This window comes from Psychrobacter sp. DD43, from assembly GCF_904846555.1.
GTDB classification, from domain to species: Bacteria; Pseudomonadota; Gammaproteobacteria; order Pseudomonadales; family Moraxellaceae; genus Psychrobacter; species Psychrobacter cryohalolentis.
Map to the genome: position 1 here is coordinate 57,672 of NZ_CAJHBE010000005.1, position 115,343 is coordinate 173,014.

The window sequence follows — 115,343 nt, forward strand, 5'->3', positions numbered from 1 at the left end:
CAGTTTGAAGACGGCGATATGATGGTCGAGCGCACGCCTGATATGCCTGCTATTCGTACCCACGGCTATAAAAGCGAGCCACCATCCATGCGACTTAAAGGCGGTATGGCAGCATTGATAGAGGCTCTGTATCTTCATCTTGATGCCTCACGTATTTTGACTGGCCAAATCGTATATCAACTTAATCATGCTGGTCAATATATTGAACTTACTAGTAAAGATATATCTGAGCAAGTAATGACTTGGCAGGCACAACATGTGCTGTTAGCGCTACCGCCACGTTTGGTACAAGAAAGCATTACGTTTCAACCTGCTTTACCTTCCAATCTAGCTGTGCAGTGGCAGCAGACAGCCACTTGGATGGCGCCACACGCCAAATATGTGGCGGTTTATGACACGCCTTTTTGGCAAAAACAGGGTCTTTCTGGAGCGGCGAGAAGCGCCCAAGGTCCTATGGTTGAGATTCATGATGCTTCGGTGACAGACGGTAGTGGTGCGCTGTTTGGTTTTATAGGTGTACCTGCAGAAATACGTCAAAATATTTCTGAAGCCCAATTAAAAATCCATTGCCGTGCACAGTTGGTAAGACTGTTTGGTGTAGAGGCAGAGAATCCTAAAAGAGAATATCTCAAAGACTGGGCGCAAGAACCGTTTACAGCGACTGCTACTGACGCGAGTGGCAATGGTCAACATGCGTCAGCACCTGTGTCTAAAGCAACATCTGGCGTATGGGAAAATTGTCTGACGGGTATTGGCAGCGAATGGTCAACACAATTCCCAGGTTACCTTGCTGGGGCGATTGATGCCGCTAGCATAGGGACGCTAAACCTTCCTGAGTCAATCTTGACTTAATTAATCCTGCTTATACCAATATAAAGAACCGCCTCTAAACAGTCGTTTTTGGATCAGCTCTTTCCTTTCTATACGGTCGTTTCGCTCTTTATAGTAAGGAAAGGTTCGAGCTTAATGCAAAGTGCGGTGCGTCAAGTAAAGCCACATTATCATTCCGCCTTATCATTCCGCCTTGCCCCTATAATTCCATCTAGCCTTATCTCATCTAAAATAAACAAAATACATATTAACCCTTCACATTGCTAGATTATTTCTATAAAATACCGACCGTGTGGTTTCTTTAATGTATATACATTATTAATATGTGCTCAATTTGAGACAGGTATCCTAATTATGAGTCCTACCACTATTGCTTACGGTTACCTTGCCATTGCTATCATTTGTGAAGTCATTGGCACCACCTTTTTAGCTAAGTCAGAGCAGTTTACGCGTTTGGTGCCGACAGTGATTATGGGTATGCTCTACGCCATCTCGTTTTACTTATTGACACAGACTATCAAGACCATACCGCTTGGTATCGCTTATGCGTTGTGGGCTGGACTTGGGATTGTATTGACCTCATTGGTAGGCTTGGTGTTTTTTAAGCAAACACTGGATACAGCAGCGGTAGTTGGTATTGCGATGATTGTGGGCGGTGTCGTTGTGATGAATTTACTATCTAATTCTGTCGGGCATTAATCGTGTATCTGGAGATAAAAATGGAAGCTGAAAACGCGCATAAGCGCAAAAAACAACCAGAAGTAGTACGTCGGGCATTACTTGACCAAGCAGCACGCATTACTTTAGAGCAAGGTTTGGCCAAGGTGACCTTCCAAGCGGTTGCTGATGCAGTCGGAGTAACCAAAGGCGGCGTGATGCATCATTTCACCACCAAAAACGCCTTGGTCATGGAAGTATTTCATGACGCCATGAAAAAGTTTGAGGTGGAAGTTGACGCGGCTATGGCAAAAGACCCTGTGCGTTTTGGCTCTTTTACCCGTGCTTATATCAATGCCACGATTAGCTTGGGCGAAAAAGGGCAGCATGAGTTCAATAGCCAAGCGACATTATATGCATTGATGCTAGGTGATAGTGAGCTACGTGACTTATGGGCAGAGTGGGCAAATGCACAATTAAAGAAACATGAAGCAACTGATAATACCGAAACACTATGTATGGTGCGTTTGGTCGCTGATGGTATTTGGCTCTCTGATTTTTCAGGGATTAATATCTCAGATAAAACATCCATCCATAAGCGCTTGATAAATATGACGCAAGCTGCGCAAGAATAAAGCGCCGCTCTCAACTGATTTATCGAAGAAGCGTTTTTTATTATAGAAGCATTGAACGAACAGCTTATAGAAATAGACGATATAAATTTATTTTAAATACTTAACCCATGACGAGATTATTTGGTATTAACTTTTTTATAAAGCTTTTGCCAGTCGTTGTAAGGAGAAAGAACACATGACAGATTCAAAAACAGTGCTAAATAACTTAACAGACATCATTGATTTAGAACAAATACAAACTGCCTATATTAACGGTCGTTATTTGGCGGTAGATGAAACGCTGACGACTTTTGAAGATATCAATCCAGCGACGGGTGAAGTGCTGGCGACGATTCAGCAAACGACCAATGAGCAAATTGATGAGGCTGTTAAAGCGGCACAAAAAGGTCAAAAAGTGTGGGCGGCGATGACTGCGGTTGAGCGTGGTCGAATCCTATCAAAGGCCGTTGAGATATTGCGTGACCGCAACGATGTACTGGCATTACTCGAAACGAAAGACACAGGTAAAGCTTACTCTGAAACTAAGTATGTCGATATCGTCACTGGTGCGGATGTCGTTGAATATTATGCGGGTCTGGCACCGATGATTGAAGGTCGTCAGATTCCGTTACGTGATACCAGCTTTGTCTATACTCGCCGCGAGCCACTTGGCGTGGTTGCTGGTATTGGTGCATGGAACTATCCGATTCAAATCGCGATGTGGAAAGCAGCACCGGCACTAGCCGCTGGTAATGCGATGATCTTTAAGCCATCAGAAGTGACACCGTTGACTGCGTTGAAACTGGCAGAAATTTTGACAGAAGCAGGATTGCCAGATGGTGTATTTAACGTCGTGCAAGGCAATTATAAAGTAGGTGAGGCATTAACTCAGCATCCTGATATCGCCAAAGTATCGTTTACCGGTGGTGTACCGACGGGTAAAAAAGTCATGTCGAGTGCGGCATCATCGTCTCTTAAAGATGTGACATTAGAGCTGGGTGGTAAGTCACCACTAATTATCTTTGATGATGCGGACATCGATACAGCTGCGGACATCGCGATGATGGCGAACTTCTATAGCAGTGGTCAGGTATGTACCAATGGTACGCGCGTGTTCATTCCTAAAGCCATGCAAGCTAAGTTCGAGCAGGCTATCTTAACGCGTGTTGAGCGTATTAAGCTCGGCGATCCAATGGATGAAAACATCAACATGGGCCCGTTAGTAAGCTTTCCTCATATGGAAAGAGTACTTGGTTATATCGAGCAAGGTAAAGCCAGTGGCGCACGCTTGCTAACAGGTGGTGACCGTGTGACGACAGGCGAATTGGCAAATGGCGCATTCGTCGCACCGACGGTATTCACTGATTGCACCGATGAGATGACTATCGTACGTGAGGAAATATTTGGCCCAGTGATGTCGATATTGACTTATGAGACAGAAGAAGAAGTTATTCGCCGTGCCAATGATACCGAATATGGATTGGCAGCTGGTGTCGTGACTGCTGACTTGACCCGAGCACATCGAGTTATCGCTCAAATTGAAGCGGGTATCTGCTGGTTAAATACATGGGGTGAGTCCGCAGCGCAGATGCCAGTTGGTGGTTATAAGCATTCGGGTATTGGCCGCGAAAACGGCATTGAAGCCCTTGAACACTATACGCAGACCAAATCTATCCAAGTAGAATTGGGCGCGTTTGAGTCTGTATTTTAATCATTTGTATTGAGAAAATTCTTAATCAGTAAAGTGGTTCAGTAGTAGAGCTAATTTGTTCTTTGTTCGACTTTACTGATAGTAAATGATTTATTTTTCAATATTATGGAGCGTTTTATGACATCAACCACACCTGAGTATGACTACATTATCGTTGGTGCAGGATCAGCAGGCAATGTGCTGGCCACCCGTTTGACCGAAGATGCCAACATTAAGGTGCTGCTACTAGAAGCGGGTCGTCCAGACCACCGCTTAGATTTTCGTACGCAGATGCCAGCAGCGCTCGCCATGCCGTTGCAAGGAACGACCTACAACTGGGGTTATAAAACCGATCCTGAACCGAATATGAACAACCGTGTGATGGACTGCGGTCGCGGTAAAGGACTTGGCGGCTCATCATTGATTAACGGTATGTGTTATATCCGTGGCAATGCACTAGATTTTGATGATTGGTCTAAGATTAAAGGCTTAGAAGATTGGACGTATTTGGACTGCCTGCCGTATTTTAGAAAGTTAGAAAACCGCGATGCGGGCGAGAATGACTATCATGGTGTGGGTGGTCCTGTTGAGATGACTACTTCAAAACCTGGCGTCAATCCATTGTTTCAAGCGATGATTGAAGCAGGTGTGCAAGCTGGCTATCCAAGTACTGACGATTTAAATGGCTATCAGCAAGAAGGCTTTGGGCCAATGGATCGCTTCGTGACGCCTAATGGTCGCCGTGCTTCAACGTCCCGTGGCTATTTGGACCGTGCTAAGCCGCGCAGCAATATTACGATTTTGACGGGTGCACTGACTGATGTAATCTTATTTGATGGTAAGCGTGCCATCGGTGTCAAAGTCGAGCATCAAGGTCGAACTAAGAACTTTCATGCCTCGCGTGAAGTGATTGTTTCCTCTGGTGCAATTGCTTCACCGCAATTATTGCAGCGCTCTGGTATTGGCCCTGGTCAATGGTTAAAAGATCTAGGTGTTAATGAGATTATAGATTTGCCAGGCGTCGGTAATAACCTGCAAGATCATTTAGAGCTGTATATGCAGTATGAATGTAAGCTGCCAGTGTCGATTGCACCTGCCAATAAATGGTGGAACAAGCCCGCCATCGGTGCTGAGTGGTTATTCAATGGTACTGGGCTGGGCGCATCAAACCAGTTCGAAGGTGGCGGATTTATTCGTACCGATGAGAAATTTACCCATCCTAATATTCAGTACCATTTCTTGCCATTAGCAGTACGCTACGATGGTCGTAGTGCGGTTAAATCACATAGTTTCCAAGCACACGTGGGCTCATTACGCTCGCCAAGTCGCGGTCGTGTCAAGCTGACCTCAAAAGACCCAAGTGCGCATCCAAGTATCTTGTTTAACTATATGTCTCATGATCAAGATTGGCAAGAGTTCCGTGCTGCCATGCGCATCACTCGTGAGATTATGCATCAGCCAGCGCTTGACCCTTATCGTGGTCGCTCGATTGCACCAACGGATGATTTAGTGACGGACGCCCAGTTGGACGAGTACGTCCGTAATCACAGCGAGACGGCTTATCATCCATCTTGTACCTGTGCGATGGGCGAAGACAATGATTCGGTCGTCAACGGTGAAGGGCTGGTACATGGTGTCGATGGACTGCGTGTCGTTGATGCATCGATTATGCCAAATATCATCAGTGGCAATCTCAACGCGACGACTATTATGTTAGCAGAAAAAATCGTCGATAAAATGCGCGGTGTGCAGCTGCCACGCTCGACGGTAGATTATTATGTCGCTAATGGTGCACCACTCAGAGCGGAGCCGATGCGGAGTTATAGTTCTACGGTATAAGCGGTTGAATCATCAATCATATAAGACAGTTTTAATAAGAAGGCCTTTTACAGTAAAGGTCTTTTTTATCAGCGCTAACGTTTAAGAAGATGAGTGCCGTTATGGCTGCCTCTGTTTATCGTTTGCTTTGCTATTTTTTCACATTGTTGATTTAGCAAATTTCATTTATTGGTACTGCTTTGTGCGTCATGCAGGTATTTGTATGTCATGCGGTTATCGGTCATAAGATTATGACGGACAAAGCAATATCAGACCCTGTTTAATTTACCTATTGAGGTCTTTTATGTACAGCTCGCCATCAAAGGATGCGACGAAACCCCTGACTCTAAATAAGACGGTTTTTTTAGGCTCAGCTATTATTTCTATTTTATTGATAATCTGGACGATTGCGTTTCCAGATTATAGTGAGGCATTATTAAGTTCAAGTATGGCATGGGTATCAGAGAGCTTTGGCTGGTATTACATGCTGGTGGTTGCCGCGTATAGTATATTCGCCTTGTTTGTTGGCTTTTCTAAGTATGGCGATATCAAGCTTGGTCAAGATCACGAAAAAGCACAATTTCCCTTTTTAGCGTGGGCAGCGATGCTGTTCTCCGCGGGTATTGGTATTGACCTATTGTTCTTTGGTGCGTCTGAGCCGTTGATGCATTATCTGACGCCGCATACGGGGCTCGAGCCTGCCAGTGAGGCGGCTATGCGTGAAGCACTTGCGCAGACCTTTTTACATTGGGGTCTACATGGCTGGGGCATTTATGCCTTAATCGGGATGGCATTGGCGTACTTTGCTTATCGTAAAAACATGCCACTCGCGTTACGTTCACCACTGACGCCTATCTTTGGCGAGCGCTTAATTAAAGGCTGGCTTGGTGATGGTATTGATACCTTTGGTGTGGTTTGTACCTTGATGGGTATCGCGACCAGTTTGGGTATTGGTGTATTGCAAGCCAATGCTGGTTTGACTCATGTGTTTGGGATTGAATCCAGCAAAATGGTTCAAACCTTTATCATCATAGGTGTTGTCGCTGCCGCGGCGATCTCTGCGATGACTGGTGTGGAAAGAGGTGTCCGCCGTTTATCCGAATTCAACATGCTATCGTCGATATTGCTACTGATTGCCATATTGGTGATGGGTAACACGGTTTATTTGCTGAATACCTTTACACAAAATATTGGACAGTACTTCCAAACCATCGTTTTCAAAACCTTTGATGTTTATGCTTATGATGGTCAAGCAGGCGCTGATTGGAAATCAGGTTGGACGATATTTTTCTGGGCATGGTGGGTCGCTTGGGCACCGTTTGTAGGCCTATTTATTGCGCGTATTAGCCGTGGTCGTACCCTGCGTGAGTTCGTATTTGGTGTGATGTTTATCCCACTTGGATTCATCTTTGCTTGGTTCTCTATCTTTGGTAACTCAGCGATAGATTTGGTTGCCAATGGTGCCACTGAACTTGGTGAAATCGCAGTCAATGATGCGGCAATGGGCATGTTTGCCTTGTTTGAGTATTTTCCTTACAGCGAAGTGCTATCATTTGCAGGTGTTGTGATTGGGTTAGTATTCTTTGTGACTTCAGCTGACTCAGGCGCGTTAGTATTAGCAAACTTGAGCTCACGCGGCATGACCAATGATACGGATGCACCTGTTTGGTTACGCTTATTTTGGGCAGCAGCGACCGGTCTTATTACCCTAGGCTTATTGTTTGCTGGTGGTTTTGCCTCATTACAGTCAGTATCTGTCATTGCAGGTTTGCCATTCTCACTCATCCTTGTACTCTATATGATGTCGATGTGGAAGTCGCTCAAAGAGGAAGGTAATAAGCGTAAAGCCAGTACGATTGGTACGGCTAATGTGCTTGATAGTGGTAAAAGCTGGAAAGCACGCTTGCAACGTATTGTCAGTTTCCCTAAACATGCACAAGTGGAACAGTTTTTACAAAATGTGGTCAGACCTGCCATGACGGAAGTTGAAAAAGAATTTGCGGCAGGCGGTTTAAAAACCTCTTTGGATATCCGTAACCCTGAACATATCGGACAAGATATAGATGAAGGTATGGATGAGAGTAGCGGTCAAATAGATGGTCTGAAATTACGGGTTGGACATGGTGATGAAGACGACTTTATTTATGAAGTTAATTTGATCAAAGCGGAGCGTCCTAACTTTACATTGAGCACATCAACTAAGAATGCAGAGTACTATTATCGTGCGGAAGTGTTCTTAAGTGAAGGCTCGCAAGAGTATGACTTAGTTGGTTACTCCAAAGAGCAAGTATTGGTCGATATCTTAAATCAGTACGAGCGCCATTTGCAGTATCTACATTTAGAGCGTTAATAGCTAAGTAATATACTCGACTTTACACTGACCCTATAAGTTGAATGCAGCTTATAGGGTTTTTTAAATGTCAGCGTTATAGTCTATTTGCTATAAAAGGAATAGGATATATACTGCTACGTTTTATAATGAAGATTAACAGTATTACCATTATCTGATGTGCTATCATTATTAAAAATGGTCATTCAGACCTATCGTGGGTTTAATGGTTTCGTAGCTTTCACTTGCCATTGTGAATCAATCAATGACAGCGCTACAAGCCTTGCAACTTCCAGCACGATATAAAATAACTCTGGTAAAGCGCATGAGCCTTTTCTCCGACAAAGTCATCCATGCCTTATTTGATTTGCCGAATTTGGCTTATTATTATACTTTTATTGTCGGAGTTATAGGAGTCTCACTTGTTTAATCTTCCTGCTACTCATTCCAAATATACCCGCTATTATAGACCGCAGCATTCTTTGGCGCGCCGTATCATTACTCAAATCGATACGTGTGAGCGCCGTCCCCAAGATATTACCAAAGCCATGGGCTATCCGCTTAAGCATACTATTCCTGCCTGTGATCGCCTGCGTCATGTACTGTCTAGCGAAAAATTGGGCTTGGATGGCAGTTATATCGATGCTTATTTTACTCCTGAGAAATTCTTAGAAAAGCTGGTTTCAGTACTTGATATGCAGGATGAGACGTTTGAAGAAGACATCGCTCAAATCAAGTATGATTTGGCGCATTATGCGTATCCTTTGCCTAAATATCGGTTAAGAGCAGATGTTGATTTTGAGTTTACTGCCGGCGCAAATTGGATGTCCCGTGGCGGCGCGGCTCAATTGGCTCATACTCACTTGCCTGAAAATATTGCTCGAATGACTGAGACAGAACGTGAGGTCATCGTACAAAAGTGTATTGATGAGCATTACAAAAACTACAATGGCAACTTGCCATATGGCGGCGTGATTAAAGGCTACTGGCTAACGATTGAGCAGCATGGTGAGGTTATTAGCAAAGTGGAATATGGGCTGCCAGTTAAATCATGATAGTACTCATAACGACGTAAGAAAAAATCTTAAAAAGCCTATTTAAAATCCATCTCAATAGAAAACCGCCAAGCACTTTTTAGCGTTTGGCGGTTTTTTTGAGCTTCAATATATAAACTATCAGCAACTAAGCTTGATTCAAACCGTTTAGTAAGTGCTGCTAAGACCGACAAACAAACTCGTTGATTTGTCATCATCACCTTGCGAGTGCGTAACACCAGCATTGGCATTTAATTGACCAAAGCTTTTAGATACGCCAAGTGTCATACCAAAATTATCATCGTCGGTCTGCACCATTGGCGTATCAAAGCTGATATTTGCTATGGTGTTAAGACGCGCAGAAGCCGCTTCACGATTGTCACTCAACTGCTTTTGATAATGAACATCCCCGAATACATTAAGTGAATCGCCTAGATTATGGTTGGCTTTCACGCCAAGTTTGCCATAAGTAGTAGTATATTTTTGCTCATCGAACTGCATGGCGATACCAGACATTTCTTGCTCTTTTAGCGCGTCCAATCTCACACGGCTAGCCGTTGCACCGATATATGGCATGATAGCAAGGCTGCTGAACTGCATCGGATATCCTGCCTGCAAGTTAGCATAGTAACGTTTACCATCAGCATTAGAGTTAAATTCTTGTTTATTGCCGCCAAGTGTAACCGCACGAGTGACATCAACGTCTAGATTACCAAAGCCAACCGCACCATTGATTTGCACGCCGCCAAGCTTATCTAAGGTATTGCTATGATAGACACCAAAGCCCACTTCTTCTAAGTCGATATTGCTTAAGCCAGTGCGAACCCCGGAATTTTCAAAATCCTTTTGAGTGATATTGCCATACAAGCCTGTTACCGCATGTGCTGAGTTAGGATGAGCAAAATCTACACCTAATAATACTTGGGTATTACTATCGCCTTCAAACCCTGCAATATCTTGATTTTCAAAATCACCGGTTGCCCATAACTTACGGGCAGGTTTTTGTTCACTACTTTGGATTTGATTGATGTGAGATTGCAAGCGCTCGCTAGTTGCTAGCCCTGCTGTCGTCGCAATGTGCGGCAACACGCCAATAAGACTAGGTGCGGTTACGACGGCATTGGCATAATCGGCAATCATTTGATGCGCACGTCCCGACGGATGGATACCATCAGCAAAGAAATAGCTTTCATTGGCACTTGGGGTTTTTAAGTCGTTTATTCCACATGTTATTGAACTTTCTGTCTTACAGACTGCTTCAGTTATATTAGTAAAACCATAAGCTTTAGGATTGGCAGCAACTTGTTGTAATAAACTAAAAGTGTCCAGCGGTATGATATTTGCGCCTGTAGCTACTGCGCCACTATACATAGTTTGATTATATATGTTAGTAATGGCAGTTATTTGTGCTCGTTCTGCTAAACCCTTAGGAGCATCAGGAGTTAAAGCAATATCAGGAATATTAGGTACTAAAATATAATTCGCCCTATTATCTTTTAGCGCTTTTATTGCTTCTACTTGGCTACTAGCGGCAGATGAAACAATGCTGAATATATTAGTAGGGTCTTCAAATCCATCACGCAAATCGTTTGCGCCTGCCCACACCACATACATGCCATTTGGATCAACTTTTTCATTATCAAGATAACCATTTACTTGATTTTTGACAGACGCTACTGGAATACCGAATAATGTAACGTCTTTACGGGCTCTAGCACTACCGATAGCATAGTTATTACCAGTTTGAGCACCACCGACGGTATTAGCAACAGATGTTGTGCCAAGTTGCTCAGAAAATGAGGTTGCCCAAGTATTATCAGGGTTAGTAGTGAATTGAGCACCACCCGGAACAACCGGGCTAAAATAGCCGCCATCAGTCAAGCTATCACCAAAAAATGTCACGCTGCTATAAAGCTCAGCATGCGCTAGACCTGCCATTGATAGCGAGATGGCAAGCATACTTTTGGTCAATATTTTAAGGGTGGTAGGGTTAACAATAGCGTGAGAGGTATTACGAGGCATATCGACTTCCTTGTCGTGAATGTAGCGGTTTATTAAGAAAGTGTAACTGCTTTAGAAAATCCTAGCAATCGAATTTATCGTAAATCCCAATATAAGTTGGATAAGTTAACAAGTATAAAAATTTTAACCATGGTGCTGTAAATATCGTTCTAACCTAGTGCTCTATCTTCTAAATTATCCAGACCATCATAACAATGCAATTACTTGCATTGTTATGATGTGTAAATGAAGGTATCGTCCCTAGTATTTTTAAAATGATGACACGCCCTAGTAATAATCAACCTCCGCGTTTAAACTTATTAATCTCAATTCAACTACGAACCCTACCTATGACTTCCTCTTATCATTGCCTGTATTCTTTTCGTCGCTGCCCTTATGCCATGCGCGCCCGTCTCGGCATACTATTTGCTGAGCTACAGGTAGAGCTGCGCGAAATAACACTGAAAAATAAGCCGTGTCAGATGCTAGCCATTAGCCCAAAAGGTACGGTACCTGTTTTACAACTTGTAGATAGGACGGTGATTGAAGAGAGTACAGAGATAATGATATGGGCGCTTGAGCAGCAAGATCCGCAAGGGCTTTTGGATGCAGAGGTTTTGCAGCAGGCAAATGCTTTGATTGATAAAAACGACAACGAATTTAAATATTGGCTCGATCGCTATAAATATGCCGATCGTCATATAGACATGACCCAGACAGAGTATCAACAGAAGGGTGAAATATTTTTACAAGTGTTAGAGGAGTTGCTGACTAAAAATCCTTATTTGCTAGGGAAAACTGTAACGATTGCCGATATTGGTATTATGCCTTTTGTCCGTCAATTCGCTCATGTCGATCGCGATGTTTTTTATAGCCTCCCTTATCCAAATCTACAGCGATGGTTACAAGATTGGCTGCAGCATCCGTTTTTTTTGCAAACGATGACCAAATTTCAGCCGTGGCAGGATGGGGATGAAGCAGTAATTTTTTGCTGAGACTTCCTCCAAAATATTTAATAAGTGTTAATACTTTGAAATTTTCGTCTCATGTTTGCTAGGGTTACTATCTTCTAGCTATCTATCTTATTGAATTACTACAAGATTCACAGTACAGATTAACTAAAAATAGGATTAAGCTGCCATAATTTTTACCAATGTGTAAAGAAACAATTTGACAATTATGTACGGTTGGCTTATAAGAGATAAACAGTATGGCTGTTTGCCCATAAGTGCTTTTTTAGAGCGCCTATTTGCATTAATTAAGCTCATACACATATCAAGGGAAGCATCTTCTACCCTGATGGTACATCGCAATTTATCTGCACTACTCGTTTTATGGTTTTTAGGCAATCATTGCCCAACTGATGACATTCGCTGACAGCTACTAGGCTGCCACTGTCACTCTAACCTCACCCGCGCACGTGAATGTATTTTCTCATTTTGCTATTGTCAGCCAATTTGCTGACGATTCAGCGATGTATGTCGCGCTGGGCCTATAAAAAAGGTTTCCAATCGCATGACGATTTTATTTTCTATGCCTGTGCATCCGCAGCCAATCATAGATTCTGGGCATCGTTTTGATGCCAGCCGCCATTGGCCAGCCTCATTAACTTTAGGGTTTGCAGCTTATCCTGAAGCGGACACTCGCATTACTCGCATGAATGTCGCACGTCACTATGGTCCACTGCGGGTACAGCGCGCTTTTTACCCTGAAGGTCGTGATGGCTGCTGTCATGTGTATCTTCTGCATCCGCCCGGCGGTATTGCCAGCGGTGATTCTTTAACCATCGATGTTACGGTGTCTGAAAACGCCCACGCTTTATTAACCACCCCAGCTGCCAACAAACTGTATCGAGCCGATAGCAATAATGTCGCTTGGACACAGCATACTCATCTTAAAATCGAAGACGGTGCCACGCTTGAATGGCTGCCACAAGAAACGCTGGCTTTTGATGGGTCACGCGGTGAGCAAACGGTGATTATTGATTTGGCTGAAACGGCTAAATGCTTGGGCTGGGAAATGATTGGCCTTGGCCGCCCAGCCAGCGACTTACCTTATGTCAGCGGCATCATTGAACAGCGTTTTCAGCTTAGCCGAAAAGGTCAGCCACTATGGTTAGAGCGCCAAGCTATTGACCCAACACATCCTCGCTTTTTAGGTAAATGGGGACAAGGCGGTGCTACGGTTCACGCTACCCTTTGGGCTGTCGGACTGAGTGACCCTGCTGACACCATTACCGAACTACGCGACAAAATACCTGCCAACCACAATTGGGCGGTGACTTATCGCCGCGGTGTGCTCTTACTACGATACTTGGGTATGGAGCGCAATGAAGCATGGGATTTATTGCAACAAGCGAGGGAAATTCTGCGCCCAAGACTGATGGATGTTGAGGCAGTGACGCCGCGCATTTGGTTAACCTAATAATTCTTTTGCGTATTTTTTTTCGATTACGCATAAAAGCAAGCCGCAAATAAATCGGTTTTCAGCACAACAATATCAATAATAATGGAGACAATAATGGAATTAACCCCCAGAGACAAAGACAAATTAATGCTTTTTACTGCTGGGCTTTTGGCCGAGCGCCGTAAGGCAAAAGGGCTGAAGCTTAATTATCCAGAAGCGATTGCTCTGATAAGTTGTGAGATTATGGAAGGCGCACGAGAAGGGCGCACGGTGGCAGAAATGATGGGCGCCGGTCGCGAAATTTTAACTCGTGATGATGTGATGGAAGGTGTACCTGAGATGATTGAAAGTATTCAGGTCGAAGCGACTTTCCCTGATGGCACCAAACTGGTGACTGTTCACAGTCCTATTATCTAATAAGAGCATAAAGCTAAAGGAGAGCATAATGATTCCGGGTGAATATCAATTAAAGAAAGGTGATATTGAACTGTGCGTAGGGCGCGAGAGCTTTGTGATTGAAGTGGCCAATACCGGCGATCGCCCTATACAAGTGGGCTCTCACTATCACTTCGCTGAAACCAATAGCGCACTGAGCTTTGATCGCAAAAAAGCCTATGGACATCGCCTAGCGATACCTGCTGGCACCGCTACGCGCTTTGAGCCAGGTCAAAAACGTGAGGTGTCGTTACTGCCTTATGCCGGACTGCGCCGCATCTTTGGCTTTAGAGGTGAGGTGATGGGTGCGCTAGATGACAATTCAGATTCAGGAGAAACACGATGAAAATATCTCGCGACGCCTATGCCAATATGTATGGTCCGACCGTTGGCGATCGCCTCCGTTTAGGCGATACTGAGCTTTGGATCGAGATTGAAAAGGACCACACCCATTATGGCGAAGAGGTAGTATTCGGTGGCGGTAAAGTGATTCGTGATGGTATGGGACAAAGCCAATTGTGCTCAGACTCAGTGATGGATACCGTGATTACCAACGTTATTATTATTGATTGGTGGGGCATCTTAAAAGCCGATGTTGGCTTAAAAGACGGGCGCATTGCAGCTATCGGTAAAGCCGGCAACCCAGATACGCAGCCGGATGTTGATATTATCATTGGCGCAGGTACTGAGATTATCGCTGGTGAAAACCAAATATTGACCGCAGGCGCGGTAGACACACACGTGCACTATATCTGCCCGCAGCAAGTAGATGAGGCGTTAATGAGCGGTCTTACCACTATGATTGGTGGCGGTACTGGCCCTGCAACTGGCTCAGTCGCTACCACCAACACGCCTGGACCGTGGCACATTGGCAAAATGATGCAAGCCGTGGATGACCTGCCTATTAACATCGGATTTTTGGGTAAAGGCAGTGCCAGTACGCCTGCAGCACTTGAAGAGCAAGTCAAAGCTGGCGTTATGAGTTTAAAAGTTCATGAAGATTGGGCGGCAACGCCAGCAACCATTAGTAATGCGCTTGATGTTGCTGACCGTTACGATATTCAGGTAGCGTTACATGCTGATAGTTTAAATGAGTCCGGATTTGTCAAAGATACGCTAGAGGCCTTTAAAGACCGCTGTATCCATTCGTATCATACTGAAGGTGCTGGTGGTGGTCATGCGCCAGATATTATTGTCGCTTGTGGTCAGCCAAATGTTTTACCGTCATCGACCAATCCAACACGCCCGTACACCATCAACACTGTTGACGAGCATCTAGACATGCTGATGGAGTGTCATCACTTAGACCCAAATATTCCTGAAGATGTGGCCTTTGCTGACTCGCGTATCCGCCGTGAGACCATTGCTGCAGAAGATATTTTGCATGATCTTGGTGCCATTTCAATGATTTCATCGGACTCTCAAGCCATGGGCCGTATTGGTGAAGTGGTCTGCCGTACGTGGCAAACCGCGCACAAAATGCGCCTGCAACGTGGTCTGCTACCAGAAGATCAAGAGCGCGGTACTGATAACTTCCGAGTCAAACGTTATATTGCCAAATACACCATCAATCCTGCCATCACCCATGGTGTATCACATGAAGTGGGCTCGGTAGAGATTGGCAAAATGGCAGACTTGGTACTATGGCGTCCTAAGTTTTTTGGTGTTAAGCCGTCCATTATATTAAAAGGCGGCATGATTGCTGGTGCTGCAATGGGCGATCCTAACGCAGCGATTTCGACCCCGCAGCCAGTGCATTACCGCCGTATGTTTGGCGCGCTAGGACGTGCAGTTTCTGCTACTCGCGTTACCTTTGTTAGCCAAGCTGCGATGAACACGGGACTCGAAGAAAAACTGGGGCTAAGAAGCCGATTGGTCGCGTGTAAAAACGTTCGCAGCATGCGCAAAAAAGACATGAAGCTGAATGATTACTGCCCGAACATCACGGTAGATCCAGAAACTTATGAGGTTCGTGTAGACGGTGTGCTTTTAACGTGTGAGCCGCTCTCTGAATTACCATTAGCTCAGCTTTATCATTTGTTTTAGGCCAGTTGTTTTAAATCGTTTGTAAGGATAATAATATGCTTGAATTAATAAAAAGAATGGATGGTAATGCTTCGGTTGATATTTATGACACCTTGACCTTGCCTTATGAGCTACGTATTCGTGGCCGTCTAAAGGCAGTTAGTGATAACGAACGTGATGTGGGTCTGTTTCTTGACCGAGGTCCTGTGCTTCGTCATGGTGATTTGCTACAAGCCGATAGTGGTGAGGTGATTCAGGTTCTTGCAGCTGATGAGCCAGTGGCTACTGCTTATATCGAAAGCGGTTTACCACTCGCTAGACTGTGCTACCACTTAGGTAATCGACATGTGTCACTCGCCCTTGGTAGCGATGAAGATGGGCGTCATTGGGTACGTTTTCCTCCAGATCATGTGCTTGAGGAGCTAGCAGTACTATTGGGAGCAGAGTTGGTGCATCACGACGCACCATTTGATCCTGAATCTGGTGCTTATGCGCAGGCTGGTCGCGAGCACTCGCACTCAAATAGTCATGCGCATTCTCACTCTCATTCTCATGACCACGACCACGATCATTCTGAACACGACGGTCATAACCATGCGCATTGATGAGCCGTCAAATGCTGTGAGCGATCTAGCATTGTTAGGTTTGATGCAATTAATTAGCCCAGCATTACCTATTGGTGCTTTTGCTTGGTCACAAGGTTTGGAAAGTGCGTTTGAGCTTGGTTGGGTCAATAATGAAGCTCAACTGGGCGAATGGTTGGAAGGCGTTTTAGGGGATGGTTTGACGCGTTGTGAACTGCCTGTCTTAGCACGTTTACAGAGATGTTGGGCAAATAACGACGGTGATGGTCTGGCCTTTTGGAATGATTGGCTACATGCCAATCGGGAAACGGCTGAGCTGAGCGATGAAGACACACGTTTAGGTCAAGCATTGATGCGCTTGCTCAACAGTTTAGAGTTGCAGCCACAGCCAGCGTTAGGTCATGCCGAGCTACCAAAGGAACCGGGCTATGTCACTGTGTTTGCATGGACTGCCCATCAAAGGCAGGTGCCTGTACGTCAAGCTCTACTGGGATTTGCTTGGGGCTGGCTAGAAAATCAGCTGGCGGCTGCTTGCAAAGCACTGCCACTCGGTCATACCGCTGCACAACGTTTGAACGAGACCTTGCGTCCACAACTGGTGGCGGCAGTTGATAAGGCTTTAACCTTAACTGATGAGCAGTTGGGTCCGATTTTACCCGGCTTAGCACTGGGTAGTGCTCAACATGAAACTCAATATTCACGATTATTTCGAAGCTAAATTAATGCTTCGTTTTTAGATAAGGAAAAATATCCATGAAACATTGCTTAAGAGTAGGCGTTGGTGGTCCGGTTGGTTCCGGAAAAACAGCTTTATTACGTCAATTATGTAGTGCGCTAAAAGATCACTATGATATCGCTGTAGTTACTAACGACATCTATACGCGTGAAGATGCTGATTTTTTGTTAAAGCATGATGCTCTGCCTGCTGACCGTATTCTTGGTGTAGAAACTGGCGGCTGTCCACATACGGCTATCCGCGAAGATGCCTCGATGAATCTGGCCGCAATTGATGATTTGCAAACGCGCCATCCTAACTTAGAGCTGGTCTTAGTAGAGTCTGGCGGCGATAATCTAGCAGCAACCTTCAGCCCAGAGCTTTCTGATTTGACCTTATATGTCATCGACGTCGCTGCTGGTGACAAAATCCCTCGTAAAGGTGGCCCAGGTATAACTAAGTCAGACCTGCTGATTATTAATAAAATTGATATCGCCAAATATGTCCATGCTTCGCTAGATGTGATGGAGCGTGATTCAAAGAAAATGCGCGGAGAACGTCCTTTTATCTTCACCAACTTATATGACGGCGTAGGCGTAGAAGAAATTATTAGCTTTATCTTAAAGCAGGGCATGTTACCTGAGCGTCGTCCTGAAAAGCTAAGCGCCAATGCTTAATGCTTAATTGCTCGCACTTAATAATTACAGTCAGTCCTAAATAAAAAAATGCAAATATTGTCAATCACTACTGGGGTTAATTTTTCTTGCTTGCTGTGGCTACGCAGACAGAGGCTGCGAATAATCAATCCCAGTAGTTCTGTACCCTTTTAAAAGTGGATCAACTATAAGTAGGCGGACAGTACTTCAAAGTATTAACTAGACCAATCACTCAGACAACAGAAAACAAAAAAAATAGGAGAGAAAGATGAATAAAATGACTAAATTGCTGCTGATAGCAGGGTTGATGATGACTGCCACTTTGGCGATGGCCCACCCTGGCCATGGCGAGCAGGTGAGCAATGGTTTCCTTAGCGGCTTACTGCATCCGATGATGGGCCTTGACCACTTATTGGCCATGGGCGCGATTGGTTTTTGGAGTATCCGCCAAAACACTACGATGAAACGTGGCACGCCGTTATTTGTCGTAGGCGGCATGATAGCTGGCGCAGGCCTTGCTTGGGCGGGTATCAGTTTGGCTGGGGTAGAGACCGGCATCGCCATGTCAGTATTGCTAGTCGGTGTACTAATCGCCACGTTAGCAAAACTGTCGACTGCTGTTGGTGGAACCTTAGTTGCCCTGTTTATGGTTGCCCACGGTTATGCTCATGGTACTGAAATGACACAAGGTTCAAGCTTATTGCTTTATATGGCTGGCTTCGTTGTCGCCACCTTAGCCATTACTTTTGTCGGTCGTGGTCTAGGTACCATGATGCTCAAAGCCGACAATCGTATTACCCGTGCATTAGGCGGCGTAGTTGCTATCATCGGTGGCGTATTAGCTGCTGGCTAATATATATTAATCACACAATTTTATCTTTTCGCATCAAGCTAAGAAGCCGTAGGGACTTCCTACGGTTTCTTAGTTTCTCATATTCCTTTTCGCATCTAGTAAAGATCTTAAAGCGACGACAGCGGGCTAGATGCCTGCTGCATTAATAAATATATCAAATAGGGATTATCACGATATGAATGATACCATCATAAAATTATCTAGAAACACTGACCGTGCGCCGATTAGCTCAACGTCAACTCAAAGCGTTGCTTTTTCTCATTACAATAATATCTCAGCACAATTACCAATTGATCCAAAGACGGGAACATTAATCGCTGCTGATATCGCAGCACAAGCCAAACAGTGCTTAGATAATATCAAGGCGATTGTAGAAAGTACTGATCATCTCATGGATGATGTGATTAAAATCACTGTATTTTTAAAAGATATTGCAGATATGCAGGCAGTAGATGCTGTCTATCGTACTCTCTTTAACAACTATTTGCCGACACGTAACGTAGTGATGGTTGCAGAGCTGCCTATGGACGGTGCCTTAGTACAAATGGATGCATTACTTTCAAATGGCGAAGGTACTCACCCGCAAGCCCCTTGCGAGCTAGTAAAAGTGGCAAAAAATGCTGATAACGCACCAATAGACTCTCTATCTACCCAAACCGTTGCTTTTTCTCATTATAATAACGTTTCAGCACAATTACCAATCGATCCTATTTCAGGGCAATTAGTAGCAGGCGGTATAGTAGAGCAGACGGCGCAATGCCTAACCAATATCAAGTCGATTTTGAATAGTATCGATGTCGGTGTTGATGACATTGTCAAAATAAACATTAGTCTAACTAACCTTGCTGATATCGCAGCCGTCGATGACGTTTATAGCACTTTTTTCCCAGATACTGCTATTGCAAGAGCCGTCAATTATCTGCCGGCGCGTACAGTGACTATGGTTTCAGGGCTACCTATGGGTGCTTTGGTACAAGTTGAAGCCGTGGTATCACATGGAGATGGCACACCGCCACAAGCCGTTGAAGATCGACATGGCATTGTGATCAAAGTCAATAATACTGAGCAGGCGCCAAAGCAATTGTTAAGTACGCAGACGGTTGCTTTTTCTCACTATAATCATTTTTCAGGTCAATTACCTATCAATCCTAAAACAGGTAAGCTTATCGACGGTGATATAAAAGCGCAGACTCAGCAGTGTTTAGAGAATATCAAAGCCATTGTCGAGAGTATCGATCATAAAATGGATGACATCGTTAAAGTAACTATCCAACTCAAAGACATTAACGATATTGACACGGTCAATGATGTTTATACCACGTTCTTTGACGGTGAGCTGCCTGCCAGAACAGTATTTGGGGTATCAGCAATCCCTATGGACGCATTGATACAAGTTGATGTAGTGCTCTCTAATGCTGAAGGTACGCCACCTGTCAGATAGTGGTCATTCAGATTTTGCCATAACAATTGGTTTGACGCACGTTTTCTAGAGCGTCATAATCAATTTATGATTCATCACCTAAATAAAATAAAAAGGCTTTCAACTATTTGGAAGCCTTTTTATATGTGGAAGATATAATTAAACAGGTAAGAGTAGGCAGGAACAGTAAGGTCTAAATAAAAAAGAATCATTCATAGCAGTGCTGTAGCGTTTCGAAATTGAATGGACTATAGTTAGCTAGCAGTAGCATTCAGGGAATGTATATCTAAAAAAAGGAATTATAAAATGAAAGGGATTACCCGTTTTTCGAATAGCTTAATGGAGAAGTATTTACCGGATCCATTTTTGTTCGTTATTATCTTAACAGTGGTTATTTTTGTACTGGGTTTAGGATTAACTGACTCTTCACCGGTACAAATGGTGGCGTTTTGGGGTGAAGGTTTTTGGGCATTACTCGCATTCTCAATGCAGATGGTGTTGGTATTAGTCACAGGTTTTGTATTGGCAAGCAGCCCAATATTTAAAAAAGGTTTAGGAAAGCTGGCAAGTTTAGCAAAATCGCCGGGCAGTGCCATTATCTTGGTAACTTTAGTATCCCTTGCGGCAAGTTGGATTAACTGGGGATTTGGGTTGGTGATTGGGGCATTATTCGCCAAAGAATTGGCAAAGCGTGTAGAGAATGTCGATTACCGTTTATTGATTGCCAGTGCTTATTCTGGTTTTATTATTTGGCATGCTGGGTTTTCGGGCTCCATTCCGTTATCCATTGCGACAGCAGGTCATCCGTTCGCTGATAAGATTGGTGTTATTCCAACCAGTGCCACCATATTTGCTAGCTATAACTTAATTATTGTGGCTGCATTGATTATCATCGTTCCTTTACTAAATCGTCTGATGATGCCCAAAAAAGAAGATACGGTGACGGTAGATCCGAGACTTCTGGTTGAACCAATCGTTGAGGAGCTACCAAAAAAATCGGACATGACACCAGCAGAGCGTTTGGAAAATAGCTGGATTTTGTCAATGGTTATCGGCATATTGGGCATTGCTTTTATCGTCTATTATTTTGTGCAAAATGGCTTTGCCTTGACCCTTGATTTGGTCAACTTTATGTTTTTGTTCCTCGGGATTATCTTTCACGGAACACCTCGTAAGTATTTGATTGCCGTTCAAGAAGCGGTCAAAGGCGCCGGTGCTATTATTGTCCAGTTTCCATTTTATGCAGGAATCATGGGTATGATGACAGCATCAGGCTTGGCAGGCGTGATGTCAGAAGCATTCGTCAATATTTCGTCAGCTGAGACATTACCACTTTTCGCCTTCTTAAGCGCAGGACTGGTTAACTTCTTTGTCCCTTCAGGTGGCGGACAGTGGGCAGTGCAAGCACCCATTATGTTAGAGGCGGCAGAGATGCTGGGCAGTGACCCTGCAAAGGTTGCTATGGCAGTTGCATGGGGTGACGCATGGACAAATATGATTCAGCCGTTTTGGGCATTGCCAGCCTTGGCAATTGCGGGACTCAAAGCCAAAGATATCATGGGTTTTTGTGTCATCGTCCTGTTTGTTAGTGGTGTTGTGATTGGTTTAGGGCTATTGTTTTTATAATTAAAACCTAGCGTTTTTGGTACGACTTAGCGTTTAGACCTTGCCTATTTGATGGGTAAGGTCTTTTTTTATGAGAATAATTCAAGGGGTATGTCTATCGCTGTCTATCTAAAATTGTCCAAATAAGCGACAATACCCGCATAAATTTTAAGCGTATATTAAGAGTGATATATCCGCTTAGAGACGCTCATTTTTTTTGATAGCAGACATCTATTAAATCTAACACACATAAAAGGCCGTCCCAAATGACCAATGATAACCCATATGATTTTTTACCATTACAGCCTACCGGTAGAAACGAGACTGATACTGCCAATACTTACGCGCCCGAAGATATGATCAAGATATACGAGCAGCAATTTCTCATACCAGTCCCTGAAGAGCAGCTAACTGAATTTTTACCTGCGCTAAAAAGCTTCTATGATATTGATAATCATACTCTAGATGTTAGTGCCATTATCTTCGAGGCAATCGCGGATGCGAGTATTATTTACAATCACAAAATAAAAGCAGGGCGCTACCAACTCCTAGAGGGCTTGGTAAAAGAAGAGCTTGAGCGTGGCGAAGACGACAAAAATGATGCAGGTATTGATGGCGTTGACAGCAACGACAGTGAAGAAGCACAAGCCTATACCCTAGAGTGTAAGCGTACTTTTTTTATTAATGATGTAGAGATGCCTTATTATTTTAATTTATTTATTCAGGGCGATAGCTATTCAACATTAACCAAACAAGACACCTTGCTAGAGCAGATGTATTGGTTCGCGAGTGACGGCGCTGAAGATAACGAGTGCTTAGAGGTTATCAATGCGCAGTTAGCGAGCTTAGGTATTCAAGCAATGGATTTGGCGACCATTTATCAGATAGTGGATTTTGTAGAAGATCACATCATAGATGATCCCATGATAGAAACCCTTAATAAATTATTAGATGATGCTGAATAGTAAGTAAAAATAATACTAAATAGTTAATCAAACTCTGTATGTGACTTTAAGTTATAACACTTTCTCTTTATACGGTCTGCCAAGGAGAGTGACTCGTGGTACATCACAATAATGCTAATATTGAAAGCAGATCAGCATGGGCTGTTTTTCTTATCTTCCTTAGATTGGGATTGACCTCATTTGGTGGCCCTGTCGCTCATTTGGGCTATTTCCGTGATGAGTTTGTAATACGCCGCAAGTGGCTGACTGAGAACAGCTATGCCGATTTAATCGCGCTCTGTCAGTTTTTACCAGGACCTGCCAGCAGTCAAGTTGGCATTGCTATCGGGTTATCCCGAGCAGGATATACGGGCGCGCTTGCTGCTTGGACTGGTTTTACCTTACCCTCTGCCATAGTGCTTATATTGTTTGCCCTAGGTATTAGCAGTTATGGGGATATTGTTCCACTTGGTGTATTGCATGGTTTAAAGGTCGCGGCAGTGGCTGTGGTTGCGCAAGCGGTATGGGGTATGGGGAAAAATCTCTGTACCGATGTTGCGCGAATCTCTATCATGGCGCTGGCTGCTTGTTTTGTACTTTCGGTGCCTTCTGCATTAGCTCAAGTAAGCGTTATTGCGATTGCCGCCATTATTGGGCTGCTATGGTTCCAGCCTGAAAAAGTGATTGCTCATGACCCGCTTGCTATTACTGTGAGACGTCGGACTGGGCTTGTTTGGTTGTTCTTGTTTTTTTCATTGCTCATTGGCTTACCGCTGCTAACTGCATTGTATCCAAGCCAAACCCTATCTATGGTAGATACCTTTTTTCGTGCAGGATCACTTGTATTTGGTGGCGGACACGTAGTATTGCCATTATTACAGGCTGAGATTGTTCCCGCAGGCTGGATAAGTAACGATACTTTCTTAGCAGGTTACGGAGCTACGCAAGCAGTGCCAGGACCTTTATTTACCTTTGCAGCATTTCTAGGTAGCTCGATGAATCAAGCTCCTAGTGGCTGGCTAGGAGGGATGATTTGCTTGATAGCAATCTTTGCGCCGTCATTTTTATTGGTTATGGGCGTCCTGCCGTTTTGGGAGAGTCTACGCCAAAATCTGCGCACAAGAGCCGCACTATCTGGTATCAATGCAGCGGTCGTTGGTTTGTTATTGTCAGCGCTTTATCAGCCTGTATGGACAAGCGCTATTGTTGAAGCAAAAGATTTTGGTTTGGCATTGGTCGCTCTCATTGCTTTGATGTTCTGGAAATTCCCTGCTTGGCTGGTAGTGATTGGCTGCGGAGCCGCTGGATGGTTACTAACACTATAAAGTGGCAACTACCTGTATAGTAATCAGATACATTCAGAAATTGCTAATTTTAAAAATTGCTCATTATTAAGCAGTTTTTTCTAATTTTGGAAGGTTTGACTCTCTCAAGAGTCACCACATCAAGTTACGTTTCAACATCCACCTCAAATGGTAAAGCCGAAATTCACCAAATTTATCTTTACCGTTTATTCAGCATAGCTCAAGGTTATTGATAACGCTAAAATAGAGCAGGATAAATGACCCATAATAAGATAAACTGCCCCGCGAGTGCTGATTGGATTCGATATATTTCGGACTGCCCAGACGCATTTAATCAGTTATAAAAGAACATTGATAAAAGATTATTGATATAAGGTACATCACGATGGAACAAGCACAAAGCGCGGTAGAAAAAAGACCTGTATTCATGCCTAGAGTGAACAGTGATAATCTGGTAAAAACAGATATGGTTCGGTTTGAGCGCCATGTGGGATTTGCGAGTCGGCAAAAGAAAAAATCTATCAATGATATGCATCAAGTTATTCGCAAAAAATATGGCTTTAATCACGTTTTAGAGCTGTCGAGTAAATCGGGTAATAAGCTGAGTTTTCTGCTGAGCCCTTTGAGCCTAAAGCTAACTAATGAGAATGGGGGCGAGCAGTATAGTGTCGAAAACGCCTTTCAAAGCAGTATGGTTTTTGAGGATGGTGGCCCCTATATCGACTTGCTAAGTGCACCGCCCAGACAAGCCAAAAAAGATGAGCGATTGATCACCTCGGGTGAACTCATTGGCTATAATTATTTCGGTATGGAGTGGAGTGTAGAGCCATTAACGACATTTTATGATTGGCTGTATGTTAATGCATTAAAGCAAAACCCTCAGCTGCATGAAGAGGTCATGCAATATCAGGCCTTTACTGATATGGAGTTTAATCCAAAGAAATCTATCCATGGTGCAGCTTATGCACTGGCTATGTTTGTGGCGCTCAATAAACGAGAGCTACTGGATAATGTTGAAGATCCAGCGGTATTTTTTAACTTATATCATGACTTTAAAGTGAGTAACACCGAGGAGCTTTTGGAAGCAGGTTGGATCTGATAACTAGACCAGCGCTCAATTTAGTATAAGAAATTGGTTAACCAATGTTCTTGCTAGGCTGTAGTGGCATACTAACCTTAGACTGTGCTTAAAAGAAGCGATGTGATACGAAGTACCACATCTATTATCATGGAAGAAAATAAAAATAGACTATGAAAACTGATACCAATCCTTCGCTTGCGTTTAGAAGATATCCTTCGACGACTGCGCTGCAATGCTTCGAGACAGCGGCTCGTCACCTAAGCTTTACTAATGCGGCCTTAGAGCTGCATATGACGCAAAGTGCGATTAGTAAGCAAGTGGCACAGTTAGAAGAGATGCTGAATATCTCTTTGTTTTATCGTACCTCGCAGCGTATTTCGTTAACGCCTGCCGGCAAAGCTTACTATATCGATGTACTAAGTATTCTTAAGCATATCGAGACTGCGACGACCAATTTGATGTCGCATAGCAGTAATTTGGAAGTGCTAAAAATGGTCTCGCATCCCACTTTTTGTGCACGTTGGCTGATTCCTGCGCTTCACGGCTTTAGTCAGGAAAATCCTTTAATTAGGCTGGATATTAAAGAGCAGGTAGGTCCATTTTTCTCCGAAGAGCATGATATCGATATTGCGTTTTTATACGGTGAAGGGACGTGGTCAGGGATGCAAAATGTTAAATTGTTTGATGAGTACTGTGTGGCGGTTTGTCGGCCTGATTATTTGCAAGGTAAAGACTTGCAACCGCAGCAGTCGGACAGCTATGTGCTGCTACAGCTGAGCTCACGTCCTAGCGCATGGTATGAGTACTTTAAGCAGCAGCAGATTAGCTTGGATGGTACGTTTGTAGGCCCACGCTTCGATACGTTTCATGCCTGTATTTCGGCAGCATTAACCGGTTATGGCGTTGCCTTGATGCCGTTACGTTTGGTGGCTCCTGAGCTACAATCGGGTCAGCTGGTGATGGCTTGGCATTATGCGGCTAAGGGGAGAGGGGCTTACTATATGTCTTATCCTTTATCGCTTGGCAACTCGCACAAGACCAAAGTGATGCAAGAGTGGATTGCACGCTACTTAGAGACGTCCAGTCAGAGTCAGGTGGAGTTAGCCAGTTTGCTTGGCATCACTTGTACGAGTGTCAGCCATGGATAACGACAGTAATGTGATTAACCGCTAAAAGCCAGTGGTGAAAAAAACAATCGCTCCAATCAGACACGATGACAAAAAGGAATGCCCGCCCAACTATTATTCGTTTGCCCAAATCCTAGGTTTTTGTTGAAATGAGCGTCTAACTCAAGGAAGATGAGAGACGTTCATGGATTCGTTGTATAACGTTACCGATGCATTCACCATGGTGCATCCAGTGACCCTTAGCAAAGGTAAAAATGCGCACGTTTGGGATACGAATGGCAAGCGCTATATTGATTTCGTCGGTGGTATCGGCGTATTAAATTTTGGTCATTGTCATCCGCATATCGTGGACGCTATCATCGATCAATCACAAAACCTCATTCACTACGCCTACAATGCGGCAGGTCACCTGCCTTACCAAAAGCTCATGCCGAGACTTTGCGATTTAGTTCCTATTGCAGGCGAGCTTGCAGGCATGTTAACCAATTGCGGCGCCGAAGCAACCGAAAACGCGATCAAAATTGCCCGTATGAAGACTGGTCGTGTCGGTGTGATTGCTTTTGATGGCGGTTTTCATGGCCGTACCCTCGCAGCTGTCAACCTTAATGGTAAAGTGACCCCGTATAAACGCGGCCTTGGCCCTCTTGCCGGCAGTGTTTATCATATTCCATTCCCAAGCCCTGACAATGATATCAGTGACGAGCAAGCCATTGACGCTTTGCTGCGCCTGTTCGAAGTTGAAACGGATATTGCTAATATCGGCGCTATTATCGCAGAGCCTGTACAAGGCGAGGGCGGTTTTCAATTAATGTCGCCAAAATTTGCTCAATATTTACGTAAATTCTGTGATGATCATGGCATCTTGCTCATTATGGATGAGATTCAGTCAGGCTTTGGGCGTACGGGTACACCGTTCGCCTTTAGTCATCTAGGTATCGAGCCCGATATGGTGTTGCTGGGTAAAAGTATTGCCGGCGGTCTACCATTAGGGGCAGTCATTGGTAAAGGCACTGTCATGAACGACTTGCCAAAGGGCAGCTTGGGCGGTACCTATTCTGGCAACCCAGTAGCATGTGCTGCTGCCAATGCCACGCTCGATATCATGGCAGAAGATGCCGTATGGGACTCAGCAGAACACTATCAGCAAACCATTGAAACCACTATTGAACAGTGGCAACAAGAAGGTTTAACACCTTGGTTATATGGTTTAACCGGTATAGGTGCTATGCGCGGCATTGAACTGCGTCATCCATCTCACGGTACGCACCCAAGCGTGATGGCTTATGTCTTGGCGGAAGCTCGTAAGCAAGGGCTGCTATTGATGCCTAGTGGCAAATACCGCCACATTATTCGCTTATTACCACCATTAACGATTGAGCCTGAAGCCTTACAAGAAGGCCTTGATATCCTAAAAGCCATCCTAGCATCTATCCCAAATGAGCTGCCGATTTAGTAAATACGTTTGTTTATAGCTCCTATGTGAGCTACATAAAGCCTCCATCATTTTTAACTATTATTCATTTTTCATTATAAGCAGTTTAAGGGGAATAACCGTGAGTTTAGAGCATCTAAGCTCAAACCAAAAAAATATGAGCAGTGACGATATCCGTTATCGTTTTTCGCTCGCTATGTCAAATATGTATCAAAAAGAAGTGCCGCTGTATACTGATCTTATGAATCTGGTCGCTGAGGTTAATCAGGATGTATTGGACAAGCAGCCTGAGATTTCTGAACAGCTTAAGAATACCGATGAAATCGATAGACTCAGCATGGAGCGCCATGGAGCGATTCGATTGGGTACTGCGGCAGAGCTTACGATGATGCGTCGTTTGTTCGCAGTTATGGGTATGCATGCGATCGGCTACTATGATCTAGCGCCTGCTGGCGTGCCAGTGCATTCTACAGCGTTTCGCGCGATTGATACGGCATCGCTCAATAATAGCCCGTTTCGCGTATTTACCTCATTATTGCGTTTAGATTTGATTGGTGATGCGACGCTCAAGCAACAAGCCCAAGCGGCACTGGATGCGCGCTGTATCTTTACCGATGACGCGATCAAACTGATTGAAATTTATGAAAACGAGGGCGGTCTAACGAATGAGCAGGGTGAGCAATTTGTCCAAGAAGCGCTCGAGACCTTTCGTTGGCATGAGCAGTCGCCTATCTCGAAAGACATATATGAGCAGTTGGCAGCTCAACATCAACTGATTGCCGATGTGGTTGGGTTTAAAGGACCACATATCAATCATTTGACCCCAAGGACGCTAGATATCGATGCCGTCCAACAAGGTATGCAGAGCCGAGGAATTACACCAAAAGCGATCATTGAGGGACCGCCACGCCGTCACTGTCCTATTCTTTTGCGCCAGACCAGCTTTAAGGCATTAATAGAGCCAGTGAGTTTTAAAGGTGCTGACGGTCAGTATGAATCCGGTCAGCATACTGCCCGCTTTGGTGAGATTGAGCAGCGCGGTGTAGCCCTGACCCCAAAAGGCCGTGCGCTTTACGACCAATTGCTTAACGCCGCCCGCAAAAAGTTGGGTACGACCCCAAATGAAGACAATGCTGAGCAATATTATCGATTATTAAGCGAATCTTTTGCCGCTTTTCCAGACGATTATAAGACACTGCATCATGAGCAGCTTGCTTATTTCCTTTATCAAGTAGCTGATAAAGAGGCTTTTGCAAACCACATTATAGATTCACCGTCAAACGAGCTCTCTGCTGCCGATCTGCAAAGCCTGATTGAGCAAGATATCATTCTTATTGAGCCGATTGTTTATGAAGACTTTTTGCCTGTGAGTGCAGCCGGTATCTTCCAGTCCAATCTTCATAGTGATAGCGAGAACAGCTATGACGATCAGTCCAATAAGCAAGAATTTGAGCAAGCCTTAGGCATGCGTGTGCAAGATGAATTGGCATTATATGCGCAGCGGCAGAATGAGAGTCTACAGGCGTGTTTGGCCTCGTTACAACAAGTAGCTTAAAGCAACTTATGGTTAAAAGACAAAACAGTGGCGCTGTGAAAAACATTTTTTTAGAGCAGTGAGGTTTAATCCGCTTTAATACAATGAGAGTTATATCAGTCAATATATTGATTCATTAAGATTTTATCTACTAAGTTTAGAGCGCCATTCCAAAAACGAATGACAGCAAGAAATTTATTATTTTGCAACTTGAGCGACGGCAGGGTAGTTTATAGATCTGCACGGACGTAACGAAATACTATACAAAGGAGTCATTATGATTAAGCAATATATGTCAGCCATGGGCGTCGACGAAAGCCAGTACCAAGCAGGCGATTTCGCAGTTAATAGCCCTATCGATGGTGAAGTCATCGGTAAGGTCGCTTTGCATCAAGTGAATGATGTCAACACACAAATACAAGATGCTAAAAAAGCCTTCAAAGAATGGCGTACAGTGCCTGCTCCTAAGCGTGGTGAATTGGTCCGTATTTTAGGCGAAGTGCTCCGTGAGCACAAAGAAGATCTAGGCGCGCTAGTTTCTCTAGAAGCCGGTAAAATCAAAGAAGAAGGTCTAGGCGAAGTCCAAGAGATGATCGATATCTGCGACTTTGCAGTAGGTCTATCTCGTCAGCTTTATGGCTTGACTATCGCCTCAGAGCGTCCTGGTCACCACATGCGCGAAACTTGGCAGCCATTAGGCGTCATCGCGGTCATCTCAGCTTTTAACTTTCCCGTTGCTGTTTGGTCATGGAACACGGCGCTAGCCTTGGTCTGTGGTAATCCTGTGATCTGGAAGCCTTCAGAAAAAACCCCTTTAACTGCCATCGCTTGCCAATCGCTATTCGAGAAAGCCCTAGCCAAATTTGGCGATGCGCCTGCCAATCTATCTCAGCTCTTATTGGGTGAAGCCGATGTTGGTAATGCGTTGGTTGAGCATAAAGATGTGGCTCTCGTCAGTGCGACGGGCAGCACACGTATGGGCAGAATCGTAGGGCCAAAAGTCGCTGAGCGTTTCGGTAAGTCTTTACTAGAGCTTGGTGGTAACAATGCCATGATTCTAACGCCAAGTGCTGATTTAGACCTAGCCTTACGCGGTATTCTGTTCTCAGCAGTTGGTACTGCGGGTCAGCGTTGTACCTCGCTACGCCGTCTATTCGTCCACGAATCTGTAAAAAATGACATCTTACCACGCGTAAAATCTGCTTATTCAACAGTGAGTATCGGTCATCCACTAGAAGGCAACTTGGTCGGTCCACTTATCGACGAAGATAGCTTCAATAACATGCAAGACGCTTTGACCAAAGCCCGTGCAGCCGGCGGTACAGTCACTGGTGGTGAGCGCGTCTTACAAGATAAGTATCCAAACGCTTACTACGTCACGCCAGCTATTGTTGAGATGGATGCGCAAAATGATGTCGTCCGTCATGAGACCTTTGCACCGATCTTGTATGTCATGACCTATACAGACTTCGACGAAGCTTTAGAGCTGCAAAATGACGTGCCACAAGGCTTATCTTCTTGCGTCTTTACCAATGACTTGCGTGAAGCTGAGCTGTTCTTAAGTGCCCGCGGTAGTGACTGTGGTATTGCCAACGTCAACATCGGTACCAGCGGTGCTGAGATTGGTGGCGCATTCGGCGGCGAAAAAGAAACTGGCGGTGGTCGTGAGTCAGGCTCTGATGCGTGGAAAAACTACATGCGTCGTCAGACCAATACGGTCAACTACTCAACTGAGCTACCACTAGCACAGGGTATTAATTTCGGTTAATGCAAGCCATAGTTGCTAATATAAAAGTGTGTTTTTAGCCAGTTAAGCGCGCGTTATGTGCGCTTAACTGCCCTTAGCATTACTTGTATCCTTTTAAATTCTGTTTTGAATCTACTTTTAGACCGTCAATAAGCCGCAAAAATAGCGGATAGCCGTTTTAATTAAGATTACTGTTTAACGCTTTATTTTTTAATCCCTTTAGTAATGAATGAATATCTTTCAAATATCTATTTTGATTGATGGCAATACTTTATTCTTTAACATGAATATTAAGTTATTGTTTTAATTGATTATTTAATATAAATGCATTGAGAGAAGTGACTTAGGTCACTAAATTGGTTTGCATCTGACCAATGAGCAACATCGTACGATAACTATATACCAATGGATTTGGTTTTAACTACTAGGATAGGTAGATATATTATGATTGCAGATAAACCCCACAAACCGCATGACCCTGATATCGAAGGTTATGATCCTTCTTCTAGCTTCCTGCTAGATATTGCCCCACTGATATTGACTGCCATTATTTTAATGGTGCAATTTTTTGTCTTCAAAGATTTTACTCCGCATATTCCGCTAGCATGTGGCATTTTGATCACCGGTCTGTTCATGAAGATACGTGGGCGCAGCTGGGAAGGTATGGAAGAGCGTTTCTTAAAGGTTGTGAAAATTGGTCTGCCTGCCATGATCATCTTGATGGGTGTAGGGATGCTCATCGGTGCTTGGATTATCGCCGGCACTGTACCCACTATTTTATACTACGGCTTTAGCGTTTTTTCTCCCTCCTCATTCCTAGTCTCTGTTTGTCTTATTTGTGCCATTATTTCAGTAGCAACGGGTACCTCGTGGGGCACGGTTGGTACAGTCGGTTTAGCTATGATGGGTATTGGTTTGGGATTAGGTATTCCACCGTCACTAACAGGTGGTGCCATCGTCTCCGGTGCTTTCTTTGGCGACAAAATGTCTCCGTTGTCTGACACCACGAACTTAACACCAGCCGCCGCCGGTGTTGACCTCTGGGACCATATCCGTGGCATGTTGCCGACGACTGTACCTGCGATGGTGACTGCTCTGATCCTCTATGCTTGGATTGGTATGAGCTACGGCGCAGATAATGTCGATCTCACCTCAATCAAAGAAATACAAACCTCATTAGCAGCGAACTATAACCTGAGCATTATTACTTTATTACCTGCTGTTGTCGTCGTCATTGCAGCTGTTATGAAAATGCCAGCCATTCCAACGGTATTGTCAGGTGTGGTAGTTGCTGGTCTTGTCGCATTCTTTATGCAAGGCGTTGGTGTCCATGACATCTTTAACGTCCTACAAAATGGCTTTAAAAGTGAGACCGGCTTTGCTGTGGTCGATCAACTGTTGTCTAAAGGTGGCGTGATGTCCATGACTTGGGTCGTGACCTTAACTATCTTTGCACTAGCTTTTGTCGGTTCAATTGAGCATTACGGTACATTAAAAGCCATTATGGCCAAAATCAACAACATGGTGAAATCGAGATTTGGTTTAGTGATTACGACTTATGCCAGTACCATCGGTGTTGGTACGCTTATCGGTGATGTCTATACCACGCTAGTCTTGCCAGGTCGTCTGCTCAAAGATAAGTATAAAGAGATGGGTTACAAGCGCACGACGCTTACTCGCTCTATCGAAGATACGGGTACGCTGTTATCGCCACTTATTCCTTGGAACATGGGCGGTAGCTTTGTCGCGGCAACCCTAGGTATTGCGACCTTAACTTACGCGCCATTCGCCTTTGCCTGCTGGTTATCACCATTGTTTGGCTTGCTATGGGTCGTCTTAAATAAATTTATTCCTCGTGAAGAACCGACTGTCATCGATAACACAAGCACGCTCTCTACCGTAGAAAACGTATAATTTAGAAGGAACTTGAGATGTTGCAAGAGCAATGTTTGTGGAGCGTCACTGCGCCCAAAACTCACCACTACGATACCCTAACGAGCGAAACGCAAACACGAGTTTGTATCATCGGCGGTGGTTATACTGGGCTGTCTGCTGCGATTCATCTGGCAGAGCAAGGCATCGCGGTGGTGTTACTAGAGAGTAAGATCATCGGTAGCGGCGGCTCAGGACGCAATGTGGGTTTTGTGAATGCCGGTACTTGGGCTCGTCCTGATGACCTCAATAAAATCATGGGAGAAGAGGTTGGTGAACGTTTAGGGACTGCGCTCGGTCATGCACCAAGTCTCGTGTTTGACATCATCGATCGCCATCATATTGATGCAAAGGATACGCGTACGGGCAATATCCATATGGCGCACAATGCCAAGGGTGAAGCCGATGTAGATATCCGCTACGATCAGTTGATACGTCGCGGTGTTCATGCCGAGGTATTGACCGGTGCGCGCTGTCATGAATACTGCGGGACAACCAGTATCAATAAAGCCTTGCTCGATCATCGTGCGGGCACTATTAACCCATCCGCATACGTCAATGGCTTAGCGGCAGCCGCGACTAAACTGGGCGTACGTATCTATGAGCACTCGGCGGTGACTTCAGTTGAGAAATCTGATGGTAATTGGTATGTGCGTACAGCTGATGCGGCGGTGAAAGCTGAAAAAGTCATCATCGCGACCAATGCTTATACTGAAGGCGAATGGACAGATATTAAGAAGACGTTCTATTTGGTTGATTATTATCAAATTGCTTCTGAGCCATTGACCGGTAAAGTGGCAGATCGAATATTGCCTTATAAAACAGGCGCTTGGGATACGCGCTTGGCCTTGTCCAGTATTCGCCGTGATAACGAGGGTCGTTTACTCCTTGGCACGGTCGGTGGCAAAGCCATGAAGTCCAAAACCTTCTATCAAAACTGGGCGAATGTCGTACAAAAGAGCTATTTCCCAGATCTGCCTAAATTTAAGTGGCAGTATGAGTGGTACGGTCACTTTGGCTTTACGCAAGACCATATCATGCGTATCTTTGAGCCAGAAGACGGTATCCTTGCCGCGACTGCATACAATGGGCGTGGGATTACTACAGGTACTATGATTGGTAAATGCTTTGCTGATTATATTATCTCAGGTGACCGCGACGTCTTGCCATTACCCTTTAAGACGATTAAAGAAGCTAAGGTAAGTATGTCTGGCTTGCGTTCAGGCTATACGGAGATGGGGCTGACTTTGTATCATATGGGTCAATGTCTCAAAATCATAGCCTAGTTTTTTGACGCAGGGCGTTGTGTTTATTTATTGCCGCCGCTGATTTGGCGGAGAGATTAAGTGAACGGCACACTGCTTTTATTTATTTGGAGTGTATATTGTGACTGATTTTTCAGCACTGCCTACTTTAGAAGCTGCACATATAGAAGCTGCGCATACAGAATCTGAGCATGCTTCAACCGTGCTAGCATTAACTCAGCAACTATTGTCTATATTGCAAGAACAGCATGGTTATGATGTATCACAGATTAAGACAGATACTGTGAGCTTAGAGCATTGGGGTAAAGACTGGACCAAACATTTTGCGCCAGCACCCTCTGCTATCGTATTTCCGAAATCTACTGAGCAAGTTCAAGCCTTAGTAAAACTGGCAAATGAGCACAATATTGTCATCACACCGAGTGGTGGTCGTACTGGACTATCCGCAGGTGCAGTCGCTAGCAATGGTGAGATAGTTGTCAGCCTAGATAAGATGAATAAAATTGGTCAGTTCTATCCGGCTGATCGTTTGGTAGAGGTAGAAGCCGGTGTGATTACTGAGCAGCTACAGCAGTTTGCTGAAGCGCAGGGTTTGTATTATCCGGTCGATTTTGCCTCAGCAGGTTCAAGTCAGATCGGTGGTAATATTGGTACCAATGCGGGCGGGATTAAAGTCATTCGCTATGGCATGACCCGTCAATGGGTAATGGGTCTCACCGTCGTGACGGGCAAAGGTGATATCCTTAAGCTCAACCGAGGCATGATTAAAAACGCTACTGGTTATGATTTACGGCAATTATTCATTGGCGCTGAAGGCACATTAGGTATCGTCACCGAGGCACAAATGAAGCTTGACCGTCCACCCCAAGATTTGACCGTGATGGTGCTCGGCATGGATGAATTTGACCATGTGATGCAGGTGTTAGCGGCTTTTCAAGCACAAATTGATTTGACTGCGTTTGAGTTCTTTGATGAGGTGGCGATTGAGAAATTAATGGCGACTGGGCATGTGCAAGAGCCGTTTGACGCTCGAACCAAATACTACGTTTTATTAGAATTCGAAGCGCCGTATGAGCCGATTATGGATAAGGCGATGGCTATCTTTGAAAACTGTATGGAGAATGGTTGGATAGTCGATGGGGTAATGAGTCAGAGTATGGCTCAGGCGATGGATTTGTGGAAGCTGCGCGAGTATATCTCTGAGACGATTTCAGTATTCACGCCGTATAAAAATGACATATCAGTACTCATCAGCCATGTGCCAAACTTTATCCATGATATAGAAACGATCGTAAACGCCAAATATCCAGATTTTGAGATTTGCTGGTTTGGACATATCGGCGATGGCAACTTGCATCTCAATATTTTAAAGCCCGAGAATTTATCGAAAGATGAATTCTTTGGGCAATGCCAGACGGTGAATGATTCTATCTTTGAGGTAGTACAGAAGTATGGTGGTTCGGTCTCAGCAGAACATGGCGTGGGTATGACTAAAAAGCCTTATCTACACTATAGCCGTAGCGAAACCGAGATTGATTATTTGCGTGAGATTAAGAAAGTGCTCGATCCCAATGGTATTATGAATCGCGGCAAGATTTTTGATCTCTAGTTGAGTGGTATCGTAATCAATTAGGATTTATTTTTAATAAAAACTATAAGGAACTCTCATGCATATTTTAGACAGCAAAACGGTAAAGAGTCAATTGACAATGACCATGGCTATCGACTCGATCGAGCAGCTGTTGACCCTACAAGCGCAGCATCCAGAGTGGATTAAGTGCCCTGAGCGCTTGGTCATTCCGACTTTCACTGCCAGTGATAAAAACAGTGGCTCCCATCTATCGATGCCTTCAGTATTGTTCGACGGTCATGAAGAATTTGCTATCGTTAAACTGGTCACCATTTGTCCAGATAACCCAAAGCGAAATCTACCGACGACTACCGCTGTGGTGAGTGTCTCAAACAATGATACGGGTGAAATCCTGGCCTTTATGGATGGTGTTTATGTCACTCAAGTACGTACGGCAGCGCTATCGGGTATCGCGAGTAAGTATCTAGCAAAGCCAGATAGCCAGCAAGTGGCAGTCATCGGCTGTGGTGGTATGGCATATGAGCAGCTGAATGCTGTGCTCACTGTGTGTCCAAATATCAAAAAGGTAACGCTATGGAATCGAACTGCTAAGGGTGCAAATACCTTTAAAACACAGTTTTCTGAACAGTATCCAGAATGGTCGGTGACTATGGAGGTCTGCGAAGATATTGCGAGCGCTGTAAAAGATGCCGATGTGATTAACTTGGCGACACGTGCAACCGAAGGCTTGTTTGAGATAAACCAAATTAAAGCCGATGTACATATTAATGCGGTAGGTGCTTATCAACCTGAGATGAAAGAAGTCAGTGATTCCGTCATTGAAGGCTGCTCACATGTCTTTATTGATGATATCGCGGGCGGACGTCATGAAGCGGGCGATTTGATTCAGGCGGATGCTGCTGAGGGTTGCAGTTGGACTTGGGAGGATTTAAGTGGCGATTTAGCTGACTTGGTCACAAAAAATATTACTATCAATCAAGGTAAAAAAGGCATCACCCTGTTCAAATCTGTTGGGGCTGCCAGTTTTGATGCGGCAGTCGCTTTGAAAGTTGCTCAAAAAGCTAAAAACGAAGGTTTGGGTCAGCTGATTACTTGGGGGTAGTGATATGCGCTATGACGTTATTGTGATTGGTGCCGGCATAGTAGGAACCTCTATTGCTTGGCATCTGCAGAAAAACAATGCTCAAGTTCTTTTGCTAGATAAAAAACGACCAGGAGAAGAAACTTCCTATGGTAATGCCGGTATCATTACAAGAGAGGCGGTAAATACAAAACCGTTCCCTAGAAGTTTTAAGGAGATATCTAGAATACTACCCAATAAAAGTGCTGATATTCGATACCGTTGGTCTGCAATATATCGTCTTCAGCGCCCGTTATTACAGTATTGGATTCACTCAAGTCCAAAAAACGTTAAAAAGATCGATGACGAGTGGGCTACGCTCATTCAGCATTGCACAGACGAGCATGAGCCTATGATTAGAGCGTCAGGCGCTGATGAACTGGTCAGTAAAATAGGTTGGATTGAGCTTCATCGTCATTCATATAGCTTTGAAAAATCAATTAATAAAGCGGTAAAAGCGGCGGATAAAGGCGTGGAGTATCAGGTTCTATCGCTAGCAGAGCTCCAAGCGCTAGAGCCAAATGTGAACTTTACAGATTATATAGGCGGTATACACTGGAAAAACTCTTGGCAGATAAAAAATCCCGGCAGTCTTGTGAAAGCATATGCTAAAAATTTTGAAGCAATGGCAGGAGAGATAAAACAATCCACCGTAAAAAATATGATACAGACAGAAGAGGGCTGGCAGGTCATTACCGAGAGCGGAACCCACTTATGTCAGAATTTGGTCATTGCTGCCGGTCCTTGGTCAGCTGATCTCATTAAACCATTGGGTTATGAAATCCCTCTATTTCCTATGCGTGGCTACCATCAACACTTTAAGATTAACGACCAAAACGCATTTTCTCATAGCTTGTTTGATGTAGATAAAGGGTTTGTGATGGGCGCAATGGATCAAGGCGTGAGAATCACGACTGGCGCTGAAATGGCATTGTTAGATGATCCAAAAGACTTTAATCAGTTAGAGACTGTACTGACTTTTGCAAAAAAAGTGTTGCCGCTTGATGCTGCTGTTGAATCTGAAGCATGGTGTGGGACAAGACCCTGCATGCCAGACATGAAGCCAGTTATTGGGCCTGCATCAAAACACGATAATTTATGGTTTTCTTTTGGTCATGCTCATCAAGGTCTGACACTTGGACCGGTGACAGGACGTCTCATTGAGGAGATGATTCACGGTAAGCCATTATTTATTGATGCTCAGCCATTTAGTAGTAGACGCTTCGATTCCAATCTTTAATAAACATAGGTCTTAATAAACGTATCTTTTAACCCCGCTAGACCACATCTTTAATGTCCTTTACAGGCTTAATATTTATTAAGTCTGTCGTCAAAACATCCGCTACTCCCTCCTTTTTCTACTATAAAACTAGCAACATGAATTTTACTCATCTTTAATTTAAATAGTATCATTTTTATTCATGTTTTGGTTCGGGTATGATTCATCTCATACACAAATTCGGTTTTATCTCAAATAATGAGATTAGGTTAAGGTAGCGGATTATCATGAGTAAACAATTTATATATTCCATCTCGAGCATTCGTTTTGATGAAAATTATCAGCCAGCAGACAGCACGCGTCTGACGACTAACTTTGCGAATTTGGCTCGTGGCGAGAGTCGTCAAGAGAACTTACGCAAAACGCTGACTATGATAAATAATCGTTTTAATGATTTAGCACATTGGGATAATCCGACAGCCGACCGTTATTCTGTTGAAGTTGATATCATTTCTGCAGACTTGGATATTAAAGGCAATGGTCATACCTTCCCAGTCATTGAGACCTTAAAAACAACGATCATTGATCATAAAGAAAATAAGCGTATTGACGGTATGATTGGTAACAGCTTCTCATCCTATGTGCGCGATTATGATTTTAGCATCGTATTGCCAGCCCATTTCGATAACCATCCTGCATCGCCACCATCAGCCGATTTTGGCGATTTGCACGGTAAACTGTTTCAACATTTATTGAACTCAGAGGCGTACCAAGCCAATTTTAATAAACAACCGGTGATTTGCCTAAGCGTTTCAAGTAGTAAAACCTATCATCGTACGGGCAATCAGCATCCTGTATTAGGGATTGAATATAGACAAGATGGCTGCGCTTTGAACAAGGGGTCATTGACTGATGAGTACTTTTCCAAAATGGGCTTGACGGTGCGCTATTTTATGCCTGCCAACAGTGCTGCACCTTTAGCATTTTATTTTTCTGGTGACTTGCTGACTGATTACACCGATCTTGAGCTAATCAGTGCGATCAGTACCATGGAGACATTCCAAAAGATTTATCGACCTGAAATTTACAATGCCAACTCAACCGCCGCTCAAATATATCAACCCAGTTTGAAATACCAAGATTATTCACTAACGCAAATTGTGTATGATCGCGCGGAGCGCAGCCAGATGGCAGTGACACAAGGTAAATTTACGGAAGATCAGTTTATCAAGCCATATAAAGACATTCTTGAAGAATGGGCGGAAAGCTATGATGTTGCAAGCGAGACTGCTCAAAAAGAATCGGTCAAAGAAAAAGCTGTTAAAAAACAGGCAGCCTAAGCAATCTAACTCTAGCCAAAATATAAAATACGAATGAATAAGAAGATGAATCTCATGACAATATTATTACCGACACAAAAATTATTACCAACATCAACAGCGGGCAGTTTACCAAAACCTTCTTGGCTTGCCGAACCTGAGAAAATTTGGTCACCTTGGGCATTAGAAGGGGAGCAATTGTTTGAAGCCAAACAAGATGCGCTACGTTTAACATTGCAAGAACAGCGTCATGCAGGGATTGATATCGTCAGTGATGGCGAGCAGACGCGTCAGCATTTTGTCACTACCTTTATTGAACATCTTGATGGCGTCGATTTTGAGAATCGAAAAACCGTTAAAATTCGTGATCGTTATGATGCCAGTGTGCCGTCAGTCGTTGGGGCTGTGAGCCGTCAAAAGCCAGTATTCGTTGAAGATGCGAAGTTCTTACGTCAGCAAACCGATCAGCCGATCAAATGGGCACTGCCTGGTCCGATGACGATGATTGATACCTTATATGATGGTCATTATAAAAGCCGTGAAAAACTGGCTTGGGAGTTTGCTAAAATATTGAATCAAGAAGCCAGAGAATTAGAAGCGGCGGGTGTAGATATCATTCAATTCGATGAGCCAGCGTTTAACGTGTTCTTTGATGACGTCAACGACTGGGGCATCGCTACTTTAGAGCGCGCCATAGAAGGTCTAAAGTGTGAGACGGCGGTGCATATATGCTACGGCTACGGCATCAAAGCCAATACCGATTGGAAAAAGACACTGGGTTCAGAGTGGCGTCAATATGAGCAAGCCTTTCCAAAATTGCAGCAGTCTAATATCGATATTGTCTCTTTAGAGTGTCAAAACTCACATGTACCGATGGATTTGATAGAACTCATTCGCGGTAAAAAAGTGATGATTGGTGCCATTGATGTGGCAAGCAATACTATTGAGACTCCTGAAGAGGTTGCAGATACACTACGCAAAGCCCTGCAATTTGTCGATGCGGACAAGCTTTATCCTTCGACCAACTGCGGCATGGCACCTTTATCGCGCCAAGTGGCACGCGGTAAATTGAACGCGTTAAGTGCAGGCGCTGCAATCGTGCGTCAAGAGCTGACAGCTTAGGATTTACCGACTAAACTTATGCAAAATTTAGCTTTTATAGGTTGGGTCTTTAACTCCGCCTATAAAAGCTTGTTTAAACTCATGAGTGACCTCAGTTATCAATGTACATACTGACTTAACATTTAGGATTGCAGCAATGAGTAAAGATGTGATTGAAGCAACCGACTTTAGAGATGCCATGTCTTTGTTGACGACCGCCGTCAATGTAGTCACCACCAAAGGGCAATCTGGTCTGCATGGGTTTACTGCCTCGGCGGTATGTAGCGTCACCGATACACCGCCAACCTTGCTGATCTGTATGAATCAAACGTCTCGCTCACATGGCTACTTTCTTGAAAATAAAACCTTAAGTGTCAATGTGTTGGGCGCTCAGCATGAGCCTATATCTAATGCCTTTGCTTCTAAATTATGCTCAGAAGAGCGCTTTGGGCACGGTGCTTGGACTGAGTTAGCAACAGGTGCGCCTATTTTAGAAGATGCATTGGTCAGTTTTGACTGTGAGATTGAGGATATTCAGCAAGTTGGTACGCACAGTGTCTTTATGTGCCGAGTTGTCGCCATCAAACAAGGCTATCAACAAAGCAGTGCTGATGAAAGCTTGGTTTATTTCAACCGTGCTTACCATCAAGTAGGTCAAGTAGAAATCGTTTAAGCTGACTTTCTGACATTGATTATCTAATTGTCATCTAACTATAGTCAGCTCAATATCAAGAAGATACCGTGAAACTGGAATGAATTTCTTGTAGCCTCTGTTGGCTTAGGCACAGCAAGCTAGAAAAATTTGTACCAGTTTCACCTTGTCAGATAACGTATCCATTTTATTTTGTATCGACTATAAAACTATCATTCAACCGAGAAGTAATTATCCTGTGGAACTAATCATTTTCTTAATAATAGGCGCTCTAGCAGGATTTGCTGCGGGGCTTTTTGGTGTGGGCGGCGGCACGATTATCGTACCACTGTTATTTATCGTCTTTACCCAAATGGATTACAGTCCTGACATTATCATGCATTTGGCGTTAGGTACGTCACTAGCGACCATCATTGTCACCTCTATCAGCTCGCTCATGGCGCACAATAAAAAGGGCGCCGTCATGTGGCCGGTCTTTAAAAACCTGACACCCGGTTTAGCGATTGGCTGTTTTTTAGGGGCAGGGATTGCAGGACAGATATCTGGGCTGTATCTTCAGCTTATCGTTGGGGTGTTTTTGCTGTGGGTCGCTTATAAGATGTTTTTCGATGGCAAAAAACAAGTCGTTAATCATGCTAATGATGTCCATGGCGCCAATACGGAACTGCCTTCAAAACCTAAGCAGCTAGCGGCAGGCGGGGTTATTGGTATTGCTTCTGCCATTTTTGGTATTGGCGGCGGCAGCTTAACGGTGCCTTATTTAACTCGTTACGGTGTGGTCATGCAAAAAGCCGTTGGCACATCAGCAGCGTGTGGCTTGCCCATTGCCATTGCTGGAGCGTTAGGCTTTATGTTCTTTGGGATGCAGCAGCAAGTCAATGTGCCCAATACCATTGGCTTTGTGCACATTTATGCCTTTTTAGGGATTAGTGTCATGAGCTTTTTCACTGCGAAGCTAGGTGCAAAAGTCGCCCATATACTATCACCAGAGCTTTTAAAAAAATGCTTTGCGGTATTATTAACCGTGGTTGGGTGTTATTTTCTTTTTAAAGGGCTGATTTAGGTATTCATAGTCGTTCCTCTAAAAGGCAAAGCTTGCGAACTGAGCTACCCAAAAAGCACATAGTGAAATGCATTATCATGATCTAAATAATTCGAAGCATTACAACCTAGGAAACAATATTGAGAAAGTAGCTTAGTCGTGCTTGGGCGGTACAGAATATGTGCCAACTACATGCGCGACCAAGTCGCTAGAGCCTTCTGAGTATAAGGAAACCTCACCTACAATGAGCGTACGCCCTACCTTTAGCAAGGTGCACTCAGCAATGATGCGCGCTTCTGCTGATGGTTTGCGCAGAAAATTGATGGTAAGGCTTGTTGTTACTGTCAACGCTACAATGCCAATCTTACCAAGTATCGCCACATAGAGTGCGACATCAGCAATGCTCATCAATACAGGGCCAGAGACCGTACCACCAGGACGTAGCTCATCTATACCGATATCATGCGATAAGGTCGAACTATCATCGCCTACTGATTCAACTTTGCACTTGGTTTGAGGGAATTCTAATGCCATAAAGGCTGCTATTTCTTCTTTGGTCGCAGACATACATACTCCTATGGTTTAATTATTCTTGTTGTTAACTATCTTTTCTTCGCACTCAAGTTCATTGGTTCGATTAACACAACTAGAATCGATAAAATTGGTATCGATTCTAGTTTCTTATTATAAATGGGTAGTAGCTAGATATATTTTTGATACTGACTCAATATTTTTAGTGGCGTATTCTTAAACTAAGGCGTACCAGCATGACCCACTTTAACTGGTGTAGATAGCATACGCCCTTTAGTTTCAGCGGTGCGTGACGCTTCATTCCAGTCAGGTGCTGCACACATAAACAATGTTTTGCCATCTTGTCCGCCAAGAGCAACCGCAAAAATGCCGTCAGGTGCAGTATCAACGGTTTCTAAGATTTCGCCCCCTTCTTTAATACGAACAGCACGTTGGTTCAAGGTATCTGCAATCCAAACAGCGCCCTCGCTATCTAAGGCAAGACCATCAGGTAAGATGCTGGCGTTCTCTATACGTGCCCCTAAATTTGGCTCGTCTCCTAACTCTCCAAAGTTAGCAAAATCACGTTTTTCTCCTAAAGTGCCGTTTTCCTTAATATCGAACTGTGAGACTTTATTGCCAAATAACTCATTAACGATTAATGTCTTTTCATCCGCAGAAATGACCATGCCATTTGGAAAGGCCAAACCTTCTGCCACAACCTGAGAGGTACCATCAGGTCTCACCAATACAAGACCAGTGTGTTTATGATCAGCACCACCCATCAGATCAAAACCGAAGTTTCCAACATAAGCGTTGCCATTAGGCGCAACGACCATATCGTTAGCATGCCCCTCACAATGCTTCCAAATATCAGCGTGAACAACTAATTCGCCATTGTCCTCTAAACGTAACACTTTACGATCTTTCATAGAGACAATGAGCATACGACCGTCAGGAAGCCAGCCTAAGCCAGATGGCTGCTGTTCTACATGGACAATCTTTTCTGCAATGCCTTCATCATTAACACGATAAACGCCTTTGGTATAAAAATCGACAAACCATAAAGCGTTTTTATACCAACGCGGTCCTTCTAGGTAGTGAAAATCATCTACCACCACGTCTAACTCATATTTTGACATAACTATCTTCCTTGATTTATAGACAAAATTATTTAAGAAATTTGCTGCTTATTAGAGTATTTCTTGGTAGATCATTCTTACTTCCTCTAAAGACATATCCATTGGATTGGTTTCAATGAGACGAGCATAGGTATTAATGACCATATCAGCTAACGCGGGGATATCCTCTGCCGTTATATCTAGCTCATTTAAGCGATATTTTAGACCACTTGTTTTCAAGAAGTCTTTTAGTTGATTAATAAATTGATGGGCAGCCTTTAGGTCAGTCATGCCCGAAGTGTCGATAGGCATCACCGCACGAGCGAGTTCTGCATAAAGAGGGGCTGCTACTGGTAAGTTGAAAGTAAATACACCGCACATCACGAGCGCATTAGCATGCCCATGCGGCACATGGAAGTTAATGCTAAGTGGGTAGGAGAGTCCATGTACAGCTGCTACGGAAGCATTGACAAAAGCGATACCAGCGAGCGTTGAACCCAATAACATCTCAGCGCGAGCATCAATATCATCGCCGTGATGGAGCACTGTATAAAAGTTACTCCATAGCATTTGCAAACCTTTAACAGCCAACGCATCTGAAATGGGGTTCTTTTTGGTGCGACTTGTGTAAGCTTCGATGCAGTGAACCATCGCATCTAGGGCAGTGGCAGCAGTAATATGGCGAGGAAGCTTGAGAGTTAGCGTTGCATCTAAAATCGCGACATCAGGTAGGATTTTAGGCGTGTATATGGCTTTCTTGCTGCCATCCTTTGCTGTGATTACAGATACAAAGGTAGCCTCTGCGCCAGTACCTGCAGTGGTGGGGATCGCAAACAACGGCATTTTTTTAAAATCACTAATATCTGCCTCTAAGAGCTCATTAACCGACTGAAAGTCATTGGAATATAGCGCGACAATTTTCGCGGTATCGATAGGGCTGCCACCTCCTAAACCGATGACCAGATTACACTGGTTCGCCCTGGCAAGTTCAATAGCTTCTTCGACGACTTCAATAGGGGGATCAGCAACAACTCTGTCGAAAATAACAACATTAATACCAGCCTGCTCTAAAGACTCTTGTGCGATATCGACGTATCCTAAATCAGAGATGCCAGCGTCTGTAATAATAATGGCAGATGTCGCGTCGTACTGTTTTGCTAAATCCCCTAGCTTCTGGCGCATACTGTCAGCTTCGCTAACAATGTGTCCATTAGTATAAAACTCCATCCCTGTCATTCTATTCTTCCTTGTGTAGATGAGCGATTATTTTTGTGTATTTATAGCCTTTAGATAAATCGCTTGTATAAAGTCTTAGTATTAACTCAATCACGCTACAGTGTATATCTATTAATTGGCACTTTTTGTAAGAATATTTCTTTATTAAAAGCATTAAATTCTATTGAGATATTACTCGCTATTCCTCTAGCTTTTTGAACCTTTGACATCATTAATAAGCTTTATCGAAGCTATCGCAATCTATAGGACTCTGGATATATTTCTAGGTTTCTTCCCATCTCTACTGAAATGGGCACTGAATTTCCTATATAATACGAGCCATCTCGTTGTTGATGATCCATTCAATTTAGGCTTTTTTCTGAACAAGAAAGGCTTTTTATTAGGTAAAAACGGTGCTTTATGTTTAACGCTTCCTCGACTCGTTTAAATAAATACATCAGTGAAAGCGGTATTTGCTCCAGGCGAGACGCTGACCGCTTTATTGAACAAGGTAATGTATACCTCAATGGCAAGCGTGCTGCAGTAGGCGCGCAAGTGGTTGCTGGAGATACGGTGAAAGTCAACGGGCAGCTCATTGAGCCGAAAGAAGCTGATGACTTTGTTTTTATTGTATTAAATAAGCCAGTCGGCATTGTGAGCACCACGGAAAGCTCCGAGAAAAACAACATTGTTGATTTTGTGAGACATAGCGTACGTATTTTCCCGATTGGGCGTTTGGATAAAGATTCTCAGGGCTTAATCTTCTTGACCAGTAATGGTGATCTAGTCAATAAGGTATTGCGTGCTGGGAATAACCATGAAAAAGAATATTTGGTGACGGTGAATAAACCGATAACGGATAATTTTATCGAAGGTTTGGCTGGTGGCGTGCCAATGCTTGGGAAGATGACGAAAAAATGCCCTGTCACTAAGGTGTCGCCTAACGTGTTTAACATTACGCTAGTGCAAGGTCTGAATCGTCAAATTCGCCGTATGTGTGAGCATTTTGGCTATGAAGTTGTGAAGCTTGAGCGTACACGGATTATGAATGTAAGCCTTAAGGGTACGCCCGTTGGAGACTGGCGAGACCTGACGCCAAAAGAGTTGTCTGTTTTACTTAACTCTATAGAAAATTCTTCTTCGCAAGACAGTAAACCGGCTAAGAAATCTCGTAATGCACCACGAAAAAATCCTCGTGCCGATGACTCGTCAAAAGCAAAGTCGTCTTCAAAACCAGCGGGTGCGGCAAAGGGAAATAAAAAACACTCCAAGGATGATGCTAGAAAACCAGCGGGTTCTAAAGGTAGAGATGGGCGTCCTGCTGGTCGTGGTAAGCCGTCAGGGGGTAATGGTAAGTCTGGAGGCAATGGCAAACCTGCTACAAATGGCAAACGCCCTTCAAAAGGTCGTGGTTCTTCGCGATAGTAAGTTTTCACAGTGTGACTGCTTTGTTTATTTCTGAAATGGCAGTAAGCTAAAGAACTTTAGTCTTAACGGGATAATATTATGTTTAAAATAAAAGTAGAGCGCATTGTCAAAAAACCAATTGATGAGGTATTTGAAGCACTGAGCGACCATGCCAGTTATGGCTCATTTAAAGCGGTCGGTGTAGCTAAGTTGGTGAATGAAGGTGACGAGGAGCGCAATGGCGTTGGGGCTTTACGTACCATTAAAACGGGACCTGTTAAGTTTTGGGAGCGAATTACGGCATTTGAGCGTCCTACTCATATGCAATACCAGATTGAAAAATCTAAACCTATAAAAATGCAACATGATAAAGGCGTCATTGATTTAAAAGACTTGGGCGATGGCACTACACACGTGACTTGGGTATCTGAGGGTCGATTGACTGTACCATTGCCATTACTCGGTCGCCTATTTGACCGTCAAATGCAGAAACAAGGAACCATAGGGTTTAGTAGCATACTCAAATCTATAGAAAGCCGCTAATCTAGTGGCAATTTTTGGTTTTATCTTGGGTTTTTGTCGTGTTTGTTATGGTTTGCTCTGAGCGTCGCTGACTGAGTTCGAGCAACCTTTGCTACTATTAATCAGTCTTTTCCTTTATCAATCTCGTTCTTAGCTGCTTCAATCTCGTTAAAGCGTGCTAATTGCTCTGGTGTTGCTTTTTGTTGATGCTTCTCTTTCCACTCAGCATAAGGCATACCATAAACAAGCTCGCGCGCATCTTCGTATTCGATTTCAATACCACGCTCTTCACCAGCCGCTTTATACCATTTGGATAAGCAGTTACGGCAAAAGTCGGCAAGGTTCATTAGCTCAATATTTTGTACATCTTTACGCTCGTCTAAATGAGCTAATAAGCGACGAAATGCCGCTGCTTCTAATTCGATGTTTGATTCTAATTTTGCCATAAGGTTTTTCCTAATTGTAATTGAATCGTTTCAAAACTGAGATGATACTAACGATATAAATATTGCGCAACCTGTGTTGATCTATATTAAAAAAGTCTATTAGTAAACTTGGCAAACTCATCATAGTAGAGGTTCACCAATTTAGAACGTCTTAAGCATAATCGAAGGCTGATCTACTTGAGTCAGGCAGCAATGCCTGACAGGATTAAATTATCATAATACTGCTTTTCAAACTCAAAGGGTGACACATATCCAATCGTGCTATGCAGCCGCTTCTTGTTGAACCAGTCCACCCACTCAAGCGTGGCTAATTCAACATCATTAACACCATTCCATTGTTCTTTTAGATATTCAATAACCTCAGATTTATAGAGTCCATTGACCGTTTCAGCCAGTGCATTATCGTATGAATCGCCTGTTGTACCAACAGAAGCAATCACGCTAGAGTCCGTCATCTTATCGGTATAGCGAATAGATAAGTACTGAACCCCTCGATCACTATGATGAATCACGTCTTTGGGATTGTTTCTGTCTGCTATTGCTTGATTTAATGCTGCCATTACCATATCAGTGTTCATACGCTTTGATACTTTCCAGCCGACAATAGCGCGAGCAAATACATCGATGATAAAAGCGGTATAGACCCAGCCGCTCAATGTCTTGATATAAGTAAAATCTGCAACCCACAGCTGATTAGGACGATGGGCATTAAAGTTACGATTGACCAAGTCATCAGCACGCTTTTGGTCGTCACGGCTGTTGGTGGTAATCTTACCCTTACCGCGCCAGACACCTTGTAGGCCATGCTGGCTCATTAAACGCTCTACGGTACACCGAGCAACCTTTAACCCGTCAGCTTTCATCTGCTGCCAGACTTTGCGAGCGCCGTAGCGGCACTTGCTATTCTGCCAAATACGTCTAATCTCGCTGAGATAGTAGTCGTCATGCTGACTGCGCAGTGAACGCTTTTCAGGGCAGCACTCTAGGTCTTTAGCACGGTGATAGGTTGACGGGGCAATCGGTAGTACTCTACAAATCAGCTCGATCCCATAACTACCTCTATAGTCATCAATAAACTGAACCATTATCTGGGTGGACGGTCGAGCTCCGCCTGGGCGAAAAAAGCAGCAGCCTTACGTATAATCTCATTGGCTTGCTTGAGTTCTCTATTCTCTCGTTCAAGTTCTTTGATACGCTCTTTGTCACTTTGAGCCTGCACTGAGGCGGGAATAGTTTGGTCTATGTGCTTTTTATGCCAGGATCGCAGTGTCTCAGGCGTACAGCCAATCTTTGACGCTATGGCCTGAATGGCTGACCATGTAGAAGGATAGTCGCTCGACGCTTCAATCAGCATGCGAATGGCGCGTTCTTTAATCTCAGGAGTGTAGGTTTGTCTTTTCATTGTCGTATTCTCTCAGAATGTTGAGTCTCCGACAATACCGGGGCGGTTCACTTTCAGCGTAGCTCAATTTCAGCATAGCTCAGAACGGTAAATTCCTTCTCATAAGCAACTATCGTTTCATACTGCTAAACTAGTCACCAAATTCAAGCGTCGTAATTATTTTATTAGTACACTCATTATACGGCCATATTATCAAATCATACTAAAAATCAGTGCCAATAGCGATTGAAGCCATATTTTAAGTATTTACATACATTATAGCTGTTTGGCACTATCATTTACTTTAGCAATAAATTCTTTTAAAAATGAGACACGGATGCTGATTTTAAAGACGAAAACTAATCGACCACAATTACAGCAGGTTAGATTGCTAAAGCGGTCTAGATTGTTGAATCAGTTATCTAATAAACTTACCAGCCGTTTGGTGTTGATACAAGCGGCGGCAGGGTATGGAAAAACAACTGTGATGGTACAGCTGAGCGAACAGTTAGAAGAAAATAACTGTGCTGTTGGTTGGCTGACCTTGGATAACGATGATAATGATCCTGTACGTTTATATCAGTACTTATGGTCAGTATTAACGCAATTTCCTGATTCACATTCGTTAACCGAAGGTAGGGTAACTAAAAACCATATTCATCATCTGCTTTCTCAGCTTGATACTACAACTACATACACTTTATTTATTGATGAGCTAGAAGCAGTAACCAATCCTACTAGCTTAAACCTAATATGGTGGCTGTATCTTTTTTTACCTACTAATTACCATTTGGTCATTGCCTCACGCATACAGCCAAATTGGCCACTTGCAAAAGAGGAGCTGCAGGGATTGGTGAGGATTGTTAGAGCGAATGAATTAAGACTGTCATTACCGGATACTTACGAATTACAGCAATATTTGCAAAGTAACTTGACACACAATATCGCTCTCACACCTTATATGGCAGCTAATCAGTCATTGTCAGAGCTATCGGTATCTTCAACTAATAATATCACTTTGATTGATGACAAACTCGTCTCTATGCTTATTGAAAAAACTGAAGGCTGGTTAACAGGCATTCAGCTCATCAATTTGTACTGTAAAAATGAAGCAGATCTATACCAACTTGTCCACCAAGTCAGTGGTGCTCAGCGTCAAATAGCTGAGTTTTTAGCGGAGCAAGTGTTTTTACAGTGTGATGAGTATATTCAAGATTTTTTACTAAATATTAGTGTGTTAAGAAAAATAAATGCGAGCTTATGCCATGATTTAACAGAGGCAACTGATGCGCAGTTCTTGCTTGAGAACCTGAGTCAACAAGGCCTTTTTATTCAAGCGATAGATGATCAGTATCAGTGGTTTCGTATACATGAATTAATGAGACAGTTTTTACAAACAAGGCTCCAAAACCAAGATAAAAAAAGATATTGGATAGCGCATACTCAAGCAGCTGAATGGCATCAAGAACATAGGATGCCTTTAGAAGCCATTTACCATGCACAAGTTATAGGTGACAATGATTTGGTTTTATCTGCTTTAAAATCGGTTAGTCATGATTTGATACTTGGCGGACGTCTTTACAGCTTTTTGGAGCTAACAAAATCTTTATCTGACACACAATTATGTCAGCATCCAGCTTTACTGTACGATTTGACTTGGGGTTTAGTGCTTTCGCGTCGACATCATGAAGCTGGGCATTATATAAAGGTTCTTGAGCAAGAAAAACTATATCTATCAGACATAGATGCCCACATAGCTATGAGCTACAAAGACAAGCAATTAGGCTTGTCAGCAATGATAGTATTTATTGCTGATGATTTGCCTAAAGCGTATCAACTGGCAAAAACCGGCCTTCAGCAGCTGACTTCAGATGCCTATTTTTTTAGAGCACCGTTAGTAGGTATGTGCGCTTTATATCAGCTTTGTCGCGGAAATATAGAAGAAGCTCGCTCACTAATTCTGCAGTCCAGATTACTCTATATCAAAGGTAATAATCCGTATGGTCTAGCGTATGTAGATAGCATTGATGCGACCTGTGATAGATTGTTAGGCGATGTTCCCTCAGCTATCAAAAAGTTCCAGTGCATAGGTATTAGCCCAGAATACGCTCAGTTAGGTACTAATGACAGTAATCAAGATATGATGCTGGGGGTAGCAAGCAGTTTAAAAGCAGATTTTTACTATGAATTGAATCGTATAGAAGATGCAAAGCAGGCTCTAATAGATTTTGACCATGGTGAAAACATGGCTATTGCAGATATGGTTATTTTAGGGTTTTTAACAGAGCTGAAACTAGGGGTTTTAACGAAAAAAAATAATAAACATTACTATGTGTTAAATGCTAATAGTAAGGCTGATGAGTGGTCGCTTCCACGCTTAATTGAAGATGTGCGGCAGTGGGAAAACGAACAAGCGCTTAAGCAAAAAATGCCTATAGCTTTTGTTACTGATCATGGTAAAGATTATAATATACAGCCTTCTAACTTAGAGACTGAGAAAAGTCAGCCTCATTTTTTAACTTTGACCGAGTTATTGACGGGGTTAGATTTACTGCCATATCGTACGACTATCTTTTTAGGTAATAGCCAGCAGATAGCAGAAGCAACAGCAAGCCTAAATCAACTTTTAAAGGCCAACTTGCCATTTGTACTGCGTAATGCACGCATCAAATTATTGCTGGCAATGGCTTACCATATTTTAGGTCAGCAGATCGATTCTTATACTGTATTAATAGAGGCACTTAAGCTATTTCGTCTGACACAATCGCATCGTATTATTCTTGATGAACATCCATTGCTCTATTCAATACTTATAGATTTGTTCAGCTATCAGGGGAATGAGATAGTTATACTGCCTGATATCAAAGAATATATTGAATCACTATTAAAAATTAGCGGCTATAAGAGTGAAGAAAAGGAAGATTTGTTACCGGATACCGATCAAGAGAGTACAGGGCTATTGACTCAAAAAAATGATGAGAAGCAAAATAATAAGTTTATCTTATCGGAGCGAGAGGTTGAAATTCTATTATTGGTTGAACAAGGACTAAGTGATGGTCAGATAGCTGATAAGGTTTTTTTATCTATACATACCGTTAAATGGCATTTGCGTAATATTTATCATAAGCTGCAAGTGCGCTCCCGAACTCAAGCAGTAGCGGAAGCGCGCCAACAACAGATTTTAGACTAGGCTAAAAGCTAATAAGCTAATAAGCTAATAAGCTCCTAATTTATCAGATGGTAGAGTAGCCACCATCAATTGTAATGGTAGTACCATTAATCCAACTTGCGGCTTTGGAAGCTAAGAACAATACCACAGCTGCCACTTCATCTGGATCTCCAAAGCGTGCTAATGGCGTGCGCGCCATGACAAAATCAGTAAATCCTTCCATCTGTTTTAGTGGTTCAATTAAAGGCGTGTCAATCCATCCAGGTACAACGGCATTAACACGCACCTTATCTTTAGCAAGATAAATCGCATGAGATTTAGTAAGCTGATCAATTGCGCCTTTAGATGATGAATATGCAGGAGTCATTCCTGATCCAAAGATGGCGTATAGCGAAGACACATTGATAATCGAGCCATTATCTGACTTAGCTAAGAGCGGCGCGGCACATTCGCTAATATGAAAAACTGCCGTTAGGTTAACATCAATGACTTTTTTGAAGGTTGGTAACTCGTGTTCTGTTGTAGAGCCCATGCCCGCACCATTAAATAGCACGTCTAGTTGATCTAAATTATTGAAAAAATCCGCTATTTTATTCTCATCTGTTACATCCATTTCTACCGTTTCAATATCCAACCCTTTAGGATATTTTGCCTCGGCACTGTTTAATCCTAACGCCAATACTTTAGCGCCTTTTTTTGCAAAGGCAATAGCCACGGATTGTCCAATTCCTGACGTTCCTCCAGTGACAACTGCAACTTTATTATTAAATAAGTCATCCGAAAATGTATTAAGTGCTTGCGTATCCATACAACCTGTCCTTTTTTTGAAACGTAAATGAAAACAACAGAATGATTCTGTTGAGGCATAACCTTTTTCACACCGTTTAAAATTAGCATAACTAGGGAGTCTAAAAGACGAGTTTTATTAAAAAATAAGTGGGTCTCAAAACCATTCTTTTGAGTGGTTGGCAGAATGTCTGTGGTCGATATACTAATAAACATCAGCAAGTGAGCAGTAGATCAGTAGCAAGCGAGTTACAGGTTTACCCCTTACTTTCTTATGACCAGCCAGCATATGAAAGATATTGATGCTGACTTTAACCGTAAATCAAAAGGAATTGTAATATGTCTATCGGCAACCCTCAAGACTATCTATTGACACTCAATATCAATAAAGAAGGCGAAGTGAAAAACGCTTTACCAGGCGTTCATGTGACCCCTTGTTATTTGAATCCTGAAGCTGGCGTATGGGTAATCTATGCTCGTTTTGATGCAGACACCTTATTACCTCGCCATTACCACACAGGAGTGGTGCATTTTTATACCACAGCTGGATCTTGGAATTATCTAGAGTATCCTGACGATGTTCAAACAACAGGCAGCTATTTGTTTGAGCCAGGTGGTTCTACGCACACTTTTAGCAGTAAAGAAGGTACAGAAGGCTTTATGGTGGTAGAAGGCGCTAATATAAACTTCAATGAAGATGGTTCGCTGATGTTTATCATGGATGCAAGTTGGATTGAACAAGCCTTACATGCCGTAGCCAAACAAACAGGGCAAACAGTGCCACGTTATATCAAGCCTAATGCTAATAACGACTTCAGTGATAAAGCAACAAATAACCCTAACGTATAATTATCCTATTATCATGAGCAAATGAGACAAGCAGCTCAGCTTGTCTCATCTGACTGTTTAGATATTGCTTTAGCATGACTAACACTTCATACGCTATAAAAATTATATAACGCATATTGCTGATTGCACCTATACGTAGAGTGTACCTAGGGATGCGCACAATAAAATAAATATAAGGATATTCAAATGCTAGGGAAAATGATGTATCAGCCACTGCTAATTAGTAGTTTGATTGAGCATGCAGCTAAATATCATGGTGATACCACTATCTTATCGAAAGAGGTGGATGGACAAATTACGATTAGTGATTGGCTGACGGTTTCAAACAACTCAAAACGTTTAGCGAATGCACTAAAAGGACTGGGCCTAAAACCCTCAGAACGAATTGCAACACTGGCATGGAATAATCGACGTCATCTAGAGGCTTGGTACGCGATTTCAGGTAGTGGCATGATTTGCCATACCATCAATCCTCGTCTATTTCCTGAACAGCTAAGTTACATTATTAATGATGCTAATGACCAAGTACTGTTTTTTGATGTTACCTTCCTACCATTAATTATGGCGATTAAAGAGCAAATTACAGGCATTAAGCATTTTATCTGCTTGGGTAGCCATGATAATAAGGTAGTAGCGCAATTACCTGGCGTATTATTCTTTGATGAGTTGTTAGCAGAGAATTCTCCTGATTTTGAATGGCCACAATTCGATGAGACGATTGCCAGCTCTTTATGCTACACCTCAGGAACGACAGGTAATCCTAAAGGGATTTTATACACCCATCGCTCCTCGGTGCTGCATGCGATGGCGTTATCTATGGCTGATATCTCAGCCCTATCTGCAAAAGACGTATTGTTACCGGTAGTGCCGATGTTTCATGTCAATGCGTGGGGAACCCCTTATGCTGCAGCCTTGATAGGTTGCTCTTTAATACTGCCTGGACCGAATCTTGATGGTGACAGCTTAGTGTCTTTAATCGATGATTATCACGTGACTGTTGCTTTAGGTGTTCCAACGATTTGGCAAAGCCTGTTGACCGCTGCCAAAAAACGAGGCAGCAAGCTTGATAGTATGACCCGTACTATTGTCGGTGGAGCGGCTTGCCCACCATCTGTAATCAAAACTTTTAGAGAAGATTTCAATTGTGATGCGATACATGGTTGGGGGATGACAGAGACCAGTCCGCTTGGCACCATGAACCAAATAAAAGGTAAGCATAAATCGCTAAGTAAAGATGAGATAAATGAGTTGCGTAAATCTCAAGGTCGACCCCCTTACGGCGTTGAGATACGTCTTATGGACACCGATCAGCCTCTTGAAGCGGTAGCTGAGGATGGCGTATCGCAAGGACGCTTACAAATACGAGGCCACTGGATCATTAACGATTATTACACTCATAACCCTGATGCCATCACTGAAGACGGTTGGTTCGATACTGGGGATATTGCCACCGTTGATGCCGATGGTTATATGAATATTCGTGATCGCTCAAAGGACTTAATTAAATCCGGTGGTGAGTGGATTTCTTCAGTTGAACTTGAAAATATTGCAGCCGCGCATCCACAAATCAAAATGGCGGCTGCGATTGCTGCAACCCATAGGAAGTGGGGCGAGCGTCCAGTGTTGATCGTGGTCAAAGAGCAAAATTCAGCACTCAATGAGTCACAAGTGATTGATTTTTATGATGACAAAATTGCCAACTGGCAAATACCTGACAAAGTCATCTTTGTAGATAATATTACACTAAATGGTGCTGGCAAGATGGTGAAAAAAGACTTGCGGGATGAGTATGGAGATGTGCTGTTAAGTTCATAGCACCAAATTAAGTCATATCACATTAAAAAACAAGGAGCGTTAGTCATGATATTCAATAAATCAGACAAGCAGGTTAGATGGATTATTGGTGGCAGTAGTGGCATTGGCTATGAGCTAGCAAAGCGCTACTTGCAAGCCGGCGACAAGGTTTGTATTTTTGCCCATGATCAAATTGATGAAGCGGTTGCAACGCTGAATGAATTCGCAAAAGAGTCTAAAAAAGGCGCGAAACACAATGAAAATAGCGACTCTATAAAGGGCTATGAAGTTGATGTAACAGATACTAAGCAATTAGCAGCGGTGTTCAATGACGCGGAACAAGCTTTTTCTGCACCTGATACTGTTATAAATAGTGCTGGTATCGCCATTGCAAAATCCTTTGAAGAGATGACTGAGGAAGAGTTTAAACGGCAAATAGATATCAATCTAGTCGGTAGCCGTAACGTAGCTTATTGCGCTTTGCCTCATCTAAAAGCCGCGCGCAGTAATAGCAAACAGCGCCCTAAATTGGTACTGATCTCATCGATGGCTGGCTTAGTGGCTTGCTATGGCTATGCGGGTTATTGTGCTTCTAAGTTTGGCATTATTGGCTTGGCTGATGTGTTAAGGATGGAGCTGAGTAAGCCAGAGGGCATCGATATTGCTGTCGTCTGTCCGCCTGAGGTTGAGACGCCTTTAGTATTTGAAGAACGAAAATCTGGATCACCCATTACCACTCAGCTTAAGCAATTAGGGGGTAGTTTACCTATTGAAGTGGCCGTTGATGAGATATTAGCAGGCATCCGCGCTAACGACTTCTTCATTATACCTGGTAAGCAAGCTCGCAAGCTTTATCATCTAACGCGCTTATTGCCAATGACTGTTCGTGGCCAAGTAGATAAAAAGTTGGCAAAAATCCTTAAGAATTCTGCTTAATAGCTTATCTGTCCTAAGAAAATGGTTTAAGTCATCTAAAAGTTAGATCTATTTTTAAAATCGTCATTAGTCAAACAGCCTGTCAAAGGCTGTTTGTAGGATAACTCATACCAAAAAAAGACGGATAGTGACATACAAGGGAGTGTATACCATGGCAAATATCAATCAAAGCCGGATAACGGTGTCTGAAATACTGACCCAGCCTCAGCATCATCTGCCAGATTTACCTCATAATGAGTCTTATCAGTTTCATAGCATGATAAAACCTAGTGGCTCGCAATGTAATATCGACTGCCAATATTGCTTTTATCTGCACAAAGAGCAACTGCTTGAGCAGCCAAAAACGCCTCGCATGTCTGATGATTTATTAGAGCAGCATATTAGACAATATATAGAGGCGCAAACTGGCTCTGAGGTGGTATTTAGCTGGCAAGGTGGCGAGCCGATGCTAATGGGGTTGGACTTTTATCAGCGGGTAGTTGAGCTGCAAGCTAAGTATAAAAAGGCTGATCAAACCATCTATAACGACCTGCAAACCAACGGTATATTAATCGATGAAAAATGGTGCGAGTTTTTAAAGAAACATCAGTTTTTGGTTGGCTTATCGATAGATGGTTCTGCCAAGTTTCATAACGAGTATCGACGTACTAATAATGATAAACCCACCCATCATTTAGTGATGAGGGCAGTGGCCTTATTACGTCAATACGATATCGAATTTAATGCGCTATGTGTAGTCAATGCCTATAACAGTCAACATCCCTTAGAGGTCTATCGGTTCTTACGCGATGACGTGGCACCAAAAATGATCCAATTTAGTGCTTGTGTTGAACCTGTAGATTTCAAAACCTCTGGCCCTAACTATCTAAAAGATCAAGCGACTCAACAGGCTGATAATCAAGTCACGCATTGGTCAGTCACTAGCCAAGGCTGGGGCAATTTTTTAGCCGACATTTGGGATGAGTGGTTGGCATACGACTATGGTGAAGTGTTCGTTGATCAGTTTGAAAATACTGTCTCCCAAATCTTTGGATACGGCGCGCAAAAATGTACCACCGCGCAAATCTGTGGCAAGGCTCTAGCAATTGAGCATAATGGCGATGTTTATTCCTGTGATCATTTTGTCTATCCAGAATTTAAGCTTGGCAATATTAGCGACATTCACGAAGGTGACTTAGCCTTTAGTAAGGAGCAAGAGCAGTTTGCCTTTGCGAAGTATCAACAGCTCACTAAGTATTGTCAGCAGTGTCCTTATTTACAACTATGTTGGGGTGAGTGTCCGAAAAACAGATTTATCAGTAGCCCTGATGGTGAAAAGGGTTTGAACTATTTATGTCAAGGCCTAAAGATTTTTTATCAAAAAGCAGTGTCTGATTATCCGGTATTGAGTGCACGCCTACAATAATAGGCAAAGCAATATTTACTTATAAAAAGGCCAAGATTTAGAGCTAAGGCTAATAGATTAGGGAGGTGTAAACGCCATACAACGCTGTACATTGTCATAGCATTTTTTATATTTAACGCATTTAAATCCCTATTGTGATCAAGGAGGATACCGTGGGTATCAAAAAATCGTCATTATCTTTGGCCGTCAGTTTATTACTACTGTCAGGCATCAGCGTCAGTCACGCTAGTACTGAAACTCCAGTAGCCCCTACCAATACTATTGGCGGAGATCCCTTTTTAAAGGCAGTGGTTGTCTCTGATAGCATGGAGCCTGCCATACCTCATCCTGAACAGGACAAGATAGCAGAACAAAAGCTGCGCGCTCTAAAGCAGAAAACAGGCAAGGCTCCTAACGTCCTTATCTTCTTAGTAGATGATATGGGCTGGGGCGACTTAGGCGTTTATGGCGGCGGTGAGGCAGTAGGCGCACCGACTCCAAATATTGATAAGCTGGCGCAGCAAGGATTGCGTTTTACTTCATTCTATGCCCAGCCTTTTAGCACGCCTTCAAGAGCCGCTATGATGACTGGACGCATGCCAAATCGTACAGGACTGACTAGACCGATACTCACAGGAGAAAAGATTACACAGAACCCATGGGCAGGTGAAAAAACTGCCGCTGGTATTCTAAGCGATTCAGGTTATCAAACCGCCTTGTCAGGAAAATGGCATCTAGGTGAGAGCGATGGCACTTATCCTCATCAAAATGGCTATGATGAATATTATGGCATCCTACCTGTGGTCTCCAACATGACTGAGATGTTAGATGAACGTATCTATCCAAACTTAGTCAACAATCCTGAACTAAATGCGAAATTAAAAGCTATTCAGCCTCCTGAGATTACCAGCGGTGTCGAAGGTGGACCTTTAAAGATAGAGCAAAAGCTTAAAAACTTAGATGACATCAGAGAGCTCGATCAACAGTTCGCTGATTATTCAGATAGTTTTATCCGTCAAAACAAAGATAAGCCTTTTTATTTAGTGCATTCATTCTCACGACTACACAATGACAATTACCCTGCCGAGGGTTATAAAGGTAAAAGCCCCGCCAAGTTCCCGTATAAAGATGGGGTTATAGAGGTCGATGATATCGTCGGTCGCTTAATGAAAACTTTAAAAGATACTGGACAGCTTGAAAATACTCTAGTGTTCTTTACCTCAGATAATGGCGCGAATGAAGACGTCTGGCCAGATTCAGGCTTCCATCCTTGGAAAGGTGGTAAAGGTACCACATGGGAAGGGGGTATACGCGTACCTGGTATTGCTTATTGGCCAGGGATGATAAAACCAGGACGGGTGAGCGATGGAATTATCGATATTTTAGATCTGTTCAATACCTCAGTTGCTGTTGCAGGACAGAGTAATAAGATTCCTAAAGATCGTTATATAGATGGCATTGATCAAACTGGCTTTTTGTTAGCTGATAATGGTGAGTCAAATCGCGAAACGGCATATTTTTATGCCTTCAATCAATTTACAGCGCTGCGCTGGAATGAATACAAAGTTCATTTTAAAGTAATGCAAACCTCAGCGACTAGAAAGAATATCGATCAAACGACGATACAGACTGCCTCTCCAGCACCTTGGGTTTATAATCTGTACATGGATCCAAAAGAGCAACAAGCTAGTCATATTGGCTTTGAGTGGGGTTATCCACGGGTAGTCGGTCTAGCCAAATATCATGCAGGCACTTATAAAAAGTATCCACCTAAAGATATTGGACTTAATGTTCCTTAAGTATAAAGTGTATGTTTTATAGATTAGTATTGAATGTTGATTTAGTTTATTGAAAATCTGAAGTATCTTGATCGCTTCTAGTTGAGTGATTAAGCCCCAATATTTATCATATTAGCTGAGTAAAAATTAAACATAAAAAGGTCACCAATACTCTATTATTTAGAGCGTTGGCGACCTTTTTTACTATTATCCATACTTACTCATAGCGCACATTAACTCATAATATCGATAATGGTATTGAAGAATTTTGGAATCAGTCTAAACGAACACTCAGAAAATATAATGGGTTCGATAAAAAGCACTTCCTTTTATTCTTAAAAGATTGCGAGTTTAGGTTCAACTATGGGTTACCCTCTAATCAGCTCAAAACTTTGAGAAAATGGTGTGATATTTAATCCTTATCTATTAAAGTCCCTACATTTTTTTAGCTGTGAAGTAGTTACCGTTCTCGTTCCAAAACTCTAAATCACCTTTTCCGTTTACAACGAAATACTCATTGAAGCCTTTTTCACCTTCAATTTGAAGTTTTACGCCTTTATCAATTTGGGTAAGTTTGTACTCTTCATCTGAACTCTTCGTATCATACGTTGTCTGCATATAAGCTTTGCCATCTTTTATATAGGCAACCATTCTATAATCTATTCCGTTAGCTACCATCCAACTTCCTAGTATCACGCCTTCTGGAAAAGGTATATTTTTTAATCGTTCATAATCCGCAGCATTCTTTCCCATAATGTGCACTTTAAGATCTGGATCGTAGTCCGTTTTCGCCCAGAAAGCTTGGTCTGTGCCTTCGCCTGCAATACGGTAGCCTATAAAGGTTCGCTCAACTTTTTTATTTGAAAGAGCATATATCTCTTCTGCTATTGTCTTAAGAGTATTCTCATCTGTTCGTGAGGATAACTGCACCTCTACAGTACGCTTGATATTGCCTTTGACCTCATCTTCTGTAATCTTATATGACGGCACGTTAGTAGCAGCGTTATTTGATCCACTAGCATCAGTAACTGTACTTTCTGATGCAACCGCATCAGGAGTATCTACAGCACTATCAGAACAGGCTGTAAGTATTAAGAGAGCTGTCACAGCAGCTACAATCGTTAATTTTTCAAACATGCTTTACCCCGAAAATCACAACAACAGCATTGTAATGCAAAAATGCAACAAAGGTAATTAAAGATACATTACAATAATATAAAGAAATATGCTTATGTATTCTATTTATCTTCATAGTCTTTTCTAGCAATCGCAGCTAACATATCAAGTAGCATTGAATTAATGGCTTATAAGATCCTGCTCATAAACTTTGTGCTATTCTCACTTTGCAAAGCAATATAAGAGGCGGGCAGCTCTTTTGAGACTATAGCCAACTTCTTTTCTGATAGCATTCTTTTGAGAGTATCCCAATCAGCTTGGTTTATAGTGGTTCCTTTATATCGATCTACTTTAAGTGGTCTACTAATAGGTTTAGAGAGTGAAGTAGCTGGTTCCGCTGGGATATACCTCAGGGAACCAGTAATACGTCCAGTACCAACTCAATATTAAGTACTTATCGAGTTATTCCCATATTTACTTATATCTGCGCCTGCGGATTATTTTTAGCATAACGCCATGACATCAATGCAGTAATAACGAGCACTATTGCAATAAAGCCTAAAGACGCTGCAATTGGAACATGATAGACCTCAAGTAGAAGCATTTTTATACCAATAAAGGTCATGATTACACCTAGCCCATATGGTAAGTAGTGCATTGTGGCTGCTGCGCCTGCTAATAGGAAGAACATAGCACGCAGACCTAGAATAGCGAATAAGTTGGCGCTTAATACAATGAATGGGTCGGTGGTAATAGCAAAAATAGCCGGAATAGAATCAACCGCAAAAATAACATCAGAGATTTCAACTAAAATCAACACTACCAACATGGGTGTCGCCCACAATAGACCGTTTTCACGCACTAAAAACTTTTCGCCTCGCATCGTGGGCGTAATGCGCATATGGCGACGTAGCCATTTTAATAGCTTCATTTCTTCAAGGTCGACAGGTTCGTCATGGCCACCTTTTAAAAACTTATAGCCGGTATAAACCAAAAACGCACCAAAGATATAAAGTATCCATGAAAACTCTTGAATTAGCCATGCGCCTGCAAGAATAAAAATAGTGCGTAAAACAATAGCGCCTATCACGCCATATAATAGGATACGACGCTGCAAAGCAGGTGGAACAGCAAACGCGCCAAAAATCATGAGCCAGACGAACACGTTATCAATCGCTAGTGATTTTTCGATTAAATAACCAGTCACAAACTCTAAGGTTTTTTGGTTAGCAACTGCCGTACCCAAATTTGTATTTAAATACCACCATAATCCGCCTGCAAATATTGCAGATACACTGACCCAAGCGATACTCCATAGTGCAGCCAACTTGATAGATACAGGTTGGTGCTCATTTTGTACTGCGTTTACGTCGGAATTCTCTGGGAGATCTTTGTGTTTAAAGCCTAAAAAGTCGATCAATAACATGACTGCGACTATTACAAAAAAAATGGCATATAGCCAAGGTGTGCCGATGGTTTCCACAATATTCCTCAAGTATAGACAACAGGGATCACTATTCTATTTAGTTCCAATTGGTATGTCCTCATACTAGCGACAGAGCCCTAAAAAGAAACTTTAATGTACACATTTTACTTATTTTTACCTACATTAATTATGAACCCTGCCGTCAAATCCTTACAAACAAACTTGAGTTATGTTGATCAGGCGGCTTAATAATGTCCGTTGTTTCCATAACAGCGCTTATGGCAAATAAAAATAATGATCCAAAAGCTCACTGCGTATACACAACGAAGTACACTAAAACTATCTCAGGGACTAAAATCGTTGCTATCATTCGCCTACAGCCTAATGTTCAAGTCCTCACTAGGGGACCGCCTATTTTTCCTGTAAGAGTGATTATTGTAAATATGTCGTATATTCTGTTATTAAGCTGGATAAATGAAAAATTAGTCATTATCAGTTTGTTCATTAGTTTGTATAAGGCTTTCTAATCTGGCAATACCACACCAAAAGAGGTTGGTGGCTTCTCAAACAGACTTAGGAATCGCAATAAGTCTATCTTACTGCCATCAATAGTTAACTCATCGGATAACAGTATTTTTTTGATACCCGCTTCACCAATTAGCATATCAATAAATAAAGGATGAGGCAGGCTTAGTGTGGCGTTAACCTCTTGTTTTAATGGTATCTTATTATCTAACAACCTATGATGAAGAACAGCGTTTTCAACCCACAGTAGATAGCTTTCATCTAAATCGGTAAAGTTGATCTTAATGCGCCAGTCTTTATCGGCTGCGTCCTCAGCTTTTAGTCGGACAGACATGGTATCGAAAAAGTTTGATACTGGCGTTTGCAAAAACACATCTTTTAAAGAGGCCATATCAATGCCTGCATTCGGTGTGCCTTGGCGTAATTCTAATGCTGCTGTCAAATAAACATCGCGCCATGGACCGGATTCAGCTTGATACCCTAACTGATCATAGGTGCTGGCTAGCAATTTTCGCGCAGCAGTGTTACTAGGTTCAGCAAATACCAAATGATTTAGTAGCTCAGCACTCCAGCGATAATCGCCTTTATCAAACGCCGTTTGCGACTGTGACAGCATCTTCTCACTACCAACCATGGCAACATAAGCAGTTGCACGTTGCGCATCAGGTAAGGGATCTAAATGGGCGGGATTGGCATCATACCAACCTAAATAGTTCTGATAAACAGCTCGGGCATTGTGCTTAACCGTGCCGTAGTATTCACGATTGGAGAATACTTTAGATAAACTGGGCGGCAACTTGATGTCTTCTGCAATTTCGCCCGGCGTCATGCCTTTATTCATCCGACGTACACTTTGGTCATGAATAAACTTATAAGTATCACGCTGTTGAGTTAAAAAGGTCTGAATTCTCTCTTGACCCCACATAGGCCAATGATGACTAGCAAAATAAATATCGGCATCAGCAAATAAGTTACGTGCCTCTTCAATATAGCTACTCCATTTCAGCGCATCACGAACTTTTGCGCCACGTAAGGTATAGAGGTTATGCATATTACGTGAGACCAACTCTGCACCACCAAAAGCCTTGTACTTTGGTAAATAAAAGGTCAGTTCTGCTGGAGCTTCAGACTCTGGGGTATATTGAAATTCGAAATCTATACCATCTATCTTTAAGTCAGTTGGGGTAGCGCTGACTAACTGCGTCGGCTTAGCAATACTGAATTGGCCAAAGGCTGGACCCTTACCTAAACCCGTATCAACATGACCGAATTCATCACGTGCTAAATCCTTACCGTACATATAAACGGCACGACGGCTCATCGCCGTACCCGCAAGAATATTTTCACTGGTTGCTTCTTCCATGAAGCCACCAGGAGCAATGATTGGAATATTTTTCTTGGCAATCTCTTCCTGACTGACAATGCCTAAAACCCCACCAAAGTGGTCAATGTGACTGTGAGTAAAGATAATAGCACTGATGTTGGTGGTATTCGGATAACGCTTAGCCAAATGCTTCATAGCAAAATCAAAAGCGTAACGGGCGGTTTCTTTTGAGGTCATCGCATCAACGACAATCCAGCCACTATCGGCTTTAATTAGCGTCATGTTAGATAAATCAAAACCACGTAGCTGATAGATGCCAGGTGTAACTTCAAACAGGCCTTGAATGTTATTAAGCTTAGCCTGACGCCACAGGCTAGGATTGACAGTGTCGGGAGCCTCACCTTGAATAAAATCATAGGCGACCATGTCCCAAACATTTTTGGTGGGATCCGTTGCAGAAGGTATCTGTAGATATTTTACACTGGCAATCAGGCCGCGACGCGCATCTTCAAAGTCCTGTTGGTCGGCCAAGTTCAGCTCACTAGCAACCTGACGGTTGAATTCTATCGTGCTGGCAGTTGCCGCACGTTCACCATCACTAACCGCTATTTTTGTCGTTGGTGCATTATTGTTGCAGGCCACCAGTAATAAACTGCTGCATAATAGTAGGAGACGGCTTGAGCTCAATATACTAGTGTGAGCTGTGCTTGAGAAGGTATTACTTACCATTATAAATTCCTTTTTTTGATAAATGACACAGAGGTACATTGACCTCATTAAACTCATCAGTTGATACATGACCAATAGCACTATTCAGTTATCTTTGTTAGATTGACGTTTAGTGGCACAATAAATCAGCCCGACCAAAAATTTTTCAGAGAACCAATATGAAAGACAATCAATTCAGTGTTCATAAAAGTATGGTTCTCTCTAACAGAAAAGCATTGGCTTTATATTTATTTAAAATCAACCGTTTTCACGATATACCTGAAATTATGTTACAAGCCCTTGATTTAGATAAATTCGATGGCGACAGAGTCCCTCTTGAGGTCGTAACCAAAGAGATCAATTTGGCTGCACATACTTTGCAGGAGGATTATTTGGGCTTAAAGGTCATGGATCTGGTCGATATAAAGTCTTTACCTTTATACCAAGGTATAAAACTGTGCATTAATCCTTTATTAAACGCTGATATACAGATTCCATTTATTGTACTTTGCCGTTTGGTTGCTCGATATTTTAAGGTAATTACTGAGTCCATACAGGTATGCTTAATTGAGGAGAGAAACCTCTTACGCTTAGATTTTAAGCCAAGTATGCCAGAGCAGTTTAGTCATCATCAGATTGACGGCGTGATGCTTGCTGTGCATAAAATATTAGCTAGCTTTAGCCCAGTAAAGCCTACAAAATTAACGCTATTCTATCGTCGATCCTCGCATGATATAGAGCTTTATAAAAAACTATTAGGAGTATCTGCCGAACTATTTGGCGCAACGAATAGTTTATATTACACTCTAAAAACCAATTCCCCATCTAACGCCATATTGGTTACCCAGTCTGGAAAAATATTAGAAAACACTTTTTTTATTGGTCCGTTGCACAACATGTTAGATAAAGAGTTTCCTAACTTAAGTTATACAGAACGTTGCCAACATATATTAACCACTATTATGGGATTGAACGAACCTACTCGTGAACAAGTTGCACAAGTATTGAATATGAGCGTCAGTAGCCTGCAGAGGCGTTTACGAGAAGAAGATATGTCGTTTCAACAGATACTATTAGCTACTCGCAAAACAATGGCTGATAAATACTTGCTAGAGCAGCATCTATCAGTCACCGAGGTTGCTTTTTTATTAGGCTATCAATCTAGTAGTCAATTTTTTAAAGCATTTAAGCAGTGGTATGCAATGACCCCGATGGCTTATCAAAAACTCCATCGGAGTGATTCCTAAATCAATAAGCTAAGTCAATTACTGAGGCAATGAGGCATAAGCATCACAACCTAATGCTTCGAACTCTGCTTTGGTAAAATACTGGATAGCTGGCATGAACTCTCCTAACACTTCTGCTTCGTCTCCAGTCACAGAGGTATTTTGAATAGCATTCTCAAAATCAGCAGCGGGCAGCATATGTCTCATCAGTAATAGACCGTCCGTTTTATGATCTTGTCTACCAGGAATAATAGAGAAGCCATCGCCTTTTTCAGACCAAGGTAAAAAGCCTACGCCGCATTCATCAGTGGCGTTAACAGGGCGATCAGAAGGTAAGCTAGTAACCATCGTATAGTAACCATCAGGATTTATATCGACTTGTTCATCGTATAAACAAGCCGTTACTTTTTGAGAGTAATACTCATTTTGGCACATAGACCAATAGCGTAGCTGAGACTCGCTTTCATCGAATATCTCATTACCATTTAATGTTGAGGTTATTTTTGGAATTTTACCGCGTATGACGACAACAGGTTTAATGTCTCTATCTATATAAGTGCCAACGTATTGATTGTCCAAATTAGCGAACCAACCAACTTGTCTTGGTGGATTGCCATCACACTGTCCCAAAAATCCACATCTGAGACTAAACTGAACGCTATAAAGTGCACGCCAGATAGGGTTCTCTTTCGCAGGATTATTTTGGCGAAGCTGAGCGTAAGTTTGTTCGGGAATTACGGGATTCCTCATTGGCTCTTGATCAGATTTAAGGGTGTCGCACACCGCTTGACCTTTTAACACTTCACCATTGCTTAAAGTAAGTTCTGGAGTGGGTAAGCCTACGCCACCAGTAGCATCGTTTCCTTTATCTGGCACGTAAACGCGATACAATAATAGTGATTCACCATTTTCGTGAGTGTAGTCGTATAGAGTATTATCTAGCGGTATTATCGGTGCTTCGCCAGCAGCCAGTTCAATTTGATAACTGCGCTTATCGCCATTACGCTGAGCGCCTTGAATGAACGGATTGGTTGATCCGATATTCGACTTTATTTGCTGGTCTCTCAAGGCGAATGCAGGAGTATCGTCTTGTCGATAACTGTTGAAAGACATATAACGGGCGAAAGGAAATTCGCCACTGAGTTTTAAACTTGATCCTTCAGGCAGACTGTATTTCGCGTGCCAATATGTTGCACCTGAGTCAAGATAGGCGAAGCTAGTATCTGGGTTGTCGATACTATATGGTCCACCCCAGAAACAACCTTTAACATCCTCTTCAGGTAAATTAGGATCTGGAATAATAGTGGTAATAGTTCCATTATCGTCATCATTACAAGCGGTCAATAATCCCATACTAATGATTATTGCAGTGGTTAAAGTAAGCTTTGTTAGATTAAGCATAAATACTCCTGTTTATCATTATTACGTCCCTGTTCAGCCTTTTACTGGCTAACATAATAAATTTAACATGAGGGGTATTTATCCAGTAGATGTATTCGGGTCAACTATTGTGTTCACTGTGTCAATTCGGGTCATACTACTTATTAATATATAGAAAACTAATTTAGAAGTTCAAAATTTAGATAGTTAATAAACCGCCTCGGGATTGTCGGAGACTCAACATTCTGAGAGAATACGACAACAAAAAGACAAACCTACACTCCTGAGATTAAAGAACGTGCAGTTCGCATGCTGATTGAAGCGTCGAGCGACTATCCCTACACATGGTCAGCCATTCAAGCCATAGCGTCAAAGATTGGCTGTATGCCTGAGACCCTGCGCTTATGGCATAAAAAGCATATCGAGCAAACTATTCCTGCCTCGGTACAAGCTCAAAGCCAAGATCAATGCATAAAGTAGCTTGAACACGAATGCAGAGAGCTCAAGCAAGCCAATGAGATTGTACGTAAGGCTGCTGGGATTGAAGCCCAGGCGGAGCTCAACCGTCTACTCAAGTAATGGTTCAGTTATGTATGTGAGGTTTTAGGGCAGGGCACAGTTTGGGCACCACATGGGCACCGCCATGAAAATGGGATTTCTGTTTGAGTAGTTAGACTTAACTATATTCAAAAAGATATTTCGAGAATTTCTCTACAAACCCTGAAAATTCGACAAAAAAAAGCCTCACTGTTAAGAGGCTTTTTTAAATTTACATCATACAACTTCATAACTTAAAGAATAACAAAAGAACCCGTTAAAGCCTTTAATCTATTGATATTGAGCATTTATAGATATATCATGTACTACAACGTACAACATTATTCTATAATATAAAACATTTTAAATGGCTACCAAAGTGGCTACCAGAATAGCTATCAAAAAGGGTTAAGGCAATGGCAAAGCAAGAGATAAAACTAGACTCACAAATACCAAAGGTCATAAGAGAAGCTACTCAAGCTGGCAAGACAACTATTTATCCTATTGCTGGCTATAAGGGCTTAGAGCTAAGAGTTAGACCGCATAAAGATAGCCCAGACGCTACAGCCGATTTTAGACATCGCTATACCCACCCAATTACTGGCAAACGCCCTTATATGACGCTAGGACAATACCCAGCGTTAAGCCTTGCCGATGCCCGTCAATATCACAGCGAAAATATGCAACTACTAGCCAAAGATATAGACCCTTTAGAGAATAAAGAAACACAGAAACGGCAAGAAATAACTGATCGTCAAAACATACTTAATAATTTTATTGATGAGTGGCAGGCATTACAGGATAGTAAGAACCTGAGCGCAAAAACGATATATAACAATCAGCTACTGATTAAGCCCATCAAACAAAAACTAGGGCATATGAAAGTAACAGATATAACGCCAAGTATCGTTATAAGGTTTATTCAAGATATACAAAAAACGCATCTCAACAAGGGGCTAAGGGCTAAGATCATACTTAAAAGTATTTTACAGATAGCTAAGGCCCATATGATTATTGAGTACAACCCAGCAAGCGACCTACAAGGAACGCTTAAAAGCCCCAAAACACAACACCGCCCATCATTAACAGACCCTAAAGAGTTTGCCGAACTGCTAAGAGATATTGACCAGCTAGACGATGCAAGCCAGCTTTATAATAAAAGAATATTACAATTATTATCGCTTACGTTTGTTCGCATTGGTGATGCTTGCACTATGAAATGGAGTGATGTTAACTGGCTTAAAAAACAATGGGAGTTTAAACCGCAAAAGTCTGGCAATAGGGGCGATATGGTGGCCAGTATCGTTATACCACTAGCACCGCAAGCCATTACTATATTAGAGAAAATGAAACCGCTTACAGGTGATAGCGAGTATGTATTTCATAACCCTAGACGCAAAAAAGAGCCCTATCACCATACACAAGAAGTGAATAAAGTATTAAACAGTGACTTAATGAACAAAGGGCAAGGTTATAAAGACATTCACAGCCCACACGGTTTTAGAAGTAGCGCAAAAACCATGCTAATGGAGCGACTAGGCTATGATGAACTGATAACCGAACTGGCACTAGGTCACCGCATGCTTAACGCTTATGGCACTGCTTATAGCCGTATGGATTTACTACATCAAAAAGCTAATATGATGACAGCATGGGCGAACTACTTAGACGCGATCAAAGCTGGCAAGTTTGATAATGTTATTCATGCAGACTTTAAGAAAGCCGATAAACAGAAACACGGCTAAAGCTACACTGTCAAAACCCCATATTAGATAGTTTTTAACCAGTTCTGATAGCTTACGGGCTATCATGTCTAATGCAAGGCTAGGATTAATTAGCCGAATCGCTACCGTTTCATGCCTTAGGTAGCTTGCCTTGCACCTTTTTATCAAGGTATGAGTGACAAGTAAGGCATGGTTATGTGTGATGAAGAATATGAAGCGCGTCAGTATAAATTATTGAATACAGCATTTGAAATTAACTTATCAATGCCCTCTAATGACCTTATTGCAAACGCAATTTTGCATAACATAAACTGCAATGAAAACCAGTCCAAAAATAATTTATCTTTTATAGAGCATATAGAGTTATATATAGGTCGTTATGTACAACAATCCGAATTAGATTATAAAAAAGATAATGATTTTAGTGGTGACCCTGATTGTGGCTGTGACTATGACTGCGAGTGTAGTTTGAATATTTTTGCGATGTCTGCTTTCAAAAATATAGCGCGTAATTTTGTATTATACGCAAATGATAATGACTTAGTGAATGAGCTACTGGAGAGGTATGTAATAGAAGAAAAGATTAGGTTATTAGATTGCAATTTAACTGAAATACTAAGAATAATTTTATATAGATGCTTATCTTATTTAGCCTATGATCTTGGCTTTTATCATATATCTTGCAAACATCATGAAGTGGCAATCTTGATATATGGAGGTGCATTGACTAATGTTAGTTTTGATGAAGTAAGTTATATGGAAGCAGCAGCATCAGCTATAGGTAAAAAAGCAGCCGATAATCGCTGGTCAAAGCATAATCAAACTAGACCTGAAAAAAAGAAACAATACCTAGAAATTATGGATCAAAAGAACTTTACTACTTTTGCTGAAACAGCCGAATATATAAAGCAGAATATTGAAACAGATAAAACCCCATCTTACGACACTATCAAACGATGGTTAAGCGAAGCTAACAAAGGCGATTTTTCTTAACCTTTCACACTGTGGTATGCAGGCATACAACACGCTATGCAGGCATACCATGCGCTATACACGCATAAACATTCCTTACAACGCCTACCTACAATAATATCTCTTTAACGACATTAAGTCACAACCGTTAAGGAGTTAAGGCAATGCCTAACACTACCCACGCAGCACCCACCAACAAGCTAAACCTAGCTTACCTATTAGCGAACCCAAAAGAGCTATATCAGGTTAAGCAGATAGCCGATGTATTCCAAAAACACCCTGAAACCATTAGACGCTGGATCAAAACTGGCACGATAACAAAGCCGTTATCTATCAATGGCGTTTACTACTTCAAAGGTAGCGACATTGTGGAATATCTAAACGCTACTAATGAGGGGCTTAATCATGAATAAGACCGAACTTAAAGACATGGTGCAAAACCTTGACCACTGCAGATGGTTAACGACAAGAATAATGACCGCACAATTAGAGGAAAATATTAGTCCATGCGACTTTGAATACAATATGCAAATACTGGCTAGTGATATTGATGATGAGTGTATTCACCTACAAGCAATAATTGATAGCTTGCCTGATGACGATACCAAAGGGGGGCAATAATGACAGACGTTAAAGACAACAAAACCCACGGCAAGGTGGGTTTAACTGGAATCTTAGGGGATTATCCACCAGCAACAGTAGAAACGCTGGCAGGTGATGACTTGCTAACGAAGTTACACGACATTTTAGAACCTGAAAGCTTGTTATATATTAATACTAGAATTGCCCCAAATCAAGGCGATTATGTAGGCGAAAAGTTAGAAACTGAAAACAGCATAGGGCTAGTTTTACATAACAAAGACTATGAGCCAGTAAGCCTTATTTGTATTACACCTAACAGTAGTAGTAAGCCTATTATTACCGATACTAACCCATCATGCGCGTTCATCATTGGCAGGCTAGATAGTGATTATGAGATAGTAGCAGTTAATAACTTACATGACGGTATAGAGCTAGCCAGCTACTTTATAGGCGATAAAATCACGATAATAGTGAGCCCTAATGACTGGCTATTTGCTGACACTGTGAAGCATTTTGCACAAGATACCAAAGTAACTATATTCACAACCTTAGAGGAGAAAAACAAGTTAAGTAAGCAGCTGGCAGGTACGAACGTCAAATTAGTTATTCCTGTCTTGAGTATGCTGTCACACGTTGAGCAGAATATAAGTTATACAGAAGTATTGTCTTATGATGATACGCAATTAATAGACTTACAGGGCAACGACTGGGCAGACCCTAAGCCGATTAGTCATACCTTACCGCCAGTGACCAGCATAACACCTAACATGCTGCCCGAAACGCTCTATAGCTACGTTATCAACACAGCTAATCGTTTAAGCGTACCGCTTGAATTTGTAGCAGTACCGCTAGTAGTGGCGCTAGGTAGTGTTATTGGTACAAAGGTTAGTATATTCCCAAAGCGTCATGATGACTGGCAAGTGATACCGAACCTATGGGGTGCAGTTATTGGGCAACCATCGAGCAAGAAAAGTCCAGCAATGGACAATGCTATGAAACCTATTGATAATCTAATCAGTAAAGCAATGAAAGCCCACAAGTCAAATATGAAAGAACATGCCACACAAACGCTAATAAACACAGCCAAAGCAAAGGCAGAGAGCGATGCACTGAAAAGCCTTGCTAAACAACTAGCCAGCCAAGATGATGATACCGACTCAACCGAAAAAATAACAGAGGAGACTATTCATCAAAAAGCAGCTGCTATAGCTGAAAGTAAGCAGCAAGATGAAAATATACCCATACCGCGCCGCCACATGGTCAGTGATATTACGGTAGAGAAATTAGGAGAGATTGAGAATCAAAACAACAATGGTGTATTGCAATATCGTGATGAGCTATCAGGATTTTTAGCCAGTCTTGAAAAAGATAGCGAACAGCAAGCAAGATCGTTTTATTTGGAAGGCTTTAACGGTACTGGCAGCTATACGGTGGATAGGATTATGCGTGGATCACTATTCATTGAAAATCATTGCGTATCAGTTATGGGTGGCATACAACCCGATAAATTAGAGATGTACTTAGAAAAGACCATGCGCGGATTGGGTAATGATGGCTTAATACAACGCTTTCAAATGATGGTGTATCCTGACCCATTACCGAGAACTAAAGAAAAGGATATGGCCGTTGATAAAGAAAGTCGCGATGCTGTGTATAGTTTATTTATAGCCGCTGATGAATTGAATATAGGTACACTAAAAGGGTATGGCGCGAATGAAGCTAACAAGTTTTACAAACGTCCTCATTTTCGTTTTACTGATGATGCTTACAAAGTGTTCATGAGTTGGCTTGATGATCTCAACGACAAGGCAGATAATGCTGAACATGATGTCATAGCACAGCATCTTATGAAGTATGGCAGACTGATACCAGCATTAGCACTCATCTTTCATTTAGTGGATTGTATAGAGCATCGTAGCCTTTTGGGTGGCGTTAGTCTTAATGCACTACAAGCAGCCATTGCGTGGGGCGATATGCTAGAGACACACATGCTCAGAGTGTATAGCTGTATTACTGATAACTCACACCTCAAAGCATCTTTATTATCAAAGAAAATATTAGAAATGCTTAAAAAACCAAGTGACAAAACCGACAAAACCAACTGGGTTAGTCATGGCTTTACGGCTCGAAGTCTTAAGCGCAAGAACTGGAAAGGATTGACTGATGATGAGGCAGTGCAAACCGCGCTGGACGTATTGATAGAATATGACTGGCTTAACTATGAGGTAGTGAACAGCACAGGGCAAGGTGGCAGACCAACAGAACGCTACTGGATTAATCCGAAATTAAAGCAGTTTATTTAGTTTCGTCAGTTTTGGCAGTGCAACTATGGGGCGTTATTGAAAAATAACGTCCTTTTTATTTGGAAATAAAGCTCTTTAGGTTCATAAAATGTAGTTACATGTTACTATTATATTTCAATACTATAGTTTGCTAACAAGAGATAATTACCATGGTCAAAATATTAATTACAGTTTTGCTTGGCGGAGTTTTCAGTGTATCAGCAAGTGCTGCTAACTGGGTAGATTTGGGGAAATCTAATGATAAAAAAGTGCAAACTTTCATAGATTCTGATTCTGTTAAACCTTATAAAATAAACTCTTATAGTCGCGATAACTATGTGTCTGCGTTCGTTCAATCCACTTATATCAATAATCATGAGCTTAGAAAAAAAGGACAATACTATTCTAAAATTCTTATGGTAGCGGACTGTAATAAGGGAGCTTTGGGAAGTGTTGCAAATATCACCTATGGCTTTAAAGATGAAGTTATAAGCTCATATCAAGATAAGTATTTTACTGAATCTAAATTGAATATGGTTTTTCCAGAGACTATAGGAGAATCTATATTAGAATATATGTGCTATTGAAAATAATATGAAATTTCCAATAGCTAGGCGTTATTTAAAAATAGCGCCCTTTTGTTGCTTATCGTTTTATTTATTTAGATACTCTATTGACTGAGAATAGTTATTACGTTGGTTTTTGAAGACTTTGAATTTATTTAGCAGCATCTAATTCTTTCAAACTAAATGGCTTAGTCTGTGTGAACGTGAGAGTTTCTTTTAGATCCTGTCTATTTCTAGATGTTGGTAACTGAATTTTTATAACTTTGTTATTTTTAAATAAATCTACAAAAGCTTCATCACCACTATACAAGAAGTAATTCTTAAAGCTTGACGCTGCTAACAGTTTAATCGGCTCTACTTCCTTTCCATCAGCGATGACTCTTACTTCGCATAGTTTGCAATTAGATGTTAAGACACCTAACGGTAAGGAAAAAACTACGGTGTATTTTTTATCACTATTCAGATCCTCATTTTTTATGAGGATTAGCTCAACTTCACTACTATCTGGCTTGATTGATGCAGATCTTGTATCGCCATCAAAGTCGTTTTTTGATAAACTGTAGTCCCATAAATTGGCATTTGCACTAAATGCCAAAACTGACATAATTCCTGCTAATAATAATTTTTTCATCTTAACCCTCTCATTATTAAAATACACTATGATTGACCCCACTCTCAACTTATTTTTCTAAGGTATTGGTTTACTTAGTTTTTAAAATTTCAGTTAAAACAATTAAAATTTTAAATTCTCTAAAAATCAAAAGCCTACGATAAGTTGAGATTGGCGTTATGATTGATAATTATGTACTCTTTATTGGTGTTTTTAGAACAAAATTTAGTGCTTTAAATAGCCAATTACTCAACAGCCTTCTTGGTTTGGCGACATAGTAACAACCATTTTCCTATCTTCTCCACTGCAAGTATGAAGTACCGAACCGTCATTCGCGCAGAACCTCACTATTGATAAAAATCCAGTTTGCACAATAGGTATAACTCTATAGTTACCGCTAGATAAAAGCATTGCTGTCATCTCATTTTGTTGCTGCATGCAAGTAGCAAAATCCACATCAGCACTTTGGCTAACTACACCTGATTGAATGCTTTCCTCATTATCGCTTATAGTGTTTCCTGTTATTGGTTCAGACTGTTCTACATTTATAGTTTCTACTACATCTTCAGCTATAGGTTCAGGTTGGCTTTGCTCTTCAACTTTCATGCTATCTTCATCGACTTGTTTATCCTCATTAGATTCTTGCACACTTGAGCCATTTTCTTCATTCATAGCTCTTGTTTTTTCATTTGTCACTTTTATTTGTTCATTATTACCTATACTCACAGTAACGCCTGCTAAGAACAATAAGCATCCAGTCAATAAATACATCTCTGGTTTAATCTCTTTTTTAGTTTTTACTCTTACTACTTTTTGAATCAGCGGTGTAAACATTATTGCTGATAATAGCACTATCAAAAACCCTAAAATATTATTAGCAGAAGAACCAACTAAGATACCTAGTGCCATAAGTAAAATAAGAGAAGCCACTAACCACATTATTATACTAATTACTTTATCGCGCATATGCTATCTACTTAACTGAATTTAGTTGATTCTAGTCGATTGGTAAGTGCAATACTAGGTTCTAGCAAGCTAATCATCAAGGTAAAAATTATTTAGGTCTTTAATTAAAAAAACTCACTATGTTATAATAAAAGTGAATTTCACTAATGATTTAGATATGAGGTGAACTATGCCAGCCATTGCTACAGTGCCAAACCTAAGTCATTATCCAAAATTAAGGATAGCCAGCTATCGTGACCAGTTGAGAGATAGCAATGCTGATAGCTTGCGAATGAATTATAACTATCGTGGCAAGTCATACAGCTACAACATCACTTTATCTAGAACGGCTTGTAATTACGGGGGCTATCGTCACTGGTTTTTATGCCCGTCATGCTCAAAGCGTACAAGCGTTTTGTATTGTGTTCATACTTACGTTTGTAGGCATTGCACAGGGGCTAATTATGGCTCGCAGCTAAAGCAGCCTATTGACCGTCTATTTAGTCGTGTTGAGGCTATTAGAAGCCGTTTAGGCTGGCAAGCAGGTATAGCGCATGGCAATCAGGGCAGACCAAAGCATATGCACTTTACGACTTACTACAGGCTAGTGACTGAGCATGATAACCTAGTGCAAAAGATATGCGGTGCAATGATGCAAGCAATCAGCAATAATAGATGTAGGGCAGACTATGAGGGATAGAACATATTGTATTATTACACTGGATAGCATACTCGATGAAGTAGAATAGGCTAGGCGAATGGTATTGAGCGAAAATGACTATAAGATTGCCTTGTCATGCACTATTAGCAAAACAAAGTTGCTAAGCAGTGGCTTGGCGTTGGAACGTAGGCAAGATAGAAAAGATGATCCACTAGGTAAAATGATGTTTAATTTATACTTTCGCGACAAGTATCGTAGGCGGTTATTACACACGTTAGCAGCAAAAATGGCTACCAAACTGGCTACCATTTAATATAGTGTCTCAATAATTATCAATAAAAACAATAGATTACGGACAAAAAAAAGCCTCACTGTTAAGTGAGGCTTTTTAAGTATTTGGAGCGGGAAAAGAGATTCGAACTCTCGACCCCAACCTTGGCAAGGTTATGCTCTACCACTGAGCTATTCCCGCTAATTATCAATTAACTATCGTCAGTTGATGATGGCGTATTATACGCAGTTTTTTTGGTGTGTCAACAGCTAGTATGAAAAAAAGCAAAAGATAGTAAATTGGCATATTATCGCATCGTCTATCTATATTATAACAGATTGTTATAATCTATATTCCAAAAGCTTTGCTTTCTATAAATAGGCTGGAATGCAGTTTTATAATTACTTTTATCATATTTATGATTAATAAACATAACACTTAAGGATAAGTAGTATGAGTCAACAATACACCATCGCTGATTATTTGTTTGATCGTGTCGCAGAAGCAGGTGCGTCAGAGGTATTTGGCGTACCTGGTGATTTTAATCTAACGTTTTTAGATAATGTACTTGCCTCAGATAAATTACGCTGGGTAGGTAATACCAATGAGTTAAATGCTGGTTACGCAGCAGATGGCTATGCACGTGAGCGTGGGTTTGCGGCGATGGTGACGACCTTTGGAGTAGGTGAGCTGTCCGCTATCAATGCCACCGCAGGCTCGTTTGCTGAGTATGCGCCAGTGCTTCATATCGTAGGCGCGCCAAGTACAGCATTACAAGATTCAAAGCGTCGCATCCATCACTCACTTGGTGATGGCGTGTTCAATCATTTTATTAAAATGGTAGAACCGGTTACGGTAGCACGGGCGCAAATTACGCCTGAAAATGCTGCCTCAGAGATTGACCGCGTGATTCGCTTGATTCTCAAAAAGCATCGCCCAGGCTATTTATTACTATCACCAGATGTAGCAAAAACGCCAATTTATCCACCGACGACCAAACTTATCGATAGTGAGGAAGATATTACTAGCCAAGCGGCGTTAGCAGACTTTAAACAAGCGCTGATAGAATTTTTACCCAATAAAACCACGACGCTCATGGCAGATTTGATGGTGCATCGTTTGGGTCTGCAAAATCAGCTTAAGGCTTTGATTGCCGATACTGACATTCCTTATACGACGTTATCGTGGGGCAAAACTTTGCTTGATGAAAATAGTGAGCGTTGGGCAGGCACCTATGCAGGCGTGGCATCGCGTCCTGTCGTTAAGGATATGGTCGAAAACTGTGAGTGTTTGATAAAAATTGGTGTGCAATATACTGATACTACTACTGCAGGTTTTAGCCAAGATATTGATGAAAACGTGGTGGTTGATCTGCATTATGAGCGTGCAAGTATCGCAGGCAAAAACTTTGCGCCCATTGCCCTAAAAGATGCTCTAAAAACACTGCATGAGGTAATGACTTCAGATATTAATATTGTACCGAAGCAGTTCTGTGAAGAAGTGAAGCCGCATGAGCAACATGGCAAGGATGACGAGGCTATCCGTCAAGATGATTTATGGCATATCATTGCCGATGCGCTCGATGATAAAAACTTGGTGTTTTCAGAACAAGGTACTGCCTATTTTGGTATCAGTGATGTGCGTCTGCCAGAAGGCGTGACGTCTTATGGTCAGCCGATGTGGGGTTCTATTGGTTATACTTTGCCTGCGAGTTTAGGTGGTGCCATTGCTTCACCGCATAAGCGTAGTATTTTACTCATTGGTGATGGTTCTGCTTTATTAACCATTCAAGAAATTGCGGTAATGATTCAAGAACGTATCAACCCGGTGATTGTACTTATTAACAATGATGGCTATACCGTTGAGCGTGCGATTCATGGTGAAAACCAGTACTATAATGACATTCCTAAATGTGACTGGCAGTTGATGCCAAAAGCGTTTGGTGCCAATGATGATAATAGTCTGCTACTAAAAGCAGAGACAGCAGGCGAGTTAAAAACGGCTCTCAAGCAAGCGGCTGCTGCAAAAGACAAGCTGGTCATGTTGGAAGTTATCGCTGGCAAGCATGATATCCCGCCACTATTAGCCGATATCAGTGCCGCGCTTAAGCCAAAAAATGATTAATTAGTTCGCAAATAGCATCAACAATTATCAGTCATCGCCCCATTTAGCAGAATTGCTAAGTGGGGTTTTTTTGAGCCTTTTTATGGTGTAAGTCAATTAAGCTGTTGTTCCTCTTATATCGCTTTGCAGACTTTAGTATCATGGTAAGTTGGGCTGTATTCGGTCCTTAACACTTAAAAGGACATACCCTATTATGATTTGGCTGAAAATGCTTATTGGCGCTTTAATGGTACTGGCAATTCAATTATTTGCGCAAACCAGATTTTTCTATTTGGCGGCACTTGCGCCACTTTTCCCCACTTTTACGTTGATTAGTCACTTTATTGTGGGGACAGAGCGTAGCCCTGCTGATTTAAAGGTTGCACTGATATTTAGTATGCTTGGCGTCATCCCGCATCTTATTTATACCTGCGTGGTCTTTTTTAGCATCAGCTATGTCAGCTTATATAAGGCACTTTTATTGGGCACCGTCGCTTGGACAGTGGCAGCGGCCATTTTAGTGATTACGTGGCAATACATTCATGCTTAGTAGTCACTAAAAAAGCAGCTTAAACGATGCAAAAGAGTGGTTTATTAACTGATATATATAGGCTAAGGTGACTATTTCTAAAGATAATTTTTATAGATTCCGTTGTAGATGTTATGCTTAAGGACGATTTTATCGTGTTACCTGCAACAAACTCATAACCAGACTATATCGATAACTCCATTCGTCATCACTGATAAAATAGGGCTTAAAAAAAGATGGATACATTAAATATCCTATACCTTGTAGGGGCATTGTTAATTTTCGCCAGTATCATGGCAAGCACGTTATCAGCGCGTTTGGGCGTTCCTTTATTACTGCTGTTTTTAATGGTAGGAATGCTGGCTGGTGAAGAGGGTATCTTAGGTATCGAGTTTTCCCAATATGCTATTGCTAATTTTGTTGGGCAAGCCGCTTTGGCTTGTATCTTGTTAGATGGTGGTCTACGTACCTCTTTTAAATCGTTTCGGGTTGGTCTTAAGCCTGCCGTTACACTCGCTACTTGGGGTGTCCTCGCTACTGTCATGATACTGGGCGTATTCGTGACTTGGCTACTCGATGTCGATTGGCGTTTTGGTCTATTGATGGCGGCGATCGTTGGTTCAACTGATGCAGCAGCGGTGTTTTCGCTATTGCGTAATGGCGGTGTCAAGCTTAACGATCGTGTACAAGCTACATTGGAGCTAGAATCAGGTGCCAACGATCCGTTGGCTATTTTGCTTGTGACAGGATTGATTGCTTTAAATGTCGATCCCGCTGGGCAAACAGTACTGGGCTTCTTAGGGTTGCTATTACAGCAGCTTAGCTTCGGTTTGGGCATGGGTTTGTTGTTTGGTTATTTATTGGCAAGACTATTACCCAAAATCCACTTGGCAGAAGGTATGTATGCCATTTTGATCATGTCTGCTGGCTTGGCAGTCTTTGCCGCGACCAATCTTATTGGCGGTAGTGGGTTTTTGGCAATTTACCTCACTGGTGTGCTGATTGGCAATCATAAAGTACGCTCAACCGAGCATGTTATGCGGGTGATGGATAGCTTTGCTTGGTTATCACAAGCGGTGCTTTTTGTGGTGCTAGGTTTACTCGTGACGCCATCGAACGTTATCGATGTTTGGTATTATTCAGTGGCGATTGCCGCCTTTATGATTTTAGTTGCTCGTCCTATCGCGGTCTATACGAGTGTCAAACCTTTTAAATTCAAAGACAGAGAAATCGGTTTTATCTCTTGGGTTGGCTTACGTGGTGCAGTCCCTATTACCCTTGCGATATTGCCAGTTATGGCAGGGATAGATGGTGCCTTTATGCTATTCGATATTGCCTTTGGTGTGGTGGTCTTGTCTTTGATTTTGCAAGGCACGACCATTCCTATTATGGCAAATTTGTTTAAAGTACGTATTCCGAATAATAAAGACCCAGAAGAAGAACATGAAGTTTGGGTATCTGATAAAGCGAGCATTACCTTATATGAATTTGAAGTAAAGTCTGGTGCATTTGCGATTGACCGTCATCCGATGGGCATCTCTAATCGTGTCAGCCCTGATGAGATTAGTGTCTTTGCTTTGGTACGTCGGCAATACATTGTGATGGTCGAAGAGATGACCAAGCTCAAATGTGGGGATAGAGTCTGGTATGCGATGAGAGGTAATCATGCCAGTCAAATTGCCAAGATTTTCAATGATACGACACTCGATCGTAAAGCCATTGATGACTTTTATGGCGACTGGTTGCTATCACCCAGTGTGAAGCTTGGAGATTTGCCTTTTTTTACCGATATCATGGCGTCTGAGTCTCTTGTAGATAAGCTAAAGGCAAAACCTGAAAATACTTCAAAAATTATGTGGGAGCAGACGGTCGCTGAGTATGTCATAGACAATTTGGATATGAAGCCAGTATCAGGCGATACGGTTGCTATCAGTGATGAGTGGTCATTGGTCATCAAAGAAGTGGACGATAAAGGAAAGCTAAGAACGATTGGTTTAAAGCACTTGGAGTTTGCTAAAGCGATTTGATTTTTTGCTATAGTGACTTCAGTATTAAAACGATACAGTGGGACTGGGATGACTATTGAAAAGCGCTATTGATAATCAATAGCGCTTTTCAATAGTATTATCTACAGCAGTGATTACCACATCAAGTCATCTGGAATCACATAAGCGGCATATGGATCGTCTTCTGCCAGCTCATCTTCTGCAGTATCGTTTGATACCACCATAAAGCCTGTCATCTTTGAATCGATACGATCAGCAAGTGGGCGCGGTAGTAGGGCATAGCTGTCATCTAAGCGAGCAATGACCACGTGACCTGCCACGATTTGATCATATAGCTTTTGAGTGATAGAGATTTTTTTGACTTTGGCATCGTCGACAAACTGATAGCTGATATCGCCGTTTGTCTCAGTCAGTTTATGCTGCTTAATCATTTGGATGATGTTGGCTTTTAGCATCTTTTCTTCTAAAATGCGCTGCTTTTCTTGATTGAGCTTTTGGTCTTTTTCTAGCTTCTTAGCTTGAGCATCTGCCAAGGCTTGTTTAGCTTCGATATTCGATGCATCGCCAGTGCGCTTAGCGTGCTGCGTCTGTTTACTTATTTTGTTGGCTTTCTTACTATCAACCAAGCCTGCTTTTAGAAGTTGAGCCTGTAGGGCGTTTTTTGCCATATCTGCATTACCTAAATGAAACTAACTAAGTGAAATGATCTAAATTGTCTTCAGTCATGGTAACAAATTCTGCCAAGAGATGTCATCAAATACGGCAATCCCAAAGTTTTTATTGAAAAATCGTTTGTCAGATAATTGAGTCACATACCTTTTTAGAATAATTGCCGTAGATTCTTGTTCACCCGCTTAAGAGCTTTGATGTTTAATAATGTGTTCAGCGAGGGTGATGAGGTCTGAAGCGATAAAGTCGGGTTTTGGTACATTGGGTGCCGAAAGTAGCGCGTTATAAGGTCGAGTGATAAAAGCCCCTTGGCAGCCAGCAGCTTGAGCACCGATGACATCCCAGAGGTGACAGGCGACAAGACATAGCTCTGAGGTCTCAACGGACAGCTCGCGAGCGACCATCTGATATGTCGCCGGTGCAGGTTTAAATTGGCTGACGTTTGCAACACTAAAATTCCGCTCAAAGAATTCACTCAGTCCTGCTTTTTCAAGCGGTGTCGGAGAGGCGCTGGGTGCTGAGTTGGTCAAGGTCACCAATCTAAATCCTGCATCACGTAGTTTGGTCAAAGCAGGGATAGCGTCAGGGTGAGCTGGCATCTCACTCATGCGCTGCTTAAACTCCTGAACATCTTCTTCTGTTAGCGTAACGGCATGAATATCTGCGGTCATTTGTAAAGCACCAACGCCAAGCTCGCCAAAAGGTGTATAAAGACCAGATAAAGTCATGGTTTGCGAATAAAGTACCAATTGCGCGAACCACTCTCGGAGTCTGTTATTATCCCCAAATAAACGCGTGAATAAGGGCGTGAGCGTATCGATATCGAGTAAGGTTTCGTTGACATCGAATACGATAATCGGAGCTGAGTAGATATAGGACATAAAAGTTCCTTTTGCAATAAAAGTAAGCCTTACTATAGCTAATCCACTTTTAAAAGGGTACAGAGCTACTGGGGTTAATTATTCGCAGCCTCTGTCTGCGTAGGCACAGCAAGCAAGAAAAAGTAACCCCAGTAGTACCTTATAACATTTGTATTTCTTTTATTTAGGACCGACTATAGTGAGGTTTGATAATATAATAAAGACATTCGGTAAACTTACTTTAGCTGGACTTGAGTAATCATTCAAGATAAAATTGAGTAGTCACTCAAATTGTATAACCATGTTTACTTTATTGTCTAAAATCATGGGATAAAAATTGGAATATTATGTCACGTACCACATTATATAATCGTCATGAAGCATTAGAGCGGGCCATACAGCTGTTTTGGCAAAAAGGCTTTCATGCAACCTCTTTAAAGGATATCGAGCAAGCGCTTGACATGCGACCAGGCAGTATTTATGCCGCTTTTGGTAATAAAGACGGATTGTTTCAAGAAGCGCTTGATTACTATGCGCAGGCAGGGCTAAAGGAGCTTGAGCGTACATTAGCCAGCTATGAATCCCCTTTATTAGGATTGGCAGCTTACATGCGTCAGCTTGGCGGTATCCGCGAAAAAAACCTGCCCAGTCGGGCATGTATGTTGGTCAAAAGCTTACTTGAGCTTGGTGCCCGTGAACAGTTAGCGCTAGAGAAAGTTGAAAAATTACTAGCGGGTATGGAGGCGCGTTTTGCCGCATGTTTTGTGGAAGCGCAGCAGCTAGGAGAGCTGGATGACACACTCGATCCACTGAGGTTGGCCCGTCGATTACAAGCCGAGGTTATGGGGTTACGTGCTTTTGCTCAGCGCGATGTTGACAGTGCGGCGGTTCATGCGCTTGCAGAGGATATGGCGTATTCTATAGAAAGCTTGCGCAATAATGAGTCTGTTGGTTAAAACGATGCCTAGTGGCCAAGCTTACGTTCGCTAGTATGATGGTCATTTAAGCTAAAAATCGAACATGAGTATGGATATTAACGGTCATTTGTATAATAGCAGGTGTAAAAAAAGGCTACTTGAAAGATTAAGTAGCCTTTTTAGTTTTAAATTTTGCAGTGTGTTTTTATTATTAATTAGAGATACATCTATTGTGGCATGTCCGCTAATTGCTGCAAAATACTTTTGAAGTTCTCGACCCCTTGAGCACCGCTAACCAGATGCTTTTGGTTAAAGATAACAGAAGGTACGCTTTGAATACTTTGCTGTCTCCACTGTTGCTGAGCACGGCGGACGTCTTCAGCAAAGCGCTCGTCTGCTAATACCGCTAGCGCCTCACTACGATCTAAACCAATCTCTGCCACGATATCGGCTAAGACTTCTTTGTTAGAAATATCTCTAGCGTGAGTAAAGTGAGCCGCGAACAAGGCTTGCTTTAAATCATGCGCGTACCCTTGCTGATCGGCCCAGTGCAGTAGTTGATGCATAGCAAAGGTATTATAAGTGCGACTCTCTTCAGTAAAGTTAAATGCAAAGCCAACCTCACGACCAGCCTCAGTCATTTTAGCGCGGCTGGCATCAGATTCTTCTCGACTTGAGCCGTATTTCTTAGCGATATGCTCACGATAGTTTCGTCCTTCGTGCGGCGTATCAGGATTAAGCTCAAACGGATGCCAATGAATCTCGTACTCAGTATTGGTTTTTTTGAGTGCTTCGGCCAACTGTCCATAGCCTATAGCGCACCAAGGGCAAACCACGTCCGATACAATATCGATGCGCAGTGGGGCTATTATACTCATCACAATATCTCCTTCGATTTTATACGAAATTCTTTGCTCAACTAGTCTGTGCTGTTAGTCTGCTTTGTGCCATTCAAATTTTTGAAAAGGCTTATCGATTGGTGTATTAGCGAGATGGTTGGTGTAGTTACTCATTACTTTCTGTGCTGTTGCTAATACCACTTCTAGCACTTGACGCTTAGTAAATCCTGCGTCCAAAAACGTTTGTACAGTGTCATCATTGACGTTGCCACGATCACGAACCACAGATAGAGTAAAGTCACGTAAAGCTTCTAGTTTTGCAGTTGGTAGTGGCGTCTCGTCACGTAATGCATCAGTGATAGCATCATCGACTTTCATGCTTTTGGCAATACCAGTATGAGCTGGCACACAATAATGACATTCATGCTCGACGTTGATGGTTTGCCATACTACCGTAGTCTCTTCGTCATCAAAGCTGCTGTCTAAGAACAGTTGATGTAGACGTTGGTAGCCTTCAAGCAATCCAGGCGCTTCAGCCATTACGGCATGTAAGTTTGGAACCATACCAAATGCATTGATTGAGACATCAAGTAATGCTGTGCTTTCTGCTGGCGCGCTTTGTTTGTCATGTAATGTAAAGTCAGTCATATATAATTCCTATTTGGTATTAGTAACAGTATTAAAATTTTATTCAATCATTCAGGTTGAAAAACAATGATGATATGTGATTAAAGTTAAAACTTATTATCGTAAAGGTATTACCTTCTACTTGATAACTGACACCACTATAAATGATTTTGAGCAATCACTCAAATATAAATTGAATGATTGCTCAAATATTTGTAACGCTGGTTAACAATTAAAGGTTTTGCTAGCAATTAATAGTCCATATTACCCGTTTAGTGATGGTTAGATGCTGCATTTATTTTTGATTGGATTGATTTATAGAAGGTTTATTTTTAAAAGGCATGAGCAACAATCCCCATAGCGAGGCATTTTGCTTGGCATCGGGATACTCTTTTAAACCAATATCTAATGCTTGATCAGGTTTGAATCCTTGGCTTTTATAACTACCAAAAAGCCAATCCCACCAAGTCACACTAAAGCCATAATTGGAGTTGGTCTCACTGGCCCGTTGGCTGTGATGAATACGGTGTAAGACTTGCGTGACTAGAATCATGCGTAAAGGCTTCTCAATCACTGGTGGCAGACGAATATTGGCATGATTAAACATAGCCAACCCATTTAAGGCAATCTCGAATATAAGTACCACGATAGCAGGGACACCAAGCACACTAATGACAACAAGCTTAAGCAATATGCTTAAGACAATTTCGATAGGATGAAATCTAAGCCCAGTGCTGGCATCGATATGCGAATCAGCGTGATGGACACGGTGCAAGCGCCAGAGAATCGGCACTCGATGAAATAAACGATGCTGCCAGTAGATAACCATATCAAGCAACAATAAGCTTAAAATAATAGCCGCGATATTCGGTATCTCAATTAAATTAAATAAACCGATACCGTTTTCTTGATTATAAATGGCGACCGTTGTCAGCCCAATGGGGACTGCCAAACGCGCAACAAAAGAAGAGGCAAATACCAATCCAAGATTAGCAAACCAACGTGTGCTACTCTTAATTGGTGATTGACGTGCGGGATGCCTATGCTCAATGAGCATCATAATGACCAATATGCTAAAGAAAAAGCCCAAACGCCACCACATCTCATTCGCCATTACTGACCTCCTTAATGGGCTTATGTATATCGGTTTCGAGCCGTTTAAGCGTATGATAACCGCCATATATACGAGTCATAATAGTAACCGCACAGGCCGCTGCAAAAATACTTGCTAATACCACAAAGTGCTGTGGCCAAATACAAAAGGCGATAAATAAAACAATGGTTTCAGTACCCTCAGTGAGACCATTTAGATAATAAAAGCTCTTATATTTAAATTGCGGCTTATCTAATTGGAATTTTTCAGCTGCAATAGCAAAGGCCAAAAAGCTAGAGCCAGTGCCAATAAAGGCGGCTAATAACAATGCGCCTACAATAGCGTTTTGCTCGGGATTAACCAATACAAAGCCGAGTGGCACCGCTGCATAGAATAAAAAATCTAGGGTAATGTCTAAATAGCCGCCCGCACTTGAGCTTTGGCCAGCATAACGTGCCAGTGCACCATCTAATCCATCAAAAACACGGTTCAATATAATAGCAATTAGTGCTGCATTCCACAGCTCAAAAGCAATCAATGGCAACGCCAACATACCAATGAGAAAACCAGTGACAGTCAACTGATTTGCGGTAATACCACCCTTATAAAATAGTACGACCAATGGCTCTAATAGAGGCTTGATGATGGGGGTAATAAACTTATCGAGCATATTTTTGCCTTTTGTATCGTCATTCTTTTAGAAGCAAGCAGTCGCACTTTTTATACTGGTTTCTAAGTATTGTTTATCAAGCTTTTTATTTTATCAAAAGCTAAAGGCTGTTTATCAGACAAACAATTTCTTATCAAAGGCGAATGATTTTGCCGTTTGCTGCTTCAGCATCGCTATGGTCGTGGGTAACCATGATGGTAGGTAACTTATGCTGACGGATTTGACTGAATACCAATTGTTGGGTTTCCGCTCTAAGCTGACTATCAAGTTTGCTAAAAGGTTCGTCCAATAATATCGCTTTAGGTTCGCTTAACAGAGTACGCAGCAGCGCAACACGGGCTTGCTGACCCCCAGACAAACTATCGGGATGTCGATTTTCCATACCTGCCAAACCCACTTGATCAAGTGCGTCTGCTATTTGTTCAAAGTGCTGCTCTTTATTGCCCTTAGGCATTGCAAAAGCAATATTTCCTGCAACCGATAAATGCGAGAATAACAGCGCATCTTGATACAAAATGCCGATATGGCGTAAATGCGCGGGCAGGTGACTGATGTTTTGACCATGTAGCCAAACCTCACCCGTGGCACTCAAGCCGCTCGGCAAGGTGCCAGTCATCCAATTTAACAAACTTGACTTGCCACTACCAGATGGACCCATGATAGTGAGAATGTCACCACCTTCAATCTGTTCATCTAACTGAAGGAGCAATTTATCTTCTCGAAAGAGCTGTAGATTTTTTATCTCTAAAGATGATTGCATTAAAGGGCCTTTATGTAGTCAATTAAAAATATAGCCAGTTAAAAAAATCTTCAGTTCAAAATAAAAGAGACACAGATAAATGAAGTTTAAAAATTTTTTTATGATTGAACATTCTAACGCACGCCACTTCTGAAAAAATACTTCGGTAGCAGCCATGCCACCATAAAGCCAATCAGTGGTAACCCCATTTGTATAATGGCATATACGGCGCTGGTACGGCGGCTGGCACCATTAGCAAGCGTCACCGCTTCGGTCGTAATGGTAGCAATACGTCCGCCGCCCGTGAGTAACGTTGGCAGATATTGACCAAAACTCACCGCCAATCCTAGTGCCATTGCGATGAGTAGCGGTGCAAATAACTGCGGTAACTTAACTTGGAAGAATACTCTCATAGGCGGCGCTCCAAGACTGGCTGCTACAGTGGCAAAGCGCTTATCTAACCTTCTATAGCTGCTGGCAAGGGATAAAAATACATAGGGCAGTACAAATAAGAAGTGGGTAAAAGCGACGTTAAAAAATGCCGCTTGGTTATGGACAAGTTGCTGTAACCACACCAAGCCAAATAAGAAAGCAATGCTCGGCACCAGAAGTGGCAGGTAAATAATCAAGCTGGTAAAATTTGAGATGGGTTTATTGCTTAACTGCTCTGCCTCTAAGCACAGTACCGTTATGGCAATAGCAAAAAGGGTGGAGACGATACCAAGGGCAAGGGTGTTAAATAATGGTGTGCTTATTTGCATCAAGGCGCTTTGAAAGTGTAATAGTACGAGCTGCTCTGGCAGGGCGGCAGGGAAGCGCCAATAGCCAGCTAAAGACCACATCAGCAGACCAATGAGCGAGAGGGCGATAAACCCTATGATGAATACCGTGGCGCTTGCAGTGAGTTTCTGCCAAATAACATCCTTATACTGGCGTTTTCCATTAACCAATGCGTCACTGCATAGCGCTTTGACCATACGCTCACCGCCAAGCCATAATGCAATTAAGCTGCCTGTCAGTAGTAGCTGTAATATTGCCCCAGCCGAGGCTTTGATACGTAAGTTCAAATCAACATCATTGAACCACTGCATGATAGTGACAGCAAGCGTGGGCGGAGTGTTGGGTCCTAAAATTAATGGCATCTCAACACTGGCACTGGCGTAAGCGAGGACTGCCAAAATAGGCAAACGCAAGAAGGAGTACAGTATAGGAAATACTGCTTTGAAAAAGGCAGTGATGGGATAGTAGCCTAAGTTTAGCGCAACTTGATATTGTTGGCGCAGCTTTTTACCAAGCTCAGGCTGTGCGAACACGCCAAGTGCCATTAACAATAGAAAAGGCAGCTCTTTGAGTACTAGACCTAAGATGATACTGATGCCATAAGGGTCATGCGGTAGTATCCCCTGTGGTGCCAGCTCCCAACCACTGAGCCATGGCGATATCATTCGTGCAATCATGCCAGAGGGTGCAATCAAAAACCCAACGGCAATCGCCGCTGCGGCATGCGGGATCACTAAAATAGGGCTAAGCAAACGTTCAATACGTGTGAGCCAAGGACTATTAAAAAACGTCGCCAATATCATAATCGCAATGACAAAGGCGAGTAGGGTGCTGAGAAATCCGGTTGCTACACTGAGCGCGACCATTTTTTTAAGTCCTAGAGTGTCACCCAGCGCTTTAAATCCTTGTAGACCAAATGTCGTTGTTTCTAGAGCAGGCACCCAGCCAAACGCTGGCAGGATGACGCTTATCAAACCTCCTAATACAGGAAAAATAAGGAGTATTAGTAAAAGACTGGGGCTTAGGGTCACTAAACGCGTAAAAAGGTCAGCTTTATAGGTCGTGGCTATTTGAGTGCTTAGATTAGAATGAACAATAGCAGTATGGAGAGTGTCAGTATTCACGCCATCAGGATTGCTGTTATCAGTGTCAGCCTCGTTTCTATGAATGAATTTTTTCATTCGCTAACTCCGTAGCGTGCTTGCCAACCTTGCATAATGGCGTCGACCCAGCTGGGGTGTGGTTCACTGACGATTCGTTTAATGGCATCAAAAGGTAGGGCGCTTGCATGCGGTTTATTGGCTTTAAAGAGTGCTTGCTGCTCGGCGCTCAGTGTCGATTGAACCAGCACGGTTTTATCTCCCCAGACAGCTGGGTTTTGTTTATGCGCCTGTGCTTCTGGGCTCAATAAAAAGTTTGCCACCAGTTGTGCTGCGGCTGCATGGCTTGCATTATAAGGAATAGCAACGAAATGAGTATTGCTTAAACTGCCATCTGTCATAGCATAACTGCGAATACTGGGCGGTAAGTCATAGCGCTGAACGGCAGCTGGTATTTCGGATCCTGAAAAGGTAAAAGCCAAGCTGAGCTCTGTATCATCTACCAAGCGCCGCATTTGTGCGCCGCTTTGCAGGAATTGCTCACCTTTTCGCCATAGCATGGGATGCAGCTCATCCAAAAAATCCCACAGCGGATTGAGTATCAAATCTTTGTTTTGTGCATCTACCGGCTGGTTAAGCTCTGCTCTGAGAGTGGTTCCATTCTTACTATCATTTTGCTCATGCAGCATGACCAAAGCGTATTTCAAAAAACTCATACCCAAAAAATCAGGCGGCTTTGGGTAGCCAAAACGTCCGGGGGTCTGCTGTGCCCACATCTTTAATTGCTGCAAGGTAGCAGGCGGCTTATTCATCGCTAAGTTATCATAATAAAAAGTCAATGACGCCTGTCCCCATGGCGCTTCCATACCATTGGTAGGTATGCCAAAGTCAAGAGTAACAGAGGGATTGTGATCAGGATCAGTCAGAGCAAAGTTCGGTAGAGTAGACGCCCAGTCCTTTAATAGTAATTTATTCTCACTCATAGCAGCAAAGTTCGCACCGTTGATCCAAATTAAATCAACGCTACCTTTATCATTATTATTGGCAGATTTTTCTGCAAGGACACGGCTGACAGCTTCACTGGTGTCGCTTAATTTGACATGAACCAAGTTAATATTATATTTTTTATCGACCTCTTTTGCAGCCCACTGAATATAGGCATTAATTTGTGGATCCCCGCCCCAAGTATGAAAGTAAACGTCTTGATTTTCACCCGCTTGTACCATCTGCTGCCACTGCAAGGTGCTTTTATTATCCATGGCAGTGAGAGTCGAAGCGGTACTTGCAGAGATGCCAACACATATACCAAGCACTATGATAAAGGCGCTATAGCGGCTCAGTTTTTTTGGTATTGTCAAAGCTGCGGGCAAGCTAGGAGGGTGCATGAATTAACCTCGACGCCAAGTATGATACTTCTCAAGCAACTGTAGCGCTTTTTTAGGCGCATGATTGCGTTTCCATTCCCCAGCTGCATACTTATTGCCTTCTGCCCATGTTGGATAGATATGAATGGTGCCCAGTATTTTATTCAGCCCTAGATTGTGTTTCATGGCCAGTACAAACTCAGCCATCAAGTCGCCGGCATGTTCAGCGACGATAGTCACACCCAATATCTTATTTTTGCCCTTTGGGGTAATGACCTTGATAAAGCCATGATTGGCGCTTTCGGTTACTGCCCGATCTAAGTCTTTAAAGTCATAACGTGTGATTTCAAAGTCGATGCCTTTATCAATCGCTTCTTGCTCATTTAAGCCCACTCGTGCTACTTCTGGGTCAATAAACGTCGTCCATGGAATCACGCGATAATCTACTTTGAATTTTTTAAGATGACCAAATAAGCCATTGACCGCAGCGTACCATGCTTGATGGGAAGCTACATGAGTAAATTGATAAGGACCTACGATATCACCTGCCGCATAGATATTGGGGTAAAGCGTTTCAAGATACTCATCGGTATTGATGGTGCGCTCAGTATCGATGCCCAAGGTGTCAAGTCCGTAGCCTTCTAGGCGCGCACTACGACCGACTGCACAAATCAACTCGTCATACTCAATGGCAGTTTCTTGTTGATCATCAGTGCTGCCTTTTGGTGCAACGATGATATGTTTTTTGCCATCACGAGTTTCACAGCGAATTGCTTGCTGTGAGGTTAAGATAGTAACGCCACTCTCAGTCAGTGCTTCTTGCGCAAATACAGAAACCTCGACATCCTCTTTTTTCATCAGTCGCGTGCCTCTTTCGATTTGGGTCACAGCAGAACCTAAACGAGCAAAGGATTGTGCCAGCTCACAGCCAATGGGTCTGCCGCCAAGTACGACCAGCTTGCTCGGCGCTTTATCAAGTTTTGCAAATTTATCCCAGAGAGTATCGCTTGTCACATAACCTGTCTCATCTAAACCCGGTAGGTCTGGGACAAAGGGGCGTGCGCCCGTCGCGATAACGATAGAGCGCGCGGTTAATGTCTGAATGCCGCCATCGTTGAGGGCAATCTCAACCGTCCATGGATCAATGAGCTTTGCATAGCCTTTCAATACCTCGACACCCAAGCTCGTATAACGCTCGATACTATCATTTGGAGCGATATCAGCAATGACTTTATGAATGCGAGCCATGATGTTCTTGAATGCAAAATCCGGTTGGGTATTGTTGAGTCCGTAACGCTCGCCATGGCGTATCTGCTCAACCACTTTTGCGCTTTTTATCAGCGCTTTACTGGGGACGCAGCCATAGTTTAAGCAGTCGCCGCCCATCTCACCTGCTTCAATCAATGTGACTTTTGCTTTGACGGTCGCAGCAATATAGCTGGTAACGAGTCCGCCAGCACCGGCACCAATCACAATCATATTCCGGTCGAATTTTTTGGGCTTATGATAGTTTTTATAGACACGGCGTTTTTTAAGTATCGTTAATATGCCTTTTGCTATCAGCGGAAATAACCCTAATAATGCAAATGAAGCCAGCAGATTAAAGGACAAAATGCCAGATAACTGCTCGATTTGTGCCAACTGTGTACCGGCATTCACAAATACAAAGGTGCCGGCAAGCATACCGATTTGGCTGACCCAATAAAAGGTCCTTGCTTTGATAGCAGTCAGACCCATCAATAAGTTGATAAGGAAAAAGGGGAATATCGGCACCAAACGTAACGTAAATAAATAAAATCCGCCTTCTTTTTTTACCCCAGCATCGATGGAAGCAAGACGGTCAGGAAAACGCTGTTTGATGGTATCGCGTAACAAATAACGCGAGGTCAAAAAAGCGAGGGTGGCACCGATACTTGAGGCAAATGAGGCGACCAATATACCTTGTACTAAACCGAATAAAGCACCGGCTGCCAAGGTTAAAATAGCGGCACCGGGTAAGGATAATGCCGTGACTAAGATGTAGACTACAAAAAAGCCGCCGATGACTAACCATGGCGACTGTGTTTTATATTGCTCAAAATGATCCATCGAGCCTTTTAAGCCCTCAAGTGTTAATAATTCATTGAGGTCAAAATAAAAAAAGCCAATGACGCCAATCAAGACCGCGAATATCAACACTATTTTTTTAATCATGGGTTATCCAGATAAATAATATAAAACATCATGTAGTAAAGAATCACTTAGCAAAGAATAACGCTGTATTCCTACTATAAGCTAGTTTTTCATATAGTTATGTTATAAATGACTGTTCAAAATCTAGTCATAGATATACGTAAAATATGACATTTATCCATTGTAATCGTTATTGAGCGATTGTTCAAATATAGTATTGTGAATGGCTTGAGACAAATCTTAAAGTGATATAGAAGAAGGTAGTGATAGTTGTCCTCTGCTTATATCAGTATTATAAAAAACCGCCAAATACACTTATTATTTGGCGGTTGTAAAATACAATAGCTAATGTCCTAATTGCGACGAGAGTTATAAAGAGATATGCTGAGCTTTGCCTTTTTCAAGGGCAAGCTTAGCGGCAGCAGAGGCTACTGCTAAATCTTGTAAACCAACACCTGTACCATCAAACAAGGTAATTTCATCATCTGAGCTGCGACCTGGGTGATCTCCATTAATAACATCACCAAGCGTGGTGATATCACTCTCTTTGATAGCACCAGATTTAATCGCATGCTGGGCTTCACCAAGACTGATTGATTGCGCGATTTCATCTGTAAATACAGTAGCAGCCGCTACTAAGTTGACATCAACTTCTTGCTTACCAACGGTATCGGTACCCATACAGGCGATATGCGTACCGGGTTTGATCCACTCTTTCATCAGTAATGGCTCAAACGCTGAAGTAATAGTAATGATTACATCCGCCTCGCTACATAACTGCTCACGCTCAACGGCTTCAAACGGTACGCCTAATTCTTCAGCGACGGCTTGTAGGTTTTTGAGACGATCTTTATTCTTATTCCAAGCGACTACTTTTTCGAAATTGCGTTGCTCAAGAGCGGCACGCAGCTGAAAAGTAGACTGATGACCGGCGCCGACCATACCAAGTACTTTGCTGTCTTTACGTGCTAGATGGGCGATTGATACGGCCGATGCGGCGGCGGTACGTACGGCAGTTAAATAGTTGCCGCCGACCAGTGCACGCAATTTACCATTATCTGGATTGAATAAGAAAATCGTGGATTGATGATTGGTCAAGCCTTTAGCCGCATTGCCTGGCCAGTAGCCACCTGATTTTAGACCTAGTGATTTTCCTGCACGGTCAAAACCTGATTTAAAGCCGTATAACGCATCAGCATAGCCAATGGCTTCGCGGATAACAGGGAAGTTATAGGCGTCCCCTCGTGACATTGACGCAAAAACATTTTCAACGGCGATAAATGCAGAAGGGCGATCAATCACCGATTTGCAAGCGTCTTCTGATACGATCAATAAACCTTCGTCACTATTAACACTATTTGCTTCACTCATTATAAATTCCTTTTTATACTTTTTGATTTGTAATTCTTGAATACTTTAAATGAATAAGGGCTGCTGTAGGCTAAAGCTACAACAGCCCATCTAAACTAAACGGATAGAATCATACTAATTTAGCTTATAGTTCCTAATACAGTGCTTAGTACATTTTACCGCGTGCAGATACTGGCCATACGGTTTCAACTTTACCATTACGCACACCAATATAGAAATCATGAACGTTACAAGTAGGATCACAATGACCAGGTACCAGTTTTAGTTTTTCATTGATTTCCAGTACGCCATTTGGATCGCTGACTACGCCATGCTCGTCTGAACATTTAACATATTCAACATCGTCACGACCATAGATGAACGGTAGGCCGCTATCAACTGACTGAGCTTTTAGACCAGCATCAACGATGGCTTTGTCGGTTTTGGCATGGCTCATCACAGACGTTAGGATAAATAACGCATTTTCCCACTCACCAGCATCGATGCGGTTGCCGTCTTCATCTAAAATACGACCGTAATCGGCATCCATAAATGCGTAAGAGCCACACTGTAATTCGTTGAAAACACCTGAATTACTTTCGAAGTAATAACTACCTGTACCGCCACCCGATACAAATTCTGGTTTTAGCCCGATTTCAGTTAATGCATCGATTGCTTCTTGTACTTGATCGATAGCGATTTGTGTTTTCGCTTTGCGATCGCTAAAGCTGTCCATATGTTGCATCGCACCTTGATAAGCTTGGATACCAGTGAATTTTAGGTTTTCAGCGGCATCAATTGCTTTGGCAATCTCAACAACCGCTTCAGTCGTCGTTACACCACAACGTCCAGCGCCGCAGTCGATTTCGATATAGCAGTTCAGTTCAGTGCCTGCTTTGGTCGCAGCAGCTGATAGCTCAGCGACGTTATCGACATCATCGACACAAACGGTGATGGTTGCACCCAACTTAGGTAGATTCGCTAAACGCTCAATTTTAGCTGGATTACGGACTTGGTTCGATACCAACACGTCTTTAATGCCACCACGTACGAATACTTCTGCTTCAGAGACCTTTTGACAGCAAACGCCAATAGCGCCGCCAAGCTCTTCTTGTAAATTTTGTACGTCAACTGATTTGTGCATTTTACCGTGGCTACGGTGACGCATATTATGGGCTTTAGCATAATCGCCCATTTTTTTGACGTTACGCTCAAGGGCGTCAAGATCCAAGATCAAACAAGGGGTTTGAATGTCAGCTTCGTCCATACCAACAGCGGCGGGTACGTTGTAACCTACTTCTAATTCGGCAGTCATTGTCATTTTAATTCTTCCATGTTATTAGTTAGTGTTATAAAAAGCCGTTTAAACTTGCGCATTACTGGCGCTTAGTTAACGCTCCATTTGTAATCAGTTATTGATACCTAATTACTGATATTTAGTTGCCGATCATTAATTCCAAGGCAACTTGTCGAGATCAACGTTACCACCAGTGATGATGACGCCAACCTTTTTACCTGCAAAAACGTCTTTGTTCTTCAAAATGACAGCAAGCGGCACGGCACAGCTTGGTTCAATGACGATCTTCATATGCGTCCAAGTCAGTTTCATCGCTTCAACGATTTCTTCTTCAGTCGCGGTCAAAATATCAGTCACATAATTGCTAACAAAATGCCAAGTCAAATCCTTCAGCGGCACTTTTAAACCATCGGCAACCGTGTTTGGTGCATCATCAGCGATAATATGACCGGCTTTAAATGAGCGTGCAGCGTCATCAGCGTTTAATGGCTCTGCTGCATAGATTTTGACATCAGGGGCTAGATTAGATAACGTCAAACAAGTACCTGAAATCATACCGCCACCACCAATGGGTGCCACAACCATATCAGGTTTTTCACCAATCTCTTCCATTTGTTCTAAAAACTCACGTGAGCAAGTGGCTTGTCCAGCGATAACGCGTGGATCATTGTACGGATGGACAAAGTCGCCGCCTGTTTCTGCTTGAACTTTGGCAAAGACTTCTTCACGCGATGTGGTTGATGGCTGGCATTCGGTGATGATACCGCCATAGCCACGTACCGCGGCTTTTTTAGCTTCAGGCGCGCTATGCGGCATCACCACATTACATGGTATACCACGCTGGCCTGCAGCATAAGATAAAGATAGGGCATGGTTACCTGAGCTGTGTGTACAAACGCCATTTTTGGCATCTTCGTCAGACAGACCAAATACGGCGTTTGATGCGCCGCGTACTTTAAAAGCGCCTGCTTTTTGGAAGTTCTCACATTTAAAGAACATCTCACAGCCTGCCAGCTCATTTAAAAAGCGCGAGGTCAAAACAGGGGTGCGATGGATATAGGGTTTGATGCGCTCATGCGCCTCTAACATATCATCAAGGGTTGGAATCACTAATCCATCTTCGTTTGTGATCATAAAAAACAGTCCTTTATTCTTTTGTTTAATTGCTATTTTGTTTAATAGCTTGTTATCTAATAAATTTTATTTAGTTGGTGCGCTGTTGCGATAATACTCTTGCGCAGCAGCAACGCCTTGTCCGAGTTTAATAGGGTAGCCCAAATCAACCATCGCCATCTCAATCGTTGCAAGCCCTGCTAGTACCATAACTTCAGTTAATGAACCTAGATGACCGATTCTAAATGCTTTAGCATTCATCTCGCCCAAACCAATACCAAATGAGATACCGTATTTATTAAAAGCATGATCGGTCAGCTTATTACTGTCAAAGCCTTCAGGAACAAAGATGGCGCTGACGGTATTAGAATAAAGGTCAGGTGTTTTTGCACACAGTTTCATACCCCAAGCGCTAACCGCTTGTCGTACGCCTTCGGCTAGACGGTAATGACGTGCATAAACATTCTCAAGACCTTCATCAAACAACATCTCAAGACTTTCTCTTAGGCCATAGATGAGATTTAATGGTGGCGTATAAGGGAAGCCGCCGTTGGCATTGGCATTTAACATATCACGAAAAGCAAAATAAGTACGTGGAAGCTTTGCCTCATCCATATGACTCAAAGCTTTTTGACTGACGCCCAATATTGCCATACCCGTTGCGAGCATAAAGCCTTTTTGTGAGCCGGCAACAGCAACGTCTACGCCCCAAGCATCCATCTCAAAAGGGACACAAGCAATTGAGCTAACACCATCTACGAATAATAAAGCAGGGTGGTCACTGCTATCCATGGCTTCGCGAACGGCGCCAATATCACTTAAAACACCTGTTGCTGTTTCGTTATGCGTGACCATGACGGCTTTGATTTCGTGTGCCGTATCTTCGCTCAAAATAGCTTGAAATTGGTCAGCAGGTGCGCCTGTTCCCCAATCGCATTCTACAACTTGTACATCAAGTCCGTGGCGCTGACACATATCGATCCAGCGATGCGAGAACATACCATAGCGTGCAATCAGAACTTTATCACCAGGTGATAAGGTGTTGCTAATAGCCGCTTCCCAGCCGCCTGTGCCGCTAGAGGTAAACAAGATGATTTCGCCATCTTGGGTGCCAAATACCTTTTTACAATCAGCAAGCACGGGTAAGAACGTGTCTGAGAAATCAGGAGCACGGTGATCTTGCGTCGGCACGTTCATCGCGCGACGTAATCTGTCAGGGATATTGGTAGGACCAGGAATAAAAATTGGGTTTTGTAGCGACATGATTGACATCCTTGTGAGTGCATATAAAGGGGCACAATAGTTGTATAAGCAGGGGTTCATGCGAATTTAATGCAAGAGTCTTCCTGACTCATACAGTTTGGTTTGTGTGTTTTTCAGATTTAAAAAATTAACCATGTCAAAGAGTAGATACTCATCAACTGATTAAAATATAGCACTAATAGTAAGTTGTAACAAGGTGTTTTTAAATAACCTTTGTGCTAGACTTCTCTAGACTATTACACTGACTGTTTTTCGTGAATAGCTGACATTAGTCCTATTTGTTGTTTTATGTCTTGACAGAAATGATTCATGATTGCAATTTCAGTTGCATGATTTATTTAAGAGCTGCCATAACGTCAGTATATTATGGTTCCGTGCCGATACTTTTGCCTTGATTGGTTATGTCAGTTGGATAACGCTTGTATTGCTATTGCTATTGCTATTGCTATTGCTATTGCTAATTACTGCGCCGTTACACTTACGTTAGCGTTATTGTCTGTTATCTTTTCGATCGCTTCTGCTTCAAATTCTGTACTATAGCTTTACAGTTTCTTCAGTATCGCTTAATCTCTAACCTACCAAAAACCACTTATTCAATAAAGCAATCACAATAAAAGAAACCCTTTATTATCAAGGCTAAGGGGCTTATGAAAGACATTGGATTTCTTATAGGTATCACTTTTGAGTGTGTGAGTTTGAATGATTCTAAGAAAGTTAGATCAAGATAGCAATTTAAATAATCTCTGTTATTTAATGCATTTATAAAAATATTTAAACCCTTAACTTCGTACCATCATATATTTAAATAAGAAGATTTTATCATGTTAAACCAACGTCCGTTATATATCCCCTTTGCAGGTCCTGCACTATTAGAAACCCCTTTATTGAATAAGGGCAGTGCTTTTTCATCAGAGGAGCGCGATAGCTTTAATTTAACCGGTCTATTACCTCATAATATTGAGACGATTGAAGAGCAGTCATCACGTGCTTATCTTCAACTACGCTCATTTACCAGTGATATGGATAAGCATATTTATTTGCGTAATATACAAGACACTAATGAGACATTATTTCACCATTTGATTGAGCAGCATATTGAGGAAGTCATGCCGCTCATCTATACCCCTACGGTTGGGCAAGCTTGTGAAAAATTCTCACAAATTTATCGCCGGAAACGTGGTTTATTTATCTCTTATCCTGAGCGCCATAAAATCGATGACATGCTGCAAAACGCCACCAAACAAAAAGTAAAAGTGATTGTTGTCACCGATGGCGAACGTATCTTGGGCTTAGGCGATCAAGGTATTGGAGGAATGGGCATTCCAATTGGTAAATTATCTTTATATACGGCTTGTGGTGGTATTAGCCCGGCTTATTGCCTACCCATATTATTAGACGTAGGCACCAATAATCAACAGCTTCTTGATGACCCTATGTACATGGGCTGGAGAAATCCACGAATTTCTGGCGATGAATATAATGAATTTGTCGACTTATTTATTCAAGCCGTTAAACGTCGTTGGCCAGAAGTGTTATTGCAATTTGAAGATTTTGCACAAACGAACGCCACACCATTATTGAATAAATATCGTGATCAACTATGTTGCTTCAATGACGATATCCAAGGAACTGCTGCTGTTTCAGTTGGTACTTTGATTGCAGCGTGTTTAAATAAAGGCCAGAAACTTAGTCAACAAAACATCGCTTTCTTAGGTGCAGGATCGGCAGGTTGCGGTATCGCTGAGCATATTATTCGTCAAATGCAGCGTGAAGGATTGAGTGAGGCGCAGGCGCGCAGACAAGTATTTATGGTTGATCGTTATGGTTTGCTAACCGATAGCATGACAGAGCTACAAGAATTCCAAGTACCGTTGGTACAAAAAGAATCTACTATTGAAAGTTGGGATAAAAGTCAGAAACTCGGTTTAGCGCAAGTGGTTAAACAAGCAAAAATAACCGTATTGTTTGGTGTAAGCGGACAAAAAGGTCTGTTTACCCAAGAGGTAATCGAAGCTTTATGTGCTAATACTGAACATCCTATTGTATTGCCGCTATCAAATCCAACGTCTCGTGTTGAAGCAACACCGCAAGAAGTGACCAACTGGAGTCGTGGTAAGGCCATTGTTGCAACGGGCAGTCCTTTTCCTAATACCACTTTTGAAGGTCAGTCTTTTGAAGTCTCTCAGTGTAATAACAGCTATATATTCCCAGGCATTGGTTTAGGTGTATTAGCAGCACGTGCAACGGGTATCAGCGATAATATGCTGACGGCGGCAAGTCAAGCACTTGCAGATATCTCAGTAGAATATGAAAAAGCGCCAGGTGCCATATTGCCGCCCATTAAATTCATTAGAGAAATCAGTGAAAAAATAGCCTATGCAGTTGCCCTGCAAGCAATTGAAGATAAACTGGCATTACCAGTCACGGCAGAAAACTTAGAACGTCGATTAAAAGCTAACTTCTGGTTACCTAAATACCGCGACTATCGCCGTACTTCTTTCTAACGGTTAGAAAATCCGACTAAAAAGCCGAATGCTACGATTAAAAGTAGCATTCGGCTTTTTTAATGATAACAATGCTAATCCACTAGCCGTTGACGTTTTGCTGATGAAATTTTTACGTATAGTGAATTCAGTATTAAAGCGATACAGTAGGACTGGGATGAGTTTTACGCAGCCTCTGTCGGCGTAGGCACAGCACGCCAGAAAAATTTATACCAGTACTGCGTTGGAACATAACGTATCTGTTTTATTTGGAATTGACTATATCATGGTTTGTGAGGTTTTTATGGTCATGATAAATCCTTAATGTGTAAACAAATCAATATGATCACTGTTTGATAACCCGCTTACCATTTAGTAGTTTTAAGAACGGCTATTTATGCCATAGCATGTGGCATTATAGGCATGGTCTTACGCCACATTTATCATGCCTTTATCAAGGATAAAAGCAACGATGTCATCAACGCCTTCGCCTGTTTTCATGTTGCTAAAGACCACAGGCTTATCGCCGCGCATTTTTTTGGCATCACGTGCCATCACCTCAAGTGACGCGCCTACGAAAGGGGCAAGGTCGGTTTTATTGATAATGAGCAAGTCCGATTTCATGATACCAGGCCCGCCTTTACGAGGGATTTTATCGCCTGCCGAGACGTCAATGACATATAGCGTCAAGTCGGACAATTCAGGGCTAAAAGTTGCTGCCAAATTATCGCCACCAGACTCGATGATAATAAGCTCAAGACCTGCAAACTGCTGCTGTAATTCGGCGATGGCAGACAGGTTAATCGAGGCATCTTCACGGATGGCAGTATGCGGGCAGCCACCCGTTTCGACACCGCGAATGCGCTCGGCTGGCATGGCCTCATGACGCGTTAAAAATTCAGAGTCTTCTTTGGTATATATATCATTGGTCACCACTGCCATATTGACATCATCGCGCAGGCGTTGACACAATCTCAGCGTTAATGCCGTTTTTCCTGAGCCTACAGGGCCACCAATACCTAGGCGTAGTGGTGATAATGTCGTGTCTGAATGTTTGTTTTCGACTTTGGGTGTCAGTGCCATAAATAAATATCCTTAATAAGTTGGTAGGGTTATCAGCGATTAAGAGCGAAATAAGCGGCTATATTGTTTTTCATGCTGGCAAGACAGGAGCGCTAAATTTGGTAAGTTGGCTGATATTTGTAGCTGTTGATAAAGTAGATTTAGTTTTGATATCGTTATGTCAGAGCTATCTGCCATTAACGGCAGCCTTTGAGCGTACAAAAAGCTTTGCTTGACGCGAGCAGCCAGTGGCTGTACTTGTTGGCTTAGTAGCTGTTGCAGCTGCCAAATGATTCGCTGTCCTGCCATTTGTCCAAGCGGTACAGTCTTGACCGCAGCCAGCACCATATTTTCGATTTGACCAAAAGCGTAAGTGGTCATGGCTTGTACAGGGTTAAATTGCCAGTGCGAGCTGATATGGGCAAACAGTGGCAAAAACCCATGAGCGAGTAAGCTATCAGGCACATTGAGCTCAAGGACATTATCAAGCCATGCGGATAAAGACAGTGCTAATTGACTTGACTCATAGACGAATTCTTTGGTTTCGCGGCTAGCGTGGTAATCTGCACCTAAAGCATCAGCAAGTGCGACGTCCTCAATCATAATGGCTTCAATCATGAGCGCTAGTAGCGGTAGCTCATAACGACATAATGCCAGCTCCAGATAATCACTCATAAAGTCCATGCTACTGCTTTCATCATGAATAAGCCCTGACTCAATAGCCGGTTCTATGCCTTGCGAGTAGGTATAACTGCCAATAGGCAAGTTGCTTGACGCCAGCATGAGCAAACGTCCAGTTACCTCTGTATTATTCAGATCATTTATACCTTGTGCGGTACGGGTAGTCTGCTGTGAGTGTGTGGCGTGATTAGTCATGATTATGATTATGGCTGTGAGCGTCAGAGTGATTATGCTGATGGTTATCGCTATGTGCATGGCTATGACTGTGACTATGAGAGTGAGAATGTCCGCCTTGATTGCCTTTATAAGCACCAGTCTCTGGCTCAAACGGCGCTTGTACAGCTTGGGTATGTAGGCCAAGTTGATGTAACATCGCTTCTAAAACATGGTCAGGCTCAAAGTAGAGGGCAGTAGGGGTCAGCATTAAAGGCACATGGCGGTTGCCTAAATGGTAAGCGCCTTTCATAAGGTCAAAGTTATTATCTGCAGTTACTTCGATTAATCCCTGCTTAGCGGCCATAATCTGTATTAAATTGCCTTGATGGTCTGCTAGCACACTGCCATTCTTAATGGTTTCCGTACGTGGCAAATCAACACCAATGGATTCTTGATGCTGGGTTTCTGCTTTAAAACGGCTACGCTGACGGGTGTCGAAATCTAAATATAAAAATTTTTCTGCCTGTTTTTGGCTATCAATCACGGCTTGCTGTTCAGCGTTCAGGTCTGATTTATCAAGGCGTTGCGTATAAATTTTCATAAGTATGTCTATAGTCCGTTAAAATAGATGATTTACAGCTGACTGGGGATTATCAGCACGACAATAAAAAGCAGCTAGAATAAAAAGTAGCGCTGTGCCATCGGTAGATAGTCGGCAGGCTCACAGGTCAGCAGCTCACCATCGGCATACACTTCATAAGTCTCAGGATTGACCTCCATCTGAGGACAGTAGCTGTTGAATTTCATGTCTTGTTTACGTACTTTACGAATGTTATGTACTGCTTTGATGACCTTTTCTAATCCTAATTGCCTATCAACACCTTTATCAATAGCCGCACTTGACATAAAGGTGATGCAAGTCTGCGCCACTGTCTTGGGGAAGCTACCAAACATGCTGCGATAGTGCACAGGCTGTGGGGTGGATATGGAAGCATTGGGGTCGCCCATAGGTGCCGCTGCAATCAAACCGCCTTTTATAATTAAATCAGGCTTAACACCAAAAAATGCAGGCGACCACAACACTAAATCTGCCCATTTCCCCAACTCCAGTGATCCTACTTCATCACTAATGCCATGGGTAATAGCGGGGTTGATGGTGTATTTTGCGAGGTAGCGTTTGATACGAAAGTTGTCATTGCCGCTATCAGAATCCGTAGGACTTAGCATGATATTGTCTAAGGATTGCTCAGTTTTAGCTGATTGATCAGGAGCAAGGTGACCACGCTGGGCTTTCATCTTATCAGCCGTTTGCCATGTGCGAATAATGCCTTCTCCCACGCGTCCCATCGCTTGCGAATCACTACTCATCATGGAGATGGCACCCATATCTTGTAAAATATCTTCAGCGGCAATGGTTTCTTTACGAATACGGCTTTCTGCAAAAGCGACATCTTCGGCAATGGCTGGGCTTAGATGGTGACAAACCATGAGCATGTCGAGATGCTCGTCAATGGTATTGATGGTGAAAGGGCGCGTTGGATTGGTTGATGAGGGTAAGACGTTGGTTTCGCCAATAGCTTTTAAGATATCTGGGGCATGACCGCCGCCAGCGCCTTCGGTATGGAAGGTGTGAATACAGCGGTCTTTAAACGCGCCTAGAGTGCTATCTAAATAGCCACTTTCATTTAACGTATCAGTATGAATAGCCACTTGTACATCATATTCTTCAGCCACGCTAAGGCAGTTATCAATGGCTTTGGGCGTGGAGCCCCAGTCTTCATGAAGCTTAAGCCCGATAGCACCCGCTTCAATCTGCTCTACAATGGGGGCAGGTAAACTAACATTGCCTTTACCTAAGAATCCGATATTCATCGGAATAGCATCAGTGGCTTTTAGCATGCTGTGAATATGATAGGCACCAGGCGTACAAGTGGTGGCAAGAGTACCTTCAGCAGGCCCCGTGCCACCGCCTAACATCGTGGTTACACCAGACATCAATGCCGTCTCACATTGCTGCGGTGCAATGAAGTGAATATGACTATCGATACCGCCAGCAGTCAAGATTTTACCTTCTCCTGCGATAATTTCGGTAGCCGCGCCAATAGGTAACGTCACGTTAGGCTGAATATCAGGATTGCCAGCTTTACCGATGCCACTAATGCGGCCCTCTTTGATAGCCACATCTGCCTTATAGATACCGCTATAGTCCACAATTAGAGCATTGGTAATAATAGTATCGGCAACTTGGTCACCTATTAGCTGTGACTGACCCATGCCATCGCGGATAACCTTACCGCCGCCAAATTTAACCTCTTCACCAATGCTAACACTATCAATGTCAGGCTGGTGATCAATATGACTGGTCAAATCATATTCAACCTCAAGCCATAAATTCGTATCGGCCAAGCGTACCTTATCTCCTGTGGTAGGGCCAAAATGTTCAGCATAAATACGTCGGTCAATGCGTTTTTTCGAGGTGTTTTGAGAGGTTTTAGGGTCTACAACGCCCATGACTTTGCCCGAAAAACCATAAATATGCTGTCTACCTGAGATGGCAACCAGCTCCACTTCGCGCGCTTGTCCCGGCTCAAAACGTACAGCAGTGCCAGATAGGATATTGAGTCGATAGCCAAGCGTCGACTCTCGATCAAAGCTCAGTGCTGCATTGACTTCATAGAAGTGATAATGAGAACCGATTTGAATAGGGCGGTCGCCGGTATTGATTACTGCTATGGTTTGAACGCAGCGACCAGCATTCAATGCCATATCGCCTGCTTTAATCTTATATTCGCCTACTTTCATCGTCATTTTTATTATCCTTAATCGTCTTACGGCAATGGCTCTAGTTCAATATCGTTGTATACGACTTTATAGCAAACAAGCTATACGATGGGGTTATGTACCGTCACCAGCTTAGTGCCATCGGGGAAAGTGGCTTCAACTTGGACATCGTGTATCATCTCTGCAATGCCTTCCATGACGTCATCGGCAGAGAGATAAGTGGCTCCTTCACTCATCAGTTGCGCCACGGTTTTGCCATCACGTGCGCCTTCCATTAGTAACATGCTAATGTAAGCGATAGACTCAGGATAATTGAGCTTGACGCCGCGATTTTTACGACGTTCCGCCACCATACCGGCTGTAAATAATAAGAGTTTATCTTTCTCTGTAGGATTTAATTGCATAAAGCTTCCTTAATAATTATTGTGCTTTAAAGACTATGAACCGTTTTTAATCTTCATAAAGTAAATGTGCCAAGTTAAATGTACTAAGTAGAGTCATTCTGGTTTGGTTCAGCATTGTTCAGGGATGAGATTAAGTGGGAGCACATGATATTAGGTGTCCCAAATTCTCGGTCGATGAGGCTCAAGCGCATACCATGTAGACCGTATAAGCTCGCGAATTTGGTAAAAAGCTTCAAAGCACACACGCACATCTGCCCCTAAATAACGGCAATTAATACCTTGAAAATTATGAGTACAATAAATAGGTAATGACTGCGTATCAATGAGATGGCGTATCTCGGTAATAGTGGTATCTAAATATTGGCCGAGCTTGAGCGGATTATTCTGTAGTTCTGGCGCAATGACCTCTGTGCTAGGTATTGCCCAAAAAGAGCCATGAACATGTTGATTGTTCAGTCCTAATGGTGAGGTAAACCAGCGCGTATTGGCTTGTTGGGAAGTGCACTCACTGACCAATAGATCACTCTCACGCCATACCTCTAAGCGGTTGGCATAATGACCATTAGCAAACGTCTCTTGATACGCTTGACGTCCGAACACAGCAATATCCCAAGTCAATAAACTTGCCGTTTTAGCCAAATAAAAGCGGTTATTGGCAGTAGAGATAGAATGATCGTAATAGATACTTTCTTGTGGTAGCCATTCAAGAATAGCGTGGTCATCGAGGCGGGCGTTGATATGCTGTTCTGCGCTGACAACATCATTAAAACAGTCGTTAGAAGTGTTGCTATGTGCCGATTGAGTACCGTTGTTAAATTTTGATGGGTCGCTAGGTCTAGAGTATCGTAATGATTTGCGTTGCCCGTACCATTTGCCGGCTCCAGGGGTGGTAATCACCGCATGGCTGTTAGAGTGTAGGTCAAATTCCAATGTTAAGCGGTCATCATCGGCGATACCAGCAGGAGGATACAACACATAAATATGGCAAATCCCTGCTTGACTGTTATCAGTACTATCAGGCTCAGGATACAGCGCGCGCTGCACCATTAGTGCGCCAGTATGGGCACGATGATACAGCCGAGTTTTTGCAGCAGTAGAGGCGCAGTCGAAATGAAGCTGTAGTGAGGATTGCCAAGTCAAAATTGTATTCCCTTTTAGAAAGTGTCCTTTTAGATTGCCACCAACTCTTGAATGTTGTTTTTTGCCATGTCAACTCCAGCCCCTTGAGCTACCACTTGTCCTCTAGAGAGCACGGTATAGTTATCGGCAAGCTCTTCTGCAAACTCATAAAACTGCTCGACCAGTATAATGGCCATTTCACCTTGATAACCTAAATCCCTAATGACCCGCCCGATGTCCTTAATGATAGAGGGCTGAATACCTTCAGTCGGCTCATCAAGTACTAGCACAGATGGCTCGGAGGCAAGCGCACGAGCAATAGCGAGCTGCTGCTGCTGACCACCAGATAGATCGCCACCGCGCCGATGCTTCATCTCGTCCAGCACTGGAAATATATCATACAAGTGTTTGGGTACTTTGCTTGCTTTTCGTTGAGAAAATTTCGCCATGCCAATCAGAATGTTTTCTTCAACGGTCAAGGTGGAAAAGATATCACGTCCTTGAGGTACATAAGCGAGTCCTGCGCGTACACGCTGCTCAGGCGTCATCTGACTAATGTCCTTACCGTCTAATAAAATTTCACCTGATTTTATTGGTAGGATGCCCATCAAGCATTTAAGCAAGGTGGTTTTACCGACGCCATTACGACCCAGTACCACGCTACATTCTCCTACCGGTGCGGCGAGGGTGACATCACGTAAAATGTGACTGCCACTATAATATTGATTTATGGCATTAATTTCTAACATATAAGCACCTCTCTTTTTTAGGTCTATTTCTAAGCACTACTATCAATTATCGACCCAAGTAAGTCTCAATAACGGCTTCATTATTCTGTACTTCACTCAACGTGCCTTCAGCCAAAATAGCACCATTTGCTAAGACCGTCACTTTCTCACTTATGGCATCAATGAAAGTCATGTCATGTTCAACCACGATTAAAGTATGATTCTTTTTGAGGCGCAGACATAACTCAGCGGTATGTTCGGTTTCGGCATCTGTCATGCCTGCCACTGGTTCATCAAGTAAGATAAGTTTTGGTCTTTGCATCAGTAACATCCCAATCTCTAGCCACTGTTTTTGACCATGAGACAACAGTCCTGCTGGCTTGTTAATCAGCTCTTTTAGGCGTATTTGATCAAGCGTTGAGTCAAGCGTATCTTGGATTTCTGCGTCAATACGATTAAACCAGCTTTTTGACACTCGCTTATCCTTTGGCGCAGCAAGCATTAAGTTATCAAGTACAGTAAATTTCTCAAATACGGTAGGTTTTTGAAACTTACGACCAATGCCTGCTTCCGCGATTTCTTCGGTAGATAGTTTGGCTAAATTATGTACTTGACCGAAAAATGCACTGCCTTTAGTAGGACGCGTTTTGCCCGTAATAACATCCATTAATGTCGTCTTACCTGCGCCATTAGGGCCGATGATGCAGCGTAGCTCGCCTGCCTCAATGTATAAAGATAAGTCATTGAGTGCACGGAACGAGTCAAACCACACGCTAACGTCTTCTAAATACAGCGCAATACCATGTCTCATATCTGGCCCTGATTTGGGAACAGGATGCGCCAAGCCCCCGCTATCTCCGTAATCTTCAGCCAGAGTAGTGACTGGTCGGGTAGGCGTGTTTTCTGCGACTGTTATGTGTGGTGTATTTTTAGAGTTTTTCATTGGATTATTGATACTAGGATTGTTTTTAACAAGCGCATCGTTAGTAACTTTTTGGGAAGTAGCAACATTAGAAGTAGCAGCATTAGTTATTAACATTATTCTTTTTCCTTTTTAAAACGATCAAGTACGCCAATGATGCCGTTAGGGAGAAATAAAGTAACCACCACAAATAATCCACCTAGGATAAGCAACCAAAACTCCGGATAGGCGACGGTAAAATAAGTCTTAATCGCATTGATTGCACCTGCGCCTACGATAGCACCAATGAGTGAACCTCTGCCTCCCGCAGCCACCCATACTGCCATCTCGATAGAGTTGACGGGGTTCATTTCACCCGGATTAATGATGCCAACTTGCGGTACATATAGAGCACCAGCGATACCAGCAATGACTGCAGACAATACCCAAGCAGAAAGCTTGTACCAAAGCGTGCGATAGCCTAAATACTGCAATCGATTTTCACTATCACGGATGGCACCGAGCACGCGCCCATAAGGCTGGCTCATCAGATAGCGTAGTCCAAGATAGGACAGTAGCAGCGCCAAAGCAGTCGTAAAACACAGCACAGCCCTTGTTGAAGAGGCAGTGATGTCATAGCCCAATAACGTGGTAAAACCTGTGAAGCCATTGTTACCACCAAAGCCTGTTTCGTTACGGAAGAATAATAAGGCTGCCGCATAGGTCATGGCTTGAGTAATAATCGAAAAATAAACCCCTTTGATCTTGGAGCGAAAAGCAAAATAGCCAAAGATAAAAGCGACCAGACCGGGAACTAATACCACTAGAGCCATCGCCCACCAAAAGTGTTGAGTGCCTGCCCAATACCACGGCAGCTCGGTCCAACTTAAGAAACGCATAAAGTCTGGCAAGCCTGTGCCAGCCGTTTCTCGCGTTAAATACATACCAAAAGCATAACCTCCTAGCGCAAAATAAAGACCATGACCTAAGCTTAGGATGCCGGCATAGCCCCAGACCAAGTCTAAAGCCAGTGCTACCATGGCGAGCGCCATTATTTTACCAATCAAAGTTATCCAGTAAGCAGACAGGTGAAAACTAGAGGTTTCAGGTAATAGATGGAGCCAAGGCAGTATCAGTAGCACTAAAAAACACAAACCAATCAAAATGGCATTACGTGGGGAATCAGATAATAATTGAGTCAAACGCATGAGGTTCTCCTTAATCCACAAAACGGCCTTTGAGGGCAAATAAACCTTGTGGACGTTTTTGAATAAACAAAATCACAAGAACCAGTAATACAATCTTAGCCATCACAGCACCAATGCCAATCTCTAGCACCGTACCACTGACACCAAGACCTAAAGATGCCAATACCGCGCCCCATACTTGCCCAACACCGCCAACCACGACGACTAAGAACGCATCAATAATATAAGTTTGACCTAAGTCGGGTCCGACATTGCCTACTTGCGCCAAAGCACAGCCAGCGAGACCTGCGAGACCCGAGCCAAGTCCAAAAGCCAACATATCGATGCGAGCAGATGAGATACCAACTGCACGTGCCATTTGCCGATTTTGAGTGACAGCGCGCACAAATAGCCCGAAACGAGTCTTGTTAAGTAAGTACACCAGTAGCATAAGAATAATGATGGTAAAGCCAATAATAGCGATACGATTGAAGGGGAGTACAAGGCTCGAGGACACTTGATAGGCACCGCTCAACCAGTCGACATTGCTGACTTCGACGTTTTGCGCGCCAAATATCATCCGAACCAACTGCATAAGAATCAAACTGACACCGAAAGTTGCCAGTAAGGTTTCAAGCTCACGACCATAAAGCGGGCGAATAATGATTCGTTCGATAACCATGCCGATAATGGCACTGACTAAGAAAGCGACGGGTATAGCAGCAACCAGATACCATCCAGTCATACTAGGAAAATACGCTTGAAAGAGATTTTGCACCATATAAGTGGCGTAAGCACCAATCATAATGAGCTCACCGTGGGCCATATTGATGACCCCAAGCAGCCCAAAAGTAATGGCCAGCCCTAATGCCGCGAGTAGTAAGATACTTGCCGTACTAAGTCCCGTGAATAGATGACCTATCCAAGTACTGATGGTAATGCGCTGCTCAATACTATCCTCAGCGTCTAACAGCGCAGATTTGAGTACAGGATCGATATTATCTGCCGCCAATGCTTTTTTGACATCAACTAAGACTTGTGGACTATCGCTATCAGCAAGCACGGTAAGCGCGGCAATTTGCTTGGTGACGTCGCCATCTCTAAAATCAATCCTCGCTTGTAAAGTACTCAACGCCGTTTTGACATCGTCGTCTTCCTCATTAGTGGCAGCAGTACTTATGAGTGCTGGATCTAGCTGTTCGATATTGTCCGCTAAGATGGCAACTGCCTGCACACGTTGCGTAGGATCGTTTGACTCAAGCTTAACCTTGGCTTGTCCAAATACTAAGGCTGAGCGTAGCGTATTGGTCAAAGTCACTTGCGCCAAGTCACTCGGCCACTCGGTGGTCAGCTGCTTAGCAGGATAAGTAAATAGCTCATCTTCGCTGTTAAGTAGGTAGGTTTGCCCACCATTGCCTTGGTATAGCTCATCGTTTTTTATCAGCTCAACTAAAGTATCCAAACTCTCAACTGACCCCGGCCACTGGTTGAGCATGGTTTGGCGCTTGGTGAAGTCAGCAGCAACGAACTGCTCGATAGCATCCCCTTTACTTACCGCAAGATTAGCAGGCGTAGTCAGAGACTGCTTGTTTTGAGCAAGTAAGGTGTCGTCTTGAGCAAGTAAGATCTCTTCACTTACAGCATTGGATGTCGCTGCCACAGTATTAGTAGATAGTTTCTCGCCGTGGCTGTGTACTGCTGGTGTCTCGTGAGCATGAGCAGCTGATGTGATAGCAATGAGAAAGAGTAAAGATAGTAAGGCGATGATAAAAGTCTTGTTAAAATAATTGGCTTGCGCGTCACTTTTATAATAGGAAGGGTAATGTGACATGATGGTTCCTTTTTTGCAGTCAACACTCCTCTAACCTCTACTGAAAACTGTTTTATCAGTAGAGGAGCTAAAGGGTTGCTGGTATTGATACCATTAAGGGGCTAAGGATTAGGGACTAAGGTTTAGGTGACCACAATCTTACTTAGGAATGTACTGACTCCATGGCTCAGCACGAATGACTTTTGGCGTTTTGCTGATCACATCGAACTGACCATCGGCACGGATTTGACCGATCATGACAGGCTTCCATAAGTGATGGTTTTCCTCATCCATTTTTAATGTATACCCTGATGGCGCGTCAAAAGTCTGACCTCCCATACTAATACGCACTTTATCGACATTAGTGGTACCTGCTTTTTCGACTGCTTGTTTCCACATATTGATACCCACGTAGGTGGCTTCCATAGGATCATTGGTCACGACCTTTTCAGCATTCGGTAGCTTATGATCTAGCGCATATTTCTTATACTTTTTGGTGAAGCCGCTATTGACAGGATTTTTAACCGACATAAAGTAGTTCCATGACGCCAAATGCCCTTGCAATAAGCTAGTATCGATACCGCGAAGCTCTTCTTCTCCTACTGAGAATGCCATGACGGGGATATCAGAGGCTTTGATGCCTTGGTTGGCAAGCTCACGATAGAAGGGTACGTTTGAGTCCCCATTAATGGTAGAGATAACCGCCGTTTTCTTACCCGTCGAGAAGCTTTTAATGTTGCCAACGATAGTCTGATAGTTGCTAAAACCGAAAGGAGTGTACTCTTCCATGATGTCTGTTTCAGCGACCCCTTTAGACTTCAAGAAAGCACGCAGTATCTGGTTAGTAGTCCGAGGATAGACATAGTCTGTCCCAAGTAAGACAAAGCGTTCTGCACTACCGCCCTCTGGGCTCATTAAATATTCAACGGCAGGAATGGCTTGTTGGTTAGGTGCAGCACCAGTGTAGAAAATGTTTTCTGATTGCTCTTGACCTTCGTACTGCACAGGGTAGAACATTAAACCATTTAGTTCTTCAACGACAGGCAGCACGGACTTACGTGATACCGATGTCCAACCACCAAATATGACATCCACTTTGTCTTGAGTTAACAGCTGACGTGCTTTTTCAGCGAATAACGGCCAATCAGAAGCGGGATCTACGACGATTGGCTCTAGCTGCTTACCCAACACACCGCCATTGGCATTAATTTCATCAATGGTCATGAGAGCAGTATCTTTTAAGGATGTTTCAGAGATGGCCATCGTTCCAGATAAAGAATGCAAGATGCCAACTTTTATGGTGTCACCATCTGCCGCAGGGGTAGTAGCGGTCTCGGCCGTTTCGGTTTTTGTGGCTGTAGAATTGGTCTCAGCGCTAGTTTCTGCAGGTTTCTGACAACCTATAAGGCTTAAGCTACCTACGACGGCTACTGCTAGTAGAGACAAACGTGATGTGAGTTTTGAGTCGATACGATAATTTGTACTTATAGGAGTATCAGTGATAAGCGTTGGCAATAAAGACATATATTTCTCCAAAAAGATAAAGTAGCAGCTTGGTAGGCCGAGTTAACAAACCATTCCTAACTGCTATTAATACTTCAATATTTATGCCATTCCAAAATACATAATAAACGCACCAATATCGGTCTTTTTAGGAGATATTGCACTTTTTTCGCACCATGATGGTTTTTATGATTTTCTATGCACCATAAGTGTCTGGTCTAAGAGGATTAAAACGATTACATTGAAAGCGGTGTGCTGCTAAGTTCAGAAAGCATAAACAAGGGTGCTTGCAAAGCAAACCCCGATATTAATTAAGCCAATTGAGTACTCATAAAAGCAGTAAGGACTTGCTAAGACATGCCAGCATGTAGTGGCATAATAAATTTGGACAGTTGCTAAGAGGTTGTACTAAACAAAAGAAGGAACATAGTATGACCAACAAACGCAATCAATATACCTGATAATTCAAATTAGAAGCCATCAGCTTAGTCGTTGAACACAAACGTAAAGTACCTGACGGTGCTGATTCATTGGGGATAGGCAAATCCACCCTCAGAGGTTTATCGCACACTCTAACAAGCCAGCTAAAAACACTAGACAACAAAAAACCCCATAAACATTGCGTTTACGGGGTTTGAATTTGGTGGGCCCAGTAGGACTTGAACCTACGACCAAAGGATTATGAGTCCTCTGCTCTAACCAACTGAGCTATGGGCCCTTTAGACGCACAATGATACCTGATTTTTATATATTTTCAAGTAAAAGTTAGCAGATAGGGCATACTATTTGATGAATTATCACTAATTACCACCAGCCAGCGTCAAACTTCGGCCTCCATCTACGGTTATTATCTCACCCGTCACATAACTGGCGTGCGCCAAATAGAGCACGCTATGCGCAATGTCAGCAGGGATGCCTATTCGCTGCATAGGAATGGAACCTATAATCTTACTTTGCTGCTCGCTATCAATCGCTTGATCGCTATCTGCATCGGGTAAAATATTGACCCCAGGCGCGACCCCATTCACGCGTACACCAGGCGCCATATCCAGTGCTAAAGACTGCACCATCATCCGATGCGCCGCTTTTGCCATATTGTAAACCGTATAATTGGCAAACGGCTTATCATGCGCATGAATATCAAGCAGACTAATAATACAACCTTGTTGTTGCTTAAGATAAGGTAGTAGTGCTTGGCTTAACAATAAAGGCGCTTTGGCATTGGTCAACAGCAGCTCGTCCCATTGGTCATAATTAATACTGCCAAGGGGAGTAGAGTAAAAGCGAGAGGCATTATGTACCAGTACGTCTAGTTGCCCAAATGCCTGCATGATAGTTTGGGTCAGGTGCTTGAGAGTGTCTGCCTGATTTACCACTGACAAATCCGCGACAATAACCACAGCACTATGAGCGCAAGTATCATTCAGCGCATCTGCTAATGCATGTGCCTCTTGCTCACTATGATGACAATGGATAATGACGCGATAGCCTTGCTTATGAGCCGCACGAATAATAGCAGCACCGATACGCTTAGCACTACCTGTGACAAGCATAACGGGGGCAGATGCCATCATAGGCTGAGTGTTTTTAGATGTTTGAGTCATAATAGAGTTTTAATTAGGATATGGTTTTAAAATTTTAAAGAGTGTTTAATCTTTTTATGTCAGGCTGTTTGCGTTTGTAAATGCTCAATTCTGCATTGACGCAAGGCTTTACCAATCGCTGTACCTTTGAGACTTTGATCAATATCATTCATACCAATACTGTGAAAGCTATTTAATGCCAACATCATCTGACGGTGCTGTATAGATAACTGCAATACTTGGCTTGTGACCAAGAGCTGCGAGAGTTTTTCAGGCTCTTTATGGGCGCTGCAGGCTTGAATAAGATCAATTTTCTCGGCAGCACTGAGTTGGGTTATAACGCTTAATTTATCAGCTTGTTGTACGAATAAACCAGCAAATTGTGTTTGTGCCTTTGGTACTTTAGCCATATTACCTATATCGTTAATACTTTTGACCGCTGTTATGGCTTCAATATGTTTGATCTGAAATAACGATGGCTTAAGGCTAATCATTAATAGCGCCCAACGCTGTGATAAATTCAATTGCATCTGACCGGCGAAATATAGCGATGTTTGCACTGTCTCTCGTATCTGATCGTCATTCCAAGCCTGATGTAACGGTGCAAAGTACTCTGCAAGGGCGCCGATATCAAATAGCTGTTGCCAGTATACCTGAGGGGAGAGCTGCATCATTGCACGGCTCGATTCTTGCCAAATACGCTCGCTACTTAAATGGGTAAGCTCTCCTGAAGCAACCAACTCACGCATCAAGACTAACGTGTCATCAGCGATAGTAAAGCCCAAATCGTAATAGCGGCTATAAAAGCGCGCCGTTCTCAGCACCCGTAAAGGGTCTTCGTTAAAGGCACTTGAGACATGACGTAGGGTTTTATTTTCAATATCCTGCAATCCGCCGTAGTAATCAATCACGTCACCACTTATCGGCGTATCGTCGGTTAAGCTAGTAACCTCTATAGCCATGGCATTGATCGTCAAGTCGCGCCGCTGCAAATCGTCTTTTAAACTAACGTCAATACTGGCATGCACGCTAAAGCCCTGATAGCCCAGACCTTGCTTACGCTCAGTTCGTGCGAGGGCATATTCCTCACGGCTTACTGGATGCAAAAATACAGGGAAATCTACGCCTACTTGCTGAAAACCTGCGTCAAGCATCTCAGTAACTGTTGCCCCAACGACAACGAAGTCTTTATCTTTAATAGGGCGCCCTAATAGCTGA

The 115,343-nt window shown here is 42.7% G+C and carries 96 protein-coding genes, 2 tRNA genes, 1 pseudogene and 1 other annotated feature (2 of these 100 cut by a window edge); of the genes and pseudogenes, 57 read left to right on the plus strand and 42 right to left on the minus strand.

All coding sequences use genetic code 11. The annotated features are described in order from the left end of the window. The 7 genes from JMX89_RS04015 to JMX89_RS04045 all read left to right on the plus strand — a co-directional run. A protein-coding gene (locus JMX89_RS04015) for a flavin monoamine oxidase family protein (protein WP_227673002.1) crosses the window boundary here: on the plus strand, positions 1 to 852 show its 3' portion. The gene continues 255 nt to the left of window position 1, outside the view; the window shows 852 of its 1,107 coding nt (coding positions 256-1,107); the start codon falls outside the window, past its left edge; its stop codon occupies positions 850 to 852. Between the two features lie 333 nt (positions 853 to 1,185). Continuing rightward, positions 1,186 to 1,530, plus strand: coding sequence for a DMT family transporter (locus tag JMX89_RS04020; RefSeq protein WP_201531518.1), 345 nt, complete (start codon positions 1,186 to 1,188; stop codon positions 1,528 to 1,530). A 20-nt stretch (positions 1,531 to 1,550) separates the two neighbouring features. Further along, positions 1,551 to 2,123, plus strand: coding sequence for a TetR/AcrR family transcriptional regulator (locus JMX89_RS04025; protein WP_201531520.1), 573 nt, complete (start codon positions 1,551 to 1,553; stop codon positions 2,121 to 2,123). A gap of 175 nt (positions 2,124 to 2,298) precedes the next feature. Beyond that, positions 2,299 to 3,813, plus strand: coding sequence for a betaine-aldehyde dehydrogenase (betB, locus tag JMX89_RS04030; RefSeq protein WP_201531522.1), 1,515 nt, complete (start codon positions 2,299 to 2,301; stop codon positions 3,811 to 3,813). Positions 3,814 to 3,930: 117 nt separating this feature from the next. Next, entirely contained in the window at positions 3,931 to 5,631 is a 1,701-nt protein-coding gene (gene betA, locus JMX89_RS04035; protein WP_201531524.1) for a choline dehydrogenase, read from the plus strand. A 283-nt stretch (positions 5,632 to 5,914) separates the two neighbouring features. Further along, positions 5,915 to 7,960 (plus strand): choline BCCT transporter BetT, encoded by a 2,046-nt coding sequence (gene betT, locus JMX89_RS04040; protein ID WP_201550910.1) that lies wholly within the window; start codon positions 5,915 to 5,917, stop codon positions 7,958 to 7,960. 401 nt (positions 7,961 to 8,361) lie between these two features. Beyond that, entirely contained in the window at positions 8,362 to 8,994 is a 633-nt protein-coding gene (locus JMX89_RS04045; protein ID WP_201531526.1) for a hypothetical protein, read from the plus strand. Positions 8,995 to 9,141: 147 nt separating this feature from the next. On the opposite strand, the gene JMX89_RS04050 is transcribed toward JMX89_RS04045, so the two are convergent. Further along, on the minus strand, positions 9,142 to 10,995 hold the full coding sequence (locus JMX89_RS04050; RefSeq protein WP_201550912.1) for an autotransporter domain-containing protein: 1,854 nt from the start codon (positions 10,993 to 10,995) through the stop codon (positions 9,142 to 9,144). 329 nt (positions 10,996 to 11,324) lie between these two features. On the opposite strand from JMX89_RS04050, the gene JMX89_RS04055 reads away from it, so the two are divergent. The 27 genes from JMX89_RS04055 to JMX89_RS04185 all read left to right on the plus strand — a co-directional run bounded on the left by JMX89_RS04055 (position 11,325) and on the right by JMX89_RS04185 (position 42,104). Then, the gene (locus tag JMX89_RS04055; RefSeq protein ID WP_227673003.1) at positions 11,325 to 11,969 is read left to right on the plus strand and encodes a glutathione S-transferase; all 645 of its coding nucleotides are present in this window, start codon (positions 11,325 to 11,327) and stop codon (positions 11,967 to 11,969) included. Between the two features lie 520 nt (positions 11,970 to 12,489). After that, positions 12,490 to 13,398, plus strand: coding sequence for an urease accessory protein UreD (locus JMX89_RS04060; RefSeq protein ID WP_133105379.1), 909 nt, complete (start codon positions 12,490 to 12,492; stop codon positions 13,396 to 13,398). Positions 13,399 to 13,494: 96 nt separating this feature from the next. Continuing rightward, on the plus strand, positions 13,495 to 13,797 hold the full coding sequence (gene ureA, locus JMX89_RS04065; protein WP_011513222.1) for an urease subunit gamma: 303 nt from the start codon (positions 13,495 to 13,497) through the stop codon (positions 13,795 to 13,797). A gap of 28 nt (positions 13,798 to 13,825) precedes the next feature. Further along, entirely contained in the window at positions 13,826 to 14,161 is a 336-nt protein-coding gene (locus JMX89_RS04070) for an urease subunit beta (protein ID WP_201531528.1), read from the plus strand. After that, the gene (ureC, locus tag JMX89_RS04075; RefSeq protein ID WP_201550914.1) at positions 14,158 to 15,861 is read left to right on the plus strand and encodes an urease subunit alpha; all 1,704 of its coding nucleotides are present in this window, start codon (positions 14,158 to 14,160) and stop codon (positions 15,859 to 15,861) included. The genes JMX89_RS04070 and ureC (JMX89_RS04075) overlap by 4 nt, the downstream gene beginning before the upstream one ends. A 35-nt stretch (positions 15,862 to 15,896) precedes the next feature. Continuing rightward, the gene (gene ureE, locus JMX89_RS04080) at positions 15,897 to 16,445 is read left to right on the plus strand and encodes an urease accessory protein UreE (RefSeq protein WP_201550916.1); all 549 of its coding nucleotides are present in this window, start codon (positions 15,897 to 15,899) and stop codon (positions 16,443 to 16,445) included. Beyond that, on the plus strand, positions 16,435 to 17,142 hold the full coding sequence (locus JMX89_RS04085) for an urease accessory protein UreF (RefSeq protein ID WP_201531532.1): 708 nt from the start codon (positions 16,435 to 16,437) through the stop codon (positions 17,140 to 17,142). Before ureE (JMX89_RS04080) ends, JMX89_RS04085 begins: the two co-directional genes overlap by 11 nt. A 35-nt stretch (positions 17,143 to 17,177) precedes the next feature. Continuing rightward, entirely contained in the window at positions 17,178 to 17,816 is a 639-nt protein-coding gene (ureG, locus tag JMX89_RS04090; protein WP_201550918.1) for an urease accessory protein UreG, read from the plus strand. Between the two features lie 247 nt (positions 17,817 to 18,063). Beyond that, entirely contained in the window at positions 18,064 to 18,648 is a 585-nt protein-coding gene (locus JMX89_RS04095) for a HupE/UreJ family protein (RefSeq protein WP_201531536.1), read from the plus strand. A 175-nt stretch (positions 18,649 to 18,823) separates the two neighbouring features. Further along, the gene (locus JMX89_RS04100; RefSeq protein WP_201550920.1) at positions 18,824 to 20,089 is read left to right on the plus strand and encodes a RidA family protein; all 1,266 of its coding nucleotides are present in this window, start codon (positions 18,824 to 18,826) and stop codon (positions 20,087 to 20,089) included. A 285-nt stretch (positions 20,090 to 20,374) separates the two neighbouring features. Then, positions 20,375 to 21,694, plus strand: a complete 1,320-nt coding sequence (locus JMX89_RS04105; protein ID WP_201531540.1) for a short-chain fatty acid transporter — start codon at positions 20,375 to 20,377, stop codon at positions 21,692 to 21,694. Positions 21,695 to 21,939: 245 nt separating this feature from the next. Beyond that, the gene (locus tag JMX89_RS04110) at positions 21,940 to 22,638 is read left to right on the plus strand and encodes a hypothetical protein (RefSeq protein ID WP_201531542.1); all 699 of its coding nucleotides are present in this window, start codon (positions 21,940 to 21,942) and stop codon (positions 22,636 to 22,638) included. Between the two features lie 95 nt (positions 22,639 to 22,733). Then, positions 22,734 to 23,942, plus strand: coding sequence for a chromate efflux transporter (gene chrA / locus JMX89_RS04115; protein ID WP_201550922.1), 1,209 nt, complete (start codon positions 22,734 to 22,736; stop codon positions 23,940 to 23,942). 364 nt (positions 23,943 to 24,306) lie between these two features. Next, positions 24,307 to 25,020 (plus strand): DUF6977 family protein, encoded by a 714-nt coding sequence (locus tag JMX89_RS04120; protein WP_149492593.1) that lies wholly within the window; start codon positions 24,307 to 24,309, stop codon positions 25,018 to 25,020. 152 nt (positions 25,021 to 25,172) lie between these two features. After that, entirely contained in the window at positions 25,173 to 26,150 is a 978-nt protein-coding gene (locus JMX89_RS04125) for a LysR substrate-binding domain-containing protein (protein WP_201550924.1), read from the plus strand. Between the two features lie 163 nt (positions 26,151 to 26,313). Further along, positions 26,314 to 27,582 (plus strand): aspartate aminotransferase family protein, encoded by a 1,269-nt coding sequence (locus JMX89_RS04130; RefSeq protein WP_201550926.1) that lies wholly within the window; start codon positions 26,314 to 26,316, stop codon positions 27,580 to 27,582. 136 nt (positions 27,583 to 27,718) lie between these two features. Further along, positions 27,719 to 29,116 carry a VOC family protein gene (locus JMX89_RS04135; RefSeq protein WP_201550980.1) on the plus strand — a complete coding sequence of 466 codons (1,398 nt, stop codon included), beginning with the start codon at positions 27,719 to 27,721 and terminating at the stop codon, positions 29,114 to 29,116. 256 nt (positions 29,117 to 29,372) lie between these two features. After that, positions 29,373 to 30,863: an aldehyde dehydrogenase family protein gene (locus JMX89_RS04140; protein WP_201531551.1), complete on the plus strand. Its 1,491-nt coding sequence runs from the start codon at positions 29,373 to 29,375 to the stop codon at positions 30,861 to 30,863. Positions 30,864 to 31,286: 423 nt separating this feature from the next. Next, positions 31,287 to 32,756 (plus strand): Na+/H+ antiporter NhaC, encoded by a 1,470-nt coding sequence (gene nhaC / locus JMX89_RS04145; RefSeq protein ID WP_201531552.1) that lies wholly within the window; start codon positions 31,287 to 31,289, stop codon positions 32,754 to 32,756. Positions 32,757 to 32,773: 17 nt separating this feature from the next. Beyond that, on the plus strand, positions 32,774 to 34,060 hold the full coding sequence (locus JMX89_RS04150) for an NAD(P)/FAD-dependent oxidoreductase (protein ID WP_201531553.1): 1,287 nt from the start codon (positions 32,774 to 32,776) through the stop codon (positions 34,058 to 34,060). Between the two features lie 181 nt (positions 34,061 to 34,241). Then, positions 34,242 to 35,648: an FAD-binding oxidoreductase gene (locus tag JMX89_RS04155; RefSeq protein WP_227673006.1), complete on the plus strand. Its 1,407-nt coding sequence runs from the start codon at positions 34,242 to 34,244 to the stop codon at positions 35,646 to 35,648. Between the two features lie 58 nt (positions 35,649 to 35,706). Beyond that, positions 35,707 to 36,732: an ornithine cyclodeaminase family protein gene (locus JMX89_RS04160; RefSeq protein ID WP_201550928.1), complete on the plus strand. Its 1,026-nt coding sequence runs from the start codon at positions 35,707 to 35,709 to the stop codon at positions 36,730 to 36,732. 4 nt (positions 36,733 to 36,736) lie between these two features. Next, positions 36,737 to 37,990, plus strand: coding sequence for an NAD(P)/FAD-dependent oxidoreductase (locus tag JMX89_RS04165; protein WP_201550930.1), 1,254 nt, complete (start codon positions 36,737 to 36,739; stop codon positions 37,988 to 37,990). A gap of 266 nt (positions 37,991 to 38,256) precedes the next feature. After that, positions 38,257 to 39,309, plus strand: a complete 1,053-nt coding sequence (locus JMX89_RS04170) for a DUF1852 domain-containing protein (RefSeq protein WP_201550931.1) — start codon at positions 38,257 to 38,259, stop codon at positions 39,307 to 39,309. A 54-nt stretch (positions 39,310 to 39,363) separates the two neighbouring features. Next, complete coding sequence (locus JMX89_RS04175; RefSeq protein WP_201550933.1) at positions 39,364 to 40,410, plus strand: methionine synthase; 1,047 nt, start codon at positions 39,364 to 39,366, stop codon at positions 40,408 to 40,410. 148 nt (positions 40,411 to 40,558) lie between these two features. Beyond that, the gene (locus JMX89_RS04180) at positions 40,559 to 41,062 is read left to right on the plus strand and encodes a flavin reductase (protein ID WP_201550982.1); all 504 of its coding nucleotides are present in this window, start codon (positions 40,559 to 40,561) and stop codon (positions 41,060 to 41,062) included. 217 nt (positions 41,063 to 41,279) lie between these two features. Further along, on the plus strand, positions 41,280 to 42,104 hold the full coding sequence (locus JMX89_RS04185; protein ID WP_201531558.1) for a sulfite exporter TauE/SafE family protein: 825 nt from the start codon (positions 41,280 to 41,282) through the stop codon (positions 42,102 to 42,104). 132 nt (positions 42,105 to 42,236) lie between these two features. Here JMX89_RS04185 and JMX89_RS04190 read toward each other — a convergent pair whose 3' ends face one another. From JMX89_RS04190 to JMX89_RS04200, 3 genes are all read right to left on the minus strand, one after another. Beyond that, a complete protein-coding gene (locus tag JMX89_RS04190) occupies positions 42,237 to 42,650 on the minus strand; it encodes a PaaI family thioesterase (RefSeq protein ID WP_201531559.1) in 414 nt (137 codons plus the stop codon). Between the two features lie 185 nt (positions 42,651 to 42,835). Then, positions 42,836 to 43,735, minus strand: coding sequence for an SMP-30/gluconolactonase/LRE family protein (locus JMX89_RS04195; protein WP_201531560.1), 900 nt, complete (start codon positions 43,733 to 43,735; stop codon positions 42,836 to 42,838). Between the two features lie 51 nt (positions 43,736 to 43,786). Beyond that, positions 43,787 to 44,950 carry an iron-containing alcohol dehydrogenase gene (locus tag JMX89_RS04200; RefSeq protein ID WP_201550935.1) on the minus strand — a complete coding sequence of 388 codons (1,164 nt, stop codon included), beginning with the start codon at positions 44,948 to 44,950 and terminating at the stop codon, positions 43,787 to 43,789. Positions 44,951 to 45,349: 399 nt separating this feature from the next. Between JMX89_RS04200 and rluF the strand changes: the two genes are divergently transcribed. Further along, a complete protein-coding gene (gene rluF / locus JMX89_RS04205) occupies positions 45,350 to 46,354 on the plus strand; it encodes a 23S rRNA pseudouridine(2604) synthase RluF (RefSeq protein WP_201531564.1) in 1,005 nt (334 codons plus the stop codon). Between the two features lie 81 nt (positions 46,355 to 46,435). Further along, positions 46,436 to 46,879, plus strand: coding sequence for an SRPBCC family protein (locus tag JMX89_RS04210; protein ID WP_181210262.1), 444 nt, complete (start codon positions 46,436 to 46,438; stop codon positions 46,877 to 46,879). A 101-nt stretch (positions 46,880 to 46,980) separates the two neighbouring features. Here JMX89_RS04210 and JMX89_RS04215 read toward each other — a convergent pair whose 3' ends face one another. Both JMX89_RS04215 and JMX89_RS04220 read right to left on the minus strand, forming a co-directional pair. Next, positions 46,981 to 47,304 (minus strand): DUF1244 domain-containing protein, encoded by a 324-nt coding sequence (locus JMX89_RS04215; protein WP_181210261.1) that lies wholly within the window; start codon positions 47,302 to 47,304, stop codon positions 46,981 to 46,983. 182 nt (positions 47,305 to 47,486) lie between these two features. Further along, positions 47,487 to 48,706 (minus strand): IS3 family transposase gene (locus JMX89_RS04220; RefSeq protein ID WP_413786635.1). Its coding sequence is split into 2 segments (ribosomal slippage): positions 47,487 to 48,430 and positions 48,430 to 48,706, totalling 1,221 coding nucleotides; the frame shifts between segments, so codons are not numbered across the junction. Beyond that, positions 48,315 to 48,431, minus strand: a sequence feature (AL1L pseudoknot). (Overlaps the previous gene by 117 nt.) 388 nt (positions 48,707 to 49,094) lie before the next feature. On the opposite strand from JMX89_RS04220, the gene JMX89_RS04225 reads away from it, so the two are divergent. Then, a complete protein-coding gene (locus JMX89_RS04225) occupies positions 49,095 to 51,875 on the plus strand; it encodes a helix-turn-helix transcriptional regulator (RefSeq protein WP_201531568.1) in 2,781 nt (926 codons plus the stop codon). 43 nt (positions 51,876 to 51,918) lie between these two features. Here JMX89_RS04225 and JMX89_RS04230 read toward each other — a convergent pair whose 3' ends face one another. Then, entirely contained in the window at positions 51,919 to 52,662 is a 744-nt protein-coding gene (locus JMX89_RS04230) for an SDR family NAD(P)-dependent oxidoreductase (protein ID WP_181210258.1), read from the minus strand. Between the two features lie 317 nt (positions 52,663 to 52,979). Here JMX89_RS04230 and JMX89_RS04235 point away from each other — a divergent pair, with 317 nt between their 5' ends. The 6 genes and pseudogenes from JMX89_RS04235 to JMX89_RS04260 form a co-directional block, all read left to right on the plus strand. Continuing rightward, entirely contained in the window at positions 52,980 to 53,489 is a 510-nt protein-coding gene (locus JMX89_RS04235; protein ID WP_201531570.1) for a 2,4'-dihydroxyacetophenone dioxygenase family protein, read from the plus strand. A 186-nt stretch (positions 53,490 to 53,675) separates the two neighbouring features. Continuing rightward, positions 53,676 to 55,304, plus strand: coding sequence for a long-chain fatty acid--CoA ligase (locus tag JMX89_RS04240; RefSeq protein WP_201531572.1), 1,629 nt, complete (start codon positions 53,676 to 53,678; stop codon positions 55,302 to 55,304). A 45-nt stretch (positions 55,305 to 55,349) separates the two neighbouring features. Continuing rightward, entirely contained in the window at positions 55,350 to 56,219 is an 870-nt protein-coding gene (locus JMX89_RS04245) for an SDR family NAD(P)-dependent oxidoreductase (RefSeq protein ID WP_181210255.1), read from the plus strand. Positions 56,220 to 56,370: 151 nt separating this feature from the next. Next, complete coding sequence (locus JMX89_RS04250) at positions 56,371 to 57,624, plus strand: anaerobic sulfatase maturase (protein ID WP_181210254.1); 1,254 nt, start codon at positions 56,371 to 56,373, stop codon at positions 57,622 to 57,624. A 152-nt stretch (positions 57,625 to 57,776) separates the two neighbouring features. After that, on the plus strand, positions 57,777 to 59,402 hold the full coding sequence (locus tag JMX89_RS04255) for an arylsulfatase (protein ID WP_201531574.1): 1,626 nt from the start codon (positions 57,777 to 57,779) through the stop codon (positions 59,400 to 59,402). 230 nt (positions 59,403 to 59,632) lie between these two features. Next, positions 59,633 to 59,797: pseudogene (locus JMX89_RS04260) on the plus strand (IS1595 family transposase); the annotation flags it as partial. Between the two features lie 19 nt (positions 59,798 to 59,816). Here JMX89_RS04260 and JMX89_RS04265 read toward each other — a convergent pair. The 3 genes from JMX89_RS04265 to JMX89_RS04275 form a co-directional block, all read right to left on the minus strand. Continuing rightward, entirely contained in the window at positions 59,817 to 60,518 is a 702-nt protein-coding gene (locus JMX89_RS04265; protein WP_181210253.1) for a hypothetical protein, read from the minus strand. A gap of 457 nt (positions 60,519 to 60,975) precedes the next feature. Then, positions 60,976 to 61,980 carry a TerC family protein gene (locus JMX89_RS04270; RefSeq protein WP_181210252.1) on the minus strand — a complete coding sequence of 335 codons (1,005 nt, stop codon included), beginning with the start codon at positions 61,978 to 61,980 and terminating at the stop codon, positions 60,976 to 60,978. A gap of 466 nt (positions 61,981 to 62,446) precedes the next feature. Continuing rightward, positions 62,447 to 64,501, minus strand: a complete 2,055-nt coding sequence (locus JMX89_RS04275) for an alkyl/aryl-sulfatase (protein WP_181210251.1) — start codon at positions 64,499 to 64,501, stop codon at positions 62,447 to 62,449. Between the two features lie 158 nt (positions 64,502 to 64,659). On the opposite strand from JMX89_RS04275, the gene JMX89_RS04280 reads away from it, so the two are divergent. Next, positions 64,660 to 65,727, plus strand: a complete 1,068-nt coding sequence (locus tag JMX89_RS04280) for a helix-turn-helix transcriptional regulator (RefSeq protein WP_181210250.1) — start codon at positions 64,660 to 64,662, stop codon at positions 65,725 to 65,727. Between the two features lie 18 nt (positions 65,728 to 65,745). Here JMX89_RS04280 and JMX89_RS04285 read toward each other — a convergent pair whose 3' ends face one another. Beyond that, entirely contained in the window at positions 65,746 to 67,107 is a 1,362-nt protein-coding gene (locus JMX89_RS04285; RefSeq protein ID WP_201531576.1) for a hypothetical protein, read from the minus strand. Positions 67,108 to 67,395: 288 nt separating this feature from the next. Between JMX89_RS04285 and JMX89_RS12955 the strand changes: the two genes are divergently transcribed. The 7 genes from JMX89_RS12955 (at position 67,396) to JMX89_RS04320 (ending at position 73,770) form a co-directional block, all read left to right on the plus strand. Continuing rightward, positions 67,396 to 67,566: a hypothetical protein gene (locus JMX89_RS12955; RefSeq protein WP_201531578.1), complete on the plus strand. Its 171-nt coding sequence runs from the start codon at positions 67,396 to 67,398 to the stop codon at positions 67,564 to 67,566. Between the two features lie 473 nt (positions 67,567 to 68,039). Then, positions 68,040 to 69,368 carry a tyrosine-type recombinase/integrase gene (locus tag JMX89_RS04295; RefSeq protein WP_201550937.1) on the plus strand — a complete coding sequence of 443 codons (1,329 nt, stop codon included), beginning with the start codon at positions 68,040 to 68,042 and terminating at the stop codon, positions 69,366 to 69,368. A 174-nt stretch (positions 69,369 to 69,542) separates the two neighbouring features. Then, positions 69,543 to 70,340, plus strand: coding sequence for a hypothetical protein (locus JMX89_RS04300; RefSeq protein ID WP_201550939.1), 798 nt, complete (start codon positions 69,543 to 69,545; stop codon positions 70,338 to 70,340). Positions 70,341 to 70,483: 143 nt separating this feature from the next. Beyond that, positions 70,484 to 70,732 (plus strand): helix-turn-helix domain-containing protein, encoded by a 249-nt coding sequence (locus JMX89_RS04305; RefSeq protein WP_201550941.1) that lies wholly within the window; start codon positions 70,484 to 70,486, stop codon positions 70,730 to 70,732. Continuing rightward, complete coding sequence (locus JMX89_RS04310; protein ID WP_201550943.1) at positions 70,725 to 70,940, plus strand: hypothetical protein; 216 nt, start codon at positions 70,725 to 70,727, stop codon at positions 70,938 to 70,940. The genes JMX89_RS04305 and JMX89_RS04310 overlap by 8 nt, the downstream gene beginning before the upstream one ends. Continuing rightward, complete coding sequence (locus JMX89_RS04315) at positions 70,940 to 73,204, plus strand: YfjI family protein (protein WP_201550945.1); 2,265 nt, start codon at positions 70,940 to 70,942, stop codon at positions 73,202 to 73,204. Before JMX89_RS04310 ends, JMX89_RS04315 begins: the two co-directional genes overlap by 1 nt. Before the next feature lie 149 nt (positions 73,205 to 73,353). Further along, entirely contained in the window at positions 73,354 to 73,770 is a 417-nt protein-coding gene (locus JMX89_RS04320; protein WP_201550947.1) for a surface-adhesin E family protein, read from the plus strand. A 130-nt stretch (positions 73,771 to 73,900) separates the two neighbouring features. Here the strand turns inward: JMX89_RS04320 and JMX89_RS04325 are convergent, their stop codons facing one another. The 3 genes from JMX89_RS04325 to JMX89_RS04335 all read right to left on the minus strand — a co-directional run bounded on the left by JMX89_RS04325 (position 73,901) and on the right by JMX89_RS04335 (position 76,437). Further along, positions 73,901 to 74,380, minus strand: a complete 480-nt coding sequence (locus JMX89_RS04325) for a hypothetical protein (protein WP_201550949.1) — start codon at positions 74,378 to 74,380, stop codon at positions 73,901 to 73,903. Between the two features lie 228 nt (positions 74,381 to 74,608). Further along, positions 74,609 to 75,325, minus strand: coding sequence for a hypothetical protein (locus JMX89_RS04330; RefSeq protein WP_201550951.1), 717 nt, complete (start codon positions 75,323 to 75,325; stop codon positions 74,609 to 74,611). Positions 75,326 to 76,362: 1,037 nt separating this feature from the next. Next, a tRNA-Gly gene (locus tag JMX89_RS04335) sits at positions 76,363 to 76,437 on the minus strand. A 252-nt stretch (positions 76,438 to 76,689) separates the two neighbouring features. Between JMX89_RS04335 and JMX89_RS04340 the strand changes: the two genes are divergently transcribed. The 3 genes from JMX89_RS04340 (at position 76,690) to JMX89_RS04350 (ending at position 80,895) form a co-directional block, all read left to right on the plus strand. Next, positions 76,690 to 78,360 carry an alpha-keto acid decarboxylase family protein gene (locus JMX89_RS04340; protein WP_201531580.1) on the plus strand — a complete coding sequence of 557 codons (1,671 nt, stop codon included), beginning with the start codon at positions 76,690 to 76,692 and terminating at the stop codon, positions 78,358 to 78,360. A 193-nt stretch (positions 78,361 to 78,553) separates the two neighbouring features. Continuing rightward, a complete protein-coding gene (locus tag JMX89_RS04345; protein WP_201531582.1) occupies positions 78,554 to 78,889 on the plus strand; it encodes a GlpM family protein in 336 nt (111 codons plus the stop codon). Between the two features lie 215 nt (positions 78,890 to 79,104). After that, complete coding sequence (locus JMX89_RS04350; protein WP_201531584.1) at positions 79,105 to 80,895, plus strand: potassium/proton antiporter; 1,791 nt, start codon at positions 79,105 to 79,107, stop codon at positions 80,893 to 80,895. 113 nt (positions 80,896 to 81,008) lie between these two features. Here JMX89_RS04350 and JMX89_RS04355 read toward each other — a convergent pair whose 3' ends face one another. Next, positions 81,009 to 81,542 carry a DUF2058 domain-containing protein gene (locus tag JMX89_RS04355; protein WP_011513308.1) on the minus strand — a complete coding sequence of 178 codons (534 nt, stop codon included), beginning with the start codon at positions 81,540 to 81,542 and terminating at the stop codon, positions 81,009 to 81,011. 186 nt (positions 81,543 to 81,728) lie between these two features. Continuing rightward, positions 81,729 to 82,424 carry a haloacid dehalogenase type II gene (locus tag JMX89_RS04360; protein ID WP_011513309.1) on the minus strand — a complete coding sequence of 232 codons (696 nt, stop codon included), beginning with the start codon at positions 82,422 to 82,424 and terminating at the stop codon, positions 81,729 to 81,731. A 326-nt stretch (positions 82,425 to 82,750) separates the two neighbouring features. On the opposite strand from JMX89_RS04360, the gene JMX89_RS04365 reads away from it, so the two are divergent. Beyond that, positions 82,751 to 83,359: a TetR/AcrR family transcriptional regulator gene (locus tag JMX89_RS04365; RefSeq protein WP_011513310.1), complete on the plus strand. Its 609-nt coding sequence runs from the start codon at positions 82,751 to 82,753 to the stop codon at positions 83,357 to 83,359. Positions 83,360 to 83,547: 188 nt separating this feature from the next. Here JMX89_RS04365 and JMX89_RS04370 read toward each other — a convergent pair whose 3' ends face one another. The 12 genes from JMX89_RS04370 to bhcA form a co-directional block, all read right to left on the minus strand. Next, entirely contained in the window at positions 83,548 to 84,198 is a 651-nt protein-coding gene (locus JMX89_RS04370) for a DsbA family oxidoreductase (RefSeq protein ID WP_011513311.1), read from the minus strand. A gap of 54 nt (positions 84,199 to 84,252) precedes the next feature. Beyond that, positions 84,253 to 84,807 carry a carboxymuconolactone decarboxylase family protein gene (locus JMX89_RS04375; RefSeq protein ID WP_011513312.1) on the minus strand — a complete coding sequence of 185 codons (555 nt, stop codon included), beginning with the start codon at positions 84,805 to 84,807 and terminating at the stop codon, positions 84,253 to 84,255. 274 nt (positions 84,808 to 85,081) lie between these two features. Continuing rightward, positions 85,082 to 85,900, minus strand: coding sequence for a sterol desaturase family protein (locus JMX89_RS04380; protein WP_011513313.1), 819 nt, complete (start codon positions 85,898 to 85,900; stop codon positions 85,082 to 85,084). Beyond that, complete coding sequence (locus JMX89_RS04385) at positions 85,890 to 86,549, minus strand: CDP-alcohol phosphatidyltransferase family protein (RefSeq protein WP_011513314.1); 660 nt, start codon at positions 86,547 to 86,549, stop codon at positions 85,890 to 85,892. Before JMX89_RS04385 ends, JMX89_RS04380 begins: the two co-directional genes overlap by 11 nt. Before the next feature lie 133 nt (positions 86,550 to 86,682). Beyond that, positions 86,683 to 87,309: an ATP-binding cassette domain-containing protein gene (locus JMX89_RS04390; protein ID WP_011513315.1), complete on the minus strand. Its 627-nt coding sequence runs from the start codon at positions 87,307 to 87,309 to the stop codon at positions 86,683 to 86,685. Positions 87,310 to 87,422: 113 nt separating this feature from the next. Beyond that, positions 87,423 to 89,249 (minus strand): ABC transporter permease, encoded by a 1,827-nt coding sequence (locus JMX89_RS04395; RefSeq protein ID WP_201531586.1) that lies wholly within the window; start codon positions 89,247 to 89,249, stop codon positions 87,423 to 87,425. Then, the gene (locus JMX89_RS04400) at positions 89,246 to 90,553 is read right to left on the minus strand and encodes an ABC transporter substrate-binding protein (RefSeq protein WP_201531588.1); all 1,308 of its coding nucleotides are present in this window, start codon (positions 90,551 to 90,553) and stop codon (positions 89,246 to 89,248) included. Before JMX89_RS04400 ends, JMX89_RS04395 begins: the two co-directional genes overlap by 4 nt. Before the next feature lie 3 nt (positions 90,554 to 90,556). Further along, entirely contained in the window at positions 90,557 to 92,725 is a 2,169-nt protein-coding gene (locus tag JMX89_RS04405; protein ID WP_201531590.1) for an FAD-dependent oxidoreductase, read from the minus strand. 348 nt (positions 92,726 to 93,073) lie between these two features. Next, positions 93,074 to 94,075: an iminosuccinate reductase BhcD gene (gene bhcD / locus JMX89_RS04410; protein WP_201531592.1), complete on the minus strand. Its 1,002-nt coding sequence runs from the start codon at positions 94,073 to 94,075 to the stop codon at positions 93,074 to 93,076. A gap of 145 nt (positions 94,076 to 94,220) precedes the next feature. Beyond that, complete coding sequence (gene bhcC / locus JMX89_RS04415) at positions 94,221 to 95,375, minus strand: 3-hydroxy-D-aspartate aldolase BhcC (RefSeq protein ID WP_011513320.1); 1,155 nt, start codon at positions 95,373 to 95,375, stop codon at positions 94,221 to 94,223. 129 nt (positions 95,376 to 95,504) lie between these two features. Further along, positions 95,505 to 96,485, minus strand: a complete 981-nt coding sequence (gene bhcB, locus JMX89_RS04420; RefSeq protein ID WP_201550953.1) for a beta-hydroxyaspartate dehydratase BhcB — start codon at positions 96,483 to 96,485, stop codon at positions 95,505 to 95,507. 66 nt (positions 96,486 to 96,551) lie between these two features. After that, the gene (bhcA, locus tag JMX89_RS04425; protein WP_201550955.1) at positions 96,552 to 97,727 is read right to left on the minus strand and encodes an L-aspartate--glyoxylate aminotransferase BhcA; all 1,176 of its coding nucleotides are present in this window, start codon (positions 97,725 to 97,727) and stop codon (positions 96,552 to 96,554) included. Positions 97,728 to 98,040: 313 nt separating this feature from the next. Here bhcA and JMX89_RS04430 point away from each other — a divergent pair, with 313 nt between their 5' ends. Beyond that, positions 98,041 to 98,214: a hypothetical protein gene (locus tag JMX89_RS04430; protein WP_201550958.1), complete on the plus strand. Its 174-nt coding sequence runs from the start codon at positions 98,041 to 98,043 to the stop codon at positions 98,212 to 98,214. 334 nt (positions 98,215 to 98,548) lie between these two features. Further along, entirely contained in the window at positions 98,549 to 100,231 is a 1,683-nt protein-coding gene (locus JMX89_RS04435) for an NAD-dependent malic enzyme (RefSeq protein ID WP_201550960.1), read from the plus strand. Between the two features lie 408 nt (positions 100,232 to 100,639). Here the strand turns inward: JMX89_RS04435 and ureG (JMX89_RS04440) are convergent, their stop codons facing one another. The 14 genes from ureG (JMX89_RS04440) to JMX89_RS04505 form a co-directional block, all read right to left on the minus strand. Beyond that, positions 100,640 to 101,293, minus strand: coding sequence for an urease accessory protein UreG (ureG, locus tag JMX89_RS04440; RefSeq protein ID WP_020443204.1), 654 nt, complete (start codon positions 101,291 to 101,293; stop codon positions 100,640 to 100,642). Between the two features lie 39 nt (positions 101,294 to 101,332). Beyond that, on the minus strand, positions 101,333 to 102,148 hold the full coding sequence (locus JMX89_RS04445; RefSeq protein ID WP_201550962.1) for an urease accessory protein UreF: 816 nt from the start codon (positions 102,146 to 102,148) through the stop codon (positions 101,333 to 101,335). Further along, the gene (gene ureE / locus JMX89_RS04450) at positions 102,141 to 102,710 is read right to left on the minus strand and encodes an urease accessory protein UreE (protein ID WP_133104097.1); all 570 of its coding nucleotides are present in this window, start codon (positions 102,708 to 102,710) and stop codon (positions 102,141 to 102,143) included. Before ureE (JMX89_RS04450) ends, JMX89_RS04445 begins: the two co-directional genes overlap by 8 nt. Positions 102,711 to 102,784: 74 nt before the next feature. Continuing rightward, positions 102,785 to 104,917: an urease subunit alpha gene (ureC, locus tag JMX89_RS04455; protein WP_227673004.1), complete on the minus strand. Its 2,133-nt coding sequence runs from the start codon at positions 104,915 to 104,917 to the stop codon at positions 102,785 to 102,787. A gap of 74 nt (positions 104,918 to 104,991) precedes the next feature. After that, complete coding sequence (gene ureA, locus JMX89_RS04460) at positions 104,992 to 105,294, minus strand: urease subunit gamma (protein ID WP_010200554.1); 303 nt, start codon at positions 105,292 to 105,294, stop codon at positions 104,992 to 104,994. A gap of 150 nt (positions 105,295 to 105,444) precedes the next feature. Further along, a complete protein-coding gene (locus tag JMX89_RS04465) occupies positions 105,445 to 106,434 on the minus strand; it encodes an urease accessory protein UreD (protein ID WP_201550964.1) in 990 nt (329 codons plus the stop codon). A 29-nt stretch (positions 106,435 to 106,463) separates the two neighbouring features. Beyond that, a complete protein-coding gene (urtE, locus tag JMX89_RS04470; protein ID WP_201550966.1) occupies positions 106,464 to 107,162 on the minus strand; it encodes an urea ABC transporter ATP-binding subunit UrtE in 699 nt (232 codons plus the stop codon). Positions 107,163 to 107,208: 46 nt separating this feature from the next. Then, complete coding sequence (urtD, locus tag JMX89_RS04475; protein ID WP_201550968.1) at positions 107,209 to 108,180, minus strand: urea ABC transporter ATP-binding protein UrtD; 972 nt, start codon at positions 108,178 to 108,180, stop codon at positions 107,209 to 107,211. Further along, positions 108,180 to 109,250: an urea ABC transporter permease subunit UrtC gene (urtC, locus tag JMX89_RS04480; protein WP_010200558.1), complete on the minus strand. Its 1,071-nt coding sequence runs from the start codon at positions 109,248 to 109,250 to the stop codon at positions 108,180 to 108,182. Before urtC ends, urtD begins: the two co-directional genes overlap by 1 nt. 10 nt (positions 109,251 to 109,260) lie before the next feature. After that, positions 109,261 to 111,060 carry an urea ABC transporter permease subunit UrtB gene (gene urtB, locus JMX89_RS04485; RefSeq protein WP_201550970.1) on the minus strand — a complete coding sequence of 600 codons (1,800 nt, stop codon included), beginning with the start codon at positions 111,058 to 111,060 and terminating at the stop codon, positions 109,261 to 109,263. Positions 111,061 to 111,198: 138 nt separating this feature from the next. Further along, positions 111,199 to 112,509 (minus strand): urea ABC transporter substrate-binding protein, encoded by a 1,311-nt coding sequence (urtA, locus tag JMX89_RS04490; RefSeq protein ID WP_026037277.1) that lies wholly within the window; start codon positions 112,507 to 112,509, stop codon positions 111,199 to 111,201. Positions 112,510 to 113,183: 674 nt separating this feature from the next. Beyond that, a tRNA-Ile gene (locus JMX89_RS04495) sits at positions 113,184 to 113,260 on the minus strand. Between the two features lie 82 nt (positions 113,261 to 113,342). Further along, entirely contained in the window at positions 113,343 to 114,146 is an 804-nt protein-coding gene (locus JMX89_RS04500) for a pteridine reductase (protein ID WP_227673005.1), read from the minus strand. A 59-nt stretch (positions 114,147 to 114,205) separates the two neighbouring features. Then, a protein-coding gene (locus JMX89_RS04505) for a tRNA nucleotidyltransferase (RefSeq protein ID WP_201550972.1) crosses the window boundary here: on the minus strand, positions 114,206 to 115,343 show its 3' portion. Its footprint extends 35 nt past the window's final position; 1,138 of the gene's 1,173 nt are visible here — the last part of the coding sequence; its start codon lies off the right edge, out of view — the gene reads right to left on this strand; it ends in the stop codon at positions 114,206 to 114,208.

Bases quoted from the DNA above. Each gene is read 5' to 3' on its own strand.
- JMX89_RS04020 (WP_201531518.1), top strand. From the start codon at position 1,186: ATGAGTCCTACCACTATTGCTTACGGTTACCTTGCCATTGCTATCATT.
- JMX89_RS04025 (WP_201531520.1), top strand. From the start codon at position 1,551: ATGGAAGCTGAAAACGCGCATAAGCGCAAAAAACAACCAGAAGTAGTA.
- betB (WP_201531522.1), top strand. From the start codon at position 2,299: ATGACAGATTCAAAAACAGTGCTAAATAACTTAACAGACATCATTGAT.
- betA (WP_201531524.1), top strand. From the start codon at position 3,931: ATGACATCAACCACACCTGAGTATGACTACATTATCGTTGGTGCAGGA.
- betT (WP_201550910.1), top strand. From the start codon at position 5,915: ATGTACAGCTCGCCATCAAAGGATGCGACGAAACCCCTGACTCTAAAT.
- JMX89_RS04050 (WP_201550912.1), bottom strand. From the start codon at position 10,995: ATGCCTCGTAATACCTCTCACGCTATTGTTAACCCTACCACCCTTAAA.
- JMX89_RS04055 (WP_227673003.1), top strand. From the start codon at position 11,325: ATGACTTCCTCTTATCATTGCCTGTATTCTTTTCGTCGCTGCCCTTAT.
- JMX89_RS04060 (WP_133105379.1), top strand. From the start codon at position 12,490: ATGACGATTTTATTTTCTATGCCTGTGCATCCGCAGCCAATCATAGAT.
- ureA (WP_011513222.1), top strand. From the start codon at position 13,495: ATGGAATTAACCCCCAGAGACAAAGACAAATTAATGCTTTTTACTGCT.
- JMX89_RS04070 (WP_201531528.1), top strand. From the start codon at position 13,826: ATGATTCCGGGTGAATATCAATTAAAGAAAGGTGATATTGAACTGTGC.
- ureC (WP_201550914.1), top strand. From the start codon at position 14,158: ATGAAAATATCTCGCGACGCCTATGCCAATATGTATGGTCCGACCGTT.
- ureE (WP_201550916.1), top strand. From the start codon at position 15,897: ATGCTTGAATTAATAAAAAGAATGGATGGTAATGCTTCGGTTGATATT.
- JMX89_RS04085 (WP_201531532.1), top strand. From the start codon at position 16,435: ATGCGCATTGATGAGCCGTCAAATGCTGTGAGCGATCTAGCATTGTTA.
- ureG (WP_201550918.1), top strand. From the start codon at position 17,178: ATGAAACATTGCTTAAGAGTAGGCGTTGGTGGTCCGGTTGGTTCCGGA.
- JMX89_RS04095 (WP_201531536.1), top strand. From the start codon at position 18,064: ATGAATAAAATGACTAAATTGCTGCTGATAGCAGGGTTGATGATGACT.
- JMX89_RS04100 (WP_201550920.1), top strand. From the start codon at position 18,824: ATGAATGATACCATCATAAAATTATCTAGAAACACTGACCGTGCGCCG.
- JMX89_RS04105 (WP_201531540.1), top strand. From the start codon at position 20,375: ATGAAAGGGATTACCCGTTTTTCGAATAGCTTAATGGAGAAGTATTTA.
- JMX89_RS04110 (WP_201531542.1), top strand. From the start codon at position 21,940: ATGACCAATGATAACCCATATGATTTTTTACCATTACAGCCTACCGGT.
- JMX89_RS04120 (WP_149492593.1), top strand. From the start codon at position 24,307: ATGGAACAAGCACAAAGCGCGGTAGAAAAAAGACCTGTATTCATGCCT.
- JMX89_RS04125 (WP_201550924.1), top strand. From the start codon at position 25,173: ATGAAAACTGATACCAATCCTTCGCTTGCGTTTAGAAGATATCCTTCG.
- JMX89_RS04130 (WP_201550926.1), top strand. From the start codon at position 26,314: ATGGATTCGTTGTATAACGTTACCGATGCATTCACCATGGTGCATCCA.
- JMX89_RS04135 (WP_201550980.1), top strand. From the start codon at position 27,719: ATGAGCAGTGACGATATCCGTTATCGTTTTTCGCTCGCTATGTCAAAT.
- JMX89_RS04140 (WP_201531551.1), top strand. From the start codon at position 29,373: ATGATTAAGCAATATATGTCAGCCATGGGCGTCGACGAAAGCCAGTAC.
- nhaC (WP_201531552.1), top strand. From the start codon at position 31,287: ATGATTGCAGATAAACCCCACAAACCGCATGACCCTGATATCGAAGGT.
- JMX89_RS04150 (WP_201531553.1), top strand. From the start codon at position 32,774: ATGTTGCAAGAGCAATGTTTGTGGAGCGTCACTGCGCCCAAAACTCAC.
- JMX89_RS04160 (WP_201550928.1), top strand. From the start codon at position 35,707: ATGCATATTTTAGACAGCAAAACGGTAAAGAGTCAATTGACAATGACC.
- JMX89_RS04165 (WP_201550930.1), top strand. From the start codon at position 36,737: ATGCGCTATGACGTTATTGTGATTGGTGCCGGCATAGTAGGAACCTCT.
- JMX89_RS04170 (WP_201550931.1), top strand. From the start codon at position 38,257: ATGAGTAAACAATTTATATATTCCATCTCGAGCATTCGTTTTGATGAA.
- JMX89_RS04175 (WP_201550933.1), top strand. From the start codon at position 39,364: ATGACAATATTATTACCGACACAAAAATTATTACCAACATCAACAGCG.
- JMX89_RS04190 (WP_201531559.1), bottom strand. From the start codon at position 42,650: ATGTCTGCGACCAAAGAAGAAATAGCAGCCTTTATGGCATTAGAATTC.
- JMX89_RS04195 (WP_201531560.1), bottom strand. From the start codon at position 43,735: ATGTCAAAATATGAGTTAGACGTGGTGGTAGATGATTTTCACTACCTA.
- JMX89_RS04200 (WP_201550935.1), bottom strand. From the start codon at position 44,950: ATGACAGGGATGGAGTTTTATACTAATGGACACATTGTTAGCGAAGCT.
- rluF (WP_201531564.1), top strand. From the start codon at position 45,350: ATGTTTAACGCTTCCTCGACTCGTTTAAATAAATACATCAGTGAAAGC.
- JMX89_RS04210 (WP_181210262.1), top strand. From the start codon at position 46,436: ATGTTTAAAATAAAAGTAGAGCGCATTGTCAAAAAACCAATTGATGAG.
- JMX89_RS04215 (WP_181210261.1), bottom strand. From the start codon at position 47,304: ATGGCAAAATTAGAATCAAACATCGAATTAGAAGCAGCGGCATTTCGT.
- JMX89_RS04230 (WP_181210258.1), bottom strand. From the start codon at position 52,662: ATGGATACGCAAGCACTTAATACATTTTCGGATGACTTATTTAATAAT.
- JMX89_RS04235 (WP_201531570.1), top strand. From the start codon at position 52,980: ATGTCTATCGGCAACCCTCAAGACTATCTATTGACACTCAATATCAAT.
- JMX89_RS04240 (WP_201531572.1), top strand. From the start codon at position 53,676: ATGCTAGGGAAAATGATGTATCAGCCACTGCTAATTAGTAGTTTGATT.
- JMX89_RS04245 (WP_181210255.1), top strand. From the start codon at position 55,350: ATGATATTCAATAAATCAGACAAGCAGGTTAGATGGATTATTGGTGGC.
- JMX89_RS04250 (WP_181210254.1), top strand. From the start codon at position 56,371: ATGGCAAATATCAATCAAAGCCGGATAACGGTGTCTGAAATACTGACC.
- JMX89_RS04265 (WP_181210253.1), bottom strand. From the start codon at position 60,518: ATGTTTGAAAAATTAACGATTGTAGCTGCTGTGACAGCTCTCTTAATA.
- JMX89_RS04275 (WP_181210251.1), bottom strand. From the start codon at position 64,501: ATGGTAAGTAATACCTTCTCAAGCACAGCTCACACTAGTATATTGAGC.
- JMX89_RS04280 (WP_181210250.1), top strand. From the start codon at position 64,660: ATGAAAGACAATCAATTCAGTGTTCATAAAAGTATGGTTCTCTCTAAC.
- JMX89_RS04285 (WP_201531576.1), bottom strand. From the start codon at position 67,107: ATGCTTAATCTAACAAAGCTTACTTTAACCACTGCAATAATCATTAGT.
- JMX89_RS12955 (WP_201531578.1), top strand. From the start codon at position 67,396: ATGCTGATTGAAGCGTCGAGCGACTATCCCTACACATGGTCAGCCATT.
- JMX89_RS04295 (WP_201550937.1), top strand. From the start codon at position 68,040: ATGGCAAAGCAAGAGATAAAACTAGACTCACAAATACCAAAGGTCATA.
- JMX89_RS04300 (WP_201550939.1), top strand. From the start codon at position 69,543: ATGTGTGATGAAGAATATGAAGCGCGTCAGTATAAATTATTGAATACA.
- JMX89_RS04305 (WP_201550941.1), top strand. From the start codon at position 70,484: ATGCCTAACACTACCCACGCAGCACCCACCAACAAGCTAAACCTAGCT.
- JMX89_RS04310 (WP_201550943.1), top strand. From the start codon at position 70,725: ATGAATAAGACCGAACTTAAAGACATGGTGCAAAACCTTGACCACTGC.
- JMX89_RS04315 (WP_201550945.1), top strand. From the start codon at position 70,940: ATGACAGACGTTAAAGACAACAAAACCCACGGCAAGGTGGGTTTAACT.
- JMX89_RS04320 (WP_201550947.1), top strand. From the start codon at position 73,354: ATGGTCAAAATATTAATTACAGTTTTGCTTGGCGGAGTTTTCAGTGTA.
- JMX89_RS04325 (WP_201550949.1), bottom strand. From the start codon at position 74,380: ATGAAAAAATTATTATTAGCAGGAATTATGTCAGTTTTGGCATTTAGT.
- JMX89_RS04330 (WP_201550951.1), bottom strand. From the start codon at position 75,325: ATGCGCGATAAAGTAATTAGTATAATAATGTGGTTAGTGGCTTCTCTT.
- JMX89_RS04340 (WP_201531580.1), top strand. From the start codon at position 76,690: ATGAGTCAACAATACACCATCGCTGATTATTTGTTTGATCGTGTCGCA.
- JMX89_RS04345 (WP_201531582.1), top strand. From the start codon at position 78,554: ATGATTTGGCTGAAAATGCTTATTGGCGCTTTAATGGTACTGGCAATT.
- JMX89_RS04350 (WP_201531584.1), top strand. From the start codon at position 79,105: ATGGATACATTAAATATCCTATACCTTGTAGGGGCATTGTTAATTTTC.
- JMX89_RS04355 (WP_011513308.1), bottom strand. From the start codon at position 81,542: ATGGCAAAAAACGCCCTACAGGCTCAACTTCTAAAAGCAGGCTTGGTT.
- JMX89_RS04360 (WP_011513309.1), bottom strand. From the start codon at position 82,424: ATGTCCTATATCTACTCAGCTCCGATTATCGTATTCGATGTCAACGAA.
- JMX89_RS04365 (WP_011513310.1), top strand. From the start codon at position 82,751: ATGTCACGTACCACATTATATAATCGTCATGAAGCATTAGAGCGGGCC.
- JMX89_RS04370 (WP_011513311.1), bottom strand. From the start codon at position 84,198: ATGAGTATAATAGCCCCACTGCGCATCGATATTGTATCGGACGTGGTT.
- JMX89_RS04375 (WP_011513312.1), bottom strand. From the start codon at position 84,807: ATGACTGACTTTACATTACATGACAAACAAAGCGCGCCAGCAGAAAGC.
- JMX89_RS04380 (WP_011513313.1), bottom strand. From the start codon at position 85,900: ATGGCGAATGAGATGTGGTGGCGTTTGGGCTTTTTCTTTAGCATATTG.
- JMX89_RS04385 (WP_011513314.1), bottom strand. From the start codon at position 86,549: ATGCTCGATAAGTTTATTACCCCCATCATCAAGCCTCTATTAGAGCCA.
- JMX89_RS04390 (WP_011513315.1), bottom strand. From the start codon at position 87,309: ATGCAATCATCTTTAGAGATAAAAAATCTACAGCTCTTTCGAGAAGAT.
- JMX89_RS04395 (WP_201531586.1), bottom strand. From the start codon at position 89,249: ATGAAAAAATTCATTCATAGAAACGAGGCTGACACTGATAACAGCAAT.
- JMX89_RS04400 (WP_201531588.1), bottom strand. From the start codon at position 90,553: ATGCACCCTCCTAGCTTGCCCGCAGCTTTGACAATACCAAAAAAACTG.
- JMX89_RS04405 (WP_201531590.1), bottom strand. From the start codon at position 92,725: ATGATTAAAAAAATAGTGTTGATATTCGCGGTCTTGATTGGCGTCATT.
- bhcD (WP_201531592.1), bottom strand. From the start codon at position 94,075: ATGAGTGAAGCAAATAGTGTTAATAGTGACGAAGGTTTATTGATCGTA.
- bhcC (WP_011513320.1), bottom strand. From the start codon at position 95,375: ATGACAATGACTGCCGAATTAGAAGTAGGTTACAACGTACCCGCCGCT.
- bhcB (WP_201550953.1), bottom strand. From the start codon at position 96,485: ATGATCACAAACGAAGATGGATTAGTGATTCCAACCCTTGATGATATG.
- bhcA (WP_201550955.1), bottom strand. From the start codon at position 97,727: ATGTCGCTACAAAACCCAATTTTTATTCCTGGTCCTACCAATATCCCT.
- JMX89_RS04435 (WP_201550960.1), top strand. From the start codon at position 98,549: ATGTTAAACCAACGTCCGTTATATATCCCCTTTGCAGGTCCTGCACTA.
- ureG (WP_020443204.1), bottom strand. From the start codon at position 101,293: ATGGCACTGACACCCAAAGTCGAAAACAAACATTCAGACACGACATTA.
- JMX89_RS04445 (WP_201550962.1), bottom strand. From the start codon at position 102,148: ATGACTAATCACGCCACACACTCACAGCAGACTACCCGTACCGCACAA.
- ureE (WP_133104097.1), bottom strand. From the start codon at position 102,710: ATGAAAATTTATACGCAACGCCTTGATAAATCAGACCTGAACGCTGAA.
- ureC (WP_227673004.1), bottom strand. From the start codon at position 104,917: ATGACGATGAAAGTAGGCGAATATAAGATTAAAGCAGGCGATATGGCA.
- ureA (WP_010200554.1), bottom strand. From the start codon at position 105,294: ATGCAATTAAATCCTACAGAGAAAGATAAACTCTTATTATTTACAGCC.
- urtE (WP_201550966.1), bottom strand. From the start codon at position 107,162: ATGTTAGAAATTAATGCCATAAATCAATATTATAGTGGCAGTCACATT.
- urtD (WP_201550968.1), bottom strand. From the start codon at position 108,180: ATGTTAATAACTAATGCTGCTACTTCTAATGTTGCTACTTCCCAAAAA.
- urtC (WP_010200558.1), bottom strand. From the start codon at position 109,250: ATGCGTTTGACTCAATTATTATCTGATTCCCCACGTAATGCCATTTTG.
- urtB (WP_201550970.1), bottom strand. From the start codon at position 111,060: ATGTCACATTACCCTTCCTATTATAAAAGTGACGCGCAAGCCAATTAT.
- JMX89_RS04500 (WP_227673005.1), bottom strand. From the start codon at position 114,146: ATGACTCAAACATCTAAAAACACTCAGCCTATGATGGCATCTGCCCCC.